General features: G+C 70.3%; 93 protein-coding genes and 2 pseudogenes. 59 read left to right on the top strand and 36 right to left on the bottom strand.

Annotated elements, in window-relative coordinates:
- Positions 1-1,167 precede the first annotated feature (1,167 nt).
- The 3 genes from AB0C26_RS44510 (at position 1,168) to AB0C26_RS44500 (ending at position 3,453) form a co-directional block, all read left to right on the top strand.
- A complete protein-coding gene (locus tag AB0C26_RS44510; RefSeq protein ID WP_360260888.1) occupies positions 1,168-1,638 on the top strand; it encodes a hypothetical protein in 471 nt (156 codons plus the stop codon).
- A gap of 550 nt (positions 1,639-2,188) precedes the next feature.
- Complete coding sequence (locus AB0C26_RS44505) at positions 2,189-2,938, top strand: SDR family oxidoreductase (RefSeq protein ID WP_360260886.1); 750 nt, start codon at positions 2,189-2,191, stop codon at positions 2,936-2,938.
- A 50-nt stretch (positions 2,939-2,988) separates the two neighbouring features.
- Positions 2,989-3,453, top strand: coding sequence for a hypothetical protein (locus AB0C26_RS44500; RefSeq protein WP_360260884.1), 465 nt, complete (start codon positions 2,989-2,991; stop codon positions 3,451-3,453).
- Positions 3,454-3,502: 49 nt separating this feature from the next.
- Here the strand turns inward: AB0C26_RS44500 and AB0C26_RS44495 are convergent, their stop codons facing one another.
- From AB0C26_RS44495 to AB0C26_RS44485, 3 genes are all read right to left on the bottom strand, one after another.
- Positions 3,503-3,886 (bottom strand): cupin domain-containing protein, encoded by a 384-nt coding sequence (locus tag AB0C26_RS44495; RefSeq protein WP_360260882.1) that lies wholly within the window; start codon positions 3,884-3,886, stop codon positions 3,503-3,505.
- Positions 3,886-4,794, bottom strand: a complete 909-nt coding sequence (locus tag AB0C26_RS44490; protein ID WP_360260880.1) for an alpha/beta hydrolase — start codon at positions 4,792-4,794, stop codon at positions 3,886-3,888. The genes AB0C26_RS44495 and AB0C26_RS44490 overlap by 1 nt, the downstream gene beginning before the upstream one ends.
- Before the next feature lie 84 nt (positions 4,795-4,878).
- On the bottom strand, positions 4,879-5,712 hold the full coding sequence (locus AB0C26_RS44485; protein WP_360260878.1) for an alpha/beta hydrolase: 834 nt from the start codon (positions 5,710-5,712) through the stop codon (positions 4,879-4,881).
- 216 nt (positions 5,713-5,928) lie between these two features.
- Between AB0C26_RS44485 and AB0C26_RS44480 the strand changes: the two genes are divergently transcribed.
- The 5 genes from AB0C26_RS44480 to AB0C26_RS44460 all read left to right on the top strand — a co-directional run bounded on the left by AB0C26_RS44480 (position 5,929) and on the right by AB0C26_RS44460 (position 14,172).
- Positions 5,929-6,648 (top strand): alpha/beta hydrolase, encoded by a 720-nt coding sequence (locus tag AB0C26_RS44480; protein WP_360260876.1) that lies wholly within the window; start codon positions 5,929-5,931, stop codon positions 6,646-6,648.
- Positions 6,649-6,743: 95 nt separating this feature from the next.
- Entirely contained in the window at positions 6,744-7,721 is a 978-nt protein-coding gene (locus AB0C26_RS44475) for an alpha/beta hydrolase (RefSeq protein WP_360260874.1), read from the top strand.
- A gap of 30 nt (positions 7,722-7,751) precedes the next feature.
- Entirely contained in the window at positions 7,752-8,756 is a 1,005-nt protein-coding gene (locus AB0C26_RS44470) for a hypothetical protein (protein ID WP_360260872.1), read from the top strand.
- A gap of 343 nt (positions 8,757-9,099) precedes the next feature.
- Positions 9,100-11,838 (top strand): AAA family ATPase, encoded by a 2,739-nt coding sequence (locus AB0C26_RS44465; RefSeq protein ID WP_360260870.1) that lies wholly within the window; start codon positions 9,100-9,102, stop codon positions 11,836-11,838.
- A gap of 213 nt (positions 11,839-12,051) precedes the next feature.
- On the top strand, positions 12,052-14,172 hold the full coding sequence (locus AB0C26_RS44460; protein ID WP_360260868.1) for a GAF domain-containing protein: 2,121 nt from the start codon (positions 12,052-12,054) through the stop codon (positions 14,170-14,172).
- A 93-nt stretch (positions 14,173-14,265) separates the two neighbouring features.
- Here AB0C26_RS44460 and AB0C26_RS44455 read toward each other — a convergent pair whose 3' ends face one another.
- The 3 genes from AB0C26_RS44455 to AB0C26_RS44445 all read right to left on the bottom strand — a co-directional run bounded on the left by AB0C26_RS44455 (position 14,266) and on the right by AB0C26_RS44445 (position 15,963).
- Positions 14,266-14,400, bottom strand: a complete 135-nt coding sequence (locus AB0C26_RS44455; protein WP_360260866.1) for a hypothetical protein — start codon at positions 14,398-14,400, stop codon at positions 14,266-14,268.
- A 145-nt stretch (positions 14,401-14,545) separates the two neighbouring features.
- The gene (locus tag AB0C26_RS44450) at positions 14,546-15,469 is read right to left on the bottom strand and encodes a nitroreductase (RefSeq protein ID WP_360260864.1); all 924 of its coding nucleotides are present in this window, start codon (positions 15,467-15,469) and stop codon (positions 14,546-14,548) included.
- A gap of 44 nt (positions 15,470-15,513) precedes the next feature.
- Positions 15,514-15,963, bottom strand: a complete 450-nt coding sequence (locus tag AB0C26_RS44445; RefSeq protein ID WP_360260862.1) for a DUF5994 family protein — start codon at positions 15,961-15,963, stop codon at positions 15,514-15,516.
- Between the two features lie 297 nt (positions 15,964-16,260).
- Here AB0C26_RS44445 and AB0C26_RS44440 point away from each other — a divergent pair, with 297 nt between their 5' ends.
- The 7 genes from AB0C26_RS44440 to AB0C26_RS44410 all read left to right on the top strand — a co-directional run bounded on the left by AB0C26_RS44440 (position 16,261) and on the right by AB0C26_RS44410 (position 22,544).
- Positions 16,261-16,599: a lipopolysaccharide assembly protein LapA domain-containing protein gene (locus AB0C26_RS44440; protein ID WP_360260859.1), complete on the top strand. Its 339-nt coding sequence runs from the start codon at positions 16,261-16,263 to the stop codon at positions 16,597-16,599.
- Between the two features lie 218 nt (positions 16,600-16,817).
- Positions 16,818-17,105 carry a hypothetical protein gene (locus tag AB0C26_RS44435; RefSeq protein WP_360260857.1) on the top strand — a complete coding sequence of 96 codons (288 nt, stop codon included), beginning with the start codon at positions 16,818-16,820 and terminating at the stop codon, positions 17,103-17,105.
- Between the two features lie 419 nt (positions 17,106-17,524).
- Complete coding sequence (locus AB0C26_RS44430) at positions 17,525-19,063, top strand: family 16 glycoside hydrolase (protein WP_360260855.1); 1,539 nt, start codon at positions 17,525-17,527, stop codon at positions 19,061-19,063.
- 151 nt (positions 19,064-19,214) lie between these two features.
- Positions 19,215-19,370, top strand: a complete 156-nt coding sequence (locus tag AB0C26_RS44425) for a hypothetical protein (RefSeq protein ID WP_360260853.1) — start codon at positions 19,215-19,217, stop codon at positions 19,368-19,370.
- Between the two features lie 5 nt (positions 19,371-19,375).
- Entirely contained in the window at positions 19,376-20,335 is a 960-nt protein-coding gene (locus AB0C26_RS44420; protein WP_360260851.1) for a pectate lyase, read from the top strand.
- Positions 20,336-20,596: 261 nt separating this feature from the next.
- A complete protein-coding gene (locus AB0C26_RS44415) occupies positions 20,597-20,905 on the top strand; it encodes a hypothetical protein (RefSeq protein WP_360260849.1) in 309 nt (102 codons plus the stop codon).
- Positions 20,906-20,981: 76 nt separating this feature from the next.
- On the top strand, positions 20,982-22,544 hold the full coding sequence (locus tag AB0C26_RS44410; protein WP_360260846.1) for an FAD-dependent oxidoreductase: 1,563 nt from the start codon (positions 20,982-20,984) through the stop codon (positions 22,542-22,544).
- Positions 22,545-22,590: 46 nt separating this feature from the next.
- On the opposite strand, the gene AB0C26_RS44405 is transcribed toward AB0C26_RS44410, so the two are convergent.
- Positions 22,591-23,049: an ATP-binding protein gene (locus AB0C26_RS44405; protein ID WP_360260844.1), complete on the bottom strand. Its 459-nt coding sequence runs from the start codon at positions 23,047-23,049 to the stop codon at positions 22,591-22,593.
- A 143-nt stretch (positions 23,050-23,192) separates the two neighbouring features.
- On the opposite strand from AB0C26_RS44405, the gene AB0C26_RS44400 reads away from it, so the two are divergent.
- Positions 23,193-23,987 (top strand): SigB/SigF/SigG family RNA polymerase sigma factor, encoded by a 795-nt coding sequence (locus AB0C26_RS44400; RefSeq protein ID WP_360260842.1) that lies wholly within the window; start codon positions 23,193-23,195, stop codon positions 23,985-23,987.
- 108 nt (positions 23,988-24,095) lie between these two features.
- On the opposite strand, the gene AB0C26_RS44395 is transcribed toward AB0C26_RS44400, so the two are convergent.
- Both AB0C26_RS44395 and AB0C26_RS44390 read right to left on the bottom strand, forming a co-directional pair.
- The gene (locus tag AB0C26_RS44395; RefSeq protein ID WP_360260839.1) at positions 24,096-25,136 is read right to left on the bottom strand and encodes an AraC family transcriptional regulator; all 1,041 of its coding nucleotides are present in this window, start codon (positions 25,134-25,136) and stop codon (positions 24,096-24,098) included.
- Between the two features lie 201 nt (positions 25,137-25,337).
- Complete coding sequence (locus tag AB0C26_RS44390) at positions 25,338-26,141, bottom strand: GAF and ANTAR domain-containing protein (protein WP_360260836.1); 804 nt, start codon at positions 26,139-26,141, stop codon at positions 25,338-25,340.
- A gap of 318 nt (positions 26,142-26,459) precedes the next feature.
- Here AB0C26_RS44390 and AB0C26_RS44385 point away from each other — a divergent pair, with 318 nt between their 5' ends.
- Positions 26,460-27,191 (top strand): GAF and ANTAR domain-containing protein, encoded by a 732-nt coding sequence (locus AB0C26_RS44385; protein WP_360260833.1) that lies wholly within the window; start codon positions 26,460-26,462, stop codon positions 27,189-27,191.
- Positions 27,192-27,221: 30 nt separating this feature from the next.
- Here AB0C26_RS44385 and AB0C26_RS44380 read toward each other — a convergent pair whose 3' ends face one another.
- The 4 genes and pseudogenes from AB0C26_RS44380 to AB0C26_RS44365 form a co-directional block, all read right to left on the bottom strand.
- Positions 27,222-27,380, bottom strand: coding sequence for an ANTAR domain-containing protein (locus AB0C26_RS44380; protein ID WP_360260830.1), 159 nt, complete (start codon positions 27,378-27,380; stop codon positions 27,222-27,224).
- A 178-nt stretch (positions 27,381-27,558) separates the two neighbouring features.
- Positions 27,559-27,939 (bottom strand): annotated as a pseudogene (locus tag AB0C26_RS44375) (hypothetical protein); the annotation flags it as partial.
- A 39-nt stretch (positions 27,940-27,978) separates the two neighbouring features.
- Positions 27,979-28,359 carry an STAS domain-containing protein gene (locus AB0C26_RS44370; RefSeq protein WP_360260827.1) on the bottom strand — a complete coding sequence of 127 codons (381 nt, stop codon included), beginning with the start codon at positions 28,357-28,359 and terminating at the stop codon, positions 27,979-27,981.
- Positions 28,360-28,571: 212 nt separating this feature from the next.
- Positions 28,572-28,751 carry a hypothetical protein gene (locus AB0C26_RS44365; RefSeq protein WP_360260825.1) on the bottom strand — a complete coding sequence of 60 codons (180 nt, stop codon included), beginning with the start codon at positions 28,749-28,751 and terminating at the stop codon, positions 28,572-28,574.
- A 373-nt stretch (positions 28,752-29,124) separates the two neighbouring features.
- Between AB0C26_RS44365 and AB0C26_RS44360 the strand changes: the two genes are divergently transcribed.
- Complete coding sequence (locus AB0C26_RS44360; protein WP_360260822.1) at positions 29,125-29,550, top strand: hypothetical protein; 426 nt, start codon at positions 29,125-29,127, stop codon at positions 29,548-29,550.
- A gap of 81 nt (positions 29,551-29,631) precedes the next feature.
- Here the strand turns inward: AB0C26_RS44360 and AB0C26_RS44355 are convergent, their stop codons facing one another.
- From AB0C26_RS44355 to AB0C26_RS44345, 3 genes are all read right to left on the bottom strand, one after another.
- On the bottom strand, positions 29,632-30,474 hold the full coding sequence (locus AB0C26_RS44355; protein ID WP_360260819.1) for a YhjD/YihY/BrkB family envelope integrity protein: 843 nt from the start codon (positions 30,472-30,474) through the stop codon (positions 29,632-29,634).
- Positions 30,475-30,574: 100 nt separating this feature from the next.
- Positions 30,575-31,309 carry a GAF and ANTAR domain-containing protein gene (locus tag AB0C26_RS44350; RefSeq protein ID WP_360260816.1) on the bottom strand — a complete coding sequence of 245 codons (735 nt, stop codon included), beginning with the start codon at positions 31,307-31,309 and terminating at the stop codon, positions 30,575-30,577.
- Positions 31,310-31,622: 313 nt separating this feature from the next.
- A complete protein-coding gene (locus AB0C26_RS44345) occupies positions 31,623-31,796 on the bottom strand; it encodes a CsbD family protein (protein WP_360260813.1) in 174 nt (57 codons plus the stop codon).
- 863 nt (positions 31,797-32,659) lie between these two features.
- On the opposite strand from AB0C26_RS44345, the gene AB0C26_RS44340 reads away from it, so the two are divergent.
- Positions 32,660-33,250 (top strand): AI-2E family transporter, encoded by a 591-nt coding sequence (locus AB0C26_RS44340; RefSeq protein ID WP_360260811.1) that lies wholly within the window; start codon positions 32,660-32,662, stop codon positions 33,248-33,250.
- Between the two features lie 328 nt (positions 33,251-33,578).
- Entirely contained in the window at positions 33,579-34,601 is a 1,023-nt protein-coding gene (locus AB0C26_RS44335) for an acyl-CoA desaturase (RefSeq protein ID WP_360260808.1), read from the top strand.
- Positions 34,602-34,730: 129 nt separating this feature from the next.
- Here the strand turns inward: AB0C26_RS44335 and AB0C26_RS44330 are convergent, their stop codons facing one another.
- Both AB0C26_RS44330 and AB0C26_RS44325 read right to left on the bottom strand, forming a co-directional pair.
- Positions 34,731-35,456, bottom strand: coding sequence for a GAF and ANTAR domain-containing protein (locus AB0C26_RS44330; protein WP_360260806.1), 726 nt, complete (start codon positions 35,454-35,456; stop codon positions 34,731-34,733).
- 41 nt (positions 35,457-35,497) lie between these two features.
- The gene (locus tag AB0C26_RS44325) at positions 35,498-36,226 is read right to left on the bottom strand and encodes a GAF and ANTAR domain-containing protein (RefSeq protein WP_360260803.1); all 729 of its coding nucleotides are present in this window, start codon (positions 36,224-36,226) and stop codon (positions 35,498-35,500) included.
- Positions 36,227-36,559: 333 nt separating this feature from the next.
- Here AB0C26_RS44325 and AB0C26_RS44320 point away from each other — a divergent pair, with 333 nt between their 5' ends.
- From AB0C26_RS44320 to AB0C26_RS44300, 5 genes are all read left to right on the top strand, one after another.
- Entirely contained in the window at positions 36,560-37,267 is a 708-nt protein-coding gene (locus AB0C26_RS44320; RefSeq protein ID WP_360260800.1) for a hypothetical protein, read from the top strand.
- A 56-nt stretch (positions 37,268-37,323) separates the two neighbouring features.
- Complete coding sequence (locus tag AB0C26_RS44315; RefSeq protein ID WP_360260797.1) at positions 37,324-38,973, top strand: Na+/H+ antiporter; 1,650 nt, start codon at positions 37,324-37,326, stop codon at positions 38,971-38,973.
- Positions 38,974-39,065: 92 nt separating this feature from the next.
- On the top strand, positions 39,066-40,283 hold the full coding sequence (locus tag AB0C26_RS44310) for a SpoIIE family protein phosphatase (protein WP_360260794.1): 1,218 nt from the start codon (positions 39,066-39,068) through the stop codon (positions 40,281-40,283).
- 307 nt (positions 40,284-40,590) lie between these two features.
- Positions 40,591-41,028 (top strand): DUF5994 family protein, encoded by a 438-nt coding sequence (locus AB0C26_RS44305; RefSeq protein WP_360260791.1) that lies wholly within the window; start codon positions 40,591-40,593, stop codon positions 41,026-41,028.
- 75 nt (positions 41,029-41,103) lie between these two features.
- Entirely contained in the window at positions 41,104-41,343 is a 240-nt protein-coding gene (locus AB0C26_RS44300; RefSeq protein ID WP_360260893.1) for a hypothetical protein, read from the top strand.
- Positions 41,344-41,367: 24 nt separating this feature from the next.
- On the opposite strand, the gene AB0C26_RS44295 is transcribed toward AB0C26_RS44300, so the two are convergent.
- On the bottom strand, positions 41,368-41,592 hold the full coding sequence (locus AB0C26_RS44295) for a hypothetical protein (protein WP_360260788.1): 225 nt from the start codon (positions 41,590-41,592) through the stop codon (positions 41,368-41,370).
- Between the two features lie 210 nt (positions 41,593-41,802).
- Here AB0C26_RS44295 and AB0C26_RS44290 point away from each other — a divergent pair, with 210 nt between their 5' ends.
- From AB0C26_RS44290 to AB0C26_RS44275, 4 genes are all read left to right on the top strand, one after another.
- Entirely contained in the window at positions 41,803-42,576 is a 774-nt protein-coding gene (locus AB0C26_RS44290) for a GAF domain-containing protein (RefSeq protein WP_360260785.1), read from the top strand.
- A complete protein-coding gene (locus tag AB0C26_RS44285; protein ID WP_360260782.1) occupies positions 42,573-43,088 on the top strand; it encodes a hypothetical protein in 516 nt (171 codons plus the stop codon). Before AB0C26_RS44290 ends, AB0C26_RS44285 begins: the two co-directional genes overlap by 4 nt.
- 147 nt (positions 43,089-43,235) lie before the next feature.
- Complete coding sequence (locus AB0C26_RS44280; RefSeq protein WP_360260779.1) at positions 43,236-44,054, top strand: ATP-binding protein; 819 nt, start codon at positions 43,236-43,238, stop codon at positions 44,052-44,054.
- 250 nt (positions 44,055-44,304) lie between these two features.
- On the top strand, positions 44,305-45,126 hold the full coding sequence (locus tag AB0C26_RS44275) for an ATP-binding protein (RefSeq protein WP_360260776.1): 822 nt from the start codon (positions 44,305-44,307) through the stop codon (positions 45,124-45,126).
- Between the two features lie 5 nt (positions 45,127-45,131).
- Here the strand turns inward: AB0C26_RS44275 and AB0C26_RS44270 are convergent, their stop codons facing one another.
- The gene (locus tag AB0C26_RS44270) at positions 45,132-46,154 is read right to left on the bottom strand and encodes an acyl-CoA desaturase (protein WP_360260773.1); all 1,023 of its coding nucleotides are present in this window, start codon (positions 46,152-46,154) and stop codon (positions 45,132-45,134) included.
- Between the two features lie 98 nt (positions 46,155-46,252).
- Here AB0C26_RS44270 and AB0C26_RS44265 point away from each other — a divergent pair, with 98 nt between their 5' ends.
- Both AB0C26_RS44265 and AB0C26_RS44260 read left to right on the top strand, forming a co-directional pair.
- The gene (locus tag AB0C26_RS44265; RefSeq protein WP_360260770.1) at positions 46,253-47,518 is read left to right on the top strand and encodes a sensor domain-containing protein; all 1,266 of its coding nucleotides are present in this window, start codon (positions 46,253-46,255) and stop codon (positions 47,516-47,518) included.
- The gene (locus AB0C26_RS44260) at positions 47,491-48,126 is read left to right on the top strand and encodes a response regulator transcription factor (RefSeq protein WP_360260767.1); all 636 of its coding nucleotides are present in this window, start codon (positions 47,491-47,493) and stop codon (positions 48,124-48,126) included. Before AB0C26_RS44265 ends, AB0C26_RS44260 begins: the two co-directional genes overlap by 28 nt.
- Positions 48,127-48,457: 331 nt before the next feature.
- Here the strand turns inward: AB0C26_RS44260 and AB0C26_RS44255 are convergent, their stop codons facing one another.
- Complete coding sequence (locus AB0C26_RS44255) at positions 48,458-48,835, bottom strand: alpha/beta hydrolase (protein WP_360260764.1); 378 nt, start codon at positions 48,833-48,835, stop codon at positions 48,458-48,460.
- A gap of 17 nt (positions 48,836-48,852) precedes the next feature.
- A complete protein-coding gene (locus tag AB0C26_RS44250) occupies positions 48,853-49,560 on the bottom strand; it encodes an alpha/beta hydrolase (RefSeq protein WP_360260761.1) in 708 nt (235 codons plus the stop codon).
- Between the two features lie 248 nt (positions 49,561-49,808).
- Between AB0C26_RS44250 and AB0C26_RS44245 the strand changes: the two genes are divergently transcribed.
- The 3 genes from AB0C26_RS44245 to AB0C26_RS44235 all read left to right on the top strand — a co-directional run bounded on the left by AB0C26_RS44245 (position 49,809) and on the right by AB0C26_RS44235 (position 57,966).
- The gene (locus tag AB0C26_RS44245; protein WP_360260758.1) at positions 49,809-52,562 is read left to right on the top strand and encodes a BTAD domain-containing putative transcriptional regulator; all 2,754 of its coding nucleotides are present in this window, start codon (positions 49,809-49,811) and stop codon (positions 52,560-52,562) included.
- A gap of 82 nt (positions 52,563-52,644) precedes the next feature.
- A complete protein-coding gene (locus tag AB0C26_RS44240; protein ID WP_360260755.1) occupies positions 52,645-55,296 on the top strand; it encodes an AAA family ATPase in 2,652 nt (883 codons plus the stop codon).
- A 9-nt stretch (positions 55,297-55,305) separates the two neighbouring features.
- Positions 55,306-57,966, top strand: coding sequence for a LuxR C-terminal-related transcriptional regulator (locus AB0C26_RS44235; protein WP_360260752.1), 2,661 nt, complete (start codon positions 55,306-55,308; stop codon positions 57,964-57,966).
- On the opposite strand, the gene AB0C26_RS44230 is transcribed toward AB0C26_RS44235, so the two are convergent.
- Positions 57,947-58,648: an alpha/beta hydrolase gene (locus tag AB0C26_RS44230; RefSeq protein WP_360260749.1), complete on the bottom strand. Its 702-nt coding sequence runs from the start codon at positions 58,646-58,648 to the stop codon at positions 57,947-57,949. The two genes, AB0C26_RS44235 and AB0C26_RS44230, sit on opposite strands and share 20 nt — an antisense overlap.
- Before the next feature lie 162 nt (positions 58,649-58,810).
- Complete coding sequence (locus AB0C26_RS44225) at positions 58,811-59,662, bottom strand: alpha/beta hydrolase (protein ID WP_360260746.1); 852 nt, start codon at positions 59,660-59,662, stop codon at positions 58,811-58,813.
- Positions 59,663-60,398: 736 nt separating this feature from the next.
- On the opposite strand from AB0C26_RS44225, the gene AB0C26_RS44220 reads away from it, so the two are divergent.
- Together AB0C26_RS44220 and AB0C26_RS44215 are read left to right on the top strand one after the other, a co-directional pair.
- Positions 60,399-62,552 carry an alpha-L-rhamnosidase C-terminal domain-containing protein gene (locus AB0C26_RS44220; protein ID WP_360260743.1) on the top strand — a complete coding sequence of 718 codons (2,154 nt, stop codon included), beginning with the start codon at positions 60,399-60,401 and terminating at the stop codon, positions 62,550-62,552.
- 66 nt (positions 62,553-62,618) lie between these two features.
- Positions 62,619-65,942, top strand: coding sequence for a family 78 glycoside hydrolase catalytic domain (locus AB0C26_RS44215; protein WP_360260740.1), 3,324 nt, complete (start codon positions 62,619-62,621; stop codon positions 65,940-65,942).
- 28 nt (positions 65,943-65,970) lie between these two features.
- Here AB0C26_RS44215 and AB0C26_RS44210 read toward each other — a convergent pair whose 3' ends face one another.
- Both AB0C26_RS44210 and AB0C26_RS44205 read right to left on the bottom strand, forming a co-directional pair.
- On the bottom strand, positions 65,971-66,990 hold the full coding sequence (locus tag AB0C26_RS44210; RefSeq protein ID WP_360260737.1) for a LacI family DNA-binding transcriptional regulator: 1,020 nt from the start codon (positions 66,988-66,990) through the stop codon (positions 65,971-65,973).
- Positions 66,991-67,006: 16 nt separating this feature from the next.
- Entirely contained in the window at positions 67,007-68,041 is a 1,035-nt protein-coding gene (locus tag AB0C26_RS44205) for a LacI family DNA-binding transcriptional regulator (protein WP_360260734.1), read from the bottom strand.
- A 209-nt stretch (positions 68,042-68,250) separates the two neighbouring features.
- Here AB0C26_RS44205 and AB0C26_RS44200 point away from each other — a divergent pair, with 209 nt between their 5' ends.
- The 6 genes from AB0C26_RS44200 to AB0C26_RS44175 all read left to right on the top strand — a co-directional run bounded on the left by AB0C26_RS44200 (position 68,251) and on the right by AB0C26_RS44175 (position 76,778).
- On the top strand, positions 68,251-69,168 hold the full coding sequence (locus AB0C26_RS44200; protein ID WP_360260731.1) for a sugar ABC transporter permease: 918 nt from the start codon (positions 68,251-68,253) through the stop codon (positions 69,166-69,168).
- On the top strand, positions 69,165-69,986 hold the full coding sequence (locus AB0C26_RS44195) for a carbohydrate ABC transporter permease (protein ID WP_360260728.1): 822 nt from the start codon (positions 69,165-69,167) through the stop codon (positions 69,984-69,986). Before AB0C26_RS44200 ends, AB0C26_RS44195 begins: the two co-directional genes overlap by 4 nt.
- Before the next feature lie 11 nt (positions 69,987-69,997).
- Entirely contained in the window at positions 69,998-72,577 is a 2,580-nt protein-coding gene (locus tag AB0C26_RS44190; RefSeq protein ID WP_360260725.1) for a family 78 glycoside hydrolase catalytic domain, read from the top strand.
- A gap of 20 nt (positions 72,578-72,597) precedes the next feature.
- Positions 72,598-73,854, top strand: coding sequence for an extracellular solute-binding protein (locus tag AB0C26_RS44185; RefSeq protein WP_360260722.1), 1,257 nt, complete (start codon positions 72,598-72,600; stop codon positions 73,852-73,854).
- 5 nt (positions 73,855-73,859) lie between these two features.
- Positions 73,860-75,050 carry a family 1 glycosylhydrolase gene (locus AB0C26_RS44180; protein WP_360260719.1) on the top strand — a complete coding sequence of 397 codons (1,191 nt, stop codon included), beginning with the start codon at positions 73,860-73,862 and terminating at the stop codon, positions 75,048-75,050.
- A gap of 102 nt (positions 75,051-75,152) precedes the next feature.
- On the top strand, positions 75,153-76,778 hold the full coding sequence (locus AB0C26_RS44175) for a carboxylesterase family protein (protein ID WP_360260716.1): 1,626 nt from the start codon (positions 75,153-75,155) through the stop codon (positions 76,776-76,778).
- A gap of 333 nt (positions 76,779-77,111) precedes the next feature.
- On the opposite strand, the gene AB0C26_RS44170 is transcribed toward AB0C26_RS44175, so the two are convergent.
- A complete protein-coding gene (locus AB0C26_RS44170) occupies positions 77,112-77,978 on the bottom strand; it encodes a helix-turn-helix transcriptional regulator (protein WP_360260713.1) in 867 nt (288 codons plus the stop codon).
- Positions 77,979-78,080: 102 nt separating this feature from the next.
- Here AB0C26_RS44170 and AB0C26_RS44165 point away from each other — a divergent pair, with 102 nt between their 5' ends.
- The 4 genes from AB0C26_RS44165 to AB0C26_RS44150 all read left to right on the top strand — a co-directional run bounded on the left by AB0C26_RS44165 (position 78,081) and on the right by AB0C26_RS44150 (position 81,475).
- Positions 78,081-79,322: a multidrug effflux MFS transporter gene (locus AB0C26_RS44165; protein WP_360260710.1), complete on the top strand. Its 1,242-nt coding sequence runs from the start codon at positions 78,081-78,083 to the stop codon at positions 79,320-79,322.
- Between the two features lie 76 nt (positions 79,323-79,398).
- Positions 79,399-79,803 carry a cupin domain-containing protein gene (locus tag AB0C26_RS44160; protein ID WP_360260707.1) on the top strand — a complete coding sequence of 135 codons (405 nt, stop codon included), beginning with the start codon at positions 79,399-79,401 and terminating at the stop codon, positions 79,801-79,803.
- Entirely contained in the window at positions 79,800-80,441 is a 642-nt protein-coding gene (locus AB0C26_RS44155; RefSeq protein WP_360260704.1) for a carboxymuconolactone decarboxylase family protein, read from the top strand. The genes AB0C26_RS44160 and AB0C26_RS44155 overlap by 4 nt, the downstream gene beginning before the upstream one ends.
- A gap of 11 nt (positions 80,442-80,452) precedes the next feature.
- Positions 80,453-81,475: a zinc-dependent alcohol dehydrogenase family protein gene (locus AB0C26_RS44150; protein ID WP_360260701.1), complete on the top strand. Its 1,023-nt coding sequence runs from the start codon at positions 80,453-80,455 to the stop codon at positions 81,473-81,475.
- Here AB0C26_RS44150 and AB0C26_RS44145 read toward each other — a convergent pair.
- Positions 81,424-82,029 (bottom strand): hypothetical protein, encoded by a 606-nt coding sequence (locus AB0C26_RS44145; protein ID WP_360260698.1) that lies wholly within the window; start codon positions 82,027-82,029, stop codon positions 81,424-81,426. The genes AB0C26_RS44150 and AB0C26_RS44145 overlap by 52 nt on opposite strands.
- On the opposite strand from AB0C26_RS44145, the pseudogene AB0C26_RS44140 reads away from it, so the two are divergent.
- The 4 genes and pseudogenes from AB0C26_RS44140 to AB0C26_RS44125 form a co-directional block, all read left to right on the top strand.
- A pseudogene (locus AB0C26_RS44140) lies at positions 81,953-82,804 on the top strand (aldo/keto reductase); the annotation flags it as partial. The gene AB0C26_RS44145 and the pseudogene AB0C26_RS44140 sit on opposite strands and share 77 nt — an antisense overlap.
- Before the next feature lie 364 nt (positions 82,805-83,168).
- Positions 83,169-84,206, top strand: a complete 1,038-nt coding sequence (locus AB0C26_RS44135; RefSeq protein WP_360260695.1) for a hypothetical protein — start codon at positions 83,169-83,171, stop codon at positions 84,204-84,206.
- 131 nt (positions 84,207-84,337) lie between these two features.
- Positions 84,338-84,850, top strand: a complete 513-nt coding sequence (locus AB0C26_RS44130; RefSeq protein WP_360260692.1) for a nuclear transport factor 2 family protein — start codon at positions 84,338-84,340, stop codon at positions 84,848-84,850.
- A 104-nt stretch (positions 84,851-84,954) separates the two neighbouring features.
- The gene (locus AB0C26_RS44125; protein WP_360260690.1) at positions 84,955-87,219 is read left to right on the top strand and encodes a hypothetical protein; all 2,265 of its coding nucleotides are present in this window, start codon (positions 84,955-84,957) and stop codon (positions 87,217-87,219) included.
- 83 nt (positions 87,220-87,302) lie between these two features.
- On the opposite strand, the gene AB0C26_RS44120 is transcribed toward AB0C26_RS44125, so the two are convergent.
- Positions 87,303-87,710 carry a helix-turn-helix domain-containing protein gene (locus AB0C26_RS44120; RefSeq protein ID WP_360260891.1) on the bottom strand — a complete coding sequence of 136 codons (408 nt, stop codon included), beginning with the start codon at positions 87,708-87,710 and terminating at the stop codon, positions 87,303-87,305.
- 118 nt (positions 87,711-87,828) lie between these two features.
- Between AB0C26_RS44120 and AB0C26_RS44115 the strand changes: the two genes are divergently transcribed.
- A complete protein-coding gene (locus AB0C26_RS44115; RefSeq protein WP_360260688.1) occupies positions 87,829-88,683 on the top strand; it encodes an NmrA family NAD(P)-binding protein in 855 nt (284 codons plus the stop codon).
- A 34-nt stretch (positions 88,684-88,717) separates the two neighbouring features.
- On the opposite strand, the gene AB0C26_RS44110 is transcribed toward AB0C26_RS44115, so the two are convergent.
- Entirely contained in the window at positions 88,718-89,815 is a 1,098-nt protein-coding gene (locus tag AB0C26_RS44110; RefSeq protein ID WP_360260685.1) for a DICT sensory domain-containing protein, read from the bottom strand.
- A gap of 84 nt (positions 89,816-89,899) precedes the next feature.
- On the opposite strand from AB0C26_RS44110, the gene AB0C26_RS44105 reads away from it, so the two are divergent.
- Positions 89,900-90,307, top strand: a complete 408-nt coding sequence (locus tag AB0C26_RS44105; RefSeq protein WP_360260682.1) for a hypothetical protein — start codon at positions 89,900-89,902, stop codon at positions 90,305-90,307.
- 9 nt (positions 90,308-90,316) lie between these two features.
- Here AB0C26_RS44105 and AB0C26_RS44100 read toward each other — a convergent pair whose 3' ends face one another.
- Both AB0C26_RS44100 and AB0C26_RS44095 read right to left on the bottom strand, forming a co-directional pair.
- Positions 90,317-90,664: a hypothetical protein gene (locus AB0C26_RS44100; RefSeq protein ID WP_360260680.1), complete on the bottom strand. Its 348-nt coding sequence runs from the start codon at positions 90,662-90,664 to the stop codon at positions 90,317-90,319.
- 95 nt (positions 90,665-90,759) lie between these two features.
- On the bottom strand, positions 90,760-90,963 hold the full coding sequence (locus AB0C26_RS44095; protein ID WP_360260677.1) for a cold-shock protein: 204 nt from the start codon (positions 90,961-90,963) through the stop codon (positions 90,760-90,762).
- A gap of 231 nt (positions 90,964-91,194) precedes the next feature.
- Here AB0C26_RS44095 and AB0C26_RS44090 point away from each other — a divergent pair, with 231 nt between their 5' ends.
- From AB0C26_RS44090 to AB0C26_RS44080, 3 genes are all read left to right on the top strand, one after another.
- Positions 91,195-91,476, top strand: a complete 282-nt coding sequence (locus tag AB0C26_RS44090; protein ID WP_360260674.1) for a hypothetical protein — start codon at positions 91,195-91,197, stop codon at positions 91,474-91,476.
- On the top strand, positions 91,469-91,837 hold the full coding sequence (locus AB0C26_RS44085) for a hypothetical protein (RefSeq protein ID WP_360260671.1): 369 nt from the start codon (positions 91,469-91,471) through the stop codon (positions 91,835-91,837). Before AB0C26_RS44090 ends, AB0C26_RS44085 begins: the two co-directional genes overlap by 8 nt.
- Positions 91,838-91,940: 103 nt before the next feature.
- Positions 91,941-93,173, top strand: a complete 1,233-nt coding sequence (locus AB0C26_RS44080) for a SpoIIE family protein phosphatase (protein ID WP_360260668.1) — start codon at positions 91,941-91,943, stop codon at positions 93,171-93,173.
- A gap of 99 nt (positions 93,174-93,272) precedes the next feature.
- Here AB0C26_RS44080 and AB0C26_RS44075 read toward each other — a convergent pair whose 3' ends face one another.
- Entirely contained in the window at positions 93,273-93,620 is a 348-nt protein-coding gene (locus AB0C26_RS44075; protein WP_360260665.1) for an STAS domain-containing protein, read from the bottom strand.
- Between the two features lie 190 nt (positions 93,621-93,810).
- Positions 93,811-94,641 carry an aldo/keto reductase gene (locus tag AB0C26_RS44070; RefSeq protein WP_360260662.1) on the bottom strand — a complete coding sequence of 277 codons (831 nt, stop codon included), beginning with the start codon at positions 94,639-94,641 and terminating at the stop codon, positions 93,811-93,813.
- 280 nt (positions 94,642-94,921) lie between these two features.
- Between AB0C26_RS44070 and AB0C26_RS44065 the strand changes: the two genes are divergently transcribed.
- Genes AB0C26_RS44065 through AB0C26_RS44055 form a run of 3 tightly spaced genes read left to right on the top strand, consistent with a single transcriptional unit; the run spans position 94,922 to position 102,096 of the window.
- The gene (locus AB0C26_RS44065; RefSeq protein WP_360260660.1) at positions 94,922-101,068 is read left to right on the top strand and encodes a polymorphic toxin-type HINT domain-containing protein; all 6,147 of its coding nucleotides are present in this window, start codon (positions 94,922-94,924) and stop codon (positions 101,066-101,068) included.
- Positions 101,068-101,559, top strand: coding sequence for a hypothetical protein (locus tag AB0C26_RS44060; protein ID WP_360260658.1), 492 nt, complete (start codon positions 101,068-101,070; stop codon positions 101,557-101,559). The genes AB0C26_RS44065 and AB0C26_RS44060 overlap by 1 nt, the downstream gene beginning before the upstream one ends.
- Positions 101,560-101,571: 12 nt before the next feature.
- Positions 101,572-102,096 carry an SUKH-4 family immunity protein gene (locus AB0C26_RS44055; protein WP_360260654.1) on the top strand — a complete coding sequence of 175 codons (525 nt, stop codon included), beginning with the start codon at positions 101,572-101,574 and terminating at the stop codon, positions 102,094-102,096.
- Here AB0C26_RS44055 and AB0C26_RS44050 read toward each other — a convergent pair.
- Both AB0C26_RS44050 and AB0C26_RS44045 read right to left on the bottom strand, forming a co-directional pair.
- The gene (locus tag AB0C26_RS44050; RefSeq protein ID WP_360260651.1) at positions 102,059-102,499 is read right to left on the bottom strand and encodes a hypothetical protein; all 441 of its coding nucleotides are present in this window, start codon (positions 102,497-102,499) and stop codon (positions 102,059-102,061) included. The genes AB0C26_RS44055 and AB0C26_RS44050 overlap by 38 nt on opposite strands.
- 49 nt (positions 102,500-102,548) lie before the next feature.
- A complete protein-coding gene (locus tag AB0C26_RS44045; protein ID WP_360260649.1) occupies positions 102,549-103,058 on the bottom strand; it encodes a hypothetical protein in 510 nt (169 codons plus the stop codon).
- A gap of 132 nt (positions 103,059-103,190) precedes the next feature.
- Here AB0C26_RS44045 and AB0C26_RS44040 point away from each other — a divergent pair, with 132 nt between their 5' ends.
- A complete protein-coding gene (locus tag AB0C26_RS44040; protein WP_360260646.1) occupies positions 103,191-103,664 on the top strand; it encodes an SRPBCC family protein in 474 nt (157 codons plus the stop codon).
- The last annotated feature ends 96 nt before the right edge of the window (positions 103,665-103,760 follow it).

Genomic DNA, 103,760 nt, shown 5'->3' with positions numbered 1-103,760 from the left:
AACTCACGAGGGTAGGGCTTGGGCACAGCAACATCCTTCCAGCCCGCCGTCACGGCAAGCCATCTCAGATGTCACCTATCTGTGCAGCAGACCCCAGTACGAGAAAGCTGCGCGACTACTAGCTATCTAGATCTGCTGTTCGCAGCCGGCTCCGGCGAGTGGACGAGCCATGTTGTGCGTAACGGATGACGTTCCGGCTGTCCGTAGTCTCGCATGACCCATTGCGCCTGTCACGACCTCTATTGACCCCTCCGAACCGGTCCGCTGCAGCTTCATGGCGTCCCGAATTCCGCTCTTAAGATTTGCGAGCACAAGAGGTTGAGGCCGCACCAGGTTCCACTGCGTTGCGCAGCGAGTTAGGACTAGAACCGAGAAAAGGATATTATCGGCGTTGTGCGAGGCCTCCGAGCTGGAAATCCTATCGGCGGCGGGGGAGGGCTGTGGTCCTCATTGGGTGTCAAGTGGCTGCTCCTGCGAGCTTGCCGCCAAGTCTTCTTCAGGATGGCGAAGATCAGCGAGGCTCATTCCTGGGATTTGCTGCCACCGGCGCTGTGATTCGATTCTTTTGAACGTCCAAGAACGGCATTGGACCGAATGGCACGTACCGCACTTAATTGGCCGTGGTCACACGCCTGGTCACAGTGTTGATCAACTTCCCCTGGATTGGATGAAATCGGGCGGCACAGCGGTGCCGTTCTGTCCGTTCTCGTGTACATTTGGACATAGGCTGGCAGTGCTTAACCGAATTGTAATGCGACTGGGGGTCAAGGGGTCGCAGGTTCAAATCCTGTCAGCCCGACAATCTTGAAGGCCCGCTAGCTAGGGTGTAAACCCTGGTCAACGGACCTTCTGTCATTCAGTTAGATCCGGATATTCCTACTAGACGGTTCGGAGTCGGGGACCGTTTGGGGACACGGGGAGATTTCTGGGAGCGCGCAGGTGAACGCTGAGCGCCGATCCGGTCTCCTCGATCGAGCGCTGATCCGGGTGCAAAGTACCGCTGCGTGGTGCTCAGCGAACCGTGCTCAGCGAACCGTGCCCGGCGACCTTCCGGAGTACGTGCACCTTGACGCCGGGCCGGAACCAAGCCAGGGGCCAGCCGACAGTTGGTTGGCACGATGCGAACGTGATTGCCGCTGGCGCTGACGGGTTGGGACTATGGCGGCCATGGACGTCATCGTGCAGCGCGTACGCACCACCTGGAGCAAGCGGTCCCGAGGCTTCCCTCGCGCGACCGCCCGCAACGCTGCCCCGACCGCCTTCGCGCTGCCCTCCGGGCACACGCCGCTGTTCCACGACGTCACCATGGGGGAGGAAGACGACTTCGAGCCGCGGGTGAGCGCGATGTGTGAGGCTCCACCACGGCATGAGTTCGGGTTCCGCCTCGTGGGGTCCGCGCTGCGGGTGCGGCTGCCGAATGGGTTTGGGGTCCCCGTCCGTTCGCATCGCCCGGTGGTACTGCTTCAGCCCGGCGAGTGGGTCCGGTGGCAGCTGAACAACCGCTGGTCGTCGGCGACTGGCATGGGGGACTGGCGCTACACCTTGACGACGGTCAGCATCGCGCTCGGGCCGATGCCATCTGAAACGTTCCTCGGCGAGGCACCACACGTCATCGACGAGAAAGCAGTCTTGCGGTAGGGCGCCTCCGGCCGGGGACGATCGGGATCGCCGACAGGGCAGCCAATCCGCCCTTACGTAGGGGCAGTGCGTGGGTGGACGGATGCCGGAAAGGTCAAACGTCACCGTATCCAGGGTGCTGCACCAACTGGGGAATCGAAATCGTCGTGGACCATTCGGGGTGTCAGCGCTTCCTGAAATTCGACCCTCTATGCGTGTTTCTTTGGCGAGGAGTTCTCGCCGGTGACGGGAGGGCTCGGTGGGCAGTGGAGCTGGCCGACGGCGCCGCCCTGCCCGCCGACCTCGTCCTGATCGGCGCCGGCGCCTCGCCGCGCGCAAGATCAGTGACATGGTGATGGCCACCCGTTCGGCGGTTGGCTGTTCCGGCCGGCCCTATTCCTTTTCTGGCGACCCCATCTGAGACATCGGGCCAGCCCGGTAAGGGGCAGCGCGATCGGCGAATAGCGTTTGGTGCAGCGATGGTGCTTCGCGACAAGAGAGCTGGTCGCCGTCTCGGTCCGAAGGGTAGGGCCGAAACATGTCGGCGGACGGCAGAACTGGGAGACGCAGGATGGGACAGCTTCAGGACAGGACTGCTGTGGTCACCGGTGCGACCAGTGGAATCGGGCTGGCTTCCGCCCGCCGATTCGCTGCAGAAGGGGCGCATGTGTTCATCACTGGTCGCCGCAAGGACGCCCTCGACAAGGCGATCGCCGAGATCGGCGCCGACGTCGTCGGCATTCAAGGCGACGTTGCGAACCTCGCTGACCTCGACCAGCTGTTTGCGACGGTCGAGCAGAGCGGGCGGCGTATCGACGTGTTGTTCGCGAATGCCGGCGGCGGATCCTTCCGGCGCTTGGCGGATATTGACGAGCGGCACTTCGATGGGATTTTCGCGACCAACGTCAAAGGGCTGCTGTTCACCGTCCAGAAGGCATTGCCCCTGCTTAATGATCGAGCATCGATCATTTTGACCGGCTCGACCAACGCCAGCGTCGGCCACGAGGCCTTCGGTGTGTATGGCGCGTCCAAGGCGGCGGTGCGGTCCTTCAGCCGGACCTGGGCCAACGAGCTCAAAGAGCGGCGTATCAGGGTGAACACCCTGACGCCTGGTCCCACCGACACGCCCGGGATCACCGGTCTGGCCCCGGACGCGGACCAGGCCGCGCAGCTCAAAGGCTTGCTGGCCAGCCAGGTGCCGCTCGGCCGGATGGGTAGCCCCGACGAGATCGCCTCGGCCGTGTTGTTCCTGGCCAGTGATCAAAGCAGCTTCATCACGGGCAGTGAGTTGTTCGTCGACGGCGGGCTCAACCAAGTTTGAGTTACTTGACGTTGCCGGCTCTGCCGATTCTTCTGGGCTTGGGTTCGGCGGTGACGACCACCGTCGCCGGATTCTTGACGATTCACGTCATCGACAAGGCTTTGGAGCTGCCTCACTTTCTCATTACGCGAAGCACCACCCTGACGTCGGCCCGGCCGGTCTGCTCGCCGCGGGGGTTGGTCGGCCACAGTTTCTTCGATGGGCTGAGCATCTGGGTGAGTTTCGGGGCCGCCGTGAGCGTGGCGACGGCTGTTGCGGTCGCGGTGCTTGCCCACGACCTTACTGACGGATTCAACACGTACACGCTTACTGTGATGTCCGGTGGCGGCAGACGCCGGGCCGCGGCGTTCCTGCTCGCGGATGCGGTGGCGCCGGTCGTCGGTGCCGGCCGGTCAAGCGGCGCGTCGACGTTGCTCGCGTCCAGCCGGTCCCCCTCTGAAGCCCGAGGACTGCATCCACCACGTCCGCCGTGCTCTTCACGGGACGGGCTCAACCGAGCGACGCGTCGGCCGTGATGAGGCGGCCGTCCGGTGTGGCGAACGGCCGCCTCAACACGTGCTCGGATCAGTGCACGAACGTGGCCAGCGGCTCTCCGGTTTCGACGAGGTAGGTCGAGAGCATCAGGCCGGTGTCGGGACCGAGATCGGTGGCGTTGTGGGGTGTCCGGGGCGGGATCAAGAAGCCGTCGCCGGGATGCAGGGTGAGTGTCGGTTGGTCGCGGATCTCCATGCGCACCGTCCCGGCGACGATGTAGCCGACTTCTTCGCCGGGGTGGATGTGCCATCCGGACTGCACGCCGGCGGGGATTTCGGTGCGCACCTGGACGATGTCCCGGCCGGGGATGGAGGATTCCCGGCGCAGTGTTTCGGTGCGCTTGAGAGTGGCGGCCAGGTCATCGGCCCGATCTGCGGCATGGGATGCCATGTCATTGCCCTTCCTGGAAATCATCAGAGGGGGAAAGCTGACGGTCGGCGCAGGAGAAGCGCGGACAGAGCGGCCGCGGTCATCTCCGGCTGGTCTTCGACGATGAAGTGGCTGGCCGGCATCGGTTGTCCGGTGACGTCGTCGGCCCAGGGCCGCCAGACGTCGAGCACGTCGCCGTAGAAGCGTGGCAACGCCCCGTCCGCACTCCACAACACGAGCAGCGGGCAGGCTATCTTCCGTACGCCCACGTCGGCGTCATCATGGAGACGATCCACGGTGGCCCCGGCCCGGTAGTCCTCGCAGATCGCTTGGACAGTGCTCACGTCATCGAGCAGCGCCCGGTACCCGGCCATCAGATCGGCCGGGTACCGGTTCGGTGCCCGGCCGAGGCCGAGCGCCCGGACGTGGAAGTCGAAGAAAGCGCCGGGATCGGCGGCGATGAGCCTCTCGGGCAGCGGCGCCGGCTGGGCGAGGAACGCCCAATGCCAGTAACCGAGGGCCATCTGAGCGTCCGCCCGAGCCCACACCTCTGCGGTGGGCACGACGTCGATGACCGCGGCGGCAGTGACGCGGCCGGGGTGATCCAAGGCCATCCGGTAGGCCACCCGGCCACCCCGGTCGTGACCGGCCACGGCGAACTGCTCGTGGCCGAGCAGGCCCATGGCCTGGACAAGATCGGCGGCGAGGGCCCGCTTGGAATGTGGTGCGTGGTCCGCTGCGGGTACCGGGCGAAACGACGCTCCGTACCCGGGCAGATCCGCAACGACCACGGTGAAGCGTTCCGCCAGCTGGTCGGCGACGGCGTGCCACATGACATGGGTCTGCGGATATCCGTGCAGCAGGAGCAACGGTGGTCCTTGCCCGGCGACCCGGGCGAAGATCCGTCCTCGTGCGGTCTGCAGGGCGTGCTGCGCGAAGCCGTCGAACATCATGTCGCGGCGGGCTCGAGGACGACGGCGGGTTGACCGGGCACAGTGATGCTCCTTCTGACGTTGGTGGCGCGGGATTGCCCGGGGCTATTCCGCGAGGAACGCGAGCAGCTCGCGGTTGACTTCGTCGGCGTGGCTGAGGGCCATGAGGTGCGGCCCGCCGTCGATCTCGACGTAGTGCGCGTCGGGCAGGGCCGCGTGCATGCGGCGTCCCTGGCCCTCGATCGACAGGATCCGGTCGGCGGTGCCGTGCAGCACCAGGACCGGGATGTCGATGCGCTTGAGGTCGTCGTGGAAGTCGTCCAGCCAGGTCACCGGGCAGGCCCAGGTCGCCTCCGGCGAGGCGTCGGCGCCGGCGTTCCACAGGTTGCGGACGGCGTCCTGGCTGACCCGCTTGCCGAGCAGCTCGTCGAGGTTGAGCATGTCGCCGATGATCGCGGTCAGCCAGGCCGGCCGGTCGTGCAAGATGGCCTGCTGCACCGCGTCGACGCCGGCCTGGTCGACGCCGTTCGGGTTCTCCGCCGACTTACCGAACGACGGTGCGAGGCTCTCGATGAACACGCACGACCTGAGTCGCTGCGTGCCGTGGACGCCGATGTAGCGGGCGACCTCGCCGGTGCCCAAGGACAATCCGACCAGCGTGACGTCGCGCAGATCGAGCGAGGTCAGCAGCTCGTCGAGATCCGCGGCCAGTGTGTCGAAGTCGTAGCCACCGGCCGGGCGGCTGGACCGGCCGAACCCGCGCCGGTCGTAGACGATCACCCGGTAGCCCGCGGTCAGCAATGTATGGACCTGCGGCTCCCAGGAACGGCTGTCGAACGGCCAGCCGCTGATCAGGACCACGGCCGGCCCGCTGCCATGGTCCTCGTAGTACAGGTCGATCGAGGTCGTGTTCTCCGTGCCGACGGTGATGGTGGACATCTGCGCTCCTCGGTTGTCCTTCTCTGGTCTCAACCTGGCAAAGCCACGGCGTCCCGACCAAGACGGCTGCCCCGAGAACTGGGGGGTGTTCACCGGAGGAAAAGGCGGGCCAACCCGGTAGGGGAATCCGGCTCGCCTGATCGTTGTCGCCGCCCGCCGTTTGCGAGCCTCACCTTGTCCGTCGCGGTGGCGGGCGGCTACTCGAGGGGGCAGCAGATGAAGCCGACGGTGATCCTCGTCCACGGGGCGTACGCCGGATCGTCCAGCTGGGACGGAGTGCTGGAACCGTTGTCGGCGGCCGGGCACCGGGTGATCGCGTTCGCCACACCACTGCGGGGAGTGGCATCGGACGCGGCGCTGCTGAGCGACCTGCTCCGGACTGTGGACGGCCCGGTGGTCCTGGCCGGGCACTCCTACGGCGGCGCGATCATCACCAACGTCATCGCCGCGCCCGGACAGGTGATCGGGGCCGTCTATGTCGCCGGCTTTGCCCTCGACGTGGGGGAGAGCTGCGCGGACGCCGCCGCGCTGGCGCCCGGGTCGACTCTCGCCGAAACCCTCGTGCCGGTGCCACTGACCGCCGGCGGTGCGGACACCTACATCGCGTCGGACAAGTACCACCACCAGTTCGCGGCCGACCTGCCCGCCGAGCAGGCCCGCCTGATGGCTATCACGCAGCGGCCGGTCACCGACCGGGCCTTGGCCGAGCCGTCGGGCGACCAACCGTTGTGGCGTTCGGTGCCCAGCTGGTTCCTGTTCGGCGAGCTCGACCACAACATCCCGGCCGGCTCTCACCGGATCATGGCGAGCCGAGCGAAGCCGCGCAGCACGATCGAGATCGCGGGCGCCTCACACGTGGTCGGCATCTCCCACCCGGCCGCGACCGCCCGGATGATCGTCGAGGCCGCCGGCAGCCACGCCCTCACTGAAGCCTGACGCCTGACGGAACCGGCGTCAGCACTCCAGATCAACCCGGCCGGACAGCCGAACAAAACCCCATCACGCGTACGTGACGAAAGGCGGCACACGACATGAATCAGCAGAACAGGACGGACGAGGACGGCCCCACGGGGCAGCGCGGGGCCTCCCGCCGATCGGTGCTGGCTGCCGGGACCGGCGCCGCGCTGACCGCGGCAACCGTCGTGGGAGCCGGGGGGACGCCGGCTTCCGCCGCCCCGGCCGCCGAGGGAAGCCGTGGCGGCACCCGCGTCCCGGTAGCCCCAGGTGTCGAGGTCAACATCGCCGACCTCAAGGGCGGTCGCCGCGGGACGGTCGTCTTCATTCCCGGCTGGCCGCTGGCGTCCACGACCCTGGAAGGCACCCTGCTCCACCTGGCCGATCACGGTTACCGGGCCATCGCCCTGGACCAGCGTGGATTCGGGCTGTCCGACGCCCCGTACGGCCCGTACACGTACGACCTGTGGGCCCGCGACATCCAGACGGTTCTCGAGACGTTGTCGCTGCGCGACGTCACTCTGGTCGGGCACTCGATGGGCGGTGCGGTCGCGCTGCGGCACACTTCCCGCTTCGGTAACCGGGTCGGCAAGCTGGTGGTGGCCGAAGCACCGGCTCCGCGGTTCGTGTACGGCCCGCAGTCCGCTGACCTCGCCGCCGCGCTCGACGGCCTGATCGCAGGCTATGCCACCGACCGGGCGGCAGCGGTGCGGAGCCTGACGACGAATTTCTTTTCCACGCACACCGATATCGCCACGGATCCGTTCCTGCAGTTCTTCGAACGGCAGTGCTTGGACCAGGCCTCCTTGCCGGCGAGCCGGGATGCCTTGTTCGCGTTGCGCGACACCGACCTGACGGCCGACTTCGCCCGGATCAAGGTACCGACCCGGGTGTTCCACGCGATCAACGACAAGATCGTGCCGCTGGTGCACGGTCAGGCGGTGGCCGCGGGGATCCGTCACGCCCGGCTGGTCACTTTCGCCACGGCCGGGCACGCCGTCTACGTCGATGAAGCGGACAAGTTCCGGGCGGAACTGCTCAAGTTCATCGGCTGACGCGCTGACCAGATCGGGAGGGACGCCGTGATGTCGACCAGTGAACGCACGTACCGGGTGACGGCGAACGTGTTCGGCTTACCATTCGGCTTCTGCGGGCTCGCCCAGTGCTGGACCACCGCTCACGCTGTCGCTGGGTTGCCCCGCTGGCCGGCGGACACGCTGTGGATTGTTTCGGCGGCCATCTGGGCGGCGTCGCTGATCTGGTACGGCCGCGATGTCGTCCGCGGTGGACGGTTGCGCACCGAGCTCAAGGACCCGGTGTTCGCGCCGTTCACCGCGCTGATCGTGATCGTGCCGATGTTCCTCGGCGTCACGGTGGCCGGCCATGCCCGTCCGGCCGGGGAGTTCGTCTTCGGGACCGCTCTGGTGCTGACCGTGGCGCTCGGCGGCTGGCTGGCCGGTGAGTGGATCATCGCGGATCTCCAGCTCGCTCAGTGGCACCCCGGCTATTTCCTGCCGACTGTCGGCGGTGGCCTGATCGGGGCGGGTGGCAGCGCGGCGCTCGGTCATCGCACGCTGGCCATGGCCATGCTGGGCTATGGGGTGATCTGCTGGTTCATCCTGGGCGCGGTCATCCTGCTGCGTCTGTTCACCGCTCCTGCCCTGCCCCCGCCCCTGCTGCCGACCATCGCGATCGAGGTCGCGCCCCCGGTGGTCGCCGGCAACGCCTGGTTCGTCATCAACGGCGGACGGATCGACGCGGTCGCGGCCGGACTCGCCGGCTACGCGATCCTCATGATCCTGGTGCAGCTACGCCTGATCCCGGTCTACCGGCGGGTCCGGTTCGGCCCCGGATGGTGGGCATTCTCGTTCTCGTACGCCGCGGCGTTCACCCTGGCCGTCAACTGGCTGGCAGCCCCCGACGTGCCCGGGCACAGCGTCTGGGCCGCAGCCCTGCCCGGCGTGCTGACCCTGGGCATCGCGGCACTGGCCATCGCGACCGTCCGGCGTCTGATCGCGGGAACGTACCTCCCGGCCGCCGGGACGGCGCCGCCGGCAACCGCACCCAGCGGTACCGCACGTTCAGCGTAGGCAGGCCTGATCCGGCTTCCTCCCGAAGGACGAGCTCCGGTGCTGAGTTTGGCGTGCACCCCGGCGCGGCGTTGTCCCGCGACTTGATCCGGTGGCCGTGGCGCCGGGCCCGGCCCGAGCTCGCCTACGGTTCCTGGCCTCGCGGGCGGCGCCGGATGACCGCATCGCGGGTACCCGTGCGCGCGGCCAGGAAGGCCTGACCGCACAGGAACTGCAGGTCGCCCGGCTCGCGGCCACCGGCCTGTCCCACCGCCAGATCGGCGAGGGCGAGAATTCTCAGACCCGGTCGGGGGCGGCCGCGTTGATACGCTCCGCAGGCTGAAGTGAGGTAATGGGGGCGGCTGTGCGGAACGACGGCGAGGCAGAGCTTTTCGGCCGGGACCACGAGCGTAGCCTGCTACTGGACATTCTTGGACGGTGTCAGCGGTCGAGCGGCTCCACCCTGGTGCTGCGCGGGGTCGCTGGGATCGGCAAATCGGCGCTGCTGCACCTGGCCGAGGCCAAGGCCCGGCAACAGGACATGTCCGTGCTCGCCATCACCGCAGTCCCCAGCGAGGCGCAGCTGCCCTACGCCGGCGTCGATCAGCTCCTGGGACCGCTGCTGGCCAGCCAGCCGCCCGAATCGCGCACTTCATGGGAGACGGCCGTCGGGCGTACGGCCGGGGCGGGCAGCCCTGCCCAGCGATACCAGTTGGCCCGCGCGGCCCTCAACTGCGTCACCACCTCTGCCGGTCAGGGACGGGTGCTGATCGTTGACGATGCGCAGTGGCTCGACCGGGAAAGTTGGGACATTCTCGCCTTCGTCGGCCGCCGCGTCGCCGACGACAAGGTGTGCCTGCTGGTAGGGATGCGAGACGGCGAGGAGTCGACATCGCTGCTGTCCGGATCCGGGCTGCCGGAGCACCGGCTTGAGCCGTTGTCGGCCGACGCGTCCCTCGCGCTGTTGCAGACAGCCGCTCCCGGGTTAGGGCCGGCACTGACGCAACGCGTACTGCGTGACGCCGCAGGAAATCCTCTGGGGTTGTTCGAGCTGGGCGTCGCCGCTACCAGGATGGGTGACGACGACCTGTTGTCCCAGGACATTCCGCTCACGGAACGCCTGGAACGTTCGTACGCCCTGACAATCTCGCGCCTACCGGCACTGACTTACTCCCTGGTTGTGATCGCCGCGCTCGACGACGCGGTGGACCTGGGTGAGCTACTCGCCGTCGCGCACCGTCTCCACGGCCCGGACGTGACTCGGGACGACCTCGAGCCGGCCATCGCTGCCGGGCTCCTCGAGGCCGACAAGGAGACGGTGCGGTTCCGGCACCCGCTGATCCGCTGGACCGTGACCCGGTCCGCCTCCGCACCAACCCGCCTGGCCACGCACGCCGCCATCGCTGCCGCCCTGGACGGCCAGGAAGCCCGGCAGGTCTGGCACCTGTCCGCCGCGACCGTCGACACCGATGCCGAGGTGGCCGATCGCCTGGCTCGCGTAGCCGAGCAAGCGGATCAGACGGGTTCGCCGAGTTCCGCCCTGCGAGCCTGGGAGCGCTCGGCGCAGCTGACACCGGACGGTCCGCTGCGTGCGCGCCGGCTCTTGCGGGCCGCGCACGCCGGGCTCGGGTTCAGTCAGTTCGCGAAGGTGCGGAGCTTGCTCCACGGCATTGGCGAAGATCAACTCTCGTCACCGGAACGTACCGAACTGGAGTGGCTGCGGCACAGCTCGAACGGCTTTCAATGGCCCTACGACCAGACGTTCGCCCTGCAGGCCGGCCTCGCAGCCCGGCTGCGGGCCGAAGGCCGTACCGAGCTCGCACTTCACGGGCTGGCCACGATGAGCGCGCTCTGCTGGTGGGTCGACCTCGGCGAGCCCGCACGGAAGCACATTGTCCAGATCGTCGAGGGAATGCGTCTGCCCGAATCGGACCCTCGCTATGTCAGCGTGATCGCTCTGGTCTCTCCCATCGAGCACGGCCGGGTGTCGATCGACCGCCTGCGTCGCCTCCTTCTGGCTTTCGACCAGGACGTCGTCGCGGCGCAGTACCTCGGCGTCGCGGCGAGCGGAGTCGGTGATCTGCGCTCGTCGCTCGCTTTCCTCAGGACCGCGCTCGCCTCGATCAGGAGGCTGGGTCTCTTAGCGCTCCTCCCGCAGGTCCTGGGTTCCCAGGCACTCGTCGCGGGCCTGCTCGGCGATGTCCAGCTCGCCCTGACCTCGGCCGAGGAAGTGCAACGCACAGCGCTCGAGACAAACCAGGCCACGTGGCAGTTCCAGGGACACCTGCTGGCCGCCTTCGCCAAGGCGCTCGCCGGTGACGACGGCGCGGCGCTGGCCACGGCGGATGAGCTCGAGCCGCAGTTGCTGGCCACAGGTTCCCGTCTGATGTTGTGTCAGGTCGCCCTGGTCCGCGGGGTGGCCCACCTCGCCGGCGGCCGTCCCGCAGCGGCGCTCGACGAGCTCGGCACCCTGTTCGATCCGGCCGACCTGCACTATCACGAGTACGTACGGCTGTGGGCTCTACCGCATCTCGCCGAGGCGGCGGTCCTGTCCGGACGCTACGAGCAGCTCCGGATGATCGCCGCCGTGTGCGAACCGATCGCGGAGAAGGCCGGCTGGCCTGTCCTGCAAGCGGGCATGGCCTATGCGTCAGCACACCTGGCCCGCGACGGCGAGGCCGACGCCGCGTTCCGTGCCGCGCTGCCCCGGATATCAGCGGACTATCCCTTCGAGCGGGCCCGACTACAGCTGGCCTACGGCGTTTGGCTGCGCCGGCATCATCGGGTGGCCGACTCCCGCGGGCAGTTGCGCGCCGCGCAGCAGGTCTTGCAGGCACTGGGTGCCGAGCCATGGGCCGAACGCGCCCGCAAGGAGCTGCGAGCCTCGGGTGAACGTCCACGCAGGGCACCGTCCGCCACCACCACATTGACACCACAGGAGCTGCAGATCGCTCACCTCGCCGCCTCCGGTCTGACCACCCCGGAGATCGCGGAACAACTTTTCCTGGCATCAAGCACCGTCAGCACCCACCTGCACCGGGTTTACGCCAAGCTCGGAGTGGCCAGTCGCAAACAGCTGGGCCCGGCGCTGTCCGGCGGCTGAGCGGCGGAAATACACAACGTTGTGTATGCGAAGCCCGTACCGGTTTTGACAGCGTGAGGGCCACGCCCCTACCGGCCCGGGCAGGCATTCGCGCCGCCATCCGCGGTGTTGAGTAGCACGAGTGCCTGGCCGCCTCACGTCCCGGAGAAACCGCATGAGCGCCACCAGCCAGACCGTCCGGGCCTGTGCTCGCCGTCGGTCACGAGGGCTTTCATGACAAACGATCTCGAGGATCTTCGACGGTCGGCCGCCGAACAGGCGGCGCTGCGGCGGGTAGCAACGCTGGTGGCATGTGGAGCGCCCCGGGCGGAGATCTTCGAGGCGCTGGTGACCGAAGTCGCGCGGCTGGTTCCGGGGACGGATGCCGCGCTAGTGAAGTTGCACCGGGACGAGACGGTGACGGTTGTCGGCCGCTGGAACGGGGCCGTCGGATACCAGAGCATCGGAGTCCATCACCCGTTCGGTTCCGGCACCCTCGCCCGGATGGTCTGGGACTCCAAGCGCCCGAGCCGAATCACGACGTATGAGCAGAACGTGTCGGGCTCGCTGGCCGACGTGATCCGGGCGTGGGGCTGGCGGACGTCTGTCGGCGCTCCCGTGATGGTCAACGCTGAGGTATGGGGTCTGACCGCCGTCGGCTCGACGAACGGTGACCCACTTCCTCCTGGGACCGAGGATCAGCTGGCGAAATTCACTGAACTGCTGGCCGGGGCGATCGCCAACACGCAGGCCCGCGACGAACTCGAGCAACTCGCCGCCGCGCTGCAGCGGGTGGCCAAGCTCGTGGCACACGACGCCGCACCGCGTGACGTCTTCGAAGCGGTCGTCACGGAGGCCGCGAGTCTGGTCGGCGTCGGGTTCACGACCCTGCTGCGTTTCGAGCCCGACGGGGCAACCGAGGTGGTCGCGGCCCACGATCCGCCGGATGGCGTTGCCGTGGGCATGCGCGCCCCCGCCGGCGGTGACGGCGCCACCCAGCGCGTGTGGCGGACCGGTCGGCCGGCCCGGGCGGACCGGCGGCCAGGCATGTCAGGATCGGGGACACGGCGGGCCGCGGTCGGCGGATTCCAGTCCAGCGCGGCCGTACCGATTCTGGCCGAAGACCGGTTGTGGGGCGCCCTTGTCGCAGCCGGACGGACTGCCCTGCCGCCACATCTCGAAGAGCGGCTCGCGCGTTTCGCGGAGCTGGCCGGCACGGCGATCGCCAGCTCTCAGGCTCGTGCGGACGTCCGGGCGCTCGCCGACGAACAAGCAGCCTTGCTGCGCGTCGCCGAACTGGCGGCCCGTGGCGGATCCTCCGACCTGGTATTCACGGCTGTCGCGACCGAGGCGCAACAGCTCCTCGACGGTCAGCCCATGACCCTTGTCCGCTTCGAGCAGGATGCGGCAATGACAGTGATCAGTCAAAGCGACGGGCCTCCGCCACCGGGGATCCGCATCGGCTACACGCCCGGCACGATGCCGGACCGTGTCCGGCGAACGGCGCAGGCCGTACGTGTGGACGACTTCAGCGTCGAACCGAACGCCTCCTTCGCCCGTGACCACGATCTCACCGCCGGGGTCGCGGCGCCGATCGTGGTGGAGGGCCAGGTGTGGGGGATGCTCGCGGCCACCTCAGCTGACGGACCACTGCTGCCCGGCATCGAAGAACGCCTACAGCGGTTTGCCAACCTGGCCGGGACCGCGGTGAGCAACGCGGCCAGCCGCGCCCAGCTCATCGCTTCACGCGCCCGGGTCCTGTCGACCGCTGACGAGACCCGCCGGCGGCTTCAACGCGATGTCCACGACGGCGCCCAGCAACGTCTCATCCACACGGTCATCACCCTGAAGCTGGCACGGCGGTCACTGGCGCACAGCGACGTGCCGACCACCATCGATCATGTTGAGGAAGCACTCAGGCACGCTCAGCGGGCCACCGACGAACTCCGTGAGATCGTCAGCGGCATCCTCCCGGCGACGTTGACCCGCAGTGGCTTACGCGGCGGTGTGGAATCGCTGCTGACCGACTTGCCGCTGCCGGTCGAAGCGGCCATCGAGGTGCCGCGGCTCGCCGTGGAAGTCGAGACCACCGCCTACTTCGTCATCGCCGAGGCGCTCACCAACGTCGTGAAATACGCCCAGGCCAGCCGTGCCTGGGTGCACGCCGGGCTCAGCGCGGGCGCTCTGCGCATCGCGGTGGGCGACGACGGCGTGGGCGGCGCTCACGCCGGGCAGGGCTCCGGTCTGACCGGCCTGTTCGACCGCGTCGAAGCCCACGGAGGCCGGTTACGGATCAGCAGCCCGCCGGGACGAGGAACGATGATCGAGGCGACCCTGCCGACCGGCGGCCATTAGCCGTTAATCAATCCTCTGCTCCCGGAGAACGGCAATCTGCTGCTGAACGGACGGCGCCGGGGTCCGGGGCGACGGAAACATCGACAGTACGGCTCAGCGTCCCGTGGGCGGGACGGCCGAGATGTGGACGTTCTGCTGTGCGCGCTTCAGGTGCTTGGCCGCCTGCTTCTCCTTGATCGTCTTGCCCTTCTTCTTGACGTTCGCCTTTGCCGACCGACCCTTGGACATGATCTGACCTCCGTGAGAACGCGGCGCCGGGACGGGCGTGGGAGAGCATCACGTAAGACCCGCTGTCCCTGCGACCCTACGCGCGAACGGCGTCCCCGCCGGGTGCTCGTGCCGGTATCCACCTCGGGGCCGCAGAGACGACATATCAGCGCGTTCCCGTGCCCGGCCCGGCGTCTCCGAGGCGGAGGGAATCGGCGGTCGCCCGCCGGGGCGTACGCGGTGCCTCGGGTCGTGTGGCGTGACGGCCCAGGCGAACCATCAGGTACGGGTGGCCAAGCTCGGGAACGGCGCGGCGCAGCGCCTGGCGGGCGGCGGCGTACTCGATCGGCGCGCTGAACGGCAGTACCGAGATGCCGAGGCCGGTGGCGACGAGGGAACCCACGGACAGCGCCTCACCGGCCCGGAGCCAGTCCGTGTCCTCGTCCCGGGGCCCGTGCAGCACCGCGAAGGTCGCGGCCCGGTCGTGCTCGCCGGAGGCGATGGGCTGCCGTGGGCCCAGGCGAGCGCCGGCGATGCGGTCGCCGCCGGCCCACCGGGCGAGTTCGGCGTGCCATTGCGCGAAGGCAGGTTCGACGCCTCCGGCGTGGGCCGTGGCGACGGTGAGGGCGAGGATCTGGTCCGGGCGAAGCACCGTCAGGCGGGAATGCTGGGTGTTGAAGGCCGAGACGACCGTTTGCCGATCGACCGCGTCGATGGGGTCACCGGTGACCGGGCGCGAGTCGGTGCGGCGCAGCTTGACGGCGCGGGCCAGCCGCGCGGTAGCCGGGCTCACCGGGGCGGCACCGTCGATGCGCAGGCGAGCCAGGTGGGCCGGGTCGGCGGGGTCGCAACGGCGGACGACCGTCACGCGCCAGCCCCGCGCGGCCAGAGCGAGGCGGGCGTGGTGCAGGGCGGCGCCACAGCTGATCGTGGCGAGCCGCCCCTCCGGGTCGGCGAAGCCGGACATCCGGTCGTGGTCCACGAAGAGGTCGAGTACGTCGTTGCGCGTCCGCCATCGCCACGGCTGCGCGTTGTGGGCCGACGGCGCCCGGCCGGCCGCCACGACCGCCCGGTAGATGGCTTCGCTCATGCGGCCCCGTTCGGACCGGCGTACCGGCCGGATCGTCGCCGGCGTCATCGGGCGGTCTGTCCGGCCAGCAGACCGAGTCCGCCTCCCTCGGTCTCCCAGGTGGCTTCGCCGGTTCCGGCCTTCGTCCGCTCCGGCGCCGCGGGAACGGCGCCCGGTGGCACCACCCGCAAGGTGAAGGTGCCGCCGTCGGCGCAGAGGACGGTCATCAGGAACGGGGACCGGTCGGCCTGATAGCCGACGGTGACCGTGCGGCCGTCCGTGCTGATCCGGCTGGGCCGGGTGGCCCAGCCTCCGGCGCTCAGCAACAGACGGGTCACCCGGCCCCGGACGTGATCGAGGATCGGCACGAGGGTGCGCAGTTCCGTTCTGAGGTCGGCCGAGCGCGGCCACCAGCCGCCGTCGTGCAACGGCGGCCGCGATGGTGCCGGTGCCGCTCGCGGGCCGAGCGGTTCGAGGGAAGCCGCCGCCTCCGGGCGAAAAATCTGTGGTGCCATGGGGTTCCCGTCGTCCGGGACCAAACGCAGGCGCGGGCCCAGCCCGATGACAGGGGCGAGACGAGGTCCACCGAGGCCGGTGAGCAACGCGCGGGCGGCAGGTCGCCGGGCCGCACGCGCCGGCCGAAGCCGGCACCGACGACAAGGCCGTCGGTCGTTACCCACTGTACGCGCAATTGACGGAGCTCAGCCCGGCCCGGCGGGGACGGACAAGAGTATGGTCAAGCCATCCCGGGACCGACGACATCCTTGCCCTCGAGGTGCCTGCCACACCGGCTCACTCCTCAAGGGGACGTCATGTCCGACCATGGGCACCGAAATTCCGCCGCGGCCGCTCCCGAGCTACCGGCCGAATCAGTGGTTCCGGCCGAAGACCGGCCGGTCCGTGCGCCGCGTACCCGTACGGGCTCGACCTGGTTCGGCATCTGCGTCGCGGCGCTGCTCTTCGTCGTCCTGATCGTCTTCATGCTGCAGAACACGGGCAGCGTCGAGGTCACGTTTCTCGGGATGCACGGCACCTTGCCGCTGGCCATGGCGCTGCTGATCGCCGCCGTCGGCGCCGCCCTCCTGACCATGATCGTCGGGGCGGCCCGGATCACGCAACTGCGCCGCCAGGCCCGCCGGCGGCAGCACTGAGCCTCGCCGCGGGCGGGTTTCCCGTGGTTCCCGGCTCGGGCACCGCCTGATCCGGGGCGTCATGCTGGAGGTGGTCGTGGCCCTGGCCGGCATCGGCACCGCGGTCGCGTTGTACCCGGTGGTCGAGCGGCGTGCCGGCGTACCCGAAAAAGCTTTTCGCGTCAGGGGGCAATTCCCGCGGCCGCGATCGGGTGCTCCCCGGGATAGCGTTGCGGGAGATGACTACCTACCGCACCGCCTCGATTCTCGTCTCCTCGGACGGCACCCTGACACCGGGCACGGCCGCGCTCTTCGCGGAACCCGGGCGTAAGGGCGCAACTCCACTCTGGGCAGGCGATTTCCGGCCGGCGAATGACGCCCGCAAAATCGACGAGAATGCCGTCGGAAAAACGTTCACCTTGCAGTTGCCCGATGGCAGCACCGGCAAGGTTGTGGTGCAGCGTCTCAAGAGCGGAAAAGGTGGCGTCACGCTCGCGTTGATGGGTGAGGACGCGCCGCCCTTCTGAAGCGTGTCAATCGGTTGCGCATCGGCGGCGTCTTCCCCGCGGCTGGTGATGGTCGCGGTGAGCGTCGAGACGATGCGGTGACATCCGAACGTGGGCCGGGTCGGACAGTCAGGCTCCGGCGCGCCGCAGCAGGCCGGCCGCGATCGAGGAGGAGTGCGGACACGCATCCGTTCGACGCCGCTCCGGCTCGGACTGTTGCTGCAAACACCCGCGGCGTAGGCTCGGCGTGAAGCGGGCATAGCGGGGCACCCGACCGGTGAAGCGGTCGGGCCGGTTTCCCCTGCGTGGATTCGGCTGCAACATTCCTGCAAATGGAATCCATTGACCTGCGCCGATTTCTTTCCCTATCTTCGGTATTAGATTTCGCCGATGTCTCGGATATCCGCCGGCGGTGCTCCCGGAGAAGAGGGAATCTCCCCATGCCCAGAATTCGATGGATAACCATGGCCGCGCTGGCCGTTTCCGCCATTGTGGTGGCCGGGCCCGCCTACGCCGACACGCTCTTCAGCGACAACTTCGACGACGGTGACGCCAACGGCTGGAGCCGCTCCGGCGGGTCGTGGTCGGTGGTCACCGACGGCTCGCCCGCGTTCCGGCAGACCAGCACCGGCGCCAACGCCCGCGTGCTGGCCGGCACCACGTCGTGGGCCGACTACACGGTGCGGGCCCGGGTGAAGCCGATCGCGTTCGCCGCCACCGGCCGCACCGCCGGGGTGGCGGCCCGGGTGCGTTCCTCCAGCGAGTACTACGCGTTCGTCCTGACCGGCGGTGGTGCGGCGCAGCTGCAGCGAGTCTCCGGCGGCACGGCGACCGTGCTCGGCACGGCGGCGGCCGGGGGAGCGGCGACCGGCGCCTGGCGCGTTCTCGCGCTCACCGTGCAGGGCTCCACGCTGACCGGGTCGGTCGACGGCGCCGCGGTCGTCCGGGCCACCGACTCCACCCTGTCCTCGGGGCGGATCGGGCTGCTGGCCTCGTACGCCAGCGCGTCCTTCGACGACGTGGTGGTGGCATCGCCCACGCCCGGCCCAGGCCCGACGACGCCGCCGCCGACCCCGGGCACGTGCCGGGTCACCGGCTCGCCGGTCGGCTTCGCCCAGGGCACGACGGGCGGCGCGGGCGGACCCACGGTGGCCGTCGACACCGCCGCCGAACTGCTGAGCGCGATCGCCACGACCGGGCCGCTCACCGTCTGCGTCAGCGGCACGATCACCCTGCCGGCCGGCATGTACGACGTGACCAGCGACAAGTCGATCGTGGGCGTCGGCTCGACCGCGGGCATCACCGGCGGCGGCTTCAACATCGGCCTGCCGGTCTCCGACGTCACCACGGCACCCGCGAACGCCGTACACAATGTCATCGTCCAGAACCTCACGTTCCGCGGCGCCTCGGACGACTCGATCAACGTGCAGATGTTCTCCCACCACGTCTGGATCGACCACAACGACCTGGCGCAGGGCTACGACGGGCTGATCGACATCAAGCGCGGCTCGTCGCTGGTGACGGTGTCGTGGAACCACACCCACCACCACACCAAGAACATGCTGCTCGGCCACGACGACAAGAACGCCGCCCAGGACACCGGGCGACTGCGGGTGACCTACCACCACAACTGGTTCGACGCGACGCCGCAGCGCAACCCGCGGGTTCGCTTCGGCGACCCGGTCCATGTGTTCAACAACTACTACTTCTACAACACCGACACCGGGGTGGCCTGCCAGAACAACGCCGGCTGCCTGGTCGAGGGCAACTACTTCGAGGACGTCGAGGAGCCGGTCACCAACACGTACGCCGGACCCGCCGGCCGCTGCGTGGCCCGCAACAATGTTTTCGTGGGCGAGTCGGGCATGCCCGACTGCAGCGGCACTGTGCAGGAGCCGTCGGCGTTCTACTCGTACACCTTGGACGACCCGAACTCGGTGAAGGCGATCGTCACCGCCGGCGCCGGAGTGCTCCGATGAGGCGCCGCACTTTCCTGGCCGCAAGGGGCGCGGCGGCGGCGGCCGGACCGGACGGGTTCGCCACGGTCGCCGGGTACGGGCCGGCCACCACCACCGGAGGCGCGGGCGGGCCGGTCGTCCACGTCTACGACAACTGCTTCCGCGACAACACATGGTGCGGCGCGACAACATCCTCGCCGACTGCAACCACGCCATCGAGGTCCGGGGCGCGGTCACGGACCCGAGGACCTTTTACCCGTACGCGGCCGACGGTGCCGCCTCGGTGCCCACCATCGTGCCGGCGGGTGCCGGCGTCGGAAAGGTGTGATCGGCATGCGCAGACTTGGTCCCGCGGGCGTGGCGGCGCTCGTGCTGGTCGCCGTGGTCGGCGCCGGGCAGCCGGCCGGGGCCGTGGCGGCCGCGACGGCGGACGGGTTCGCCTCGGTGTCCGGCGGCACGACGGGCGGCGCGGCCGGACCCACGGTCACCGTCACCACCGGCGCCGACCTGGCGAGATACGCCGGCGCCAACACCCCGTACACCATCATGGTCTCCGGCCGCGTCAGCGTGGGCGGCATGGTCACGGTGGTGGCCAACAAGAGCATCATCGGCGTGGGCTCGACCGCGGAGATCACCGGCGGCGGCCTCCAACTCGGCACCACGACGCGGCCCGGCAACAACGTGATCATCCGGAATCTCCGGTTCAGCGGGGCCTCGGACGACTCGATCAGTGTCACCAACGGCGCGCATCATGTCTGGATCGACCACAACGAGTTCCTTCCGGCGTACGACGGCTCGCTCGACATCAAACGCCAGTCGACTTTCGTCACCGTTTCCTGGAACCATTTCCGGGGCACCGGCAAGACGATGCTGCTCGGCCATTCCGACAATTACTCCGCCGACATCGGCTATCTCAAGGTGTCCTATCACCACAACTATTTCGACGGCTCCAACCAGCGGCACCCGCGGGTGCGTTTCGGCGAGCCGGTGCACGTCTACAACAACTACTATCGCAACGTCGGCCTCTACGGGATCGCGTCGACCGAGAACGCCGGCGTGGTGGCCGAGGGCAACTACTTCGAGAATGTCGCCCACCCGTGCCATTCGACCGGCGGCTACGCCGAGAGCAACCCGGGCCGGCTGGTGCAGCGGGCCAACGCCTTCGTCAACTCCGGCCCGTGCGAGGCGGGCGGCACGGTGACCGAGCCGGGCACCTACTACAGCTACACGCTGGACCCGGCCTCATCGGTGCCGTCGCTGGTCACCGCGGGCGCGGGTGTGGGGAGGCTGTGATGCACGGCCTGCTCGCACTGCTCCTCGTGGCCGGCCTGTCCACCGCCCTGGCCGCGGTCTCCGCCGCCGACGGTTTCGCGTCCGGCCCCACAAGACGATCACCGGGATCGGCCCCGCGCCCACGATCTCCGGCGGCGGGTTCGACTTCTACCGCTCGTCCAACGTCGTAGTGCGCAACCTGACCTTCACGGTCAGCAGTCGCACCACATCTGGATCAACCACAACACGTTCGTCCGCCCGGTCGACGGCTCGGTCGACATCGTGCGGGGCGCCGACTACGTGACGGTGTCGTGGAACCACTTCGCCGGCACCGACAAGAGCATGCTGACCGGCCACTCCGACGGCGCCGCGTCCACCGACGTCGGCCATTTGAAGGTCAGCATCCACCACAACTGGTTCGACGGCTCCCGGCAGCGCCACCCCCGGGCCGCCTGGTGCAGCGGGCCAACATCTTCACCGGCTCGGGTCCGTGCGAGGCCGGCGGCCCGGTCACCCCTGGAACCGGCGGCGTCCGTCCCGTCCCTGGTCCAGGCCCGTGCCGGAGCCGGAGCCGGAGCCGGCCGAGCCTGATGGCGATCGGCGACTCCGCGGAACCGCGAGGAGAGGTTGCGTCGATTCTTGCGTTGATCGAGAGTAGCGTGGCGGCGTGACTCCACGACTGACGAGCGCCCGCGCTCACCGCCTGGTCCGGCCTCGCACCGATCTGCCGCGGACCGTCGACCATGAGGTTCGCGCCGTGGTGATCGGTGGCGGGATCGCCGGGATGACCAGCGCTCTTCTGCTCGCCGAGCGGGGCGTCCAGGTGACGCTGCTGGAACGCGACGCCCAGTTGGGTGGACGGCTCGCGGCGTGGCCCCGGACGGTGGCGGACGGCTCACGGCAGATGGTCGAGCACGGTTTCCACGGATTCTTCCGTCAGTACTACAACCTGCACAACGTGCTCCGCCGCATCGATCCCGAGCTGTCGTTCCTCCGGCCGGCCGGTCGCTACCCCGTAGTTTCCCGGAATTGGCCCGAAGAGAGTTTCTCCGGCCTGCCCCGCCGGCCACCGGCCAATCTGCTGGCTCTCGTCGCCCGGTCACCGAGCCTGAAACTGCGGGAGTTGCGCGGCGTCGACGGCAAAGCCGCCGTCCCCTTGCTGAGCTACTCGCGCGCCGAGACCTACCGCCAGTTCGACCACGTCTCGGCGAAGGACTTCCTCGACACGCTGGGCATGCCGGCCCGGGCCCGGGCGCACCTGTTCGACGTGTTCGCGCACTCCTTCTTCAACCACCAGGAGGAGATGTCGGCCGCCGAGATGATCATGCAGTTCCACTTCTACTTCCTGCGCAATCCCGAGGGACTCGACTTCGACGCGCCCAGCCAGGACTACGAGACGGCCATCTGGGCGCCGCTCGCCGGGCAGTTGCAGGCCCTCGGCGGCGAGATCCGTACCCGGGCCGCGGTCGACCGGATCGATCCGGGCTGGACCGTCGTGCTGCGCGGTGGCGCCGAGCTGACCGCCGACCACGTCGTGCTGGCCGCCGACCCGCGCTCGGCCCGGGAGATCGTGGCCGCGTCCCCGGGGCTGACCGCACTCGCGCCCCGGCTCGCCGAGCAGATGGCCACGGTGGGGACGGCGGCGCCTTACGCGGTCAGCCGGATCTGGACGGCCCAGGACTGCGCACCCGGGCGCAGCGTCTTCACCAGTGTGGCCGAGGAGCCCACCCTCGACTCGGTCACGCTCTATCACCGCATCGAACGGGCGGCGGGCCAATGGGGCCGCCGGGGCGGTGGCAGCGTGATCGAGCTTCACGCGTACGCGGCACCCGACGGTGTCGACGCCGCCGAACTGACCAAGAGAATGTGGGCCGAGCTCGGGTCGCTGTGGCCGGAGACGACCGGCATGACCATTCTCGACGTCGACGAGCGCGTGGGCGACGACGCCCCCGCGTTCGCCCCGGGAAGCGACGCCACCCGGCCTGGAGTGCTCACCGACGCGACCGGGGTCTATCTGGCCGGGGACTGGGTGCGTGTGCCCTTTCCGGCCGGGCTGATGGAACGCGCCGCCGGCTCGGCGATCCTGGCCGTGAACGCCATCTTCGGTCATCACGGTGTTCGGGCCGCCCCACTGCTGTCGGTGGCCCCTCGAGGATTGCTGGCTCCCCGGTCCGGGCTCCGGAGGACACCGGCGGCGCCGGGCGCCGACCAGGGCACGATCGAGGCCTAGGCACGGCGAGGTAATGGTGGACGCTGCCGGCTGAAGGTTGGGTTTCTCAGCGATCGGGAACGATGGCGGCGGCCGAGTCGCGCGCGCCGGGGAAGGAGGCCCAGACATGTTTGACGTCGCCGTCCTCGTACCAGCCGAGGTTCAGGGCCATGGCGCGGACGATGGGCAGACCGCGGCCTCGATGGCCGGCCAGGGACAGCGCGGTCAGAAACGGGGCGCCGCCCGGATGGTGATCGGCGACGTCGAGGACGAAGCGGTCTTCGTGCCGCAGAAGCCGCACTGTGGTGGGTGGCAGGCCGTGTTGCAGTGCGTTCGTGGCCAGTTCGGTGGCGACCAGCGCGATGCGTCCGGAGACCTCGTCCAGGCCGCGGTGGTCGGCGGGTCGGGTCCCGCTGAGGGCCTGATGCAGTGATGCCCGCAGCGAGCGCAGCTCGTCCGGACCGGTGAGACGCCATCGCCGGAGCTCCTCGCTGGGCGGCGGCCGTGACCTGTCTACTTGATTCACCTCCGAGATGTGCCCTTTCTGGCGATGCTCAAGCGCAAACAACCCCTATTCAGTTTGTTTTGTACGCCCGACCGGGTGGTTTTCGGCAACGGACGGGCGGGGACATAGTGCTGCGACAACTGGCCGACCAGAGGAGTTCCCGTATGACTGTCATCGCTGACGCCGCTGTCCTTGCCGATGCCGCGACGAGCACCGACCGGGCCAGTGAGTTGATCATGGCGATGGCTGCTCTCCCGGCCGGGCACCCGTCTCGGGCCGGCCTGCGGGACCGGGCGATCGAAGCCTGGCTGCCCCTGGCCCGGCACCTGTCGAACCGCTACGCCAACCGCGGTGAGCCCCGCGACGACCTCTACCAGGTCGCCGTCGTCGGCCTGATCAAGGCCACCGACCGGTTCGAGGCCGACCGCGGTGTCGACTTCGCGGGATTCGCGATCCCGACCATCGTCGGCGAGCTCAAGCGGTATTTCCGGGACAAGACCTGGTCGGTACGGGTTCCGCGGCGCCTGCAGGAGCTGCGTCTGGCGATCACTGGCGCCAACAACACACTGAGCCACACCTTGGGACGCGCCCCGACGGTGACCGACATCGCCGCGTACCTTCAGATCAGCGAGGACGAGGTCATCGAGGGCCTCGAGGGCGCCCGCGCGTACAACTCGACGAGCCTGTCCACGCCGATCAGCGAGAGCGGCACCGAGCTCGGCGAAACCCTCGGCGGCGAGGACACCGGCTTCGCCGAGGCGGAGGCGCGGATCGCGCTCGGCCCGGCGATGGCCACCCTCGACGAGCGGGAACAGAAGATCGTCAGCCTCCGCTTTCACGGCAACCTGACCCAGCAGCAGATCGCCGAGCGGATCGGGATCTCCCAGATGCATGTCTCCCGGCTGCTGACCAAGGCGCTCACCAAGCTGCGCCGGCATCTCGACGCCGTCGACGCCTGACAGTCGTCCTGTCGCTCAACGGCCGGATCGGCTGTTCCGCCTACCCGGCCCCGGTCAGGTGACGACACCGCCGTCCGCTACGTGCACCGGCTGACCGGCACGGCCGCGCTATGGACGGCGATGCCGGTTCGGGGTGGTGCGAAGGGTGATGCTGGGACTGACGCCGTATCGGTCGCGGTAGGCGGCGCTGAACTTGCTCAGGTGGGCGAAGCCCCAGCGGCGGGCGATGGCGGTGACGGAGTCGCCGTACGCGGGGTCGGCGGCTCGCAGATCGAGGTGGGCCCGTTCCAGGCGCAGGTGACGCAGGTACGCCGTGGGGGTCCGGCCGTGGTGGCGGATGAAGGCCTGCTGGAGTGCCCGGATGCTGATGCCGGCCACGTCGGCGACCTGGGCGACGGTGATCGGTTCGGCGGCATGGGCGTGCATGTAGTCGACGGCTCGGTGCAAGGAAGCAGGCCCGATGCCTGCTGGTGGTGCGACGTAGGCCGTGGTCATCACCGTGTTGGGGAAGGTGATCAGCGCGGCGCGGGCCAGGCTGCCGACCAGGTGGTCGCGGACCAGGACGCTGTCCAACGGTGAGCCGACCGTGCTGGTCTGGTGATTGACCAGGCGCATGAGCTGCGACCAATAGTGCCCGGCGGCCGCGTCGACGGGGACGGTGCCCAGGAAACGCACCGCGGTCGCGTCCGAGGGGCTCCGCGCGCCGGCGGCCTCGTCGATCACGGACATCGGCAGGGTGAGTCCCGCGTAAACGCCGGGCCGGAAGGAGAACTCCATCGGTTCTCCGGGCTCGGCGATCCAGACCCCGCCGGCGGTGAAGGCGTGGTCGTGTCGGCCGGGCCGTCCGACCGTCAGCGAGCCGGCCAGCGCCACCATGGCGCTGAACATCGGCAGCGGCTCCATACGGATGTGACCGGTGAAGCCCCAGTGGCCCCGATTGAATCCCAGGGGTCCGGCGGCGGCGCTGACCAGGCCGAAGTTGAACGCGTCGCCGGGGTCGTCGATGCGGACCCGGTTGTCCACGTACAGATGTTTGATGAGCGTCTCGGCTCGGTCCGGGGCCGATGCCGCGAAGGCAGCGCGCCGGATCGGCCCGGTCATCGGCGTGCCGCCGGTACCCGCGTCCCCGCTCGATCGCTCATCCGGCACGTTATCCCTCACTCACCTTTCCGCGATTTTACGTCCGGCGCGGCGCTGAGCCGGTAAACGAAGTTCGGGTGGAGTGGGGTTGGCGTCGGTGGCGAAGCGGAGTTGAATGACCGCCAAGCGCGGACCGGTGAGCTCGTCGGCGAGCGTCAGGTCCGAAAACTCAAACAGAGTGGTTTTCGGGCCGCCCGCCGGCGGGCCGGGTCACCTCCCGGTGGGTGGCGTGTGCCGCTGGACCCGCGCGACTATGTCGGCGGCAACGTCGCGCAGTTTGCGGTTGCTGACCTGTGAGATCTTCGGCAGCAAGGCGAATGCCTCGTCCGGGCTGCAGTGCCGTTCGGCCATCACGATGCCTTTGGCCTGTTCGATGACGGCTCGGGTGGTCATCGCCGTGCTCAGACCCTCGGCCAGCTCGGTTGCGCGATAATAGAGGTGCGCGTTGGCCAAGGCCACCGCCACGTACCGGGCGATGTCGGCGGCGGCGTCCGGGAAAGCGTGCGGTCGGCGGCCGTAGGTGTTGAGCGCTCCGCTGACGGAGTCGTCGATGGTCAGTCCGACCGACAGCACGCTGCCGGCTCCGGCCGACGCGGCGCGGGCAGCCCATTGGGGCCACCGCTTCTCCGCGGTGGTGTCGGGTATGACGACGACATCCGCGTCAGCGGCGGCCTGCAGGCAAGGGCCGCCGTGCAGCCGGTACTGCCATTCGTCGAGCTGCAGGGCCAGGTCGCCGGTGAACGCGGCGGTGTAGGGGCTTCGCTCGGGGACCAGCGTGATGGAGACCTCGCCCGCCCCGGGTATCGTCTGCTGCGCGAGGGTGGCGACCTGCTGCAGGATCTGTTCGAGGTCGGTGTCGCTGTGCTTGATCGTCGCGAGTACGGCCAACGCCGCCTGGGCGTGTTGGTGGTGGGGCGTCATGAACGTGCGGCCGTCCTCTGCAGCGGACATAGCCGGGGCCTCGTCGTGACGCCGCGGCGTGAACAGGGGAATGCCCGAACCGTCGAATATCACTGCCGGGCAGGCGCCGCTGCTTGACGCCGACGGTCGAGGCGGGCGTGACCGCTCGTACCGTGAAAGGGAAGAATAACCGATGGGCGGGTGCCGACCGCTGAGGGTGGCCAGGCGCCTGGCCACGCCCGCCTCGGTGCAGCGCGAGCGAGCGAGCGACGGTATGGTGAAGTCTCTGCGGCGGCGTCTCGGATGGCGTCAGCGAGCCGGCGTCGAACAGCGGCGCGGACCCGGACACCAGCCTCCGACGGCGGAGTCTCGCAGCGATCCGCGCGTGGTCGGTCCGGGGCCGACATGTGCCCGATGCGAGGGCCTGGGACGATGAGCATCACCGATCCGCTGCAGCCCGCTGAGGCGTTCGCCCAGCTCGGCCGGATCAAATTGATCGACACCGACCTCGACGGGGTCCTTGACACGATCGCCGCCCTCGCGAAACGCACCGTCCCGGGCGTCGCCGAGTGCTCGGTGACACTGGTTCGCGATCAGAGGGCCTTCACCGCCGCGTTCACCGGTGAGCTGGCCCTGAGACTCGACGAGTCACAGTACAGGTCCGGCCACGGTCCGTGCCTGGATGCTTCCGCCGGCGCGACGACCCTCTCGTTGCCCGACCTCGCGGCCGAGAAACGCTGGCCGCGCTGGGTGGCGCTCGCGTTGCGGCACGGCGCGGGCAGTTCGCTGTCGATCGGACTGCCGGTTCAAGACGTCGTCACCGGCGCGCTGAACGTCTACGCCACCACGCCGCACGCCTTCGACCGCGAGGCGATCACGTTGGCCGAGACGTTCTCCGGATACGCCGCGGTGGCGCTGGCCAACGCCCACCTGTACGACTCGACGGCCACACTGGCCCAGCAAATGCGGGCCGCGATGGCCAGCCGCGCCGTCATCGAGCAGGCCAAAGGCGTCATCATGGCCGAACGGCGATGCACCGCCGACGACGCGTTCAAGGTCCTGGTCAAGCTGTCCCAGGACACCAACCACAAGGTGCGTGACCTCGCGCAGATCCTGGTCGACCAAGCGTCCGGGCTGGTTCCCGGCCCGCATCCGGAAAAGTAGTACCGGGCATTGCCAACAGCGGAACGCGGTTCACTGATGACGCGCTATCAGTTCGGCCGCCGTATCGGTCAGAGACTTTCGCTGCTTGGCGGCCTTTGCGCACAGATCCCGATAGGCGTCGTCGGGGCCGGCGGCGGTCGTCTCCAGCATGATGCCGATGGCCTGCTGGATCAGGTCGCGGGCGGTCAAGGCGCCGATCAGCCCCGTGGCCAGCTCGCGGGCCCCGGAGTCGAGGGCGGCCAGCCGGGATCGGCGCCTGCGGGTCGTAGGCGGCCCAGACGGCGGTGGTCAGCGCCTTCATCGGCGCCGGGTCGCGGCCGTAGAGATTGAGGGCCGCGATGGTGGTGCCCGATGCGGCGAACAGCGGAACGGACAGCGACGTGGTCAGGCCCAGCCGGCCCGCGGTGTCGCGAAAACCCGGCCAGGTGACGGTGGCGGCGATGTCCGGCACCGCCGCCGGCACCCCGCCGTCGAGGGCGTCCAGACACGGCCCGGCGTCGTCGGCGTACTGCGCCTGATCGATGGTTACGGCGAGGTCGCCGCTGGCCGCCACGGTGGCATAGGCGCCTTCGTGCCGGCTTGTGACTGACGCGTATTCGACGGCAGTGATCCGGACTGCGGCCAGTTGAGCGATGACAGTCAGATCCGTACCGATCTGCGTGCTGTCGTCGGGTGTGCCGGCCAACGAGACCAACCGATCGCGGAGGGAGCCGGCCGGCCCGTGATTCGCGTCGTGGGGCTGTGCCATTGTTCCTCTGATGTTCCTCGAGACTGGCATTGTGCGAGGTCATGGCCGCCGTGGTACGACCTCGTCGGGGTCGGCGATCGCCATGACCTGGGCGGTGATTCCGTGAGCGCCCCGGTACCAGAAAGAGCGGCCTTGTCCAATGGCGTAATTGTGCGCGGCGAGAAGAGCGTGAGTTCCCGCCGCGGCCAGGAAGGGAACGTGGGTGAGATCGCAGCACACGTCGCCGGTACGCAGCTCTTGGACCAGGACGGCGAGCAACAGGGGGGCGGTGTCGATGTCGAGGTCGCCGTCCACGGTGATGACGCTGAGCACATCGGTGGCCTCGCCGCTGTGCGGCACATCGTCAACACGCCGGGAGACGGCTACCCGGGTGTAGCCATCGGCGTCCGACAGAGTCGCTGGTGCCTCGTCGAGGAGCACCTGGCTGACCCACCGCGTCAGGCGACTGTCCAAGTGGCTGGGATGCCTCACGGTCATAGCACACCTCTCCCGTCAACTTGACCATGACGGGCACGTGGCTTGACCCGAACTCGACGATAGTCCCGGTGGCGGGCCGCCGCCACCGGGACGGCTCTACTTCGGGTGGACTCTCGCTGACGTGAACAAGGCAGAGATCAGGACCGGGTCGTCTCTCAGGTGCCGATGCGTGACACCGGGGTGAGGTCCTTCTCCAACTCGCGCAGAGCGTCCGCGTCGATGCCGAGGGTTCCCAGCAACGAGGCGTGCTTCTTTGTGTCGATCAACGTCGGCAGGTCCTTCTCGGCCCAGTCGGCCCGGGAGTGAAGCCCGCGAGATCGGAGCGTCGCCACCACTCCGGTCTTCTCGACGCACGTCTTCGTGGTGATGGTGGCTCCCTCTTGCCCGGGCCGTCCGCATCCTCCGGATGGGGGGACGCATCAGCCGGGCTGCTACCCCAACGTACCCCGGACAGCCGTTCCCCAGCGGGTCAGCCGGTTGCGAATCAACGTCGTCGTCCGGCGCGGCGATCGGGGCCCGGCCGCCGGTCAGCACATCGCGTCCGGGCGGCGTACGGTCGCGGTGGCGTAGCATTTCGCTCGTGCGGTGATCGATCCGTCGGGCTACGACGCCTCGAACCGCAGGGTGCGACGACCACGAGAGCGGGCGACAGTGAGCGTTCACTTGTCCAGGGCAGGCTCTTTGCGGCGGGTCGTGCTCAGTTGCGATGTGGCGGGCTGCCCCGTCCAGTCGGAACCGCCGGCCATCGAGGCGTGGCGTAACGACGCGGACGCCCGGACCTGGGCCCGGGAGCACGCGCCCGGCTGGACGTCCGACCCGGTCCGCCAGACCGATTACTGCCCCGGACACGCCGCGTCCAGTGTGGCCTCGGCCGAGCAGGCCGCGCCCCGGCCGACGGCGGCCGTCCGTGATTCTCGTGGCAACCCGCTCAACCGGGACGAGTACACCGAGCGTCTGCGGGAGACCCTCCGAGCCGACGACCGGCCGTCGGGACGGACGTTGACGGTCGCTCAGGCCACGGTCGCGGCCCGGCTGCTGGACGAGTTGGCCGGCGTCTATCGGGGCGAACAGCTGGGTGCGCTCGCCCGTGAGCTGTCCACGCTTCTCGACGAACGGCCCCCCGGCGGGCGCTGAGCCCGGCCGGTGTGCCGTAAGGCCCCGGCCGTACGGACCGGCCGGGACATCGCCGATGCCGTGAGCGGTGCCGTCGGCACCTCAGGGCCGGCGACGAGCGTCGTCGTCGCTCCCGGCCGGATCGGACAAGGAGCCGGCGGTGCTGGTCGCGGTGAGCGCCGCAGCGAACAACACCATCTGATTGATGGCGTTGAGAAAAACGAGAAGCCCGACCGACCCCGCGACGAGCTGATAGGCCGGGTTGGCCTCGGTGTGCTGCACGTAGAGCCGGCCGAGCGTCTTGAGCAGCTCCAGGCCGAGCGCCATCAGCAGCGCGGGGCCCAGCAGGCGGCGCCACGGTATCCGAACGCGGGGGAGCCCGGTCAGCGCGCCGGCGGCCAGGACGGCGTCCACCCCGACGGCCACCGCGAGGCCGACCGCGCTGAGCAGCCAGTGGGACAGCGCGGCGCCGGTGTTCGTGGCGTCGACGACCCGGTTCGCGGTCACCGTGGTCAGGTAGGCCACCGCCAGGGACACGGCCAGCAGCAACCCGAGGCCGGCGAGCACGAGAAGGTCGACGAGAACCCGGACGGCGATGGTGCCCGGATATTCGGGCAGTTCCCAGATCCGCCGGATCGACGACCGCAGCGCGTCGACCCAGAACCACCCGGTGACGGGCAGGCCGATGAAGGCGATGACGCCGATGGTGGCCCGGGCGTGGCGCAGCGCCTGCACGTCGAGCTGGGGCAGGTCCTCGGCCACGGCCCGCTCCACCGAACGCAGCACCGCCGGGTCGTCCAGGACGAAGCCGAAGACGGCGACACCGAGCAGCCCGAGCGCGAACGTGGCGAAGAACGCGTAATAGGTGACGGCCGCCGCCAGGCGGCCGCCGTCGGCCTGGTCGTACCGGATCCCGGCCCGGACGAGATGGTCCAGCCACCCCACCCGGCGACGGAGTCGTCGCCAGGCCCCGAGAACGCGACCCCTGGTCATCGGCCCGCCCGATCCGGTGCCGGAGGGTGGAGACGAGAGCAAGGGCGGATCATCAGGGCGACGAGGTCAGGTCCGGAATGTGGGCCGGGTCGGTGACGATGGAGGCGGCCAGGTCGGCGATGCGGGTGTTCCGGCGCCGGGAGTAACCGCGGATCAAGCGGAACGCCTCGACGGCATCGACGTCGAAAGCGTGCATGATCACGCCTTTGGCCTGTTCGATGATGACCCTGCTGTCGAGGGCGTGCTGGAGCTGCTCGGTCAGGGTCTGCTCCCGCAGCAGGGCGCGCTGGTGCAGCAGGCCGATCGCGGCGACGTCGGCCAGTGCCTGCACGACCGGCACGCCGGCGGCGTCGAAGCCGGCGCCCGCCGCCGTGCCGAAGACGTTCAGCGCTCCGATCACCTCGTGGCGTACCCGCAGCGGAAAGGCGTGCACCGTCCGGAATCCCGCCGCCACGGCCCGTGGGGCGAACAGCGGCCAGCGGCCGCTCGCCGCGGACAGGTGGGTCTCGGCCACCGGGCGGCCGCTGCGGAACGCCTCCAGGCACGGTCCTTCGCGGCTCTGCAGCTGGAACAGCTCGAGCCACTTGGCGTTGTCTTGCGAGGCGGCCATGAACTGCAGCTCGTGGTGGTCGTCGGCGAGCAGCATCCCGGCCGCGGTGGCGCCGATCAGGCCGGCCGCGTGGACCGTGACCATGTGCAGGAAGTCGCGCAGGTCGAAATCGTCGGTGAGGGTGTCGGCCGCTTCGACGAAGATCCTCGACAGTTGCCCGCTGGACAGAGCAGTCATGACGGCCGCCGTCCGGCACCGCGACCGGTGAGGCCGGTTCGAATCGGGTCGGTGGCTGGCGACATGACGCTCCCGGGTGACGTGCGAAGGACACGTGACGCCGGGGCCTGGGGCGACTGAACGACCGAGGCGCAACGTCTCGGGCGTTCACGGTGACTATACCTGTGCCGGGACCGATATGATTCCGCCGCCTGACCGGCACGATCATCGGTCGGCTCCCTGGCGCCGTGGCACGCCTCAGCCGAGGGCGGCCCCATGCGGAGGGGCCGGCATCCGCCTTCGCGGATGCCGGCCCCGTCCGGCCGATGCGCGCCTACTTCTTGAAGGCGTCCTTGATCTTTTCGCCGGCCTGCTTGACCTTCGAGGACTTTTCGTCGGCCTTGCCCTCGGCCTTCAGACCCTGATCGTCGGTGGCTTCGCCGATGCCCTGCTTGGCCTTGCCTTCGGCTTCCTGAGCCTTGTTATCGATCTTGTCGTCGAGTCCCATGACGATCCTCTCCCGCGCTCGCACACCGGCCTCGCCGGTTGACACGGCCTGGCTGCGGCAGCGGTTGCGTCCTGTTGATGCCCCCGGCCGTCGATCCGAAACACCTGGCCGGCGAGCATTCCCTGGGGCGGCGCTCCGGCCACGATCACCGTGTCGCCGCGGGAAGCCGTTTGCCCAGGACCGGCCCGGCTATCGACCAGGCACAGTGCTTGATGCCGCGGCCGCCCCTCGCCGGTCGCCCGCGGCGGCCGTCCGGACCCCTGCGGCCCTTCTCGCCAGCGACACCCGCTGCCCACGCCTTCAGGCGCATTCCCGTCCGGACGCCCCGGATCCGCCCGCTGTTTCGGCGACGATCCGATGCGCTTGTCATGAAGGAGCCGACAATGCCCTTGATGTGGGCCGACACCACTCGTCAACGCGCACGCGCACGACTGGCGGCTGCCCGGGGCGGGCCCGTGATCCCCCCGTTCACCGCCGCTCCGGAACTCGGCGGGGCCGGGTCCCGGGTGATGGTCGTCGAACACACCGCAACCGTCGACGACGGTCTTCCGCGCGGCGTCCGTACGGCCGGGGGCCTGGGCGTGGCGGATCATCCTGCTGGTCGGGGCGGTCTATCTGGTGATCCGGGTCGTCGGTCTTCTGCGGGTGGTCGTGATTCCGGTAGTGGTCGCGTTGCTGCTGGCGGCGATGTTCCAGCCGGCCGCCGCCGGGTTGCGCAAGCGGGGGATGAACCGGTCGCTCGCGGCGGGGCTCGTTCTGCTCGCCTCGCTGCTCGTGGTGTTCGGCGGTCTCGCCCTGATCGTGCGGACCTTCATCGCCCAACTCGACGATCTGAGTGCTCCTGGCACACCCTGGTCGCCTACGTGCGCGCCACCGTGCTGGTCGCCTTGGTCGACGCCGTCGGCATCGGCATCGGCCTGGCCGTGCTGGGCGTCCCGCTCGCGCTGCCCCTCGCCGCCCTGGTGTTCCTCGGTGGCTTCATCCCGGTGATCGGCGCCACGCTGACCGGTGTCGTGGCCATCCTCGTCGCGCTGGTCACCGTCGGACCGGTCAAGGCGCTCATCGTTCTCGGCGTCGTGATCGCCGTCCAGCAGCTGGAGGGTCACGTTCTCCAGCCGGTGATCATGGGACGGGCCGTGGCGCTGCATCCGCTGGCCGTCATCCTCTCCATCGCCACCGGCGTCCTCGTCGCCGGCGTCGTCGGTGGTCTGGTCGCCGTCCCGCTTCTCGCGGTGCTCAACACCGCGGTTCGCTATCTGGCCGGGCATCCGGACGGGGAGCCCACCGCGGGCCGGGAACCACCGGGCACCGAATCGGCCGAGGGGCCGGAGATCCTGACCGGCCACAACGGCGACCGGCCGCCGGCCGGCAGCGAGGCCACGCCGGCCGGCGACGCCGCCCCGGCGGAAGCCGGCCGTCAACCGGTGCCCGGGGGCAGCGCCGGTGCCGGCTGAGGCCGGTGCTCCCGCAGTGGTCCGCGACGACAGGAAGACCATGGCGTGCCGCTGGCCGGCCGTACGGTCAGCGTGGGTTATCTGGCCGAGCAGCCCCGGCCGATGCTGACTGTGCCCTGGGCCGGCGGAGGCACGTTCATCCTCCGGGTGGCGCGACCCGGTGCCGCATCGCTGAGCGGTTCGCTGCCCGCCTCCGGGGTATAAACTGAGCACCGTAAATCCGCTTCGGCGGTGAAACGGCGGCCGTCCAGACTCCGCGGCCTTCACCCAGCCACGCCTGTCCCCGCGTGATCCCGTACGAGGCAGGCAAGTTTCTAGGAGTCGCGCCATGAGCGCATCTGTCACCGCACGCAGCCGGGTTGCCGGCAGTGATTTCGCCGCGCTGAACCGCCTGATCGTCAACGCCGGCCTGCTTGACCGACGGCCCGCCTATTACGCCGTACGGGCGAGCGCCGTGACCGTCTCGATGGCCGGCGCGTGGGCCGTCTTCTTCCTGACCGGGCCGTCCTGGTGGACCGTGGCCGTGGCGGCGGTCCTCGGCGTGGTGTTCGCGCAAGCCGCCCTGCTGGCTCACGACGTGGCCCACCGGCAGGTCTTCCGCACGAGGAAGCCCAGCGACACCGCGGGCCGGATCGTGGCCAACGTCGCCGTCGGAATGAGCTACGGCTGGTGGGTGGACAAGCACACCCGCCACCACAACAACCCGAACCATGACGACCTCGATCCGGACGTGCAGCCCGAACTGCTGATCTGGGCCACCGAGGCGGCCTGGGGGCGGCGGGGGATCAAGGGCTTCGTCAACCGGCACCAGGCCGGGCTGTTCTTCCCGCTCCTGACACTGCTCAGCATCGACCTGCGCATCTCGAGCATCAAGGCTCTGCGGCGGCCCGGCATGAGGCGCCGTGGCTTGGAGGCGAGCCTCATGGCCCTGCATCTGGCCGGCTACGGGGCGGCGTTGCTGCTGGTGCTCTCCCCGCTGCAGGCGCTGGTGTTCTTTCTCGTGCACCACGCGGTGTTCGGGGTGTATCTGGGGATGACCTTCGCACCCAACCACAAGGGCATGCCGCATCCCACCGGTGACGAGGACTACCTGCGTAAGCAGGTGCTGACCTCCCGCAACGTCAAGGGCGGACGGCTGGTCGACATCGCCCTCGGCGGGCTCAACTATCAGATCGAGCATCACCTGTTCCCGGCGATGCCCACGCCGAATCTTCCCAGGGCGCAACCCATCGTCCGGGCGTACTGCGAGCAGGCCGGCGTCTCCTACGAAGAGACCGGCCTGATCATGTCGTACCGCCAGGCCCTGCGCCATCTGCACGCCGTCGGAGCGCCGCTGCGGAAGTCGCGCTGACGTCCGTTCCCGGCGTACAGGGCAGTGCCGAAGGCCTTGCTCAGAAGTGGGCCGGGTCCTGTGGGCCGCCGCCAGAGGGGGCACCGGCCGGCCCGCAGGACCCGCCCGAACCGTTCGTCCGGTGAGCGCTCACCGGCCGTCCAGGTCGGGCAGGCCGGGCAGACCGGCGACGATGGTCCCGGCCACCTCGCTGAGGCGGCGGTTGTGCCGGCGGGCGAAGTCACGGATCAGGGCGAACGCGTCGTCCGGGCTCACGGAGCGGGCCTGGGCGACGATGCCTTTGGCCTGTTCGATGACGACGCGACTGTTCAGAGCGCCCTGCAACTGGCCGGTGAGCACCTCGCCACGGCGGATGGCGCGTTCCTGCAGGATCCCGATCACGGCGACGTCGGCCAGAGCCTGCACGATGTTCTCGTCCGCCCCGTCCAGCTCGGTGGCGCTGCCGAACACGCCCATTGCGCCGATCACCTCCTTGCGAAGGCGCAGCGGGAAGGCGTGCACCGACTCGAAGCCGGCCTGGACGGCACGCGGCGCGAACCGGGGCCACTTCGCCGCCGCCCCGGCGAGGTTCACATTGGTCACCGGGCGGGCCGTGTGGAAAGCGTCGAGGCATGGGCCGTCGCCGTACTGCAGCTGGAACAACTCCATGAGGCGGGCGCTCTCGTCGGAGGCCGCCATGAAGGTGAGCCGGCCGCGATGGTCGGCCAGCATCAGCCCGACCTCACCGGTGTCGAACAGGGCGGCAACGTGCTGAGTGAGCATCTGCAGGAACTCGACCACGTCGAAATCGTCGACGAGCGTATCGGCGACGTCGACGAAGACTGTCGCCAGCCGCTCAGCGGAAACGGTACTCACCGCGGTCTACCGCCCTTCTCCGGATCTGGTACTGACGGCAGTCACGACGGGCCGCTGTTGAAGGAAACCCTACGCGCCACCACGTCGCGGGCCACGTCGCCCAGGGCCCGGTCCTCGGCATACGCGTAAGCCCGCAGCCGGGCCAGCGCATCCGCCAGGGAGATACCCAGCTGGACCGCCACCATTCCCTGAGCCTGGAACAGCTCCGCCCGCTGCCCCACCACCTCGTCGTCCAGCCCGTCGGCGGCCGCACCGGGCGCGGCCCGGGCCTGACCGTCGAGCAGCGTGGTCACCGCCACGTCGGCGAAGGTCAGCGCGTCCCGGAACTCGTCGGCGGTCAGAGGCCCGGGCTCGTCGCGGAAGACGTCGAACGCGCCCAGCCGGGCCGCGCCGATCTGCAACGGGAACGCGAACACCGCCCGGATGCCTTTGCCGTGCAGCGCGGTCGCGTAGCCCGGCCATCGCCACATCGCCGCGGCCGAGAGATCGGGGACGAGCACGGGCCGGCGGGTGGCGAACGCGTCCAGGCACGGGCCTTCACCCAACGTGAACTGCAACTCCTCGACCGGCTCATAGGCCGGCTCGGACACCGCGGCGACGCCCCGCATCCGGTCTCCGACCACCACGCTGAGCCCGGCGCCGGAGGCGGACAGGGCGCGTCCGGCGGCGCTGCACAACCGGCGTAGGTTCCCCGCGACGCCGTGGTGGTCGCCGGGCCTCGACGGCTCGTCCGCGATCAGGCGAGCCACCCGGAGGGCGCGCTCATCCACGGGAGCCACGATACGGTTCGCTACGACGTGGGTGGCTTGTCATGGCTGCACCTTTCCCTGACTCGGGGAACCGCCGAGGGCCAGGGCAGGCATGTCCGATAGTCCAACCGTAGGCGTCACATTACGCCGGGAACTCCTGCCGTGTCGTCGCGCGGGTCGCCTCACCGGCTCGATGGAGCCGGCCGGGGACGTTTGTGATGGATCGTCTTGGGCACCCGGAGGTCTCGGAGGCGCCTGAGATCGAGCTGGGGCGTCGGCTTGGCGTCAGCTTGTGACTCCGCACAGGTGATCCTGCGGAGGAGGCGTACGGTGGCGAATCTCGGCGAAGTCCCATTGACCTGGTCTCACACCGTCCGGGGCGGGCTGGCGACCCTGGTGGTGGAGGGGACGCTGACCACGGCGTCGAGCGAGATGCTGCAGGGGGGCACCATCGGAATGCCCCACCGGAATGCGGGTGGGCTGCTGGTCGATCTGTCCGGCTTGGCGGTGGCCGACGATGATGCGGTCCTGGTATTCGCGGGGCTGGTGGCACGGGCCCTGTCTCATCCGGAGGTGCTGGTGGTGGTGTGCGCTCCTGCCGTCGAGGTGATGCGGCTTCTGTGCGCCAACGGCCTGGACCCGAGGCTGGTGTTCGACAGCGTGGCAGCGGGACGGGCGGCTCTGCTGGCCGACGCGCCGGCGATGACCGAGGATCTGCTTCCGGTCACCAGGGCCGCCCGCCAGGCCCGCGGCGTGGTCACCGAGGCGTGCCTACGGTGGGACGAGCCCGACCTGGTCGGGCCGGCGGCCCTGGTGGCCAGTGAGCTCGTGACCAACGCGGCGATGCATGCCCACACGATGATGACGATGCAGGTCCGGCTGCGTCCCTGCCATGTACGCATTGCTGTCTTCGACGGGTCCGGCCGGCCGGCGGTGGCCCGGCCTCCCGGTGACAGCGGACGCGGCCTGCACCTGGTGGACGCGGTCTCGGCCGCCTGGGGCTCGACGGCGCTGCCCACGGGCAAGGTGGTCTGGGCCGCGCTGAGCCGCGGTACCCGTTGACTGCCGGGTCCGGCGTAGCCGCTTGAGGGCCGAGGGCAGTCGGCAAGGATGAGCCGGTGGATGCCGAGTCGGTTCTGGTCTTTGCTCTTGCCGCTGTCGTCGTGGTCGCCGTGGTGCGATGGGTGGCGAGCCGTACGGGGCTGCCGGCCGCCGCGTTGCTGCCGATCATCGGCATCGGGTACGCCCTGTTGCCCGGCCCCAACGTCGCCCTCGATCCACACCTCATTCTGACCTTCGTCCTGCCGCCGCTGCTGTACAGCGCCGCCCTGGACTCGTCGATGCTGGCGATCCGCCGCAACCTGCGGACGGTGGTGAGCCTGTCGGTGGTTCTGGTCCTTCTCACCGCCCTGCTGATCGGCCTGGGCTTCGCCTGGTTCGTCACCGGAGCGACGCTGGCCGCCGGGATCGCCGTGGGCGCGGCGGTCGCGCCGCCGGATCCGGTGGCGGCGCTGGCGGTCGGGCGCCGGGTCGGGTTGCCGCCCCGGATCATCACGCTGATCCAGGGTGAGGGCCTGCTCAACGATGCCACCGCTCTCACCATCCTCAGCGTCGCGGTGGCCGCGGCGACCGGTGACGGGTTCTCCGCGCCGGCCGCGTTCGCGCAGTTCCTGCTCGTCGCCGCGGGCGGAGCCGCCGTGGGGGTGGTGGTCGCCTTCGCCGTGCGCCTGCTGTCGCGTCCCCTCAGCGGGGATCCGATGCTGGCGAACGCGGTCTCGCTGGCCACACCGTTCGGCGCGTACCTTCTCGGCGAGCGGATCCATGTCTCCGGCGTGCTGGCGGTGGTCGTCGCCGGGCTGATCGTCGGGCACCACACGCCACGATCCGCCTCGGGCGCGGGCCGGCTGCAGACGAGCGCGGTCTGGCGGCTGATCGACTTCCTGCTCGAGGGCCTGGTGTTCCTGCTGATCGGTCAACAGCTGCCGGAGATCCTGCATGGGCTCTCGGCGTACGACACCGGCACCGTCGTCGTCGCGGTGTCGATCACGGTAGGCGTCGTCCTGCTGCTGAGGCCGCTGTGGCTGGCGCTGACCCTGGTATGGCCCGGCGCGCTGCGCGCCCGCCGGAGCGGGGCCGGCATGGCCGAGGGGCGGCCGGCACGGTGGACCGGGCGGGATGTCGTCGTCCTCTCCTGGGCCGGAACGCGCGGCGTGATCAGCCTCGCTGCGATCTTCACGCTGCCGCTGGTCACGGAGACCGGGTCCCCGTTCCCGGCTCGGAACCTGCTGGTCTTCTGCGCATTCGTCGTCGTGCTCGTCACCCTGGTCGGTCAGGGCCTCACGTTCGCGCCGATCGTCCGCCGGCTCGGGATGCGCGCCGACGCCAACGATCAGGCCCGCCTGCGCAACGAGGCCCGGTCGGCGTCGGCCGAGGCCGCCCTCGCCGCGCTCGACGACCTGGAGGAGCAGGAGCACGACGACATCAGCGCCCCGGTGATCGAGACGATGCGCCAGCAGCTCCGAGCACGGCTGAGCCGTTATCGTGACCGGATCGTGCTGCTCCGCGAGAATGACGATTCGACTGCTCCGCCGGTCTCGCCGCGGTACGAGGCGGCGTTGCACGTCCGGCGGGTGGCCCTCGACGCCCAGCGGGACGAGTTCCTGCGCTGGCGTGATGCCGGGTGGTTGCCCGACGAGAGCCTGCGCGTCCTGGAACGCGAGCTGGATCATGAGGAGCGGTTGCTTCCGGACCGGCCGACCCGCCGGTGAACCACGGTGCCGCCGGTCGACCTGCGGCCCGGTCAGTGCGACGATCACACAATGACGCGACACCAACCGCCCATTGCTCGCGTCGGAGGATCATGAGCGAGCCCGCCCGGCGGCGCCCTGACAACCGGCCGGTGGAGGAGGTCATGTTCCCGGCGCTGCTGGAGGACGACATCGACGACCTTTACGACAACGCGCCGTGCGGGTTCCTCTCCACTCTGCTGGACGGGACGATCGCCAAGGTCAACGTCACCCTGCTCGACTGGCTCGGTCGATCCCGCGAAGAGCTGGTCGGCCACTGTCGTTTCGTCGATCTGCTGGCGACCGGCAGCCGCCTCTACCACGAGACGCACTTCGCGCCGTTGCTGCGGATGCAGGGCCAGATCGGTGGGGTCGCGCTGGAACTGCGCACCGTCGAGGGGGCGTCGTTGCCGGTTCTGGTCACTTCCGCCGTCAAGACCGGCGGTGATGGTGAGCCCGTGCTGATCCGGACGACCGTCTTCGACGCCCGTGAACGGCGCGCCTACGAGACCGAACTGCTAAGGGCACGGCAGAGCGCCGATCAGGACCGGGAACGGCTGCGCCTGCTGGTGACCGGACTGCAGCGCAGCCTGCTGCCGGCCACGCTGGCCGTTCCGCCGGGCATGGCGACCGCTGCCCTCTACCACATGGCGTCGCCCGACGAGGTCGGCGGCGACTTCTACGACCTGTTCCCGCTGGGCGGTCACCGGTGGGGTTTCTTCCTCGGCGACGTGCGCGGCAAGGGCATCGGCGCCGCGGCGGTCACCGCCGCCGCCCGCTACACGCTGCGAGCCGCCGCCGTCTACGACCCGGAACCGGCCGCGGTGCTGGCGAATCTCAATGCCGTGCTCTATCAGGACTATCGCAACCGGGGACACCGGCACTGCACCGTCATCTTCGGCGTGCTGGAGAGGGAGGGGACGGGGTACACCGCTTCGATCGCCGCCGGCGGGCATCCACCCGCCCTCCTGATCCGGGCGAACGGCGCCACCGACTATCAGAGCACCGACGGCGGCACACTGATCGGCATTCTGGCCGAGCCGCGGGTCGCGGCCCGCACGATCCGGCTGGACCCGGGTGACACCCTCATCCTCTACAGCGACGGGCTGACCGAGGCGCGCACAGCGCCGCACGGCGAGCGCTTCGGCGATGACGCGCTGCGGGATTTCATCGAGAGCCGAGGTCCCACCGAGGCCGCCGCCGCCGTTCGCGCCCTCACCGGCCTGCTCGCCGGCTTCGATGAGGTCGACGACGACGTCGCTGTGATGGCATTCAGCGTGTCCCGCGAATGATCCGTCGCGTCGCTGCCGGGTGACCGCTCAGCGGACGGGGCCGGTGGCCGGTTCGGCGCGGACCGCGAACGGGTGGCGGAGCAGTCGCATCGCCTCGGCCCGGTGGTCGACGGCACTGAGGGAGATTGACTCAAAGAAGACGGCGAGGACGCCGGAGATGTCGTGCCGGCACCGCCACCCCCACTGTACGCGTGTTCGCCGGCACGGCGCGTAGAGTGGTGACCAACGGCCTCTCCACGATCACCGACGAGCGCATTCGGCGCCTACTTGCGGTGGTGCGGAGGCCGGCAATCGAGAGGTAGCCATCATGGCACCGACCACTCTTTCCGCGCCCAATGACGCCGTACGCCTGCAGTTGGACCCACATCCTTCCCGGACCACCGTCCTCGACGGGGCCTGGTGGCCTCGCTCGACGGATGTGGTGTCCGAACTTCCCCGTCTGATGGAAGCCCTGACCGGATTGCGTGGCGAGATCACGCACGTGCTGATCAACAGCGCCGAGTGGGACAGGCCCCACCCGCGGCGAGCCGACGCGGGCGGCCGGGCGGTGCGGCTCGGTTGGTTCACCTCCCAGCCGGCCGGGCTGATCACCGTCATGACCGACTTCGGGGACGACCGCTTCGACCTTCTCGTGGTGCCGCCGGACGCCACGCGGGCATCGGCCGACGTGGCCTTGGCCGCCGCCGCGGACGGCGCCGACACGCGGCGCTCGCCCGAATTGCTGACCGGCATCGAACATGGCTGACGGCCGGGCCGACGGATCGATGGTGTCCGCTGTGGACGGCAATGGTCGCGGGCCGGCGCGTACGGTGACGTGGTGATGGTCCAACGGCACTGGTGGAACGGCAGCAAGACGGCGCGCTTTCGTCGTGATGTCTACATTCGCAGCGACGGGCGCCAGTGGGACGTGATGGTGCAGATCGGCGGGCTGGCGGGACGTCACCGCGTGCAGGAGTGCCCGAGCGGCAGCTCGGCCATGATCGTCGCCGGTGCGTGGCGTGGGTCGGAGCCCGGCTGGCAGGAGCTCACGCCGGCCTCCGGCGTCGCGCGTTCCCGCTGAATACGAGGGGCCGGCGAGCTCTGCTCAGACGACGGCGCCGCGCGGCGCGACCTCGATCGCGGCGACGCCTCGTCCATAGAGCACGACGAGCCGTTCGCCGTGTCTCGTCCGCAATGCCCCGGCGTCCTGGGCCAGGGTCGCGATGATGTGATCCAGCAGCGCGTCCTGATCGGAGATCGCGGGATCGTCGTAGGTGAGGTCCATGCGATCGCCGCCGATGAGCCGTACGCGCAGCACTGTGGTTGCCATGTGGTGACGCTACCCGGGTCCGACCGGCGGCGGCGGGTTCGCCGGTCGGGCATCGTGGCATTCGCACGCACCGTTTCGCCGGTGTAGCCTTACGGCCGATGGACTCGTTCGGGTGACTTGGTCGTTCTCGACCAGCACGCCGACTATTGCCTCCGAGCCGGGACGGGTGCCGTGCACTCCCGCTTGATCGGAGGCTCTGATGAGCCTGCCATGCGTTTGCCCCCGGCCGAGACCGAAATCCCCGTGGCGGTGGCTGTCGTGACCGGCCGTTTCGCCCATGGTCTGCCGCCGGAGAGCCCGGGGGAGCTGGCGTCGGTTCTGCGGGCGGCCGGTGGCGTTGCCACGGTCTGCGCGCATTGCCGCGCCTCGCTCGACGCGATCTCCGGGGTGGGCCTGACCTTGTTCACCGGCTCGGCACGACGGTTCGTGCTGAGCGCCGACGGGCCGCTGATCGACCTGGTCGAGGACCTCCAGATCAGCCTCGACCAGGGACCCTGTCTCGATTCGGTGCGTTCCCGCACGCCGGTGCTGGTCGAGGACCTGGCCGGCGCCGAGGCGACCGTACGGTGGCCGGCCTTCTCGGCGCAGGCGCGGCAGGGTGGCGTCGCGGCGATGTTCGCCTTCCCGGTGTTCGTGGGCGGGACGCCGGTGGCGGTGCTGGACATGTGCCGGGCCAGTGCCGGCCCTCTGGCCCGTGACGACCAGGACCGCGCCACCACCTACGCCGCCGCGGTGGCGGTGCTGCTCGTCGAGGACGCCGGACCGGACGCCGGTGGCCCGGACCACGCCGGGGCGGCGGTGCCGGCCGCCTCGGCCCGCGTCCAGCGGGCCACCGGCATGGTGATGGGTCAGACCGGGGCCGGCGCGGCCGCCGCGCTGCACCGGTTGCGGGCGCACGCGTTCGCCCAGGACCGGCCGCTGCTCAGCGTCGCCGACGACGTCCTGGACGGCCGGCTGCGCATCGAATCCACCTCGAGCGAATGACCGGCCCGGCTGGGCTCGGCGAACGGCCGATGCCCGCGCAACGGGTCGGGGAGGTCTTCGTCGTGCTGGCGGACACGCTCGCCGAGGACTTCGAGGTGACCGGCGTCAGCGGCCGGCTGGCCGGCCACTGCCTGGAGCTGACCGACGCCGACGGAGCCGGGGTCATCGGCGCCGGCGCCGACGGCGACCCCGAACTGATCGCCTCCACCGACGTGACATCCCGTCCCGGACGCCGCCGTGCCGCCCCGGCCTCATTTCGACCGGTCCGCGCGGACCGCCGGCTACCAGGGGCGCACGCCGTCCCGATGCGTCACGGCGCCCAGGTGATCGGGGTGCTCAACCTGTTCCGCCGCGACCACGGGCCGCTGTCGCCGCGCGGCAGACAGATGGCCCGGGCGATGGCCGACGGCACTGCCACCGTTCGCGGGACCGGCCGTAGGCCGCCGGGCGGCGCAGCCGCGCTTCGTGCCGAAAGCCGACCTGGTGGCGATCGTCCATCACCGGCCGGTTGAGGTAGGTTGGGACGAAGCGAGGCATTCCTTCTCGCCGGCTGCTCCAGTCCTCGGCAGTGCACCCATGCTGACAGCGTGTCGGGAGCAGCCGTGCCTGAAGACAACCATCCGGTTCCGCCGGATTCCGTGAAAGTCGATCGTGGCCGGTTGGCTTCGGTCATCACGGGAGACGGCGCCCGCGCCGCTCCGTTGACGAAGCCCTATCTGCTCACCACCCTGACCGATCGTCGTGGGGTGGCGGTGGCCGTCACCGGCGATGCCACCACCGCGGTGGTCGAGATGGCCGTGCACGGCGAATGGTCTACGCGCTTCGGCGACCAGATCGCGACCTGCCTGCGGCTCTGTCTGGCCGGCCCATCAGTCACCGCCATCATCGACCTGCATGATCTCGAGGATCCGCTGGGATTGAGCATGCCGTTCTGGATGGCGGCGTGGCGCCGGGCCCGATTCGACACCTCGCCGGTCGACCTCGTGCTCTGCGTGCCCGGCGCGAGCGCGCTGGGCCGGCGGCTGCGTGCCGCCGAGGGACCGCAACTGTTCGCCGTCCCGGCGCAGGCCCGTCCGGCCGTCGCCGCGCAGGTGTCGCAAGCCGACCGGCTCCAGGCCCGGCTGGCGTCGCGACCGCATTGCATACGCGCCGCCCGGGACCTGGCGCGGCAGGCCTGCAACGCGTGGAACCTGCACCATCTGGTGCAGGACACCGCGCTGACAATGTCCGAGTTGGCCACCAACGCGGTCGAGCACGCTCGCACGGACTTCGTCGTCACGGTGTCCCGCCAGGCCCGCCGGTTACACGTGGCGGTTCAGGACGGCGCCCCGCAGTTCCCGCGTCTGCGCCGGCCGGATCCGCCCGGGCCGGCAGCGTCGCCGGGCGGCCGTGGCTTGGTGATGGTGGACCGGATCGCCGCCGCCTGGGGAGCCATGCCGACCCGGGGTGGCAAGGTCGTGTGGGCCACGCTGGAGTGAGCGCGGTCGCCGGCGCGGATCTGTCGGAAACACGGGCGGCCTCTACACTTTCGGGGAGGGTCGGACGCCGGACACCTGCGCTAGCGTTGGTGTGCCGGGAGGTCTTTCCCGGCCGGCTGCCCCAGTCCCCGGTGGCGCACCAAGTGCGACTGTGAAGCCAGGGAGTAGCTGTGGTGATCCTCGACCCTTCTCCGAGAACGTCGTTCCCGAAACGGCCGGGTGGCCCCGCCGTCCGAGTCGCTGCCGCACGGTGACAGTCACGCAGGGCGGAGAACAGAAGCCGCCGATCGAGCCGCCCTATCTGCTCACCCCGGCCGCCGAAGGCCGCCGCCCAGGCGTGGCCGTGGCCTGTGACGCCGGCATGACGATGGTCGAGATGGCGGTGCACGGCCGATGGACGCCCGATCTGGCCGACCAGGTCGCCGCCGCGCTGCGCATGTGCCTGGCGGGTCCGGTGACCACCATCATCGTCGGACTGCACGATCTGACCGATCCCGACGGTGCGAGCCTGTCGTTCTGGCTGTCCTGGTGGCGGGCGGCCCGGTTCGAGCCCGTGCCGGTGCCGGTGCTGTTCAGCATCGCCGAAGCCACCGCGCTGGGCCGGCGTCTCCGGTTCCGGCAAGGACCGCAACCCCGCGTCCACGCCACCGTGCCCGAGGCCCGCGCCGCCGCCGCGCGGAGGGCCCGGGCCGACAGCCGGCAGGTCTGGCTGACGCCCCGGCCCTCCTCGGTCAAGGACGCACGCTCGCTGGTCACGCGGGCCTGCCACGACTGGAACCGGTCCAAGTTGCTGCCGGACATGTCGCTGATCGCCTCCGAGCTGGCCGCCAACGCGGTGGAACACGCCCGCACCGACTTCGTCGTCACCACGTGGTGCCACGACGCGCGACTTTATGTGGTGGTCCACGACTGCGTCAGCGAGTTCCCGGTTGCGAACGACCTGACGGTCGCCGGCCGGTCGGCCCCGCTCGCCGAACGGGGACGGGGCCTGCAATTGGTGCACGCGACGGCTGCCGCCTGGGGCGCGGTGCCGGCACCGGACGGCAAGGTGGTGTGGGCCGCCGTGACGTGACTGTGTCAGCGGGCGGCTCGCAGTGGTGCTCCGACCTCGTGCAGGTGCCGCAGGGCCTGCCGATACGACTCGATCAGGCCGGTCTGCTCGTAGGGCACCCCGATCTCGGCGCAGTACCGCTGGACGATCGGCTGCACTTTGCGCAGGTTGGCGCTGGGCATGGCCGGGAACAGGTGGTGTTCGATCTGGTAGTTGAGGCCGCCCAGGGCGACGTCGACGAACCAGCCGCCGCGCACGTTTCGGGACGTCAGCACCTGCTTGCGCAAGTAGTCCTCGTCACCGGTGGGATGCGGCATCCCCTTGTGGTTGGGCGCGAAGGTCATGCCCAGATAGACACCGAACAAAGCCTGGTGCACCAGCAGGAACGCCAGCGCCTGCAGCGGCGACAGGACGAGGACCAACGCCGTGAAGTAGGCGGCGGCGTGGACCAGGAGCAGCCCGACCTCCAAGCCCGGCCGCTTGACCGCGCCGGCCCGTAGAGCCTTGATGCTGGAGATCTTCAGGTCGAGGCCGAGCAGTGTCAGCAGCGGGAAGAACAGGCCGGCCTGATGGCGGGTGACGAAGGCGGCCAGTCCGCGGCGGCCCACGGCTGATTTCGTGGCCCAGATGAGGACCTCGGGCGCCACGTCCGGGTCGAGGTCGTCGTGGTTCGGGTTGTTGTGGTGACGGGTGTGTTTGTCCATCCACCAGCCGTAGCTCATGCCGACGCCGAGGTTGCCGGCGATGCGGCCGGCGATCGCGCTGGGGCCCTTGGTGCGGAACACCTGCCGGTGGGCCAGATCGTGGGCGACCAGCGCCAGCTGGGCGAAGGCCACGGCCAGCACCGCCGCGACGGCGAGGGTCCACCAGGAGGAGCCGACGAGGAAGAAGGCGGTCCATCCGCCGGCGGCCAGCAGGCCGACGAGCGTGAGCCGCAAGGCGTAGTAGGCGGGCCGGCGCCGCATCAGGCCGAGCGCGTTGACCCGGCGGTTGAGCTCCGCGAAGTCGCTGCCGGTCGTCGAGGGGCGCCGGAGCGTGGTTGCCGTCATTGTCCCAGTGTGGTGGCGGCGGCTCGGAAGATCAGGAGTGGCAGACCCCAGCGCCGTGGGGGTGCTGGCACCCCTGCGGCGCGCGCGATGATGGTGTCATGGACTTCGCGGACCGTCTGCTGAGTGGCCTTCGCGCGACCGGGCACGGCGTCTTCGCGATCGGTCTCGGGTTGCTCAACGTGCCCGTGTTCGCCCTGTGGGTGTGCGGCCTGGTGCTCAGCCCGGTGCCGGTGCTCGGAACCGACCTGCTCCACGTGACCACCGTGGTCGTGCGGTGGCGGGCCGGCCTGGAACGGCGCCTCGGCGCGCTCGCGGGTGTGCCGATCACCCGCCCGTACCGGCCGCCACCGGACCGGGCCGAGCTCGGTACCCGCCGATGGCTGCGGTGGATCATCACCGACCCGGCCACCTGGCGTGACATGGCCTGGTTGCTCCCGGGGGCGGTGGTCGGGGTGACGCTCGGCGTCATCACGGTGCTGGTACCGGCGTACGGCCTGGCCGGGGTTGTCCTGCTGCCCTTGTGGCTGTTCCTGAGCGGGGTGTGGTTCGGCTACGGCCTGTTCTGGCCGACCGCGAACCTTGGTGAAGCTTGGCTCGCGCTCCCGCAGGGCCTGGTCCTCGCCGCCGCCGGGCTGGCTGTGGCCCCGCTGCTGCGCCGGACCGACCTCCTGTTCGCCCGGCTCTTGCTCGGGCCGACCTCGGCCGCCGAGTTGCGCCTGCGGGTCACGCACCTGACCACGACCAGGGCCGGCGCCATCGATGCGCAGGCCGCCGAGCTGCGCCGCATCGAGCGGGATCTGCATGACGGCGCCCAGGCGCGGATGGTCTCGGTGGGCATGACGATCGGGCTCGCCGAACGCCTGGTCCGGCGAGACCCGGCCGCGGCGCTCGAGCTCCTGGCCGAGGCGCGCGCGTCCAGTACGGCCGCGCTGGTCGATCTGCGTCATCTCGTCCGGGGCATCCACCCGCCGGTGCTCGCCGAGCGCGGGCTGGAGGGGGCCGTGCAGGCCCTCGCGCTGCATCTGCCGATACCGGTCGAGGTGACCTCGCACCTGCCGGGCCGGCTGGAGACGCCGATCGAGTCGGCGGTCTACTTCGCGGTGGCCGAGGCGCTGGCCAATCTCAGCCGGCACAGCCGGGCCGGCTCGGCCTGGGTGTGCCTTCGGCACGCCGAGGACCGGCTGGTCGTCGAGGTCGGCGACGACGGGATCGGCGGAGCCGACGCCACCCGCGGCACCGGCCTGGACGGCATCGAACGCCGGCTGGAAGCGTTCGACGGCACGATGATGATCTCGTCGCCGCCGGCCGGCCCGACCGTCATGACCTTGGAGGTGCCGTGCGCGTTGTCATCGCCGAAGATCTGACGCTGCTCCGGGACGGGCTCATCCGCCTGTTCAAGGCCTTCGAGTTCGAGGTGGTGGAGGCGGTCGACAACGGACCGGATCTGCTTCCCGCCCTGCTGCGCCATCGACCGGACGTGGCCGTCATCGACGTACGGCTTCCACCCACGCACACCGACGAAGGGCTGAAAGCGGCCATCGCCGCCCGCGCCGCCGTTCCCGGGCTCCCGGTGCTGGTGCTCTCCCAGCACGTCGAGCCGCTGTACGCCCGTGAGCTGCTCTCCGACAGCGGCCGGGGGATCGGTTACCTGCTCAAGGAGCGCGTCTCCGACGTCGAGGAGTTCATCCGGGCCGTCGAGCAGGTCGCCGCCGGGGGAACCGCCCTCGACCCGGAGGTCGTCACCCAGCTCCTGGCGCGCCGGGAACCGCTGGCCGGCCTGACCCGGCGCGAGCGCGAGGTCCTGAAGCACATCGCCGAGGGCCGGTCCAACGCGGCCATCGCGGCCCAGCTGTTCATCACCGAGAAGGTGGTCAGCAAGTACATCAACAACATCTTCAGCAAGCTGGGCATGCCACCGTCCGATGACGACAACCGGCGGGTCTTGGCGGTGCTCAGATATCTCGATGCCTGATCCGCGCCGCACTTCGGCGGTCGCCCCACCGCACCGTGACCCGAGGAGCCCTGTGGCCCGATCCCAGCCGACATCCACAACACGGAGTTCGCGGAGGCGTCCCTCAGCCCCCGGTGATCCGGATGGTCGCCGTCGGGCTGCTCAGGCCGAGCTGCCCGCGGCGACCGCCGCGCTCGATCGCGCCCGTCGCGCATGCGACCGTGCCGAGCGGGACGTCCGGCACGTCTGACAGCAGCTCGACGACGTACTCGGGACCGTCATGGTGTCGGCAAGGTGGCCAGCGCGAAGGGCCTGACCCGCCTCTCCGCGGCTCAGGCCCTTCCCATGCAGCCTATGCCGCGAGCACCGGGCAGAGGTGGGCCACGGCCTGGGCCACGGCGGCCTTGGCCTGGGGGGTGTCGTGCATGCTGTTGACCATCACGAAGTCGTGGATGATGCCGCCGTAGCGGACGGCGGTGACGGTTACCCCGGCGGCGCGTAGCTTGGCCGCGTATGCCTCGCCCTCGTCGCGCAGGACGTCGCATTCGCCGGTGATGATCAGGGCCGGGGCAGGCTGGTGAGGTCGTCGCTGGTGGCCCGCTGCACCGAGTCGACGACCTTGTGGCCCTGTTCGGGGCCGAGCTCGGCCAGGAAGGGCGGGGTGTCGGTCGCCTGGGCGAAGGCCAGAGCGGCCGGGTTCGAGCGCGTAGTTCTTCGGATTCGCGGTCATGACGAGCTCCTGGAAGGTCAGGCGGTGGCGCGGGCGGCGGTCTCGATGAGGTCGGCGACCTGCGCCGGGTTGTGGTGCATGACCAGGTGCGGGGCGTCGATCTCGACGACCTCGCGCAGGCCGGCCCGCTTGTAGCCGAAGCGCTCGACGTCGGGGTTGATGGTGTGGTCGGCGGACGAGACGATGCCCCACGCCGGCTTGGTCTTCCAGGCGGCGACCGAGGCCGGCTCGGAGAACGCCGCCGCGGACAGCGGGCGCTGGGAGACCGCGAGGACCTCGGCGACCTTCGGGTCGACGCCGGCGGCGAACACCCGCGGGAACGCGTCGATCTTCACCGAGACGTCGGTGCCGGGCTGTCCGCCGGCGACCGGGTACGGGGTGTAGACGAGGTTCGCGGTGAGCTCGGAGTCGGGGAACCCGCCCTGCAGCTGGCCGAGGCTCTCGCCCTCCTCGAGGGCGTAACCGGAGACGTAGACCAGCGCGGCGACGTTGGCGGCGACACCGGCAACGGTGATGACCGCACCACCGTAGGAGTGGCCGGCCAACACGACCGGGCCGTCGATGGCCTCGACGAACGCCTTCACCGAGGCGGCGTCCTCGGCCAGGCTGCGGTTGTAGACCGGCGGGACGAACACCTGATGCCCGCGGTCGAGCAGTTCGCGGGTGACCGGCGCCCACGAGGCCGAGTCAGCGAAAGCGCCGTGGACCAGAACGATGGAAGACATGGTGTTTCCTTTCGAGGAGTTGACGTGTCCATCGTCAGTGGGGCGTGAGACGCTGCCGTCGGTCGACTTACTTACGAACCGCCGGGTGGGCTGTGACGCCGATCGCGTACCTCTCGGCGAAAGGTGACGAACCGGCATCTCGCGCCATGGTGTGATGCATGTCCGCCAGTCGTACGTGCTGCCTGGCGGTTCCGGCGAGGCAAGGTTGGGCCATGACGGTGCGGCGATGAGATCACTCGGGGATCGTCGTGGGTGATCCGGCCGTGCGCGTCGTGGTCTTCGGCGGCCTGCGGGTCTGGCGCGACGGCGACGAGGTCGACCTCGGTTCGGTGCGTCGGCGCATGGTGCTGGCGACATTGCTGGCCGCCCGCGGCTCGGCGGTCGGGCTGGCCGAGCTGATCGACACGGTCTGGGGCGAGGAGCCGTCGCCCAGCGCGCCGAACCAGCTGCACCGGCTGATCGGGCAGATCCGGCGCCTCTTCGAGCCGGAGCTGCCCATCCGGGCGGCGGGCCGGTGGGTTCTGCCGGTGGGCGACGGCTACCGCCTGATCATGGACAGCCGTGCCTGCGACCTGATGACCTTTTTCGAGCTGACCGCCTCCGGCGGCGATGACCAGCGCCGGTTCGAGCGGCTGTTGCGGCTCGCGGTCGACCCGCCGTTCGCGGGCCTGCCGGAGGACCTGCTCGAGCGTCCTGCCTTCGTGGCGGTGCGCGCGGCCCGGGCCCAGATGGCGGTGGATGCGGCCGACCTGGCGATCGGCAACCCGCGGGCCCGGGATTATCTCCCCCTGTTGGAGCAGTACGCCGCGGGGAACCCGCTGCACGAGCCGCTGCAGGCGCGTTTGATCCGCCTGCTCACGGTGGTCGGCCGCCGGGCCGAGGCTCTCGTGCTGTTCGAGCAGGTGCGCCGGCGGCTCGCCGAGGAGCTGGGCGTCGACCCGGGCCCGGAGCTGCGGGCCGCGCACTTGGCGGCGCTGGCCGATCCGGCGAGCGCCGACCCGCACCGTCCGGCCCAGCTCCCGCCACGCCTGCCCGGTTTCACCGCACGCGAGGACCTGAGCCGGGCTCTCGACGACGGGGACAGCCCGATCGTGGCGCTGATCGGCATGGGCGGCACGGGCAAGACCTCCCTGGCCATCGACTGGGCACACCGGCTGGCGCCGGACTACCCGGATGGGCAGCTCTACCTCAACCTGCGCGGTTTCGACCCGGCCGGACGGCCGACACCGCCACTGGAAGCGCTGACCACGCTGCTGGAATCGGTCGGTGTCGACCCGGCCTCGGTCGGCGACAGCCTCGACGCCCGTTCGGCGCGGTTCCGTTCGGCCGTGGCCGACCGGAAAATGATCGTGCTGCTCGACAACGCGCGTGACTCCGAGCAGGTCCGCCCCCTGCTGCCCGGCTCGGCCGGCTGCCGGGTCATCGTGACCAGTCGCAACCAGTTGACCGGCCTGGTGGCGCGCGAGGCGGCCCGGCCGGTTCCGGTCGGCCGGCTCGGCGCCGCGGCATCGCGTCAGCTGCTCAACCGGCGGCTGGGCCCGTCCCGTCTCGCGGACGAGCCCGCGGCCACGGACGAGATCATCCGCCTGTGTGCCGGTCTGCCGCTCGCGCTGTCGGTAGCGGCGGCCCGCCTGGCCGTCAACGCCGCGGCGAAGCTGGCCGATGTGGCAGCGGAGCTGGACCGCCGCCGCCTCGACGCGCTGGCCACCGGCGAGCCGGCCGACGATCTGCGGTCCGCGCTGTCCTGGTCCTACGCCACGCTGACAGCTCCGGCGGCCCGCATGTTCCGGCATCTCGCCGTGCACAGCGGCGCCGACTTCGCCGCTGACTCGGCCGCCAGCGTCGCCGGGCTGGACGAGGCCGGCACCCGCCGTACGCTCGCCGAGCTCACGGTCACCAACATGCTGACCGAGCTGGGCGCAGGCCGGTACACCGTCCATGATCTGCTGCACGCGTACGCCGGCGAGCTGCTCACCGGCGACGAGCGCATGCGGGCCGAGCGGCGCCTGGTCGACCACTACACGCACAGCGCGCACAACGCCTACCTGACCACCCGCCGGCCACCGGCCGCCACGCTCGGCCCACCGCCGGCCGGGGTCGTTCCGGCGACGTTCACCTCCTTCGCCGAGGCTGCCGAATGGTACGTGCGGGAACGGGCCGCGCTGGCCGGCGCCATCGACCTCGCCCACGCACGAGGCTGGTGGCGCGAAGCGGCCCTGATGATCGTCGACCTGCGGCCGATCCGAGGGCAGATCCTCGAGCCGCTGTCGGCCTCGCGCGACCAGACACTGCGGGTGCTGGACGCCGCCGGCGCCGGGGCCGAGCCGGGCCTGCACGCCACGCTGCTCCGGGAGGCGTCCATTGCCGTCCGGGGGACGGATCCGGGGCGGGCATACCGCTTCCTCGAAGAAGCCCTGTCCATCGCCGAGCGTGCCGGCGATCTGGCGGGGCAGGCCCAGCTGCACCGCAGCCTCAGCGAGATCCCGTCGCTGCACGACGACGGGTCGCGACTGCGTCACGCGTACCGCGCGGTCGAACTGGGCCGAAGCTGCGGGGAGCCCATCGTGCTGATGTTCGCGCTGGTAGCCCTGGCACAGCGCCTCGACGAGGCGGGCGACATCGTGGCGGCCGAGGCCCCGTCCCGGGAAGCCTTCCAGCTCAGCCTGACCGTGGGCACCCGCGAGGATCAGGGCATGCTCGCCGCGCGGCTGGCCGACCTGACCTCGCAGCTCGGCGACTACGGCACCGCTGTCGAGATGGCCGAGGTCGCCCTGCAGCACACGCTGCCGCAGGACACGCTCATACATCTGCCCCTGCTCGCCCTACTCGCCGAGGCTCGTCTGCGATGCGGTGATCCCGTCGGCGCCCGGAGTGCCGTCGCCGCGTATCAGCAGCTCGTCGGAACGTCGGCCGACGCGTACGTCGAGTACGTCGGGCAGGCGGAGTTCGACCGCTACCAGGAGAAGGCGGACGCGGTGCTGGCCGAGCTCGAGGGCCGCTGACCGTCGCGTACACGTCGCATGCACTGATCGCGCACTGGCTCGTGGTTTCGTTCAACCCTCAACCATTGGGGGAGGGAATCGAATGGGCCACCCGATCATCGGGCGCGAGCGGGAATCGGCTGATGTCCGTGCGCTTGTCGACGCCGCGGCACACCGGCCGACGGTGTCGGTGCTGTGTGGCGAGGCGGGCATCGGTAAGACGGCGCTGCTCGAGACCGCCGCCGGCCATGCCCGTGACCGTGGTTACCGGATCCTTCGAGCCGGCCCGGCCCGCAGCGGTCCCTTCGCGCTGGTGGACGGCTTGCTGGAGCAGGGCGGCATCGAGCTCACCTCGCTGCCGCCGCCGCTGGGCCGGGCCTTGTCGAGCGCCGGAGCGGCCGACGAGTCTCTGATCGTGACGGCGCTGGTGTTCGCGCTGGAGTCGCTGACCCGCGACGGTCCCCTTCTGGTGGTGGTCGACGACGCGGACCGGGCGGACGCCGAGTCGCTTCGGGTTCTCACCGCTTCGGTGCGCAGCGCCGCGGCGGCGCGAGTCGTTCTGCTGGCCGGTGCGCGCGATGTCACGCTGGCCGCCCGGCTCGGTCTGGGCGTCGCCCGCTACGACATCGGGCGGCTGTCCGATGACGCCGCGGCGCGGCTGCTGGCGGGCATGCGGGCGCCGCGGGACACCCGCCGGCGCCACGACGTTCTGCGGCGAGCCGCCGGCAACCCCCTCGCGATAGCCGTGCTCGGCGATCACCGCGCACGTCTGCCCGTGGAGTTCACGCAGCAAGTGCAGGAGCTGCCGGAGGCGACGCGATGGTTGCTGCTGCACGCAGCCGTCGCTGATGACGCCGAGCCGATCACCACCATGACCCGAGCGGCCACCGGAAGTGACGATCTGACCGCCTGGGCCCCGGCCGAACGAATGGGGCTGATCACCGTACGCAACAGCCTGGTGCGCTTCCGCCATCCTTTGCTGCGTGCGGCCTGCGCGACCGGCGACGTCGACCGGGCGCACCGCAACCTGGCGGACGCCGCCACCGATCCGTACCGCCGGGTCGAGCACCTCGTGCAATGCACGCCCGGACGCGACGAACGGGTGGCCGCCCACCTGGAGGAGGTCGCCGGCACCGCCGTGGCGCGCACCGACTACCTCGCCGCCACCCGGATGCTGCAGGCCGCCGCCGAACGCAGCGGCAGCGACGAGACCGCGGCACGCCGTTACGCCCGGGCCGTCTTCACCGCACACCGCAGCGGTTACCCGGAGTGGACGCTCGAACTGCACGAGAAGGCCACGGCCATGACCTGCGATCCCGACATCGGCGGCGTGGCGGCCTGCGGCGCCGGTTTCGCTCTGATCCACCTGGCGCAGCCGGTGCGCGCTTTCGAGGTGACCGCGCGGGCCGCCCAGCGCCGGCCGGCCGACGGCCAGATCGGGTTGACGGCTGTCGTCATCGCCGCCGCCGCGGCGCTGCTCACGGGCGCCGCCGGTCACCGTGAGCGCCTGCCCGAGCTCCTGGCGACGGTCGACCACGGCGGCCGAGGGCCCATCGGCGAGAGCATGATTTCCGATTCTCAGACGGACGTCGCCCGCGCCTCGGTCCTGGCCGTCAGCGACCCGGCCGCCACCGATCCGGCGGTCATTCACCAGCCGCCCGGGGCCGGGCCGGGCGAGCTCATTCAGATGATCATTGCGGGCACCGTCGCCTTCCTGGCCGACGACTCGGCCCGGGCGGCTACCGAACTCGGTGCCGCCTGGGACATGAGCTCACGCCTCGGTGCGCCGGGATCGGGTCTGGCCCCTTTTCCCTCCACCATTCTGGCGATGATCGACAGCGGGCAGTGGTCGACGGCGGACCGTCTGCTGAGCCACGTCGAGCGCGCCGGCCTGGTGTCGCGCATTCCGCTTCTGCAAAGCGTCGTGCCCGCGTTCCGAGCCACCCTGAGAGCTTTACGCCAGGACGGTCCAGCACCGCACGCCGACGGCCGGGCGCCTGTGTGCGGCACGGGTATGACCGACAGCATCCAGCAGCGAGCGGCCGGCCTGGCCGCCCTGGCCGTGAGCGACCACGAAACCGCCTACCTGCACTTCCGCAGCATGTTCGACGACAACGGAGACCCGCGCCACTACTTCCTCGGTCCCCGCTCGCTGCCGCAGCTCGCGCTCACCGCCGCCCGGACCGGCCGGATCGGCGCCGGCTGCCGCGTTCTGCAACGCTGCCGGGAAGCCGCCGGCCCAGCACCGACGTCGCGCATGGTCATGCTGCTGGCGCACGCCGCCGGTCTGCTCGACGAGACGGACGCGGCCGAAGCCCGGTTCCGGCAGGCCATCGAGGACCCCGAGCGAGCCTTGGTGTGGCCCCTGGAGTATGCGGAGGCGCAGCTCAACCTGGGTCTGTGGCTGCGCAGCCGACGCCGCGTCCGCGAGGCCCGGCCTCATCTACGGGCGGCCCGGGACGTGTTCCTGCGCCTCGGCGCGCGGGCCCACGCCGAACAGGCACACCACAGCGTGCCGGCGGGTCTGCGAGCGGCCGGCGAGCTCGACCCGGAGACCACCGCCTTCGCCGGCTTGACCGCGCAACGTCAGATGATCGCCCGCCTGGCCGCGGGCGGATTGAGCAATCCGCAGATCGCCGAGCGGCTGTTCCTGTCGCCGCGCACGGTGGGGTCACACCTCTACCGCATCTACGCGCAGCTGGGTGTCGGGAGCCGCCACCAGCTGCGCGCCCTGATCGGCGCCACCTTCTCGTGAGGCAGCACCATGGATGACACCACGCTCATCGGCCGGGCGGCCGAGATCGACCACCTGTCCCGCTGGCTGGAGTCAGCCCCGGGCGAGCCTCGGGTGATGGTCGTGACCGGCGGCCGGGGGACCGGGAAGTCGGCGTTACTGGCCGCCGCTGTCCGTTTCGCCCACCGCGCGAACCGGCACCACGTCGTCGAGGTGATCGGCGACGCCGGAGCGCTGCTGTCCGTCGCCCGCCGGCTCCTGCTGCAGCTGCACCGCCACCTCGACGGGCTACCGCCGTCGATCGGCGAACCCGCGCTGGCCGTACTCGGGCTCGGATCGCCGGCCGCGGCACCGGGTCCCGACGAGGTTCTTTCGGTCGTAAGAGCGACAGTGGCCTCGGTCGCCGCGACCACGCCCCTTCTCCTGGTCGCAGACGACGCCCACCGCCTCGACGACCGGCTCCTCGCCCTCCTCACCCGGGTGGCCTCCACGGCACCTGTCGCGGTCTTGGCCGCTACCCGGCTTCCGTCGAGCGCCGTACTCTCCGCCTACCCGACCTTGCCGCTGCCCGCGCTGAACGACGCCGACGCTGCCGAGCTCCTCGACCGCAGGCACCGGGCCGTGTCGGCACGATCCCGGGCCGCCATCCTGCATCGGTCCCGGGGGAACCCCGCCGCGCTCGTCGAGCTCGCTGACCCCACCGGTCCGCTGCTGCACGAATACGGCGCCGCCATCGAGCGTCTGCCCGCCGCCACCCGCACCCTGCTGCATTACGCGGCCGCGACCGCACAGCCGGCCGATCCGGCGCTGCTGGCCGCGGCCGCCGATGTCATCGACACCGATGTCTGGGCGGCCGCCGAGCGCGCGGACCTGGTGATCCGCACCTCCGACGGCATCGCTTTCACCCATCCACTGGCGGCCGAGGCCGCATACCGGGACGCTCCGATTCACGTACGGCGCCGAGCGCACGCTGACCTGGCGGCGGCCCTGACCGCCCATCCGGAACGCCAGGCCGTGCACCTCGCCGTCGCCGGCCCCGGATCCGGTGAAGCCGTGGCGGCGCGGCTGGAGGCGGCCGCGAAGGTCTTCCGCGGTCGCGGAGAGCTGTTCGAGGCGACGGCGGCCATGCAGGACGCGGCCGAACGCTCCCCGGCTCCGCGGGACGCCGTCCGCCGACTCGCACAAGCCGTCGCCGACGCCCGCGACCTGCGGGACACCGCCTGGGTGACTGAGCTGCACGCCCGGGTGCGAACCTCGACCGACGATCCGGACGTCCTGGCGCGGACCGCCCGCCCCGCCGCCACGGCCATGCTCGAGGCCGGCCGAAACCACGAGGCGTACGGGATCGTCGTCGCAGCCCTGCGTGCCGGCGCCACCGCCAGCCCGCTGACCGTGACCCAGCTGACCATGATCGCCGTCGCCATCGCCTGGCTCAGCTGCGACGACGACCATCGGGCGCAACTGGCCACCGTGCTGCCCACTGTGGAAGCGCTACCACACAGCGCGGTCGCCGTTCTCGTCCGCGAAATCCTCGAGCCCGCCACGCATCCCGGCCGGCAGCTGTGCGACACCCTCAGCGCGCCGCCGCCCGCGGTCGTGCCGGACCCGGCAGACCGTCACCAGGCAGCCGTGTCCGGCATGATCGCCTGGTTCGAGGACCGCTGCCGGCTCGCCGCCGGCCTGTTGCACGCCGCGCTCGGCAACGATCTGACCGGCCGCGGCCTCACCTCCGGCCTCGGCACGCTGCCCGCGCTGGTCAACGCCCTGACCGACACCGGCGACTGGGATCAGGCCGCTCGGTACGCCGGCCCAGGGTCACCCGGTGGCACGCCCGCGATGGAGATGAGCCTGGCCTCCCTGCGCGCCCAGCTGCACGCCCTACGGGGCGAGAACGACCTCGCCGTGAGCCTCGCCCGGCAGACGTGGAAGCACCTCGATGTGACCGGCAACCGGGCTGCCCATGTCCGGCTGCTGCGCGCCTGCGCCCTCGCAGCCCTGGACAACGGCGATCACGAGGAGGGCTACCGCTACCTGCGCTCGATGTTCGACCTCGGCGGACGGCCGCTGCACCCGCACCTGTCGGCCCGGTCCGTCGCGGAGCTCGTGCTCGCCGCCGTGCGCTGCGACCGGCTCGCCGAGGCCCGTACGATCGTCGACCAGGTCCGCCTCGGCGCCGGCGCCGAGCCGAGCGCCCGGATGAGCGTCCTGCTGCATCTCAGTGAGGCTCTGCTGAGCGACGACGTATCAGCCGAGGCGCATTTCCGGCGGGCAACCGAGGATCCGGCCGGGCCCGAGTGGCTGTACGAGCACGCCTTCGCCCATCTGCACTACGGCATCTGGCTGCGCCGGCACCGCAGCACGCGCGACGCTCGCTGCACGCTCACTTACGCCGCTGACATCTTCGACCGTATCGGTGCGCTGGGTCTCGCCGGTGTGGCCCGCCGTGAGGTCTCCGTCGGCGCTCCGCTCGCCGGCGGCCGCCGGGGCATGACCCTGACGACTCAGGAATGGCAGGTGGCCGAGTTGGCCGCGCAGGGACTGGCCAACAAGGCCATCGCTGATCAGCTCCTCATCTCGGCGCGAACCGTCGCCACCCATCTGTCCCGCGTCTACCAGAAGACCGGCATCAGCGGCCGGTACCAGCTGGAAACGGTGATCGCGATGCGGTCCGCTACCGCCCGACCGCGATGATCGCCTCACGGATCACATCGGCCGCCCGCTCGGGATGCGAGAGCATCACCAGGTGCGACGAGTCGACCTCGACCGTCCTGGCGCCGGCCCGCTTGTAACCGAACCGCTCCACGTCCGGGTTGATGGCGCGGTCCGAACTGGAGACCAGGCCCCAGGCCGGCTTGGTCTTCCAGGCGGCCACCGGCGCCTTCTCCTCGAACGCCGCGCCGGCCAGCGGTCGCTGCGACACCGCCAGCACCCGGCCCGTCTCGGGGTCGATGTCGTGGGCGAGGACGGCCGGGAACCGCTCGATGTCCACCGACACATCGGTGCCGCCCGGGAACGGGGTGTAGACCAGCGCCCGGGCGAGGTCCGAGTCCGGGAACCGGCCCTGCATCTCGCCGAGGCTTTCACCCTCCTGCAGCGCGTAGCCGGACAGGTATACCAGGGCCTTGACGTTGTCCGCGGCGCCCGCCACGGTGATCACCGCGCCGCCGTACGAGTGCCCGACCAGGACGACCGGCCCGTCGATCGACGCCAGCACGGACGCGATGTAGTCGGCGTCGCCGAGCAGCGACCGGTTCGGCACCGCCGGGGCGAGAACCTTGATGTCGTCGGCCTGCAGTTCGCGGATCAGCTTGCCGAAGCTCGACGCGTCGGCGAACGCGCCGTGGACCAGAACGACGGTGGGCGGGGTCGACATGGGGAGACCTTTCCGGCGGGCGCAGCGGACGGACAAGAACATTCTTGGAGCTCGGCGAGGAGCTGCCGTCCGTCAAGCGACTGATGCTCGCCGCACTGGCGCGGGCGGCCCCTCACCCGATCGGGGGAGAGGCCGCCCGCATGGGTTTCGGCTCGATGCTCGTCAGGAGCGGGCGGCCCGCAGGATGAGGTCGGTGACCGCCTGCGGGTGCCCGACCATCGCGGCGTGCGCACTGTGGATCATCACGGTGCGGCCCGTGGCGGCCCGGGCGGCCATGGCCTTCTCGGCGACCGGCGGGATGGTCTGGTCGTCGAGGGCGACCATGTAGTACGCGGGGATGCTCTTCCAGGCCGGAACGCCGGTCTTGCCGGTGAACGCGGCGGTGGACAGCGGCCGCTGCTGGGTGGCCATCAGCTTGGTCTCGCTGAGCGGGGCGTCGGCCGCGAACAGCTTCGGGAACCACTTCGGGTCGATCGTGGTGTCCACGTCCGAGCCGCCGCCCGGGTAGGGCCGCTTGACCAGGTGCGACACCAGGACCGAGTTGTCGCCGCCGGCCAGGGCGCCGGCCTGGGCGATCGTCTCGCCCTGGTCCGGGGCGTACGCGGAGATGTAGACCAGCGACTTCACGTTCTTGTTGCCGGTGGCGGCGTCGGTGATGACGGCGCCGCCGTACGAGTGGCCGACCAGCACGATCGGGCCGCTGATGGTGGACAGGAACGACTTGAGGTAGTCGCTGTCGAAGTCGAGGCCGCGCAGCGGGACCGCCGGGGCGATGACGGTGTAGCCCTTGGCCTGAAGCTTGGCGGTGACCCCGTTCCAGCCGGATGCGTCGGCCCACGCGCCGTGTACCAACACGACGGTCGGCTTCACCTGGTGCTTCGACGCGGTCACGGGCGCGGCCTCCACGGCCGGGCCGGCCGAGGCCACGGTCGGCGCGATGGCCAGCACGGACGTCGCGACGGCACCGGTCAGGGCCAGCGCCCGCCACCGGTTGCTGATTTTCGGCATGGACATGAGTAACCTCCGAGAAACAGAATCGAATCAGCGTACGGATGAATCCGTATTGCTTTCTGAATCAACCTTGTCCCCGAATCCAGAATTGCCGTCCGTCAACTTACTGCACCGTTTTCGCATGTGGCGCAGGTCGCTTCAGTCATTGAATGGAGAGGGGAGGCCCGGGTCACCTCGCCAATGAAGGGGAAGTGACCGACCTCCCATCCGCGTTCAGGGAGTGGCCCCGTGTATTTACCCGGGAACGCGCACTGCGTGCATGGCGGCGCCGTCGGTGCGCCGGCCACCGGTTGGTCGAGGTGGCCGTGGCGGGCGCCGTCTTCACGGATCATGAGGACGTCGACTCCGGCGGTGGCAGCGCGGCGTGCGGCAGGGGATAGACGAGGAGCAGGGTGCGGGGAGTGGCCGGCCGTTGTCGCGCAGCCGCAGGGTGGCGCCACCGATGGCCCAGCCCGGTACGCGGATGGCCGAAGTGGTCGCCTCGGCCCGTGCGGGTCGTCGATCCGCCACAGCGATGGTCATGGGCATCGCCTCCGTTGATCAGCTCCCGACAAGAAACGTTATCCATGGCGGTCGGCATGTGGGCCGGCCAATGTCTTGACCCGCTCGGCGACTGCTCGTAAAGTCTGCGAAACAATCCGGAAAACGTTACCCACGACCTGGAGATCGTGGTGGACCTCTGTCCGGGCTCAGTGAAACGATTCAAGGGCTGGGTCGGACCACATCGGAAGGAACCTTCGTGCGACACCGAACGCTCGCTCTCGCGCTGGTGCTCGTCACCGGCATCGCGGCCATACCCGCCGACCCCGCCGCAGCGGCCCACGTCCGGCCGTGGCAGTCCTATGTCCTCGGACCCGAATCCCGCCTTGTCCAGCCCGTCCGGGTCGAGGGCCGCGGGACGGTCCGTGTCCACGGTCAGGCGGCCACGCTGACCACGACGGCCGGCCGGACCCCGGCGTCGGTCGTGCTCGACTTCGGTCAGGACGTGGCCGGCACCCCGTACCTGGACGTCAGCAAGGTCAGCGGCAGCGTGACCCTGCAACTGGTCACCGGGGAGGCGCGCCAATTCCTGCGGCGGCCGGCCGCCACCACGACCGCCGTGGCCGCCGCCACGGGCGCCCGCCAGGTCACGCTGGCCTCGGTGGCCAACCTGGAGGTCGGCAACGCGATCACGATCGGCGGGCAGGTCCGCGTCATCGCCGGGTTCGACCCGGCGGCGGTCACCGTCGACCTGGACCGGCCGCTCAGCGCCGACGTCCCGGCCGGTGCCGCCGTCACCAGCTCGCCCGGAGCCCCGGCCTCCGACGAGGCGCCCGGCCTGGCCGGCGTCGGCGGACCGGACACCCTGACGGTCACCGCGCCCGGCCGGGTCTCCGGCGGCTTTCACGGCGGGTTCCGGTTCGTCCTGCTGACGCTGACCGGTCCGGGCACCATCAGCCTGTCCGGGGCCGGCGTCGACTTCCAGGCCTACCGGGCCACCCCGCGCGACTACCGCGGCTGGTTCCTGTCGAGCGACGACCAGCTCAACCGGATGTGGTACGCGGGGGCGTACACGGTGCAACTCAACATGAAGCCGGCCGGGCTCAACGGGCTGCCCGACGAGCGCATCTATGACGGAGCCAAGCGCGACCGCAGCATCTGGACCGGCGACCTGCTCGTGCAGGGACCGACCATCATCAACACCCTCGGTGACGTCGGCGCCCGGTACCTCAAGTCGTCGCTCGAAGCGTTGTTCGCCACCCAGCGCGCCGACGGGGCCCTGCCGGGCTCACCCGATTTCGCCAAAGGCCGCTCGCCGCAGGGGTTTCCGTTGTTCTACTCGAACAACTACTCCGGATACGGGGCCCGCGCCGCCATCGACTACTACCGCTACACCGGCGACCGCGACTACATCGTCTCCCGGCTGCCGAACCTGCGCCGCGAGCTGGCGTACAACGACTCGTTCCTGACCGCCGGTAACCTGGTCGTCTCCGACGACCGCGATTACTGGCAGGCCACCCAGACCGGCGCGGTCACCAAGTACAGCATCGACTACTACATCCTGCTGCGGGAGTTCGCCTGGCTCGAGCGCACCGTCGGCTCCGCCGCGCTGGCCGCCGAACACGACGCCAAAGCCGAGGCCATCAAGACCGCGGTCAACGCGCGACTGTGGAACCCGGCGCTCGGCGCCTACGGGCAGAGCACCGACCACCCGGACGTGCTCGTCGAGGACGCCAACGCCCTGGCCCTGCAGTACGGCTTCGTCCCCGCCGCCCGGCAGGCGAGCGTGCTGCGAGCGCTCAAGACCCTGTGGACACCGTACGGCGCGATCCTCGGACCCGGCCTGCAGGACCCGACCGGGCACACCATCGAGCCGTTCGGCAACGGCATGGAGACCGCGGGCCGCTTCGCCGTCGACGACACCGCCGGGGCGTTCGCGCTGATGCGCCGCACCTGGGGGCCGATGGTCGACAAGAAGCACCCGCTCTACACCGGCGGGCTGTGGGAGTTCAAGAACAGCGAGGGCGGCGTCAACCGGACCACCGCCAGCCTGGCCCACGGCTGGGCCGCCGCGCCGACCGTCCAGCTGACCCAGCAGGTCCTCGGCATCAGCCCGGACTGGCCCGGATATCGGACCTGGAGCGTGCAGCCCCGCCCCGGGCGGCTGTCCTGGGCACAGGGCGTCGTCCCTACGGCGTACGGCGACATCGACGCTCGTTGGACCTCGGCCCGCGACAAGTTCACGTTGCGGTTGAGCGCCCCCGGATCCACGAGCGGAACCGTGGCCGTTCCGGCCGACCGGAACGACATCGTGCTGGTCGACGGCCGTGGCACTCGGCCCGCGATCAGCAACGGTTACGCCCGCTTCGACCTACCCGGCGGCGCCCACACCGTCAGCGTCCTTCGGCGCTGACCCCTGTGAAGTCCGGCCGCGCCGCCGGCGCGGCCGGAACCGGCTGCACTGAAGAAGGAGCTCCGCGTGCATCGACTCGCGCGTGGCGCGACCGGCCTGGCCGGCGTGCTCGCCCTCGTCATATCGTCCACCGGTCCCGCCTCCGCGGGCGGTTCCCACCACGATGCCGTCCACGCCGTGTCGGTCGTCGACCTCAGCGTCAACGGCCTGCCCGGCGACCAGCTCGGCCTCGGCGACCCGCAACCCACCCTCGCCTGGCGGATGACCGCGAAGAACACCCGCGGCAACCCGTGCTTCGACGACACCGCCCGCGGCACCTGCGCGCTGGACCGCCAGACCGCGTACGAGATCGAGGCGGTGAAGTCCGGCAAGAGGATCTGGAACACCGGCCGGGTGGTCTCCAGTGAGCAGACCGTCGAGTTCGGCGCCAAGCTGCGCTCTCGCGACGACGTCGGCTGGCGGGTGCGCGTCTGGGACGCCAACGGCAAGGCCTCCCGGTGGAGCGCCACCTCCACGTTCTCGGTCGGGCTGCTCCACCCGTCGGACTGGTCGGCGAAGTGGATCGAGGATCCGGGTTACACCTACCAGACCGACGGCGTGCCGAACCCGTTGCCGGTCTTCGCGACCCAGTTCGACCTGCGCCGCCCGATCGCCTCGGCCAAGCTCTACGCGACCGGCCTCGGCCAGTACGCGGCCACGCTCAACGGCGCCCCCATCGGCGAGGCGGTCCTCGAGCCGGGGCAGACCTCGTACTGGTCTGAGGTCAACTACCGTACGTACGACGTGACCCGGCTTCTGCGGCACGGCGGCAACGTGCTCGGCATGGAGGTCGGCAGCGGCGCGCTGCAGCAGGCCGACACCACCTCGGTCGGCCGCTACATGTTCCAGCCCGACAACAACGAGGTGCTCGGTACGCCCAAGGTCCGTGCGCAACTCGAGGTCACCTACAGAGACGGCCGTACGCAGACCATCGCGACCGGCCCGTCGTGGAAGGCGCGCTCCGGACCGACCGTCTTCTCGTCGTGGTGGGCGGGGGAGGATTACGACGCCCGGATCATGCGGACCGGCTGGACCCGCGCCGGCCTGACCGGCGCCGGCTGGCGCCCCGCCCGCATCGCGGCCCTGAGCGCCACCACCATCCCGCGCGACTCCACCCCGCTGCTCGCCGACCCGCGGCCGCCGGTCACCGTCGCCGAGGAGGCCGCACCGGTTGCCATCACCGAGCAGCAGCCCACGGCCGCCGCGACGACCGTGGCCGCCCCGGCGAGGGCCGGCGACAGCAACCTCAAGGTCGCCTCGACCACCGGCATCTTCACCGGCGACGGCATCGAGGTCGCCGGTCAGCGCCACACGGTCACCAAGGTCGGCATCGCCGCCAAGACCGCGACGACGCTCACCGCGCCCGTGACGGCCGGCGCCACCACGATCAACGTGGCCAACCTCGGCGCCGACTGCTACGCCGGCGCCGCCTGCCGAGGCACGGCCAACTTCGTCATCGGACAGCCGGTCGTCGTCGGCACGGAGATCGTCACCGTCACGGCCACCGCCCGCACCGGCATCGGTGCCGGCGCGCCGGGAACGGTCACCGTCAGCCCGGCCCTGCGCTCGGCGCACGAGCAGGGCGAGGCCGTACGCGGCGCCGGCACCGGCATCACGATCAGCCCGCCACTGCGCGCCGCCGTACCGCGGGGAACCGCCCTGGCCGGCAAGCCGCGCCCCGCGTACGTGCTCGACTTCGGCCGCAACCTCGTCGGCCTGCTCAAGGTGACCGGCAAGGCGCCCCGCGGCACCACCGTCACCCTGCTCGGATCCGAGCAGCCGGCCCCGCCGGCCAACTACGACACCGTCGGCTCGGCCGGCCTCTACAACTACACGTTCGCCGGCACGGGCACGGAGACCTGGCACGCCCAGTTCACCTACAGCGGCCAGCGGTACGTGGTGGTGCGCGGCCTGCCGTCCAAGCCGTCGCGAGACACGGTCACCCTGCTGGTCACGCACGCCTCGAACGAGAGGACGGCGGCACTGCGCACGTGCGACTCGATGCTGAACTCGATCTACGCCATCACCGAGCGGGCGCTGCAGGGCAACATGATGTCGGTGCTGACCGACTGCCCCAACCGGGAGAAGGGCCCGTACACCGGCGACAACCTGCACAACATCGACGCCGAACTGACCATGTACGACATGCGCGCCTACCAGCAGCAGCTGGTGGCCAACATGCGCACCTCGCAGCGCCCCAACGCGGTCAGCGAAGGTTACGACGGTCAATATGCGGGCCGCTACGACGGCCTGATCGCCAACATCGCCCCCGAGTACCACGCGGTGCCGGACCGGATCTACGGCGGCCGGTGGTTCCTCGACGACCCCAACTGGGGTGGCGCGATCATCCGCATTCCGTGGGCGCTGTACCAGGTGTACGGGGACACGTCGGCCATGGCGCCCAACTACGGCGCCATGGTGAAGTGGCTCGACTACGTCGGCCGCAGCAAGAAGGACAACCCGAGCGGTGAGATCAACGGCCTCGGTGACTGGTCGGCCGGCCAGAACACCACCCCGGCCGAAGCCATCATCGACATCGGCTACTACGAGGGCGCCCGCGTGCTCGCCCTCATCGCCGCCAAGCTCGGCAAGACCGCCGACGCCGCCAAGTACACCGCGCTGACCGCCGAGCTCAAAAAGGAGTACAACGCCGACTACCTGCACGTCGACACCGCCACGGGCAAAGCCTGGTACGCCAACGACACCCAGGCCTCGAACGCGGTGGCGCTCGACTCCGGCCTGGTGCCGGACGAGCACCGCCGAGCCGTCTTCGACTCGCTGGTCGGCGCGGTCGAGGCGTACGACTTCCGGCTCAGCCACGGCTCGGTCGCGGGTGGCGCGGTGTTCCGCTCACTGCACGCCGGCGGCCGTGACGACCTGCTCTACCGGATGATCGTCAACCCGCGGGCGCCGAGCTACGCCTACCAGGTCAACCGGGGACAGACCACGCTCGCCGAGAACCTCAGCGGCGGCAACTCGCAGAACCACCACTTCCTCGGCGAGGTCAACTCCTGGCTCGTGCACGACCTGGCCGGCATCGACCAGCAGCCCGGCTCCACGGGCTATCGGAAACTGCGCATCCACCCGGCCACCGGTGGCGGGATCGACGCCATCCCGTGCGTCACCGGCAGCTACACGACCCCGCAGGGGCCGGCCTCGACCAGCGTCGTCCGCACCGGCGGCAAGCTCACGATGAAGGTCACGATTCCGGCCAACACCACGGCCGAGATCTGGGTCCCGCGGGCCGCGGGTGAGCGGGTGAAGGCGCCACGCCGAGCCGCCTTCGTCCGTGACGACGGTGGTTACGCCGTCTACGCGGCCGGGGCGGGCACCTTCGAGTTCACCTCGTAGGCGGTCCTCACCGGAGAAGGGCGGCGCACTACGGCGAGGCGGGGCCGGCCGTAGTGCGCCGTACCACCAGGTTGGGTGAGAGTTTGACCTGGGTGGTCCGGCGGTCCCGGTCGCGGATCCGGTCGAGCAGGAGCCGGGCGGCGTCGGCGCCCATCTGACGGCCGTCCTGGTCAACGCTGGTCAGCGAGACCGGGCCGAAGGCGGCCAGGGCGCTGTTGTCGTAGCCGGCCACCGAGATGTCGCCGGGTACGGACAGACCGGCCTCGGCGATGGCCTCCAGCGCGCCCAGGGCGACGACGTCGGCCCCGGCGAAGATCGCGGTCGGCAGTTCGGCCCGGGCCAGCAGTTCCTTGGCCCCCAGGTAGCCGCCCTCGTGGGTGTAGCTGGTCGAGGCGATCACCGGTTCCAGGCCCCGGCGGGCCATGGCGTCGCGATATCCGGCGGCGCGCTGCGCGTTGGGCATCTCGGCCAGGCGTACCCGGTCGGTCTCGTGGTGTTCGATGTGCGCGATGCGGCGGTGGCCGAGGTCGGCCAGGTGGTCGACGACGAGGGCGGCGCCGGCCACGTCGTCGTCGGTGACGCTGTCGTAGTCGGGGGAGGAGCCGTGCCGGCCGACGACGACGGTGGGCACGGTGCGGGCGACCTCGTTCAGGCGTTTCTTGGACGAGACCGGGGCGATCAGGACCAGGCCGTCCATGCTGCGGTCGATCATCGCGTCCATGACGCGGGCCTCGGCCTTCTCGCCGTTGCAGCCGGGCGCGATCAGGACTTGGTAGTCGGTGTCGCCGATCTGGGCGTTGATGCCGTCGATGACGTCGGCGAAGAACAGGTTGCGCAGCTCGGGGATCATCACGCCGATGGTGTACGTCTGCCCCCGGAGCCCGCGCGCCGCGGCTGAGGGGCGGTAGCCCAGCTCGGCGATCGCCTGCTGCACCTTCTCGCGCATGGCCGGGCTGGCGCCGTAGGCGTTGCGCAGAACCTTGGACACGGCGGTGACGGACACCTGCGCGTGCCGCGCGACGTCGACGATGGTGACCCGTTTGTCCATGACGTGAGCCTACTGATCAGTTCAGGGTGGGCGCCGTCGAGCGGCGCATGACCAGCCGGGGGGAGAGTTTGACCTGGGCCGTCGGGTGGGCCGGGTCGGCGATGCGGTCGAGCAGCAGCCGAGCCGCGGTGGCGCCGATGCGGTGCCCGTTCTGATCGACGGTGGTCAGCGAGATCGGCCCGTACGCGGAGAAGGTGGTGTTGTCGTAGCCGGCGACCGAGATGTCGCCGGGCGCCGACAGCCCGGCTTCCGCGAGGGCGTCGAGCACGCCGAGAGCGACGACGTCGGCGCCTGCGAAGATCGCCGTGGGCCGCCGCCCACGGTTCAGTAGCTGCCTGGCGCCGAGGTAGCCACCGTCGCGGTTGTACGACGTGGAGACGACGTCGGGAGCGAGGCCGTGCTCGCGCATCGCATGACGGTAGCCGTCGGCCCGCAGGGCATTGGGCATCTCGGCCAGGCGTACCGGGTCGGTCTCGTGGTGTTCGATGTGCGCGATGCGGCGATGGCCGAGAGCAGCCAGGTGAGCCACGACCAGCCCGGCGCCGGTGAAGTCGTCGTCGGTGACGCTGTCGTAGCCGGCGGAGGACCCGTGCCGGCCGATGACGACCGTGGGCACGCTCCGGGCTACCCGGTCGAGGTGGGGTCGCGGTGAGATGGGCGCGATGAGCAGGACACCGTCCATGCTGCGGTCGATCATGGCGTTGGTGACCCGAGCCTCGCTCGTCTCGTCGTCGCAGCTGGACGCCATGAGCAACTGGTACTCGGTGCCGGCCAGGTGCTCGGCGACGCCGTCGAGCACATCGGCGAAGAACGGGTTGCGCACATCGGGCAGCATCACGCCGATCGTGTACGTGCGGCCCCGCAGCGCCCGGGCCGCGGCGGACGGCCGATAGCCGAGCTGGTCGATCGCGGCGCGCACCCGGCTGCGCATCTGCGGGCTGGTGCCGTACGCGTCGCGCAGCACCTTCGACACCGCGGTGGTGGACACGCCCGCGTGCCGGGCCACGTCCACGATCGTCACCCGGCGGGTCGGGGCCGACCTTCTCGGCATGCCTTCTCCTCGCGCTGTAAATCGTTACCCACTCTAGGGTTCCGGGCTCGGAGGCGGACAACCTGGGGCTGGGTTCGCAGGTGGACGAAATTGAGTCCGGCAGAGTCTTGACGTTCTTTGGCCTGCGCTCGTAAGGTCGGCGAAACATTTGGAAAACGTTACCCACGTCTCAGACTAGCTGCTGAAACGCTTCAACGAAGTGGGTTCCCGTGACACTGGATCTCAGAAATCGGCCGGCGGCCCGGCCCGCGGCCGTGACCCGCAGAAGTGGCCGCCGTACCGCACCGCCCTGGTGGTTCATGCTGCCGGCCCTGCTGCTCTTCGCCTTCGTCGTGCTCGTGCCCAGCGCCCGCGGCATCTATTACGCGTTCACCGACTGGGACGGTCTCGACCCGGACTTCGCGGTCGTCGGCCTGCGCAACTTCACCGACATGCTCGGCGACGAGGACGCGCTGCAGGCGATCTGGCACACCGTGCTCATCGCGGTCGCCATCACGGTCATTCAGAACGGGATCGGCCTGCTGCTCGCGCTGGGCGTCAACAGCCTGATCAAGACCCGGAACTTTCTGCGGGTGCTGCTGTTCGCCCCCGCGGTGGTCACCCCGATCGTCACCGCTTATCTGTGGCGCAACCTGCTCGGCCCCGACGGCGCGGTGAACGCGGTGCTCGGGCCCTGGGGCCGGGACTGGCTCGGCGACCCCGGCCTGGCCCTGTGGATGATCGTGGTGGTCGTGGTCTGGCAGTTCGCCGGCTACTCGATGGTCATCTTCCTGGCCGGACTCCAGTCGATCCCGCGCGAGATCTACGAGGCGGCCGCGATCGACGGGACCGGCCCGGTCCGGCGCTTCTGGTCGATCGTCCGGCCGCTGCTGGCGCCGGCGATCACGATCAACCTGATGTTGTCGATCATCGGCGGGATCAAACTCTTCGATCAGGTGTACGCCCTGACCGGCGGTGGCCCGGGGCACGCGACCGACACCATCTCGACGCTGATCTACAAGGACGCCTTCACGCTCGGCGAGTTCGGCTACAGCATCGCCCTGGCCGTGGTCCTGACGATCATCGTGGCGATCTTCTCCGCCGCCCAGTACGGCGTGCTCAACCGCAACGAGAAGGCGGCGTCATGAACCGCTACACCAAACGCACGTTCGCGCTTGAGATGCTGATGATCGCGGTCGGGATCGTCTTCGCCTTCCCGGTCTACGTGCTGGTCAACCTGGCCATCCGGCAACCCTCGGACACGTCGTCGCCGATCAGCCCGACCACCTCGCCGACCCTCGCCAACTTCACCGGCGCCTGGCGTGAGGCCGGCCTGGGCGGCGCGCTCGTCAACAGCGTGCTGGTCACCGTGGCCAGCGTCGCGATCGTGCTGGCGGTCTCAGCGTTCGCGTCCTATCCGCTGGCCCGCAGCACGGCGCGCTGGTCGCGCACGACCTTCCTGGTGATCATGCTGGGCCTGATCCTGCCGTTCCAGCTCGCCTCGCTTCCGCTCTACCAGACCGTCCGCGATCTGGGGCTGCTCGGCTCCGTCTGGTCCCTGGTGCTCTTCTACTCGGGTCTTCAGGTTCCTTTCACGACTTTTCTGTACGTGGGTTTCCTGCGCGCCCTGCCGCGCGACTTCGAGGAGGCGGCGTCGATCGACGGCGCGTCCCCGTTCACCACCTTCCGGTACGTCGTGCTGCCCATGCTCAAGCCGATCACCGTGACCGCCCTGGTCCTGAACGCGGTGGCGGTGTGGAACGACTTCTTCACCCCGCTGCTCTATCTGAGCGGCAGCGATCAGCAGACCGTCCCGGTCGCGGTGGCCGGCTTCGTCGGCCAGTTCGTCTCCGACTGGAACCTCATCTTCGCCGCCCTGCTGATCAGCATCATCCCGGTCCTGGCGGTCTACCTGGCGCTGCAGCGCTCCATCATCAACGGCTTCGCCGGAGGGCTCAAGGGATGACACCGTACGGCTTGACGACCGAACAACTCACCGAGCCGCTCGGCCTCGGCGAGCCCCGCCCGCGATTGTCCTGGAAGCTGCGCTCCGACCGGATCGGGGCGGCGCAGACCGCGTACCGGATCACCGCCACCGTGGCCGACAGGGTCGTGTGGGACAGCGGCCGCCGCGACAGCGACGAGACGCTGCTGATCGAGTGGGACGGCCCGGCTCTGCAATCGGCGACCCGATACCACTGGCGCGTCGAGGTGTGGGACGAGCACGGCGATCCGGCGGGCAGCGCGCAGACCTGGTTCGAGACCGGGCTTCTGCACGCGGACGACTGGACGGCGGTGTGGATCGGCCGTGACCCGGTGAGCCTGCCGATGGTCGACCCGCCCACCGACGAACAGCGCTCGTTCCCGGACCCGGCGGCGGCGCCGCTGTACCTGCGGCACGCGTTCGAGGTCGCCGAGGCGCCGGTGCGGGCCCGGCTCTACGCCACGGCCCGTGGCGTCTACGAACCCGCCCTCAACGGCGAGCGGGTCGGCGACCTGGAGCTGGCGCCGGGCTGGACCGAATACCACGAACGGCTGCAGTACCAGACCTACGACGTGACGGAGCGGGTACGGGCCGGCGCCAACGTGGTCGAGGCTGTCGTGGCCGACGGGTGGTGGAGCGGGCATGTGGGCTTCGATCCGAGTCGGCCGGCGCGGCACTACGGCCTCGCGCCGGCGTTTCTCGGGCAGCTCGTGCTGGACTTCGCCGACGGCTCCCGCCGGGTGATCGCCACCGGGGACGGCTGGCAGGAGGGCGGCGGCCCGATCCGGGCGGCCGATCTGTTGATGGGCGAGTTCGTCGACGCCCGGCGGACGCCGTCGTACCAGCCGGCCGCCGTGCTCGACCGTGAGCTCGGGCCGCTGGTGGCCGAGCCGGACCAGCCGATCCGCATCGTCGACGACGTCCTCGCCATCCGGGTGTGGCAGCGGGGGGCGGGCCGTTGGCTGGTGGACTTCGGGCAGAACCTCGTCGGGCGGGTGGCGCTCACCGTGCGCGGGGCCGCGGCCGGGGACCGGATCGTGCTGCGGCACGCCGAGGTGCTGGACGACGGGGAGTTGTATCTGGCCAATTTGCGCCGAGCGGCGGCCACCGACACGTATGTCAGCGCGGGTGGCGCGACCGAGGTGTTCGAGCCGCGGTTCACCTTCCACGGGTTCCGCTACGCCGAGGTGTCCGGATATCCGGGTGAGCTCACCGAGGACGACGTCGTGGCCCGGGTCATCCACAACGACCTGCCGTACACCGGGCGCTTCGAGTGCTCCGACGAGATGGTCAACCGGTTACAGGCCAACATCGTCTGGGGGCAGCGCGGCAACTTCCTCGCCGTACCCACCGATTGCCCGCAACGCGACGAGCGGCTCGGCTGGCTGGCCGACGCGCAGGTCTTCGCGCCCACCGCGACCCGCAACGCCGACGTGTCCGCCTTCTTCGCCCGCTGGCTGCGCGACGTGGTCGACGGGCAGGACGCCGACGGCGCTTTCCGTGACGTGGCCCCGATTCTGGTGCTCGACCGGGAGGGCGCGCCCGCCTGGGGCGACGCCGGGGTCATCATCCCGTGGCTGCTCTGGCAGACGTACGGCGACCGGCGCACCCTGGAACGCAGCTTCGAGGCGATGGCCGCCTGGGTCGGGCACATCCACCGCCACAACCCGGATCTGTTGTGGCGCAACCGAACCGGCAACTCCTACGGCGACTGGCTCCAGGTCGACGCCGAGACCCCGCGCGACGTCCTGTCGACGGCCTACTTCGCGCACAGCACGCGGATCGTCGCCGACGCCGCCGCTGTTCTCGGGCGCGATGCCACGAAGTACCGCGATCTGCATGCCGCCATCAAGACCAGGTTCATCGAGTCGTACGTTCATGAGGACGGCAGCGTCGAAGGGGGCACCCAGACCTCGTACCTCCTGGCCCTGGCCTTCGACCTTCTCCCGGCCGGCCTCGTCGGCGCCGCCGTGGAGCACCTGGCCACCGACATCGAGAAGCGCGGCAACCGGCTCACCACAGGTTTCGTCGGCGTCTCGCTGCTGTGCCCGGTGCTCACCGAGCACGGGCGGGCCGACCTCGCCTACGCCCTGCTGCACCAGGAGGAGTTCCCGTCCTGGGGCTACTCCATCCGGCACGGCGCCACCACCATCTGGGAGCGCTGGGACGGCTGGACCGAGCACGGCGGCTTCCAGTCGGCCGCCATGAACAGCTTCAACCACTACAGCCTGGGCAGCGTCGGCGACTGGCTCTACGGCCGGGTCGCCGGCATCGGGCAGGCGCCCGGCTCGGCCGCCCACCGTGACCTGCTGCTGCGTCCCACCCCCGGCGGCAAGCTCAGCTGGGCCCGAGCCGAACAGGAGACCGCCCGCGGGCTCGTCGCCTGCGGCTGGTCGCTCGACGGCGACCGGCTCACCGTGACCGTCACCGTGCCGCCGGGAAGCGCCGCGATCCTCGAAATCCCCACTCCCGACCCGGACAGCGTGCGCTGTGTCCCGGTCGCGTCGTCGGCCGGCGGAGCCACGCTCCGCCTGGTCTCCGGCCGCTACACCGTCACCGCCACCTCGTATTGATCTCCAACGTGGGAGAGCTCATGAAGAAAAGTCTCCGCGCCGCCCTCGCCGCCGTCCTGCTCACCGCCGCCTGCAGTAGCGGCCCGAACGCCGGCTCCGGCAACGATTCCGACAACAAGACCCTCACCCTGGCCTCGGTCGACCAGGGCTCCATCGAAGACGTCATCAAGGCGTTCGAGGCGGCCAACCCCGGCGTGAAGGTGAACTTCACGACCAGCGGCGCCGACCAGTACCAGGCCCAGATCCGTACTCAGCTCGCCTCGGGCACCGCGCCCGACGTGATGACGGTGTGGCCGGGCAACGGCAACCCCGGCGCCACCTACGTGCTGGCCAAGCCGGGCTACCTGCTCGACCTGTCCGACCAGCCGTGGGCGGGCAAGCTGCCCGACGCGTTCAAACAGGTCGCCCAGTACGAGGGCAAGACCTACAACGCCGTCTTCGGCCTCAACGGCATCGGCGCCGTCTACAACGACGAGGCCCTGGCCAAGTCCGGCCTGAAGGCCCCCACGACCTGGACCGAGCTGCTGAAGTTCTGCGGCGACGCGGCCGGCAAGGGCACCCCCGCCTTCGCCCTGGGCATCCAGGACAACTGGGTGACACAGCTTGTGTTGTACGCCCTGGCGGCCACCACGGTCTTCGGCGCCGACAAGGACTTCGACGCCAAGCTGCAGAGCGGGCAGGCCACGTTCGCGAACTCGCAGTGGACCACGGCCATGGCCAAGTACCAGGAGATGGACAAGGCCGGGTGCTTCCAGAAGAACCCGCTCGGCACCAGCTACGAGGCCAGCCAGACCCTCGCCGCCACCGGCAAGACCCTCGGCATCGTCCAGGGCAACTGGATCATCGGCCTGCTCAAGCAGAAGAACCCTAACGGCAAGTTCACCATGACCCCGCTGCCGGCCACCGACGACCCGGCCTCGTTCCTCATGCCGGCCGCGTCCGGCGCGGGCTACGGCGTCAACGCGAAGGCCAAGAACAAGGACCTGGCCTTGAAGTTCATCACCTTCATCATGTCGCCCGAGGGCATGAAGCTGTTCACCGAGAAGCAGGGCAGCCTGCCCACCCTGCCCGACGCCGGCACCACCGTGGACCCCGGCCTGAAGCAGCTGACCACCTTCGTCCAGGAGAACAAGACAGTCCCGTTCATGGACCAACTGTGGCCCAACGCCAAGGTTCAGCAGACCATGCTCAGCGGCCTGCAAGAAGTCTTCAGCAAGCAGGCCACCCCGGCCGACGTGCTCAAGGACATGGACACCGAATACAAGAAGGGCGCCTAGCCACGATGACCGACTTCCCGGGCGACTTCCTGTGGGGCAGCGCCACCGCCGCCCACCAGGTCGAGGGCGGCAACACCAACAACGACTGGTGGGACTTCGAGCACAACCCCACCACCGCGGCCCGCGAGTCGTCCGGGGACGGCATCGACCACTACCACCGCTACGCCTCGGATTTCGCGTTGCTGGCTTCGCTGGGGCACAACGCGCACCGGTTGTCGGTGGAGTGGTCCCGTATCGAGCCGGCACCCGGCGAGTTCAGCCGGGCCGCGCTCGACCACTACCGGCGGGTGCTCACCGCGCTGCGCGACGAGGGGCTGACCGCCTTCGTCACGCTGCATCACTTCACCCTGCCGCGCTGGTTCGCCGCTCGCGGCGGCTGGCTGGCCCCGGACGCCGCGGCGGTGTTCGCCCGCTACAGCGCCCGGGTCGCCGGCGAGCTCGGCGACCTGATGCCGTTCGTCTGCACGATCAACGAGCCGCAGATGGTGGCCCTGCACGGCTACCTGGAGGGCTACCACCCGCCCGGCGTCACCAACCCGGTCCTGTGGAAGCGGGCCGGCGAGGCGTTGCTGGGCGCGCACTTCGCCGGCGTCCGGGCCGTCCGGGGTGAGGCGGACAGCCGTACCGGGCCGGCGGTGCAGCTGCCGCTGCTCGTGCCGGTGCGCGAGGGGCCGCTCTTCGACGAGATGCGCTACGAAATCGTCGGCCGGTACCTCGACAACCTCACCGGTGCGGGCGCCGGCGACTGGCTCGGCGTGCAGTACTACCGCAAGCAGTGGGTCGACCCGGACTCGCCGGCGTTTTTCGGCACGCCGCCGCCGGGCGTGCCGCTCACCCAGATGGGCTGGGCCGTCCACCCGGACGGGCTGCGCGAGATGCTGCACCGGGCGGCTCGCACCGGATTGCCGCTGTACGTCACCGAGAACGGCATCGCCACCACCGACGACACCGAACGCGTCGCCTACCTCAGGAGCCACCTGACCGCACTGGCTCGCGCTCGAGCCGAGGGGGTCGATGTGCGCGGCTATCTGCACTGGTCGGCCTTCGACAACTTCGAATGGAGCGAAGGCTACCGCCCGAAGTTCGGCCTGATCGCCGTCGGCGACGACTTCACCCGCCACCCCAAGCCGAGCGCCCACGCCTTCGCCCGCGTCGCCACCACCGGACGGCTCGACGCCCTGGACCAACCCGAATGACACCGGCCGAGTCGACCGGGCAACTGCGAAACCCCTGACCCATTGACGCGGCGCCCAGGCACGGACAACGCGAAGCCTTGCGCCGGAACCGAAGGAGGTCCCATGGCGACATCAGGCATGAGCCGCAGAACGCTGATCGGTGGATCGCTGTCCGCAGCCGCCGCCCTCAGCATTCCGGCGCCGGCGCCGGCCCACGGCGCCGCCGGCCGGGACGAGGCGGCAACCCGCTACGGCCGGGTTCGAGGCCGGCGCGAGGACGGCATCCTGAAATTCCTGGGCGTCCCGTACGGCCGGCCCCCGCTCGGACGGCTGCGGTTCAAGGCTCCGCAGCCGCCCCAGCCGTGGACGGGAGTGCGGGACACGGTGAGCTTCCCCAACCCGGCGTTTCAGGTAGCGGGCGGCGAGATGGGCCCGGCCGGCAACGGCCGGATGCCGGCCCCGTCGGAGGACTGCCTCTACCTCAACATCTGGACCCCGGCCGCCGACCGCAAGCGCCGCCCGGTGATGTTCTACAACCACGGTGGCGGCTACATGATCGGATCAGGCTCGGCCACCGGGCAGGACGGCACCCACCTGGCCCAGCTCTACGACGTGGTCGTGGTCGAGTCCAACCACCGGCTGGGCCTGTTCGGCTATCTGTTCCTCGGCGACCTCGCCCACGACGGGTACGCGGCCAACCAGGGCATGCTCGACATCCTGGCCGCACTACGCTGGACCAGCGAGAACATCGAGCACTTCGGCGGCGACCCGGACAACATCATGGTCTGGGGCGAGAGCGGCGGCGGCGCCAAGACGGCCGCCGTCTACACGATGCCCTCAGCCTCGCGCCTGTTCCACAAAGCTTCGATCGAGAGCGCCGCGCCGCTGCGGTTCCCGACCCGCGACGGTGCTACCGCCCGGGCCGAGCGGACGCTCGACCTGCTCGGCCTGACGAAGAAGGACATCCCCCAGCTGTACGACATCCCGGCCGCCCGGCTTCTGGAGATCCAGGTGTCGGAGGCCGCGAACGGCGTCGCCCCCTGGGGCGACCCCGATCCCGTGCTGCCCGGCTTCGGTGCGTTCGTCGACGGCCGGATCATCCCGCGGCACCCGTTCGCCGACGGCGCCCCGCCGTGGTCGGCCGGTAAGCCGCTGATGGTCGGCACGTGCCGGGACGAGACGGTGTTCTTCAGCCTCTTCGGGCCACCCGACATCTTCAAAATCGACGAGACCGGGCTCCGGAGCCGGCTCAGCGGCACCTACCAGGGCGCCGAACTCGACCGGATCATCGCCACCTTCCGCGCCTCCCGGCCCGGTGCGACTCCCGCCCAGCTCTACTTCGCCATCACCACCTCACCCATCTGGCGCGACGCGATCAAGATCGCCGAAGCCAAGGCGGCCCAGCGGCGAGCGCCGGTGTTCATGTATCAGCTGGCCTACCCGGATCCGACTGTCGTACCGGGCACCGACTTCCCGCTCGGCTCGCCACACGCCTCGGACATCCCCATGAAGTTCGCCAACGCCGGCGCCGGCGAACTGCCCGGCAAACGCGCGGCCGCGCGGCACATGAGCGCCCTGTGGGCCGGCTTCGCCCGCCACAGCCACCCCGCGGCTTCCGGCCTGCCCCGGTGGCCCGCCTACACACCCCGTGACCGCGCCACCATGTGGATCGACTCCCAATGCCGGATCGTCCACGACCCGGACCGCAGCGAACGACTGTTCTGGGTCAATCGCCGCCCGGCGGCCTGAGCCCGAACCACCTCGCCACCGCCGGGCCGGACGTTCCCCCCTCGTCCGGCCCGGCGGTCTCACCGCTCAGCGCGACAGGAGAAGCTGTGATCGCCGGAATCCGTGCCGTCAAGATTTGGCGTCGGAGCTTGCGGCGCAGATCGGGCTACCGATGACCGTGTGCGGCCGCGACGTCCGTGTCGGCGCCAGTATCGGTGTAGCGGTCGGGTGCGACGGTCAAAGCGGTGCCGCGCTGCTGCATGAGGCCGACGTCGCGATGTACGCGGTGAAGGCCGGCTCCGCACCTACCCGGGCCGCCCTGCGCTGACGTGTTGGTCGGTGCCCGAAGCTTGATTACTGGTTGACCGGCGCGAGGCTGGTGGCAGCCCAGGAGGCGAGCAGGGTGAGCGCCTCCGCGGTCGGTGAGGCGGGCTCGGCGGCGTAGATGGTCATACTGAGGCCTGGCTCGGCGACCAGGGCCATGGTTTCGTACGCCAGCTCGAGGTCGCCGACGACGTGGTGGTGGAACGTCTTGACGCCGGTGCCGTGCAGGCGCACGTTGTGGGCGCCCCAGCGGCGGCGGAACTCGTCGCTGCGGGTGGACAGTTCGCCGACCAGGTCGTGCAGGCCTTTGTCGTGCGGGTCGACGCCGGCCGCGGTGCGCAGGTTGGCGACGAGCATGTCGGCGGCGAGGTTCCAGTCGGGGTAGAAGCGTCGCGCGCCGTTGTCGAGGAACGTGAACCGGCCGAAGTTCGGGGTGCCGATGGCGGTGTCGTAGACGTCGCTGTACATGGCCCGGCCGAGCAGGTTGGCGGCGAGCAGGTCCTGCCGGTGGTTGACGACGATGGCCGGGGCGGTGACCGTGTCAAGAGACCATTGCAGGCTCGGCCGGACGGTCCACGGCTTGGGCTTGCCGGGGCGCCGCACCAGGCCGGTGCTGCCGTTGGCCTCCTGGGCCAGGTGCAGCAGGTGGGCCCGTTCGGCGTCGTCGAGTTGCAGGGTGCGGGCGATGGCCTCGAGCACGCCGGCGGAGACCCCGGCAATCTGCCCCCGCTCGAGCTTGGCGTAGTACTCGACGCTCATCCCGGCCAGTGCGGCGACTTCGCTGCGGCGCAGCCCGGGCACTCGGCGCTGCCCGGCGGCCGGGATCCCAGCCTGCTCCGGAGTGATCTTCGCGCGGCGCGAGGTCAGGAAGTCGTGCACTTCGGCTCGGATGTTCACCCTTCCGACGGTACGGCGGCCCGGGCGGGATTGAGACGTACTGTCGGTACACCTCTCGCCGGTGACTTCTCCACGCCGGGCCGAGCCGGTGTGCTGGGTGGCATGAGCGCAGTTCTCAGCCCAAGCGCATCGCCCGATCGTGTGCGCCGCCGAGCCCGGCTCAGCTTGGGCCTGGTCGCCACGGTGATCTTCTTGACCGCGATCGCGCCGTTGGCCACCGACATGTACGTGCCGGCCTTCCCGAGCGTGGCCGGTGACCTGTCCGCGTCGGCGACGCAGGTGCAGCTGACCCTGACCACCTTCTTCGTCGGTATGGCGCTGGGACAGCTGGCCGGCGGCCCGGTCTCGGACCAGTACGGGCGGCGCCGGCTGCTGCTCGCCTCGGTCGTGCTGATGACGGTGGCGTCGGTGGTGTGCGCGCTGACCCCGTCGATCGGGATCATGATGGCGGCGCGGTTCGCGCAGGGCTTCAGCGGCGGCTGGGCGATGGTGATCGGCCGGGCGGTCATCGTCGATCTGGCCGCAGGCGCGCAGCTGGTCCGGGTGCTCAACGTGATCGCCGCGGTCGGTGGCATCGCGCCGATCGCCGGGCCGCTGGTGGGCGCGGTCATCCTTCAGCTGTCGGGCTGGCGGCTGTCGTTCTGGGCGGTGGCCGCGCTGGGGGTGGCGATGCTGGTGGCCGCGCTGGTCGCGGTGCCGGAGTCGTTGCCGCGCGAGCGCCGGCACGGCGGGGGACTGCGGTCGTTCGCCCGGGCCGGGCGCCAGGTCCTGGCCAACCGCCGCTATGTGGGCTATCTGCTGGTCAGCGGCTCGGCCATGGGGGCGCTGTTCGCGTACGTGGCCACGTCGGCGTTCGTGCTCCAGTCGATGAACGGGCTGTCGCCGCTGGCGTACTCGGTCGACTTCGCCGCGAACGCGGCCGGGATGACCGTGGCCGCCCTGGTCGCGGCGCGGCTGGTCGGGCGGGTCGCGACCCGCAAGGTCATCCTGGCCGGTCAGGTGGCGGCCCTGGCCGCCGGCGGGGCGATGCTGGCCGGCGCGCTGTGGTTCGGCACGCCGCTGCTGCTCGCGATCGTCAGTTTCGCCGTGCTGATGACCGCCCAGGGCCTGATCGGGCCGAACGGCGGGGCGCTGGCCTCCGCCGAGGTGCCCGAGCATCCCGGCACCGGCTCGGCCATGCTCGGCTTCGTCCAGTGGCTGGCCGCCGGCACCATCGCACCGATCGCCGGGCTCGGCGGGGAGCACACGGCCGTACCGATGGCCCTGCTGATGATCGGCGGCGCGGTGCTGTCCATGGCCGGCCTGCTCGTCCTGGCCCGACCGCCCCGCGGTGCCCTCATCTGACGCCGCTGGGGTGCTCTGTCAGTACCTCCCTCAGCAGAAACTCCCATCGACAACCGCCAGGGAGTTTGCTGTATCCATGGAACTTTTCCCGGTACGTCCGACCGTCAAGACGCCCGCACAGGCGTTCACCGGTGACGTCTACATGACCCCGATCTTCAGTGGCACCGGTCCGTCACGGATGACCGTTGCGCTCGTGCGGTTCACCCCGGGCGCCCGCACGAACTGGCACTCGCACGCCGTCGGGCAGACGCTGCACGTCACCGAGGGCGTCGGCCTGGTCGGCACCCGCGACGGCTCGGTGCTGCGTATCCACGCCGGCGAGACGGTCGTGTGCCCGCCGGGCGAGGAACACTGGCACGGCGCCGGCGCCGACACGTTCATGAGCCATCTGGCCATGCTCGAGGCCACCCCCGAGGGCGGCGACCCGACCACGTGGCTCGAGCCGGTCCCGGACGAGCTCTACGAGCGGGCGAACAAGTGACGTCGCGTCCGGAGGCGACGGCGCTGATCGGCGCGTTCACCGCCACCGGGCAACTGGCGGAGCTGCGCGAGGCCCTCGCCGAGGGACTCGACGCCGGTCTGACGGTCAACGAGATCAAAGAGATCCTGGTGCAGCTGTACGCCTACGCCGGGTTCCCCCGCAGTCTCAACGCCCTGGGTACGTTCATGGCAGTGCTCGACGAGCGCCGGGCCCACGGCATCACCGACCCCGACGGCGCCGAGCCCAACCCACGACCCGGCGGCCGGTCCAGCTTCGAGCTGGGCGCCGAGAACCAGACGAAGCTGGCCGGTGGCCCGGTGACGGGCCCGTTGTTCGACTTCGCCCCGGCGATCGACGAGTTCCTCAAGGCGCACCTGTTCGGCGACATCTTCGGCCGCGACAACCTCGACTGGCCCACGCGTGAGATCGCCACCGTCGCCGCTCTGGCCAACCTCGGCGGTGTCGAAGGGCAACTGCGATCGCACCTGGGCATCGCCCTCAACACCGGGGTGACCGTGGCCCAGCTGCGCGATCTGGTCGCCCTGCTGCGGGACCGGGTCGGCGCGGCCCAGGGCGGCCGGGCCGCTGCCCTGCTCGACGTAGTGCTGACCGAGAAGAACACTGAAACTGCGAACTGAGGAGAAACATCATGCGTGGTGCTGTTCTGTACGCCCCCGGCGACGTACGAGTCGAGAACCGCGACGATCCGCGGATCGAGGCGCCGACCGACGCGATCATCAAGATCTCGGCAACGTGCGTGTGCGGGTCCGACCTGCACCCGTATCGGGGTGTCCAGCCGGTCGGTGAGCCGGCGCCCATGGGGCACGAGTACGTCGGTGTGGTCGAAGAGGTCGGCAGCGCGGTCACCGGTGTCCGGAAGGGCCAGTTCGTGGTCGGCTCGTTCTGGGCCTCGGACAACACCTGTGAGATCTGCCGGGCCGGCTACCAGAGCGCCTGCGTGCACCGGGTCCCGATGGGCGCGCTCGGCTCGCAGGCCGAATACCTGCGGGTTCCCCTGGCCGACGGCACGCTGGTGGCCACCCCTTCACTTCCCCGTGAGGACCTGGTGCCCAGTTATCTGGCCGCCTCGGACGTGCTGGGCACCGGCTGGTTCGCCGCCGACGCCGCGCAGGCCGGCCCGGGCAAGACCGTCGCGGTGGTCGGTGACGGCGCGGTCGGCCTGCTCGCCGTGCTGGCCGCTCAGCAGATGGGCGCGGAGCGCATCATCGCGATGTCGCGGCACGCCGACCGGCAGAAGCTGGCCCTGGAGTTCGGTGCCACCGACATCGTCACCGAGCGCGGCGACGACGGCATCGCGAAGATCAAGGAACTGACGAACGGGCTCGGCGCGCATTCGGTGATCGAGGCGGTCGGCACGCAGGAGTCGATGATGCAGGCCATCCACTCGACGAGGCCCGGCGGGCACGTCGGTTTCGTGGGCGTCTCGCACGACGTGAAGCTGGACGGCATGGAGATGTTCTGGTCGCTGGTGCACCTGCACGGCGGCCCGGCTCCCGTACGCCGCTACCTGCCCGACCTGATGAACCGCATCGCCACCGGCGCCATCAACCCGGGCCAGGTCTTCGACCTCGAACTGCCCCTCGACCAGGCCGCCGAGGGCTACCAGGCGATGGACGAGCGCCGCGCCATCAAGACCCTGCTGCACCCGTAAGACACGGCCCGCGCCGAGGGCGAATCGGCGGTGTAGACGAGCATGGTCAGGGCCGGGGCGTCGTTGACCCGGAACGACTCGTAGTCGAAGTCCAGGTCGCCGGCCAGCGGGTGGTGGTAGCGCTTGGCCCCGCGACGGTACTGGAGCACGTCGTGGGCGGCCCAGAGCGTACGGAAGAAATCGCTGTGGGCCGAAAGCTCGTCGACCAGCCCGGCGATGTTTTCGTCGGTGGGGTGACGCCCGGCCGAGGCGCGCAGCACGGCCACGCCGTTGCGGGTGGCGCCCTCCCAGTCGCGGTAGAACTCGCGGGCCCGCGGGTCGAGCAGCTGCAACCGCAGCGTGTTGAAAGGCACGTCGTCGATGGAGAAGACGGCGCGCCCGAGCTGGTTGGCGTAGACGACGTCGAGCCGGTCGTTCTGCCGGAAGGCCGGCGTGCTCAGCGCGTCGAGAACCCGGCGCAGCTCGAGCGGGAAGGCCGGGGAGTGCGAGGAGATCGTCGGCAAGGCGCTCAAGGGGCGCCGTGACGACGTGGTGCTGGCCTCCAAGGCGAACATGCCGATGAGTGACGACCCCAACCACCGCGGCAACTCGCGCCGGTGGATCGTGCGGGAGGTCGAGGCGTCGCTGCGCCGGCTGGGCACCGACTGGCTCGACCTCTATCAGGTGCACCGCTGGGACCCGGCGGTCGACCTCGACGAGACCCTAGGAGCTTTGACCGATCTCGTACGGGCCGGGAAGATCCGCTACATCGGCCACTCCACGTTCCCGGCCTCCACCATCGTCGAGGCGCAGTGGGTGGCCGAGCGGCGCGGACGGGAGCGGTTCGTGACCGAGCAGCCGCCGTACTCGATCCTGGTCCGCAACGCCGAGAACGAGGTGCTGCCGGTCGCGCAGCGGTACGGGATGGGCGTCATCTCGTACAGCCCACTCGCCGGAGGCTGGCTGTCCGGGCGCTACAGCCGCGACGCGCACGACCTGCCGGCCTCGCAGGCGCGCCGGCGGCTGGCCAACCGGTTCGACATGTCGCTGCCCGACAACCAGCGCAAACTCGCGGCCGTCGAGCAACTGACGCAGCTGGCCGACGAGGCCGGGCTCACCCTCATTCAACTGGCGATCGCCTTCGTGCTGCGCCACCCGGCGATCACCGCGCCGATCATCGGCCCCCGCACGGCCGAACATCTGGACTCGCAGCTGGCCGCGGCCGACGTGGCGCTCACCACCGACGTGCTCGACCGCATCGACCAGATCGTCCCGCCCGGCCTGACGCTGAACCCGGCCGACAACAGCTGGCTCAACCCGCTGCTCCAGCCCGCCGCCCGGCGCCGGTGATCGACGCCCAGACGGGCCGTCGTCATGGGGCTGAGATCCTGCGGCCCGCTTCGGCGGCGAGCTGCCGGAGCCAAACGTGGGCGGGTTCGCGGTCGTGCATCGGATGCCACCAGAAGGCCTCCACCAATGGGCCCGTCGTGAACGGCGGCTCGACGACGGTGACACCGCTGCCGGGGCTGAACAGGCGGGCGGCGCGCTCGGGACGACGCCGATGCGGTCGGTGCCGGCGAGCTGTCGCTCTGTCCACTCCCGTGTAGGCGCAGCGCGCCCCGCCGTTGTAATGGTCCGGACGGCTTCCACGATCGACTTGCCCTGCTTGACCGCGCGGGCGATGAGGTAGCCGTCGGCGTCCTCGATCAGGTCGTTGAAGCCGAACGACGAGGCCACGCCGGGCACGGTGAGCTTGCCCGCGGCGAATCCCGTCCCGAGCGTACTGCTTCTCGGAGTTCCGGCCGGCGCCCCGGCCGCGACGATAACCATTACAGTCGCATTCGTGAGCGCAGACCAGGGTCTTGTCCAGGTGTCCGATTCGTTTGGTGTACGCCGTGCCCGAGCCGGAACGATCCTCGCCGATGACGGGACGAACTATCAGGTCAAATGGGATGACACCGACGAGGAAGAGCTTGTCCCGCGGGGTGCCGGCGTTCACGTCGCGGCGAGGGGTTCGCTGCGCTTCCTGGCCCTGTCCGACTCCCGGCTGTTCCACGGCGTCTTCGCCCAAGAGCCCCTCGCGGTGGTTCTCCGCCTGCTGGCCGAGTCGTCGGTTCCGCTGAAGGTGCGAGAGATCCGGGAGCGTCTGGCCGAGCTCGGTCTTCGGAACGAGACCTGGGCCCGGTACGGGCCCCGCGCGCTGGCGGTTCTGCCCAAGTGGCCAAATGTCGTCCGGCGGCAGAAGGGCGACACTCTGGCCTACACCTGGGTGGGGGATGACCTTCCCGAGCTTCCGGCAGAGGCCGAGCCTGAACCGGAGCCGGCACCTACGCCCGCGCCCGCGCCTGCGCCGAAGGCCGCTCCTTCTCCCGCCAAGCCGATCGTGGCGGCTGCAGCACCGGCCGAACCGGCGGTGCCGTCCGCCGAGCGCCTTCGGCGGCAGATGAGCGCCGCGCGGAGCCTGGGCGAGGTTGCTCGCCTGCTCACGCTCCCGAAAGAGTTCGTGGCTGAGTTGTCACCGGAGGTGGTCGCCTCCGCGCTTCGCCGGGTCGCCGCTGAGGACCGGCTGGTCGCGGGCTTGCTCGACGCCCTGACCGCCTCCGGGCCGGTCGGTGCGCTGACCGAGGAACTGGCGGCGGCCCGGGCGGCGAACGCCGCACTTCAGAGCCGGGTCGACGAGCTGGAGGAGTGGTGGACGGCCCTTGAGCAGAGCACCGATCCGGGCGCCGCGATCCGTCAGCCGGGTACCTGAGGAGCTTCCCCTGTGCGATGCCGGCGCACGCCAGGAGGTGAAGGTCTCGGGTCGTTGACCACGCGTGGCGCCTTGTCGATCGCCTCACCCCCGACGGGATGAAGGCACCGGGGCGCGGGCAGTATCGGTCCATGGGGACCAGCGCGCAGCACACAGTGATCGCGGCCTGGCGGGCCGCCGGGGAGAGTGGCGACGCGGCGGCGGCCGGAGCGTGCCTCGCCGCGGACGTCGAGCTGATCTCGCCACTCACCGGCAAGTTCCGGTTTCGTGGGCCGGGCGAGGTGACCGAGGTGCTGTCCGCGGCGTTCGAGATCATCCGCGACATTCGCTATCACACCGAGCTCGGCGACGACCGTACTCGGGCGTTGTTCTCCTTCGGGGTCGCCGGCCGTGAGCCGCTTGAGGAGGCGCAGCTTCTGCGGCTGGACGATGACGGGCGGATCCGCGAGCTGACTTTGTTCGGGCGGCCCGTGCCGGCGTTGACCGAGGTGATGGCGGGCATCGGCCCACGCCTGCTGCGCCGTCAGAAGCGGGCCGGTCTGGCCCGCGTGGTCGGTTTCGCGACTGCTCCGCTCAACGCCATGACGCGCCTCGGCGACCGCCGCCTGGTTCCGCTGGCCGATCCGAGAAGGCGCCGCGGCTGAACCTCGGCTTCACCAGACAGCGGTCGCCGGGCGGCCTTCACCGATCCATCATGGACTGTCTATGATCTGCCGGCCCGGAATTCCGGGCCGGCCCGGGGAGTCCCATGAGAAAACTCTTGTTGTCCATCCTCGCGGCGGTTCTCGCCGCCACCACTTTGACGAGCACGCCCGCCTCGGCCGCCGAGAGCTGCGGCGGTTCCCTCGCCATCGGCGACATCGTGCGATGTGAGTCGATCAGCGGCAGCCAGGAGCACGTCTACTTCGTCAGCGTTCCCAAGGCGAACGACGTGCTCTACACCATGCTCACCCGCGGCAGTGGCGAGTCGCCCCAGGCCCGGGTCACCGGCCCGAACGGCGCCGGCGTCTGCACGTTCCAGTCCGACGCCGGCCGGTGCCAGCTCAAGGGCGCGGGCACGTACAAGGTCATCGTTTCGCTCTACTTCCAAGGGTCCGGCGACTACACGCTGGGTGTGCAGTCGCTCAAGTCGCCGTCGTCCTGCGCGACCCTGCCCGCCTCGTTCTTCTCGTTCGCCTCGACCGGGCAGGCCGGCGCGCTGCCCGCCGGTGCTCCCGGTGACTGCTTCCGGTTCAATCAGCCGGCCGGCAGCGTGCTGCGTCTCTGGTCGCCCAAGGGCAACGGCGACATCCAGGGCGACATCCTCGACGCCGATCTGCAGCCGGTCTGCCAGATCCGGTACGCCCAGTACTGCACCCTCACCGGCGCCGGGCCCTACCGGCTGAATCTGGCCGAGTACTACGGCGCCGAGACCCCGTACACGCTGCGCATGTCGCGCGTCTCGAACGCGGCCGGATGCCAGGTGCTGCGGACCGCGCCGTTCGGCGATGTCACCGCGTACGAGGGAACCGGCTCCTTGCCGCAGCAGCAGGACATCACCTGCCACAAGACGCACGTGGCCGCCCCCGGCACCCTCGCGGTGCGCATCCACAACGACCAGAGCGTCGCCTGGACGGTGTACGACGACGCGGGTGAGCCGCTCTGCTCCAAGTGGGGGCAGGAGCCGTGCGCCGTGCCCGCGGCCGGTGACTACACGGTCATCTCGGAGAGCCAGGACTGGAATCCGGTCAGCTTCCGGATCGCCCTGCCCGCCCTGTTCCGCAACACGGGCTGCGCTCCGGCGACCGGGCTCACGTGGGCCACGGCCGCACTGGTCGTGTCGCAGAGTTCGGCCGTGCAGACGAACTGTCACCCGTTCCGGGCGGACGCCGGGGACCGGGTCGTCGCGTACGCCGCGCCGACGACGTACAACGAGGTCCGCAAGACGATCGTCGACAGCACCGGCGCCGAGGTCTGCCCCGGATACAGCGACCAGGACGGCTGCGTCGTACCCGCCACCGGCACCTACCGGGTCGTCTCCTACCTCGCCGACTGGAACGCGGAGTGGACCGAGCAGACCTACAAGCTGCAGGTGCGCCGGCTCTCCCAGGCCGCCGGCTGCCCGGTCGTGCGGCCCGGGGCCTATAACGCGCCGCCCGCGGGCGCGGCCGGGCCGATCCGGTGCCGGACGCTGGTCGTGACCGAGCCGGGCGCGTACACCGTCCGGGCCTTCGACGCCGAGAACTACGAGACCTACGGGCAGGTGTACGACGGCGCGGGGCTGAAGGTGAACGCCCGTGATCTGCCGGCCGGCCGGTACACCTTCGTGCTGAACGGCGGCGTCACGAACTCGGTGATCGACAACGATTTCACGTACGTCACCTCGTTCCTGCCCGCCCAGCCGGCCGGTTGCCCGGCCGGAACCGTCGACGGCCTGACCGGCGCCCCGTGGCACGCCGAGTTCACCACGGCCGGGGAGGTGCTGTGCCGCCGGCTGGACCCGCCGAACTCTTCGCGATTGGCTCTGCTCCGGCCGACCGACGGGCTCACCCCGGACACGTATCTGCTCAACGCCGCCGGCGAGCGTGTGTGCGACCTGGACACGCTCACCCAGTACGGTTGCCCGATCGCCGACGCGGGCCCGTACACGGCCGTGGCCCAGCAGGACGAGGGCGCCGCGCCGGGCTCGTTCGCCGCGGCGTTCGCCCGCGTCGACGGGGCGCCGGACTGCCCGTCGCTGCCCGCCGGCGCCGACGGCGCGACGGCCCGCACGGGCGGTGACCGGATCGCCGCGTGTTTCACCATTCCGGCCGATCAGCATGCCGGGCGGGAGACGTTCACCTGGCAGCGCACCGCGGGCGAGGGCACCGCTCGGCTCGCGGTCTTCAGCTCCGACGGCATCCGCTACTGCCGCACGGGCGCTTTCCCGGACCGTACGATCACCTGCGCGCTGCCGGCGGGTCCGCTGACCGTGGTGCTGGAGGGCCCGTCCACGGACGCCGCGTTCCGCCTCACCCGCACCGCCGCGTCCTGACCGCCAACCCAGCCGGGTGCCTCCGATCCGGGAGGCGCCCGGCTGGCGAGATCGGCCGGGTGAAGGGATTCCGCCGACGCCCTTTATCTTCCGGTGCGTTCGTCGTACTTCTCGCGGGCGTCGACGACTTCCTCGATGTGCTGGATCGACCACTCCGTGAGTGCCTTCAGGGGGCCGCGCAGGGTCTGGCCGAGCGGCGTCAGCTCGTACTCCACCCGGATCGGCATCTCCGGATACGCCGTCCGCAGGATCAGCCCGTCGCGTTCGAGCGTGCGCAGCGTCTGGGTGAGCATCTTCTCGCTGATTCCCTCGAGCTGCTGCCGCAACTGCGTGAACCGGCGCGCTCCATGCCGGCCGAGCTCGCCCATCACCAGGACTGCCCATTTGCTGCCGATCTGGTCGAGCACGTCACGCGATGGGCAGCCACGCGTGTACGGGTCCCACGGTGTTGTGGACTCGCTCACGTCCCGGGACGTCGCCACGTACCTCACCTCGATCCTCACGTCCGGGTGGGGACCTTACCCGAAAGTTCGCCCTTACCAAAAGAGAGTGACCAGGTCATCGTGGGTTCACGCCGCGGATGGCCCGCGGCAGAAGGGCGCCACCGTCATGTCGATCGTTGTCACCGCAGCCTCCGGACATCTGGGCCGGCTCACCGTCGAAGCGCTGCTGGCCCGTGGGGTGCCGGCCTCCGAGATCGTCGCGACCAGCCGTGACGTCAGCCGGATCAAGGACTTCGCCGACCGCGGGGTCGAGGTCCGCCGGGCCGACTTCGCGGAATCCGCCAGCCTCCCCGCCGCCTTCGAGGGCGTGGACAAGCTTCTGCTGATCTCCACCACGACCCCGAGCGAGCGCGTCGCCAACCACCGCCGCGCCATCGACGCCGCGGTGGCGGCGGGCGCGTCGCTGGTCGCGTTCACGAGCATGCTGTACGCGGATACGTCCACCACCAGCCTTTCTCCCACCCACCGGGCCACGGAGGAGTACCTGCGCGAGCGCCTGCCCAGCGTGATGCTGCGCAACGGCTGGTACCTGGAGAACTACACCGGCCAGCTCCCTCAGGTGCTGCAGGGCGGAGTGCTCGTCGGGGCCGCCGGAGAGGGCCGGATCAGCGCTGCGACCCGAGCCGACTACGCCGACGCCGCCGCGGTCGTGCTGACCACCGACGGCCACGCCGGCCAGGCGTACGAGCTGGGCGGCGACGAGGCCTTCACCCTGACCGAGCTGGCCGCGGCGATCTCGGCCGTGACGGGCAAGCGGGTCGAGTACACCGATCTGCCCATCGACGCGTTCACCGAGGCGCTGGTCGGCGCGGGTGTGCCCGCCGAGCTGGCGCAGGTCCTCGCGGATGCCGACCGAGCCATGAGCCACGACGAAATGTTCACCGACTCCGGTGACTTGCGGCGCCTGATCGGGCGGCCGACGACGACCCCGGTGGAAGCGATCGCCGCCGCCCTTCGCTGACCGGCCGGCGCTTCGGACGGGCGATGCGCGCCGGTCAGCCGGCGATGGTCACCACCGGGGCGTTCTGGGTGACGGCCCAGTCGAGGGCCCGGTGCAGCTCGTCCTGGGGGAGCGGCCGGCGGCGGGTGACCGTCAACGCCACCGTGACCGTCGCCGACAGAAAGGCGCTGCGGGCCTCGGCGGCGGAGAAGGCGGCGACCAGCTCGTAGGCGAAGCGTACGGCGGCATCCTGGTCGAGAGCCGGCAGCAGCAGCATGAACTCGTCCGGGCCGGCTTTGACCGCCCGGTCGCCCGGCCGCAACCGGCTCACGAGCAGTTCGATGGCGGCCTGGTGCTGCCGGGTGGCCGTACGGCCGATCGGTCCCTCCGGAGCCCCGGCGGCATGGGTGATGCGGACGGCCAGCACCGCGACCGGCAGCACGCCCGAGGCGGTGACGCCGGTGGTTCCGGTCCAGCGCAGCAGGCCCGGCTCGCCGGCCAGGTCGGTGTCGCCGGGCGTCTCCGGCTCCCGGGTCTTCCCGGGGCCGGAGCGCAGGCGGTCGTGGTCGCGCTCGGCCCGGGCCGTGAACAGGCGCAGGGCGGCGTCGGCGCGGCTCTCGCCGGGGGTGGCCGGGAGGTCGCGTACCCGGTCGACGACCGCGTCGACGGCCGAGCGGGCCGCCGGGGAAAGGCGGTCGCCGAGCTGCTTGTGCAGGCGCAGCACCTCGTGCAGGGCCTCGTCGCGGCGGAAGCTGGTCCGGGCTTCGAACAGGCGCCCGCTCTCCAGCGTCGCCGCGCCGGCCTGGAACTGCTCCAGGTCGTACGCCACCAGCACCGCACCGAAACGTGGGGTGAGCACGGCGACGGTCCACTCCCGCGCCAGGTCGTCCTTCTCGTCGAGCAGCACCGCCTCCGCCCCGGCCGGCGGCTCCGGCACCTGATCGCCGACCAGACCGACCACGGTGGCCGCGGCCCGGCCCGCGATGCTCTCGTAGACGCGGCGTTCCCGTTCGAAATAAGGCAGCCGCTGGAAGAGTGCGAAGACCACCATGGGCCCGTCCTCGGCGGCGGCGAGGGCTGCGCGTTCGATCGCGTGGGAGGCGGTCACGAGCGTTCTCTTGGTCAGCCGTTGCGCGGCCGGGGTGTCGGGCACCGCCGTAGCCTAGGGACCTCGCGCCGTCGTCGCATCCGCTGACCGGCCGGCCGCGGTCGCGGCATCGGGCGCGATCATGGGCTGGTGGAACTTGCCGAGATCGCTCTGCTCACCGCCGCCGCCGTCCATCTGGGCTTCCAGGTCACCGTGACCGGCGTCGTCTATCCGGCGCTGGCCCGGGTGCCGCCGGATCAGTGGGGGCCGGCCCACCGCGCCCATACTCAGGCCATCACGCCGGTCGTCGTGGTGGTCTACGGCTCGCTGGTGGTGACCGGCGGGTGGGTGCTGTGGTCCGGGCCGAGGGTGGGGGCCTGGGTGGCGCTGGCCGCGACGGCTGTTGCGCTGCTGGCCACCGCGCTGGCTGCCGCGCCCGCGCACGGCCGGCTCGCCGGCGGCCGCGATCCGCTGGTGTTGCGCCGGCTCCTGCGGGCCGACCTGGTGCGTACGCTCGCCGCGGCGGTGGCGGTGGCGGCGCTGATGACGGTCCGGTGAGGCGGCCGGTCAATCCTCGCGGTCTCGTTCGTCCATCAGGTCCGCTCGCCGATCGAGGTCAGCTTGTCGGCTGTCGAGCATGGCTTCCCGCCGCGTTTGTGTCTCGTCTCGGCGATCGGCGGCTTCGGACCGCTGATCGAGGGCGTCCTGACGCCGGTCGGCGGCCTCTTCACGACGACGCGCGGCATCGGATGTGCTCGAGGTGGGCGGCCGGTCTTGCAGGTCGGCCTGGCGATCATCGCTGACCCGGCGGAGCCGTTCCAGCGATGCCACCATCTCGGCGGTGAAGCGGTCTTCAGGCATGGATTCACTGTGCACCATGACGGTCGGCTTGCGGGTGCTGATGGCATTGTTCATTCGTCCCGACCCGGCCGCGGCCCGGCCGAATGGGACCCGAAATGCCGGACGGCGGCCCGCTGAACCAGTCGGGCCGCCGTCCGGATATCAGCGAATCAGAGCGTGCGGATGTTTTCCGCCTGCGGACCGCGCTGGCCCTGGGCGATGTCGAACTCCACCCGCTGATTTTCGTCGAGGCTGCGGAATCCGCTGGCCGAGATCGCCGAGAAATGGGCGAAGACGTCAGCGCCGCCGCCGTCCTGGGCGATGAAGCCGAAGCCCTTGTCACCGTTGAACCACTTCACAGTGCCTGTTGCCATGTCTGCTCCTTCGCAGGCTGTCGGAGACCGCGAACTGCGGGCTCTCACGCCGCCGCGTTGATGACCTGCGTCGAACCGACACAAAAAACGAAAAGCGCCTGGACGGATCTTAGATCCATCAGGCGCCGAAAACGTCTACGGAAATCAAAACTGCAACTGGGCAAACAGTATCACAGAATTGTTGGGCAGCCGGGTCAAATATTTCGCCGACCGGTGGGCAAGGATCGGCCGGTGGATGCCGTGTCGGTTCTGATTTTTGTCCTGGCCGCGGTCGTGGTGGTGCGGTGGGTCGCGGGCCGGACCGGGTTGCCCGCCGCCGCGCTCCTTCCGCTCGTCGGCATCGGATACGCCGTGCTGTCCGGGCCCAACGTGACCCTCGATCCGCACCTCATCCTGACCTTCGTCCTGCCGCCGTTGTTGTACAGCGCCGCCCTGGACTCGTCGATGCTCGCGATCCGCCGCGACGGCGCTCGGACTGCGCGCGGCCGGCGACGACCAGGCCGGTGTGCGTGACGAAGCCCGGTCGGCGTCCGTCGCGGCCGCCCTCGCGGCCCTGGACGACCTGGAGGCAGAGGAACACGACGACGTCAGTGCCGCGGTGATCGAGACGATGCGCGGGCAGCTCCAGGCTCGTTTGAGCCGCTACCGCGACCGGATCGACCTGCTCCGCGACAACGAGGACTCGATCGGTCCACCGGTTTCACCGCAATATGAGGCTGCCTTGCACGTACGCCGGGTGGCTCTCGACGCCCGACGGGACGAGTTCCTGCGCTGGCGCGATGCCGGGTGGTTGCCCGACGAGAGTCCGCGCGTTCCGGAACGCGAGCTGGACCACGAGGAGCGGCTGCTGCCGGACCGGCCGACCCGCCGGTGACCGGAAACGCGGTCCGCTGACCGCCGGTCGACCAGGAGCCCGGTCAATGCGAAGATTCCAGGGTGAAGCGACACCGCCTGCCCGATTCCCGCGTCGGAGGATCATGAGCGAGGCTCGGCGGCATACCGACAAACCGCCGGCGGCGAGGCGCCGTGCAGCCGAGGAGGCAGCCTTCCCGGCGCTGCTGGAGGACGACATCGACGACCTTTACGACAACGCGCCGTGCGGTTTCCTGTCGACGCTGCTGGACGGAACGATCGCCAAGGTCAACGCCACCCTGCTGGACTGGCTCGGTCTCTCCCGCGACGACCTGGTCGGCCGCCGTCATTTCGTCGATCTGCTGACCGGCGGCAGTCGTCTTTATCACGAGACGCATTTCGCGCCGTTGCTGCGGATGCAGGGAAAGGTCGGCGGTATCGCGCTGGAACTGCTCACCGCCGATGGGACAGCGCTGCCGGTTCTGGTCACCTCCGCCGTCAAGACCGGCGGTGACGGCGCGCCCATGCTGATCCGGACCATGGTTTTCGACGCTCGGGAACGGCGCGCCTACGAGCGGGAACTGCTCGGTGCGCGACGTCGCGCCGACCAGGACCGGGAACGGCTGCGCCTCCTCGTGAGCGGACTGCAACGCAGCCTGTTGCCGGCCACGCTGGCGGCGCCGCCGGGCATGACGACGTCGGCCCTCTACCACATGGCTTCGCCCGACGAGGTGGGCGGCGACTTCTACGATCTGTTCCCCCTCGGCGCCGGGCGCTGGGGTTTCTTCCTCGGCGACGTACGCGGCAAGGGCATCGGCGCCGCGGCGGTGACCGCCGCGGCCCGCTACACACTGCGCGCCGCCGCCGTCTACGACCCGGAGCCCGCCGCGGTGCTGGCGAATCTCAACGCCGTGCTCTATCAGGACTATCACGATCAGGGACACCGGCATTGCACAGTCATCTTCGGTGTGCTCGAACGAGAGGGTACGGGGTATACCGCCTCGATCGCTTCCGGTGGGCATCCGCCCGCCCTGCTGGTCCGGGCGAACGGCGTCACCGAATATCAGAGCACCGAGGGCGGCGCGCTGATCGGCATTCTGCCCACGGCGCGGGTGGCGACACGCACCGTGCGGCTGGACCCGGGCGATACGTTGCTTCTCTACAGCGACGGGCTGACCGAGGCGCGTAACGCCCCGGACGGCGAGCGGTTCGGCGATGAGGCACTGCGTGCTTTCGCCGAAAGTCACGGCCCCACCGAGGCCGCAGCCGTCGTCCGCGCTCTCACCGGCCTGCTCGCCGGCTTCGACGACGTCGATGACGACGTCGCCGTCATGGCACTCAGCGTCTCCGGCAACTGATCCGTCAGCCGAGGTTCTCGGGCCGCCGTCCTCGACGGGGCCGGGGGGCCACGGTCGACGGACGCGACGCCGCGGGCGGCCGGGAAGGTGACCGTTCGGTCATCCCGGCGGTGTGACGTTCTCGTCGACGGCAACGAGCATCTCGTAGACGCCACTGATCTCCAGTACCCGGCGGACCGGCCGCGCCGGCTCGGCCAGGAAGAAGCGGCGATTGACGGCCGCGGCGTGCTGATAGGCGGAGATGAAAGCGCCAAGGGCGGCCGAGTCGACGAAGGTGACGGCCTTGAGGTCGGCGGTGACTCCGGTCGTGCCGGGCTGGTCGAGCTGCTCGACGAGCAGCAGGCGCAGGTGTCCGGCGGCCACCAGATCCAGTTCGCCGCTGAGGGTCACCGTGGAGACGCTGCCGTGCCGGGAAACGTCGGCCGACCACAGCGGAGTCTCGGTCATCGGGTGTCCTCGCGCCGCGGGATGAGCGCTCGGCCGTCAAGGCACCGCGACGCTTGGATGTGATCGACCGTACTCCAGTGCGCCGCGCCGCGCTCATGACGGCGCTGTCTGACGGGCTAGGCGCCGGTGTGCTTGTCCATCCACCACCCGCAGCTCATGCCGACGCCGAGGTTGCCGGCGCGGACACACTCTAGATCAGCGCCGCGTAATCGGCGTCGGAGAGTTCGGCGCTCGCCGCTGCGATGTTTTCCTCGAGGTGGTGCGGGGACGAGGTGCCCGGGATGGGGAGCATCGCCGGGGAGCGGCGCAGCAGCCAGGCCAGCGCGAGCTGCGACGGGGTGAGGCCGGCCCGGCGGGCGATCTGCTCGAGCCGGCCGCCGGGGCGGGCGAGCTGGCCGGTGGCCAGCGGGAACCAGGGGATGAAGCCGAGGCCGGTCTTTTCCGCGTAGTCGAGCACGTCCTCGGAGTCGCGGTCGGCCAGGTTGTAGAGGTTCTGCACGCTGGCGATGGGTGCGATTCGCCGGACGGCGCGGATGTCGTCCACGCTGACCTGGGACAGGCCGATGTGCCGGATCTTGCCTTCGGTCCGCAGGTCGGCCAGGGTGCCGATCTGGTCGGCCAGCGGTACGCGCGGGTCGATGCGGTGCAGCTGGTAGAGGGGGATCTGTTCGAGGCCGAGGTTGCGCAGGCTCGATTCGATCTGGCGCCGGATGTACGCGGGCCGGGCGTCGCCGCCCCAGCGGCCGGGGCCCTGCCGGGTCAGCCCGACCTTGGTGGCGATGACGACGTGGTCCGGGTAGGGGTGGAGCGCTTCCTTCAGCAGCTGTTCGGCCGCGTTCGGGCCGTACGAGTCGGCGGTGTCGAAGAAGTTGACGCCGAGCTCGACGGCGCGGCGCAGCACCCGCACCGCGTTGGCCCGGTCGGCCGGGAAGCCCCACACGCCGGGCCCGGTCAGCTGCATCGTGCCGAAGCCGAGCCGGTTGACCGGCAGGTCACCGCCGAGGGCGAAGGTCTCTGTCATCGCTGTCCTCCCGAGGACTGGGCACGGATTTGCGGGGAAGTTGGCGTGAGGCACCTGGACAGCTTTCTTCGGTCCCGGAGGCCAGGCATCAGTAAGACGACTAGCTCGCCCGCGGCGAGCGCGTCGCCGCGCCGGCCATGAAACGGTTCAGAAGCTTTCCTGGTGCGCTACCTCCTCCGTTCGGACGACGTGAGACTTAACCGTTTGAGCCATTGATTGATCTTTATCGATGCTGAAGCGTGTGGGCTGCCTGTCAACGCACAGTCACGGGGGAGTGCTCATGCGCGCAAGGCACCGTCGGCTGCTGTCCGCAGCCCTGACCTCAGTCCTGATATCCAGTTATCTCGCGGTGTCGCCCCAAGGGCCCGCGACCGCGGCGCCGCCGCCGGTGGCGCCGGCCGGGGCCGATCCGGTGGATCGCGGCCTCCCCAAGGAGGCCACACCCCACCACGGCCTGCCGGCCGGTGAGGCGGCACCGCCCGTGCCGCCCGCCGTGGAGTCCGCGGGTAAGCCGGCGAAGGTCGACGGCCGCGCCCTGCGGCGGACGGCCACGGCCAAGGCCGTGCGGGCCGACGCGCAGGCCGATGCGCCGGGTACGCCGATCGTGCGGTCCGGTTTCACGCTCGGCGACACGTCACTTGTCGTGTACTTCGACGCGCAGGTCGCCGACGGTGACCCGACCTCGTGGGCCCGCTGGTGGGCCACCGTGCGCGACGTCGAGTCCGGCACCGAGCAGCGCTCCACCGACCAGGGCCGGGCCGATCTGAGCCGGTGCTCGTACCCGGCCACCTTCTGCCGGACCTTCGGCGCGGCCGAGGGCTGGGTGCTCGACCCGGCGCGCAAGTACACGGTGACGATCACCGTGGCCACCGGCGAGGGCGAGCTGAGCAGCGGCGAGTCGCAGCCGGCGCAGCCCCGGCGGGTGGAGACGCCGCCGTCGGTACCGACGAGTCAGGCCGTGGGCTGCGGCTGCGCGACGGTGCTGGGCGGCACCGTACGGGCGCAGGCCTTCCGCGGCCAGATGGTCAACACGGGCACCGGCACGTTCCAGCGGGTGGAGCAGGACTTCGGCATGCCCTCGTACGGCATTCCGTTCCGGCTGGCCCGCTACTACTCGTCGGGCAACACGGCGCCGGGCATGTTCGGGCCGGGCTGGTCGTCCACGTACGACATCCGGATCGTCTCGGCCGACGGCGGCGCGGCCCGGGTGCGCGCCGAGGACGGCTCCGAGGCGGTCTACACCGGCGGCGCCGACGGCAGCTACGAGGCGCCGGCCGGCGTGCGGGCCCGGCTCACCAAGGTGGACGGCGGGTGGCAGCTGGTGCCGCCGGACAAGCGGGTGCTGCGGTTCGACGCCGACGGCAAGCTGATCTCGATCAAGAACGCCCGCGGGCACGGGGTGACGCTCGCGTACACGCCGCAGGGCGTCATCGACAAGGTCACCGATGCCGGCGGCCGGATCGTCGACTTCGACGCGCGGGCCGATCTGCGGCTGGTCACCAAGGTGACGATGCCCGACAACCGGGTGGTGCAGTTCGACTACGAAGGCACCCGGCTGCTCAAGGTGCAGGACGCGCGCCGCTACACCACCACGTACGGCTATGACGCCGCCGGGCGGCTGGCCACCGTGGTCGACGCGCGCGGCAACCGGCAGGTGTTCAACGAGTACGACGCCGCCGGGCGGGTGGGCCGGCAGACCGACGCCGAGAACGCGGTGACCACGTTCGCCTGGAACGCCGGCCGGCAGGAGGCGACCACCACCGACCCGGACGGTGTGGCCGTGGTCGACGGCTACCGCGACAACGTGCTGCTGTGGTCGCGCAACGGCAACAACGACGTGGTCAACACCCGGTACGACGGCAAGCTGCAGAAGAGCCTGGTGGTCGACCCGAAGGGCAACCAGGAGGAGACCACCTTCGACCCGGCGGGCAACCCGCGGTCGCGTACGGCACCCGAGCCTTTCTCCTTCACCCAGCTCAGCCAGTTCGACGGCCGCGGCAACCTCACCGAGTTCACCGACGGCCGCGACAACAAGTGGGTCTACACGTACAACGAGTTCAACGAGCTCACCAGCCAGCGCGATCCCGAGCAGGCCAAGGGCTACCGGTACGAGTACGACAGCCGCGGCAACGTGGTCAAGAAGACCGACCCGCGCGACAAGGCCACCACGTACGAGTACGACACCGACGGCAACCGCACCGCCGAGATCTCGCCGACGGGACGGAAGACCGTCATGGCGTACGACCGGACCGGCCGGATGACCTCGGTGGTCGACCCGCGCGGCACGGTGTCCGGGGCCAACCCCGACGCCTACCGCACGCGGTACACGTACGACGAGGAGAACACCGTCGTCGAGGTGCGGCAGCCGGGCAAGCAGGCGCCGTTCAAGAAGACCCTCGACGAGCTCGGTCAGGTCGTCGTGGTGACCGACCCGCTCTCCGGATCGACGCACACCACCTACGACAAGGCCGGCCGTCCGGTGCTGGTCAAGGACCCGGTCGGCAACACCAGCGCGTCCGCCTACACGCCCGCCGGCCGGCGCAAGTCGGTCACGGTCAACCCGGGCGAGCTCAACCTGACAACCCAATGGACGTACGACTCCACGGGCCGCGTCGCCACCGAGGTGGCGCCGTTGGGCAACGCCGACCCGGCCCGGGCCGAGCTGTACACCAGCCGCTTCCACTACGACTTCAACGGCAACCTGGTGCAGGCCGATCGGCCGTACGGCTCGGACGGCAAGCGAGCCAAGGTGGACACCGCCTTCGACGCCCTGGACCGGCCGAGCGGGCAGGTCGACCAGCTCGACCGCAAGACCAGCGTGCGCTACGACAACGCCGGCAACGTCGTCGGGATGACGAACGAGAACGGCGAGGAGCTCACGAGCTCGTTCGACGGCGCCAACCGGCGTACCGGCAGCGCGTCGGAGAGCGGCGGGGTCAACGCGGGCATCGAGTACGACGACGCCGGCAACCCGCTCAAGCAGACCACCCCGACCGGCGGCGTGGTCACCTGGAAGTACGACGACGACGGCCGGCCCACCGAGATCACCGAGCCGCGCGGCAACGTCGAGGGCAACAACGCGAGCGACTACACGACCAGGTACGGCTACGACCGCGCGGGCAACCTCGAGACGGTGACCGATCCGCTCGGCAACGTCAGCAAGAGGACGTACGACGCGAACGACCGGCTGATCGCCAGCACCGACGCGAACAACCACACCACGCGGCTGGGCTACGACGACAACGACCGCCTCACCTCGGTCATCGGCCCCGACGCGGCGAACGGGCAGGCGCTGACCTACCAGTACAACGCGAACGGCCAACTGGTCCGCCGCACCGATCCGCTGAACCGGTCGGCGTACACCGAATACGACAAGGCCGGCCGTACGGTCGCCACCACCGACCACCTGGGCCGGCGGCGGGAGTACGTGTACGACGCGAACTCGCAGCTCGTCAAGGAGATCACCGCGCGGATGGTCGAGCCCAACCGGCCCGACCCGAACATCCCCGCCAAGACCATCTTCTACGGCTACGACAACCTGGGCCGCCTGATCAGCAAGCAGCTGGGCGACAACGGGCCGATCAGCACGTTCGGCTACGACGCCAAGAACAAGCTCACCGCCGCCACCGATCCCAGCGGCACCCAGGTGCGCGAGTACGACAACACCGACCGGCTCACCAAGGTGGTCCGCGGCGACCAGGAGTTCGGCTACACCTACGACGCCGACGACCGGATCATCGGCCGCAGCTACCCGGACGGCACGAAGATCTCCGCCGGGTACGACGACGGCGACCGGATCACGTCGCTGACCAGCACCAAGGGCGGCACCTCGTCCCGGTACGAGTTCGGGTACGACGTCGCGGACAACCTGATCAAGACCACGTACCCGGCGTCGACCGGGGTGGTCGAGGAACGCGGCTACGACCGGGCCGGGCGCATGACCCGGATCGCGGCCGGCAAGGGCGACACCGTCCTGTCCGCCTTCGACCTGCAGCTCGACAAGGTCGGCAACCCCACGAGGATCACCGAGACCAAGGGGCAGCCGGGCCAGCCGACCGTCACCGAGGCCACCGCGTACACCTACGACGCGGCGAACCGGCTCACCGCCGAGTGCTTCGGCGCCCAGTCCTGCGCCGGCTCGTCGGCCGAGCGCGCGGATTACACGTACGACCTGGTCGGCAACCGCAGCACCAAGAAGGTGGTGGCGCCGGGCGAGAACACCACGACGTCCTACACGTACGACGCGGCCGACCAGCTCACCACGGAGCGGATCACCGGCAGCCGCAGCAACGAGCGGACCTTCGAGTACGACCTCGAGGGCAACCAGATCCGCGCCGGCAACAACCGGTTCACGTACGCCCTCGACCACACGATGACCTCGGCCACGGTCGACGGGAAGACCACCGATTACACGTACGACGCGGTCGGCAACCGGATCAAGGCGGTCACCGGCAGCGGCGCGCAGCAGGTCGTCCAGAACTGGCTCTGGGACCTCAACAACGACCGGCCCCTGCTGGCCGCCGAGACCCAGACCGGCGCCGGCGGGCGCTCCTATTTGTACGGCGCCGGTGGGGCGCCCCTGGCGCTGCTCGCCGACAACGGCGGCACGAGCTCGTACCTGCACGACTGGCTCGGCGGCGTGTCCGGCGTGGTGTCCGGGAACGGCGCTCCGCAATGGTCGTACGACTACGACGCGTTCGGCGTGGCCCGCGGCACCGGCCTGACCGACGGCGGCAAGAAGCTCGACGCCGACGCGCCGGCCAACCCGCTGCAGTACGCCGGCACCTACCGCGACGTCAGCCAGGGCGACCGGTACGCGATGGGCGCCCGCAACTATGACCCGGGCACCGGCCGGTTCGACGCCACCGACCCGGCCGCCCAGCCGGCGACGGACCCGGCGGTGTCAACGTACTCGTACACCAACGCCCGTCCGACGGTGTGGACCGACCCGAGCGGGCTCGACCCGGACAGCGCCACGGTGCCGGCCTACGGCAGCGCGAACGCGGCCGAGTACCGGATGAACAACCCGGAGGCCGCCGCCACCACCGTTGTGGCCAACAACCCCGACGGCACCACCACGGTCGAGGTCGAGAACCCCGAGTGGATGAGCGCGAAGAAGCTCGTCGACGAGGCCGACGGGTTCGTCAAGCAGATCGGCGACGAGATCGTCAACCTGATCCTCGACCTGGTCGGCTTCAACGACGCGAAGGCGTGCGTCACCGAGGGCGACATCGTCGCCTGCATCTCCACCGCGCTGCAGGCCGTGCCCTGGGGCAAGCTGTTCAAGGCGGCCAAGGTCGCGGTCAAGGCGATCGGCGTCGGCCGGCGGCTGATCGACGCGTACGGCCGGCTGAAAGCAGCCCGCTCCGCGCTCTCGAGCATCCCGCAGCGCATCACCAAGGTCGTCGGCGAAGCCACCAACAAGGTGAAATCCGCCGCGGCCAAACAGGTCGAGAACACCGTCGCGGCGGCCAAGGACCTGGGCGCCAAGGCCAAGGCGACCACGCAGAAGGCCGCCGGCAAGATCAAACAGAAGCGGAAGTCGACGACCGGGGAGAGCTGCGAGGTCGCCGCCGGCGCCGGCAAGCGGCTCGCGTCGCCCAACTCCTTCGTGGCCGGCACGCTCGTCCTCATGGCCGACGGCAGCACCAAGCCGATCGAGAAGGTCCAGCCCGGTGACACCGTCAAGGCCACGAACGCCGAGACCGGCGTCAGCGAGCCCCAGCAGGTCACCGCGTCGGTCACCGGGTCCGGTGACAAGAGCCTGGTCGAGCTGACCCTGGCCGGAGCCGGCGCCGGAGGTGGCGGCCCGCCGCGGAAGCTGACGGCCACCGCGGGCCACAAGTTCTACAGCCCCGGCAAGGGCTGGACCGAGGCCGGGGACCTGAAGGCCGGTGACACCCTCCGCGACTCCCGGGGCCGCGCGGTCACCATCACCAGGACCGTCGACCATTCCGCGGCCACCACGGTCTACAACCTCACGGTCAACGACACCCACACCTACTACGTGGTCGCCGGCGACGAGCCCGTTCTCGTCCACAACTGCGGCGGCTCCCTCGCGAAGCACTCGACCAAGTGCACGTGCGCCCAGGGCGGCGCGCCGCGGATCGTCCGCAACCCGTACGGCCGCGCCGGCGGACCGGCGCACCAGCGCGTCATCGACCAGGTGGAGCGCGACCTGCAGAACCAGGGCTTCACCACCCGCCGGGAGGTGCCGTTCAGCACGCCGACCGGATTCAAGCCCCACCGTGCCGCCGACGTCGCCGCCTACGATGCCAACGGCGCCCTGGTGTCGGTCCATCAGGTCGGCCTGCAGACCAAGGGCGGCATACCGGTCATGCGCGAGACCGAGGCCATGTCCGACATCTGGAGCGAACTCGACGACGGCGTCGAGATAGTCTTCCACCCGTATGGGACGGTCAAGTGATGGCGACCGGTAGACAGCTCAAGGTTTATCTCCACCCCGAGGACCGGCCGGCGGTCGACGACTACGTGCGGCGCGAACTCGGCGGCGTGCTGCTGCGGGAGCGCTCGGCCGACCGGGCCTCCCTGATGACCACCGACTCCCGGGACGGCATGGCCCGGCTCATCGGCCTCGCGTCGCAGGCGGCGCGACTGGAGCCGCGCTACGTCGAGCCGAGAGACGAGTGGGTGATGAGCCTCCAGTCGGGCCCGCTGATCGAGTGGTGGTTCTCGAAGCTCGACGACGATCAGCTCTATCCGGGCCGGTTCTACTACCTGCCGCACGATGACGAGCCGTTCACCAAGGCCGCCACCAGCCTCTTCACGTGGGTACGCCGGTACGCGCCGGCCGTGCCGGCGGAATGGGGCCCGGAGAGGCTGGGCCCGGCCGCGGCCGAGATGGTGCGAGCCGGGAAGCTCAGCCTGCGCCGGAACCCGCCCGGCTCCCGAGCCTGAGCCGGCCGGGCCGTGACGTTCGCCGAGCGGGACCCCAGCCTGCGGGCCGGACCCGACGTCACGGCCCGGCCGCCCCGGTTCCGGTACGAGGAAAGCGTGCTCGCGCTGATCCGGAACCCCGGCGCCCGGGACTACCTGTCGCGCCGGGGCCTGCCCACCGGCAACCCGCTGTTCTTCCCGGTGGCCGCGTATACGCACGCCGGCGAGGGCCGTGAGTTCGTCGTCATCGGCCACGACGGCACCGGTCTCTACTGCGTGGACGTCGTCACGGGCGAGGTCGTCATCACCAGCCTCGAGGTGGAGGACGGCATCGGGCACGTCAACGCGTCACCGCAGGCCTTCGACAGGTGCATAACGGAGTTCGTCCGCGGCCTGCCGTACGGACGAAGGGACAGCGAGCGCGAAGACCTCGAGTCGATGAGCGAAAACGTCGGCCACGTCCTGTCCGGCATCGACAGCTCCGTCTTCGACGACGATCCGGGATTCTGGCCCACCCTGCTCAACGACGTGGCAATCGGCGACTACGTAGCCGACTGACCCCTTCCCGGTACCGGAGCCAGGAGTCGCTGGCCGCGGCCATCTCGGCCAGATGGGGTGAGCCGATGGTCTCGTCTTTCAGCTTCCGCGACAGCTTGGCGAGCGCGGCGGCGAACGCGTCGACCGCTTCGGGGGAGGCGCCCGCCCAGGTCGGTAGTGCGGCGGCCCAGGACTCGGCTTGAGCGGGCGTGTGGCCGGCGCGGACGAGCCGGACCAGCATGCGGGCGGTGTCGAGCCAAACGCCTTTACAGAAGATCCGGCCGGCGCCGCGAGCGGTGAGCGTTGCTGCGAAATCGGCATTCGACCCGGCCCCCGCCTCCTGAACATGCTCGACGGGCCCGATGTGGGCGGTGATCACGTTGCGGAGCGCGGCCGGGAGCTGTCCCCACTGCTGCCGGGCCATGGTGCCTTTCCATAGCACGAGGATGCCGAGAGCCGGCTTGGGCGTGTGATCAACGGCGGGTGTAGATGGTTCCCTGTGTGGCCAGGTCGGTGAACCAGGTGGCGTCGGCGTGTGGGACCCAGGTGGTCTTCGCCCAGAAACGGCGTGCCTCGGTGGCGGTGGACGGCGGGCCGCCGATGAACCAGACGGCGACGTGGCGGAGGCTGGGCGCGTCGTCGGTCGCGACCGTGAGGTCGGTGTCACGGATGCACGGCTGATCCGCGCAGGGCTTGCCGTCCGAGATGTAGGTGAAGTTCACGGCGACCTTGAAACCTTCATAGGAATAGACGTCTGTCACGCCATCGTCGGCCAGGGGGCCGGAGGGGTCCATGCGGACGAGGCCCGGCGGCATGTCGCGCGGCATGATCGCGAAATGGGCTACCTGGCCCTTGCGCCGGGCTGCGTCGATCGAGGCCGCTGTCACTTCGAGGGGGTGGGCGGCGAGGAAGCGTTCGGTCGCCGCTTGCTGGACGGACTCTCGGTGGGCTCGGCGTAGCTGGCCGAAGACGCCGACCGCCACGAACGCGAACACCACGGCACCGGCAGCGATCGAGGCACGCTTCACAGGCCGCGACTATAGTCCGCCGGAGCGGCGGGTCGGTGATCATACTGGGAAGCTGAGGACGATCAACAAGGTGACGGGGGTTCGTCGATGGCTGAGTTCACGGTCGTGCAAGAGGTGGGCGCCCCCGCCACCAAGGTCTGGGCGGCGCTGGTGGACTGGCCCCGCCATGGTGATTGGGCGCCACTGACCGCCGTACGTATTCTGCCCGGTCCGGCCGAGGGGAAAGGCGTCACGTTCGTGGCCCGTACCGGCGTGGGCCCGCTGGCTTTCGACGACCCGATGACCGTGGTCGCCTGGCAGCCGCCGTCCGGTGACGGCGCGGACGATCGGCTCGGGCGATGCGAGGTGCGCAAGTCGGGTCGTGTCGTGCACGGCCGGGCCTGGTTCTCGGTGACGCCCCTGCCGGGCCGGCGGTGCCGTGTGGTCTGGTACGAGGACGTCACTGTCTCGCCACGGAACATCACCAGGTTCGCGGGACCGGTGCTCTCTCTCGCCGGGCGCCTGGGCTTCGCGGCCACGCTGCGCGCCCTGGCCCGGGACGTCGAAGGTGCCCCGGCCTAGATGTTCTGACCACGGACGTTGGTGACGGGGAGATCTTGAAATAGGTGAGGGCCTTCGGGTTCGGTGTGGATTGCGACGTCCTACCCCGAACCTGCG

Origin of the sequence: Actinoplanes sp. NPDC048796, from assembly GCF_040650035.1 — a bacterium.
Classification (GTDB): Bacteria; Actinomycetota; Actinomycetes; order Mycobacteriales; family Micromonosporaceae; genus Actinoplanes.
This window is presented reverse-complemented; position numbering and strand designations above follow the sequence as displayed.

Bases quoted from the DNA above. Each gene is read 5' to 3' on its own strand.
- AB0C26_RS44510 (WP_360260888.1), top strand. From the start codon at position 1,168: ATGGACGTCATCGTGCAGCGCGTACGCACCACCTGGAGCAAGCGGTCC.
- AB0C26_RS44505 (WP_360260886.1), top strand. From the start codon at position 2,189: ATGGGACAGCTTCAGGACAGGACTGCTGTGGTCACCGGTGCGACCAGT.
- AB0C26_RS44495 (WP_360260882.1), bottom strand. From the start codon at position 3,886: ATGATTTCCAGGAAGGGCAATGACATGGCATCCCATGCCGCAGATCGG.
- AB0C26_RS44490 (WP_360260880.1), bottom strand. From the start codon at position 4,794: ATGATGTTCGACGGCTTCGCGCAGCACGCCCTGCAGACCGCACGAGGA.
- AB0C26_RS44485 (WP_360260878.1), bottom strand. From the start codon at position 5,712: ATGTCCACCATCACCGTCGGCACGGAGAACACGACCTCGATCGACCTG.
- AB0C26_RS44480 (WP_360260876.1), top strand. From the start codon at position 5,929: ATGAAGCCGACGGTGATCCTCGTCCACGGGGCGTACGCCGGATCGTCC.
- AB0C26_RS44475 (WP_360260874.1), top strand. From the start codon at position 6,744: ATGAATCAGCAGAACAGGACGGACGAGGACGGCCCCACGGGGCAGCGC.
- AB0C26_RS44470 (WP_360260872.1), top strand. From the start codon at position 7,752: ATGTCGACCAGTGAACGCACGTACCGGGTGACGGCGAACGTGTTCGGC.
- AB0C26_RS44460 (WP_360260868.1), top strand. From the start codon at position 12,052: ATGACAAACGATCTCGAGGATCTTCGACGGTCGGCCGCCGAACAGGCG.
- AB0C26_RS44455 (WP_360260866.1), bottom strand. From the start codon at position 14,400: ATGTCCAAGGGTCGGTCGGCAAAGGCGAACGTCAAGAAGAAGGGCAAG.
- AB0C26_RS44450 (WP_360260864.1), bottom strand. From the start codon at position 15,469: ATGAGCGAAGCCATCTACCGGGCGGTCGTGGCGGCCGGCCGGGCGCCG.
- AB0C26_RS44445 (WP_360260862.1), bottom strand. From the start codon at position 15,963: ATGGCACCACAGATTTTTCGCCCGGAGGCGGCGGCTTCCCTCGAACCG.
- AB0C26_RS44440 (WP_360260859.1), top strand. From the start codon at position 16,261: ATGTCCGACCATGGGCACCGAAATTCCGCCGCGGCCGCTCCCGAGCTA.
- AB0C26_RS44435 (WP_360260857.1), top strand. From the start codon at position 16,818: ATGACTACCTACCGCACCGCCTCGATTCTCGTCTCCTCGGACGGCACC.
- AB0C26_RS44430 (WP_360260855.1), top strand. From the start codon at position 17,525: ATGCCCAGAATTCGATGGATAACCATGGCCGCGCTGGCCGTTTCCGCC.
- AB0C26_RS44425 (WP_360260853.1), top strand. From the start codon at position 19,215: ATGGTGCGGCGCGACAACATCCTCGCCGACTGCAACCACGCCATCGAG.
- AB0C26_RS44420 (WP_360260851.1), top strand. From the start codon at position 19,376: ATGCGCAGACTTGGTCCCGCGGGCGTGGCGGCGCTCGTGCTGGTCGCC.
- AB0C26_RS44400 (WP_360260842.1), top strand. From the start codon at position 23,193: ATGACTGTCATCGCTGACGCCGCTGTCCTTGCCGATGCCGCGACGAGC.
- AB0C26_RS44385 (WP_360260833.1), top strand. From the start codon at position 26,460: ATGAGCATCACCGATCCGCTGCAGCCCGCTGAGGCGTTCGCCCAGCTC.
- AB0C26_RS44350 (WP_360260816.1), bottom strand. From the start codon at position 31,309: ATGACTGCTCTGTCCAGCGGGCAACTGTCGAGGATCTTCGTCGAAGCG.
- AB0C26_RS44345 (WP_360260813.1), bottom strand. From the start codon at position 31,796: ATGGGACTCGACGACAAGATCGATAACAAGGCTCAGGAAGCCGAAGGC.
- AB0C26_RS44335 (WP_360260808.1), top strand. From the start codon at position 33,579: ATGAGCGCATCTGTCACCGCACGCAGCCGGGTTGCCGGCAGTGATTTC.
- AB0C26_RS44310 (WP_360260794.1), top strand. From the start codon at position 39,066: ATGAGCGAGCCCGCCCGGCGGCGCCCTGACAACCGGCCGGTGGAGGAG.
- AB0C26_RS44305 (WP_360260791.1), top strand. From the start codon at position 40,591: ATGGCACCGACCACTCTTTCCGCGCCCAATGACGCCGTACGCCTGCAG.
- AB0C26_RS44300 (WP_360260893.1), top strand. From the start codon at position 41,104: ATGGTCCAACGGCACTGGTGGAACGGCAGCAAGACGGCGCGCTTTCGT.
- AB0C26_RS44295 (WP_360260788.1), bottom strand. From the start codon at position 41,592: ATGGCAACCACAGTGCTGCGCGTACGGCTCATCGGCGGCGATCGCATG.
- AB0C26_RS44290 (WP_360260785.1), top strand. From the start codon at position 41,803: ATGCGTTTGCCCCCGGCCGAGACCGAAATCCCCGTGGCGGTGGCTGTC.
- AB0C26_RS44285 (WP_360260782.1), top strand. From the start codon at position 42,573: ATGACCGGCCCGGCTGGGCTCGGCGAACGGCCGATGCCCGCGCAACGG.
- AB0C26_RS44270 (WP_360260773.1), bottom strand. From the start codon at position 46,154: ATGACGGCAACCACGCTCCGGCGCCCCTCGACGACCGGCAGCGACTTC.
- AB0C26_RS44265 (WP_360260770.1), top strand. From the start codon at position 46,253: ATGGACTTCGCGGACCGTCTGCTGAGTGGCCTTCGCGCGACCGGGCAC.
- AB0C26_RS44255 (WP_360260764.1), bottom strand. From the start codon at position 48,835: ATGACCGCGAATCCGAAGAACTACGCGCTCGAACCCGGCCGCTCTGGC.
- AB0C26_RS44250 (WP_360260761.1), bottom strand. From the start codon at position 49,560: ATGTCTTCCATCGTTCTGGTCCACGGCGCTTTCGCTGACTCGGCCTCG.
- AB0C26_RS44240 (WP_360260755.1), top strand. From the start codon at position 52,645: ATGGGCCACCCGATCATCGGGCGCGAGCGGGAATCGGCTGATGTCCGT.
- AB0C26_RS44235 (WP_360260752.1), top strand. From the start codon at position 55,306: ATGGATGACACCACGCTCATCGGCCGGGCGGCCGAGATCGACCACCTG.
- AB0C26_RS44230 (WP_360260749.1), bottom strand. From the start codon at position 58,648: ATGTCGACCCCGCCCACCGTCGTTCTGGTCCACGGCGCGTTCGCCGAC.
- AB0C26_RS44225 (WP_360260746.1), bottom strand. From the start codon at position 59,662: ATGTCCATGCCGAAAATCAGCAACCGGTGGCGGGCGCTGGCCCTGACC.
- AB0C26_RS44210 (WP_360260737.1), bottom strand. From the start codon at position 66,990: ATGGACAAACGGGTCACCATCGTCGACGTCGCGCGGCACGCGCAGGTG.
- AB0C26_RS44205 (WP_360260734.1), bottom strand. From the start codon at position 68,041: ATGCCGAGAAGGTCGGCCCCGACCCGCCGGGTGACGATCGTGGACGTG.
- AB0C26_RS44195 (WP_360260728.1), top strand. From the start codon at position 69,165: ATGAACCGCTACACCAAACGCACGTTCGCGCTTGAGATGCTGATGATC.
- AB0C26_RS44185 (WP_360260722.1), top strand. From the start codon at position 72,598: ATGAAGAAAAGTCTCCGCGCCGCCCTCGCCGCCGTCCTGCTCACCGCC.
- AB0C26_RS44180 (WP_360260719.1), top strand. From the start codon at position 73,860: ATGACCGACTTCCCGGGCGACTTCCTGTGGGGCAGCGCCACCGCCGCC.
- AB0C26_RS44175 (WP_360260716.1), top strand. From the start codon at position 75,153: ATGGCGACATCAGGCATGAGCCGCAGAACGCTGATCGGTGGATCGCTG.
- AB0C26_RS44165 (WP_360260710.1), top strand. From the start codon at position 78,081: ATGAGCGCAGTTCTCAGCCCAAGCGCATCGCCCGATCGTGTGCGCCGC.
- AB0C26_RS44160 (WP_360260707.1), top strand. From the start codon at position 79,399: ATGGAACTTTTCCCGGTACGTCCGACCGTCAAGACGCCCGCACAGGCG.
- AB0C26_RS44150 (WP_360260701.1), top strand. From the start codon at position 80,453: ATGCGTGGTGCTGTTCTGTACGCCCCCGGCGACGTACGAGTCGAGAAC.
- AB0C26_RS44145 (WP_360260698.1), bottom strand. From the start codon at position 82,029: ATGTTCGCCTTGGAGGCCAGCACCACGTCGTCACGGCGCCCCTTGAGC.
- AB0C26_RS44130 (WP_360260692.1), top strand. From the start codon at position 84,338: ATGGGGACCAGCGCGCAGCACACAGTGATCGCGGCCTGGCGGGCCGCC.
- AB0C26_RS44125 (WP_360260690.1), top strand. From the start codon at position 84,955: ATGAGAAAACTCTTGTTGTCCATCCTCGCGGCGGTTCTCGCCGCCACC.
- AB0C26_RS44115 (WP_360260688.1), top strand. From the start codon at position 87,829: ATGTCGATCGTTGTCACCGCAGCCTCCGGACATCTGGGCCGGCTCACC.
- AB0C26_RS44100 (WP_360260680.1), bottom strand. From the start codon at position 90,664: ATGAACAATGCCATCAGCACCCGCAAGCCGACCGTCATGGTGCACAGT.
- AB0C26_RS44095 (WP_360260677.1), bottom strand. From the start codon at position 90,963: ATGGCAACAGGCACTGTGAAGTGGTTCAACGGTGACAAGGGCTTCGGC.
- AB0C26_RS44080 (WP_360260668.1), top strand. From the start codon at position 91,941: ATGAGCGAGGCTCGGCGGCATACCGACAAACCGCCGGCGGCGAGGCGC.
- AB0C26_RS44075 (WP_360260665.1), bottom strand. From the start codon at position 93,620: ATGACCGAGACTCCGCTGTGGTCGGCCGACGTTTCCCGGCACGGCAGC.
- AB0C26_RS44070 (WP_360260662.1), bottom strand. From the start codon at position 94,641: ATGACAGAGACCTTCGCCCTCGGCGGTGACCTGCCGGTCAACCGGCTC.
- AB0C26_RS44065 (WP_360260660.1), top strand. From the start codon at position 94,922: ATGCGCGCAAGGCACCGTCGGCTGCTGTCCGCAGCCCTGACCTCAGTC.
- AB0C26_RS44060 (WP_360260658.1), top strand. From the start codon at position 101,068: ATGGCGACCGGTAGACAGCTCAAGGTTTATCTCCACCCCGAGGACCGG.
- AB0C26_RS44050 (WP_360260651.1), bottom strand. From the start codon at position 102,499: ATGGCCCGGCAGCAGTGGGGACAGCTCCCGGCCGCGCTCCGCAACGTG.
- AB0C26_RS44040 (WP_360260646.1), top strand. From the start codon at position 103,191: ATGGCTGAGTTCACGGTCGTGCAAGAGGTGGGCGCCCCCGCCACCAAG.